General features: G+C 65.8%; 76 protein-coding genes (1 of these 76 cut by a window edge). 40 read left to right on the top strand and 36 right to left on the bottom strand.

The annotated features are described in order from the left end of the window. Positions 1-192 precede the first annotated feature (192 nt). The 3 genes from R2770_07495 to R2770_07485 form a co-directional block, all read right to left on the bottom strand. Positions 193-954, bottom strand: coding sequence for an alpha/beta hydrolase (locus R2770_07495; protein ID MEZ5280302.1), 762 nt, complete (start codon positions 952-954; stop codon positions 193-195). A gap of 121 nt (positions 955-1,075) precedes the next feature. After that, positions 1,076-2,998 (bottom strand): response regulator, encoded by a 1,923-nt coding sequence (locus R2770_07490; protein ID MEZ5280301.1) that lies wholly within the window; start codon positions 2,996-2,998, stop codon positions 1,076-1,078. After that, on the bottom strand, positions 2,995-4,896 hold the full coding sequence (locus R2770_07485; GenBank protein ID MEZ5280300.1) for a M15 family metallopeptidase: 1,902 nt from the start codon (positions 4,894-4,896) through the stop codon (positions 2,995-2,997). Before R2770_07485 ends, R2770_07490 begins: the two co-directional genes overlap by 4 nt. A 79-nt stretch (positions 4,897-4,975) precedes the next feature. Between R2770_07485 and R2770_07480 the strand changes: the two genes are divergently transcribed. From R2770_07480 to R2770_07460, 5 genes are read left to right on the top strand one after another with little or no spacing between them, the layout of a single operon-like run. Then, positions 4,976-5,887, top strand: a complete 912-nt coding sequence (locus tag R2770_07480) for a CHAD domain-containing protein (protein ID MEZ5280299.1) — start codon at positions 4,976-4,978, stop codon at positions 5,885-5,887. 53 nt (positions 5,888-5,940) lie between these two features. Continuing rightward, positions 5,941-7,059: an AmmeMemoRadiSam system radical SAM enzyme gene (gene amrS / locus R2770_07475; protein MEZ5280298.1), complete on the top strand. Its 1,119-nt coding sequence runs from the start codon at positions 5,941-5,943 to the stop codon at positions 7,057-7,059. Beyond that, entirely contained in the window at positions 7,056-7,865 is an 810-nt protein-coding gene (amrB, locus tag R2770_07470; GenBank protein ID MEZ5280297.1) for an AmmeMemoRadiSam system protein B, read from the top strand. Before amrS ends, amrB begins: the two co-directional genes overlap by 4 nt. Then, positions 7,862-8,470, top strand: a complete 609-nt coding sequence (gene amrA, locus R2770_07465; GenBank protein ID MEZ5280296.1) for an AmmeMemoRadiSam system protein A — start codon at positions 7,862-7,864, stop codon at positions 8,468-8,470. The genes amrB and amrA overlap by 4 nt, the downstream gene beginning before the upstream one ends. Beyond that, entirely contained in the window at positions 8,470-8,907 is a 438-nt protein-coding gene (locus R2770_07460) for a universal stress protein (GenBank protein ID MEZ5280295.1), read from the top strand. The genes amrA and R2770_07460 overlap by 1 nt, the downstream gene beginning before the upstream one ends. A gap of 10 nt (positions 8,908-8,917) precedes the next feature. Here R2770_07460 and R2770_07455 read toward each other — a convergent pair whose 3' ends face one another. Both R2770_07455 and R2770_07450 read right to left on the bottom strand, forming a co-directional pair. After that, positions 8,918-9,658 (bottom strand): SDR family oxidoreductase, encoded by a 741-nt coding sequence (locus R2770_07455; protein MEZ5280294.1) that lies wholly within the window; start codon positions 9,656-9,658, stop codon positions 8,918-8,920. 9 nt (positions 9,659-9,667) lie between these two features. Further along, positions 9,668-10,630 (bottom strand): hypothetical protein, encoded by a 963-nt coding sequence (locus tag R2770_07450; protein ID MEZ5280293.1) that lies wholly within the window; start codon positions 10,628-10,630, stop codon positions 9,668-9,670. A 12-nt stretch (positions 10,631-10,642) separates the two neighbouring features. Between R2770_07450 and R2770_07445 the strand changes: the two genes are divergently transcribed. Next, positions 10,643-12,520: a sensor domain-containing diguanylate cyclase gene (locus R2770_07445; protein MEZ5280292.1), complete on the top strand. Its 1,878-nt coding sequence runs from the start codon at positions 10,643-10,645 to the stop codon at positions 12,518-12,520. Here R2770_07445 and R2770_07440 read toward each other — a convergent pair. Then, positions 12,504-13,454: an alpha/beta hydrolase gene (locus R2770_07440; GenBank protein MEZ5280291.1), complete on the bottom strand. Its 951-nt coding sequence runs from the start codon at positions 13,452-13,454 to the stop codon at positions 12,504-12,506. The genes R2770_07445 and R2770_07440 overlap by 17 nt on opposite strands. A gap of 73 nt (positions 13,455-13,527) precedes the next feature. Here R2770_07440 and R2770_07435 point away from each other — a divergent pair, with 73 nt between their 5' ends. Then, positions 13,528-13,986: a hypothetical protein gene (locus R2770_07435; protein MEZ5280290.1), complete on the top strand. Its 459-nt coding sequence runs from the start codon at positions 13,528-13,530 to the stop codon at positions 13,984-13,986. A 2-nt stretch (positions 13,987-13,988) separates the two neighbouring features. Here the strand turns inward: R2770_07435 and R2770_07430 are convergent, their stop codons facing one another. Then, positions 13,989-14,735 (bottom strand): alpha/beta hydrolase, encoded by a 747-nt coding sequence (locus tag R2770_07430; protein MEZ5280289.1) that lies wholly within the window; start codon positions 14,733-14,735, stop codon positions 13,989-13,991. 144 nt (positions 14,736-14,879) lie between these two features. Between R2770_07430 and R2770_07425 the strand changes: the two genes are divergently transcribed. Further along, the gene (locus R2770_07425) at positions 14,880-15,659 is read left to right on the top strand and encodes an enoyl-CoA hydratase (protein MEZ5280288.1); all 780 of its coding nucleotides are present in this window, start codon (positions 14,880-14,882) and stop codon (positions 15,657-15,659) included. 20 nt (positions 15,660-15,679) lie between these two features. On the opposite strand, the gene R2770_07420 is transcribed toward R2770_07425, so the two are convergent. Next, on the bottom strand, positions 15,680-16,189 hold the full coding sequence (locus tag R2770_07420) for a YbaK/EbsC family protein (GenBank protein ID MEZ5280287.1): 510 nt from the start codon (positions 16,187-16,189) through the stop codon (positions 15,680-15,682). Positions 16,190-16,277: 88 nt separating this feature from the next. Between R2770_07420 and R2770_07415 the strand changes: the two genes are divergently transcribed. Further along, complete coding sequence (locus R2770_07415) at positions 16,278-17,231, top strand: exopolyphosphatase (protein MEZ5280286.1); 954 nt, start codon at positions 16,278-16,280, stop codon at positions 17,229-17,231. 17 nt (positions 17,232-17,248) lie between these two features. On the opposite strand, the gene R2770_07410 is transcribed toward R2770_07415, so the two are convergent. Further along, entirely contained in the window at positions 17,249-18,286 is a 1,038-nt protein-coding gene (locus tag R2770_07410) for a hypothetical protein (GenBank protein MEZ5280285.1), read from the bottom strand. Then, positions 18,283-18,906, bottom strand: coding sequence for a sigma-70 family RNA polymerase sigma factor (locus R2770_07405; protein ID MEZ5280284.1), 624 nt, complete (start codon positions 18,904-18,906; stop codon positions 18,283-18,285). Before R2770_07405 ends, R2770_07410 begins: the two co-directional genes overlap by 4 nt. 69 nt (positions 18,907-18,975) lie before the next feature. Here R2770_07405 and R2770_07400 point away from each other — a divergent pair, with 69 nt between their 5' ends. After that, positions 18,976-20,211: a mandelate racemase/muconate lactonizing enzyme family protein gene (locus tag R2770_07400; protein ID MEZ5280283.1), complete on the top strand. Its 1,236-nt coding sequence runs from the start codon at positions 18,976-18,978 to the stop codon at positions 20,209-20,211. A 7-nt stretch (positions 20,212-20,218) separates the two neighbouring features. Here the strand turns inward: R2770_07400 and R2770_07395 are convergent, their stop codons facing one another. Next, the gene (locus R2770_07395) at positions 20,219-20,833 is read right to left on the bottom strand and encodes a lysoplasmalogenase (protein ID MEZ5280282.1); all 615 of its coding nucleotides are present in this window, start codon (positions 20,831-20,833) and stop codon (positions 20,219-20,221) included. Between the two features lie 188 nt (positions 20,834-21,021). On the opposite strand from R2770_07395, the gene R2770_07390 reads away from it, so the two are divergent. Then, positions 21,022-21,969 (top strand): type IV toxin-antitoxin system AbiEi family antitoxin domain-containing protein, encoded by a 948-nt coding sequence (locus R2770_07390; GenBank protein MEZ5280281.1) that lies wholly within the window; start codon positions 21,022-21,024, stop codon positions 21,967-21,969. A gap of 52 nt (positions 21,970-22,021) precedes the next feature. Here the strand turns inward: R2770_07390 and meaB are convergent, their stop codons facing one another. From meaB to R2770_07375, 3 genes are all read right to left on the bottom strand, one after another. After that, positions 22,022-22,987 carry a methylmalonyl Co-A mutase-associated GTPase MeaB gene (gene meaB / locus R2770_07385; GenBank protein ID MEZ5280280.1) on the bottom strand — a complete coding sequence of 322 codons (966 nt, stop codon included), beginning with the start codon at positions 22,985-22,987 and terminating at the stop codon, positions 22,022-22,024. Then, positions 22,984-23,385, bottom strand: a complete 402-nt coding sequence (locus R2770_07380) for a cobalamin-dependent protein (GenBank protein ID MEZ5280279.1) — start codon at positions 23,383-23,385, stop codon at positions 22,984-22,986. Before R2770_07380 ends, meaB begins: the two co-directional genes overlap by 4 nt. A 61-nt stretch (positions 23,386-23,446) precedes the next feature. Then, on the bottom strand, positions 23,447-25,075 hold the full coding sequence (locus R2770_07375) for a methylmalonyl-CoA mutase family protein (protein ID MEZ5280278.1): 1,629 nt from the start codon (positions 25,073-25,075) through the stop codon (positions 23,447-23,449). A gap of 45 nt (positions 25,076-25,120) precedes the next feature. Here R2770_07375 and R2770_07370 point away from each other — a divergent pair, with 45 nt between their 5' ends. Genes R2770_07370 through R2770_07350 form a run of 5 tightly spaced genes read left to right on the top strand, consistent with a single transcriptional unit; the run spans position 25,121 to position 34,069 of the window. After that, complete coding sequence (locus R2770_07370) at positions 25,121-25,621, top strand: MarR family transcriptional regulator (protein ID MEZ5280277.1); 501 nt, start codon at positions 25,121-25,123, stop codon at positions 25,619-25,621. Between the two features lie 60 nt (positions 25,622-25,681). Continuing rightward, a complete protein-coding gene (locus R2770_07365) occupies positions 25,682-27,412 on the top strand; it encodes an amidohydrolase family protein (GenBank protein ID MEZ5280276.1) in 1,731 nt (576 codons plus the stop codon). Positions 27,413-27,471: 59 nt separating this feature from the next. Continuing rightward, entirely contained in the window at positions 27,472-30,450 is a 2,979-nt protein-coding gene (locus R2770_07360; GenBank protein ID MEZ5280275.1) for a tetratricopeptide repeat protein, read from the top strand. Beyond that, the gene (locus R2770_07355; GenBank protein MEZ5280274.1) at positions 30,447-33,143 is read left to right on the top strand and encodes an adenylate/guanylate cyclase domain-containing protein; all 2,697 of its coding nucleotides are present in this window, start codon (positions 30,447-30,449) and stop codon (positions 33,141-33,143) included. Before R2770_07360 ends, R2770_07355 begins: the two co-directional genes overlap by 4 nt. Continuing rightward, on the top strand, positions 33,140-34,069 hold the full coding sequence (locus R2770_07350) for a hypothetical protein (protein ID MEZ5280273.1): 930 nt from the start codon (positions 33,140-33,142) through the stop codon (positions 34,067-34,069). The genes R2770_07355 and R2770_07350 overlap by 4 nt, the downstream gene beginning before the upstream one ends. Here R2770_07350 and R2770_07345 read toward each other — a convergent pair. Next, entirely contained in the window at positions 34,059-34,883 is an 825-nt protein-coding gene (locus R2770_07345; protein ID MEZ5280272.1) for a hypothetical protein, read from the bottom strand. The genes R2770_07350 and R2770_07345 overlap by 11 nt on opposite strands. On the opposite strand from R2770_07345, the gene R2770_07340 reads away from it, so the two are divergent. After that, on the top strand, positions 34,882-35,394 hold the full coding sequence (locus R2770_07340; GenBank protein MEZ5280271.1) for a hypothetical protein: 513 nt from the start codon (positions 34,882-34,884) through the stop codon (positions 35,392-35,394). The genes R2770_07345 and R2770_07340 overlap by 2 nt on opposite strands. 251 nt (positions 35,395-35,645) lie before the next feature. On the opposite strand, the gene R2770_07335 is transcribed toward R2770_07340, so the two are convergent. Next, positions 35,646-36,818, bottom strand: coding sequence for an aminotransferase class V-fold PLP-dependent enzyme (locus R2770_07335; protein MEZ5280270.1), 1,173 nt, complete (start codon positions 36,816-36,818; stop codon positions 35,646-35,648). 151 nt (positions 36,819-36,969) lie between these two features. Between R2770_07335 and R2770_07330 the strand changes: the two genes are divergently transcribed. Beyond that, positions 36,970-38,064: a hypothetical protein gene (locus R2770_07330; GenBank protein ID MEZ5280269.1), complete on the top strand. Its 1,095-nt coding sequence runs from the start codon at positions 36,970-36,972 to the stop codon at positions 38,062-38,064. Positions 38,065-38,093: 29 nt separating this feature from the next. After that, positions 38,094-38,549 (top strand): nitroreductase family deazaflavin-dependent oxidoreductase, encoded by a 456-nt coding sequence (locus R2770_07325; protein MEZ5280268.1) that lies wholly within the window; start codon positions 38,094-38,096, stop codon positions 38,547-38,549. Between the two features lie 9 nt (positions 38,550-38,558). On the opposite strand, the gene R2770_07320 is transcribed toward R2770_07325, so the two are convergent. The 6 genes from R2770_07320 to R2770_07295 all read right to left on the bottom strand — a co-directional run bounded on the left by R2770_07320 (position 38,559) and on the right by R2770_07295 (position 48,906). Next, positions 38,559-39,017: a hypothetical protein gene (locus tag R2770_07320; protein MEZ5280267.1), complete on the bottom strand. Its 459-nt coding sequence runs from the start codon at positions 39,015-39,017 to the stop codon at positions 38,559-38,561. 32 nt (positions 39,018-39,049) lie between these two features. Further along, positions 39,050-44,950: a hypothetical protein gene (locus tag R2770_07315; GenBank protein MEZ5280266.1), complete on the bottom strand. Its 5,901-nt coding sequence runs from the start codon at positions 44,948-44,950 to the stop codon at positions 39,050-39,052. 161 nt (positions 44,951-45,111) lie between these two features. Then, positions 45,112-47,337, bottom strand: a complete 2,226-nt coding sequence (locus R2770_07310; GenBank protein MEZ5280265.1) for an NADP-dependent isocitrate dehydrogenase — start codon at positions 47,335-47,337, stop codon at positions 45,112-45,114. 99 nt (positions 47,338-47,436) lie between these two features. Continuing rightward, the gene (locus R2770_07305) at positions 47,437-47,823 is read right to left on the bottom strand and encodes a DUF302 domain-containing protein (GenBank protein ID MEZ5280264.1); all 387 of its coding nucleotides are present in this window, start codon (positions 47,821-47,823) and stop codon (positions 47,437-47,439) included. Between the two features lie 70 nt (positions 47,824-47,893). Further along, positions 47,894-48,295: an NAD(P)H-dependent oxidoreductase gene (locus R2770_07300; GenBank protein MEZ5280263.1), complete on the bottom strand. Its 402-nt coding sequence runs from the start codon at positions 48,293-48,295 to the stop codon at positions 47,894-47,896. Positions 48,296-48,435: 140 nt separating this feature from the next. Next, the gene (locus R2770_07295) at positions 48,436-48,906 is read right to left on the bottom strand and encodes a peroxiredoxin (GenBank protein ID MEZ5280262.1); all 471 of its coding nucleotides are present in this window, start codon (positions 48,904-48,906) and stop codon (positions 48,436-48,438) included. A 41-nt stretch (positions 48,907-48,947) separates the two neighbouring features. Between R2770_07295 and R2770_07290 the strand changes: the two genes are divergently transcribed. Beyond that, on the top strand, positions 48,948-49,826 hold the full coding sequence (locus R2770_07290; protein MEZ5280261.1) for an SMP-30/gluconolactonase/LRE family protein: 879 nt from the start codon (positions 48,948-48,950) through the stop codon (positions 49,824-49,826). Between the two features lie 123 nt (positions 49,827-49,949). Here R2770_07290 and R2770_07285 read toward each other — a convergent pair whose 3' ends face one another. Beyond that, positions 49,950-50,576, bottom strand: coding sequence for a hypothetical protein (locus R2770_07285; GenBank protein ID MEZ5280260.1), 627 nt, complete (start codon positions 50,574-50,576; stop codon positions 49,950-49,952). 124 nt (positions 50,577-50,700) lie between these two features. Here R2770_07285 and R2770_07280 point away from each other — a divergent pair, with 124 nt between their 5' ends. From R2770_07280 to R2770_07265, 4 genes are all read left to right on the top strand, one after another. Continuing rightward, positions 50,701-51,351 (top strand): Crp/Fnr family transcriptional regulator, encoded by a 651-nt coding sequence (locus tag R2770_07280; GenBank protein MEZ5280259.1) that lies wholly within the window; start codon positions 50,701-50,703, stop codon positions 51,349-51,351. Positions 51,352-51,426: 75 nt separating this feature from the next. Continuing rightward, on the top strand, positions 51,427-52,383 hold the full coding sequence (locus tag R2770_07275; GenBank protein ID MEZ5280258.1) for an ATP-binding cassette domain-containing protein: 957 nt from the start codon (positions 51,427-51,429) through the stop codon (positions 52,381-52,383). Then, the gene (locus R2770_07270) at positions 52,380-53,171 is read left to right on the top strand and encodes an ABC-2 family transporter protein (GenBank protein MEZ5280257.1); all 792 of its coding nucleotides are present in this window, start codon (positions 52,380-52,382) and stop codon (positions 53,169-53,171) included. Before R2770_07275 ends, R2770_07270 begins: the two co-directional genes overlap by 4 nt. Beyond that, positions 53,168-53,944: an ABC-2 family transporter protein gene (locus tag R2770_07265; GenBank protein ID MEZ5280256.1), complete on the top strand. Its 777-nt coding sequence runs from the start codon at positions 53,168-53,170 to the stop codon at positions 53,942-53,944. Before R2770_07270 ends, R2770_07265 begins: the two co-directional genes overlap by 4 nt. Positions 53,945-53,963: 19 nt before the next feature. On the opposite strand, the gene R2770_07260 is transcribed toward R2770_07265, so the two are convergent. After that, positions 53,964-55,472 (bottom strand): AMP-binding protein, encoded by a 1,509-nt coding sequence (locus tag R2770_07260; protein MEZ5280255.1) that lies wholly within the window; start codon positions 55,470-55,472, stop codon positions 53,964-53,966. A gap of 45 nt (positions 55,473-55,517) precedes the next feature. Between R2770_07260 and R2770_07255 the strand changes: the two genes are divergently transcribed. From R2770_07255 to R2770_07215, 9 genes are all read left to right on the top strand, one after another. Continuing rightward, complete coding sequence (locus tag R2770_07255) at positions 55,518-56,543, top strand: O-methyltransferase (protein MEZ5280254.1); 1,026 nt, start codon at positions 55,518-55,520, stop codon at positions 56,541-56,543. Between the two features lie 89 nt (positions 56,544-56,632). Then, positions 56,633-57,409, top strand: a complete 777-nt coding sequence (locus tag R2770_07250; GenBank protein ID MEZ5280253.1) for an enoyl-CoA hydratase-related protein — start codon at positions 56,633-56,635, stop codon at positions 57,407-57,409. A gap of 8 nt (positions 57,410-57,417) precedes the next feature. Next, on the top strand, positions 57,418-57,945 hold the full coding sequence (locus R2770_07245; protein MEZ5280252.1) for a tyrosine-protein phosphatase: 528 nt from the start codon (positions 57,418-57,420) through the stop codon (positions 57,943-57,945). A 29-nt stretch (positions 57,946-57,974) separates the two neighbouring features. Further along, complete coding sequence (locus tag R2770_07240; protein ID MEZ5280251.1) at positions 57,975-59,357, top strand: CoA transferase; 1,383 nt, start codon at positions 57,975-57,977, stop codon at positions 59,355-59,357. Between the two features lie 116 nt (positions 59,358-59,473). Next, complete coding sequence (locus R2770_07235) at positions 59,474-59,989, top strand: hypothetical protein (protein MEZ5280250.1); 516 nt, start codon at positions 59,474-59,476, stop codon at positions 59,987-59,989. 36 nt (positions 59,990-60,025) lie between these two features. Next, positions 60,026-61,789 (top strand): DNA polymerase/3'-5' exonuclease PolX, encoded by a 1,764-nt coding sequence (polX, locus tag R2770_07230; protein MEZ5280249.1) that lies wholly within the window; start codon positions 60,026-60,028, stop codon positions 61,787-61,789. A gap of 193 nt (positions 61,790-61,982) precedes the next feature. Continuing rightward, positions 61,983-62,606, top strand: a complete 624-nt coding sequence (locus tag R2770_07225) for an AAA family ATPase (protein ID MEZ5280248.1) — start codon at positions 61,983-61,985, stop codon at positions 62,604-62,606. Positions 62,607-62,907: 301 nt separating this feature from the next. Continuing rightward, entirely contained in the window at positions 62,908-64,227 is a 1,320-nt protein-coding gene (locus R2770_07220; protein ID MEZ5280247.1) for an amidohydrolase family protein, read from the top strand. A gap of 224 nt (positions 64,228-64,451) precedes the next feature. Continuing rightward, the gene (locus R2770_07215) at positions 64,452-66,419 is read left to right on the top strand and encodes an SdrD B-like domain-containing protein (protein ID MEZ5280246.1); all 1,968 of its coding nucleotides are present in this window, start codon (positions 64,452-64,454) and stop codon (positions 66,417-66,419) included. An 8-nt stretch (positions 66,420-66,427) separates the two neighbouring features. On the opposite strand, the gene R2770_07210 is transcribed toward R2770_07215, so the two are convergent. Then, a complete protein-coding gene (locus tag R2770_07210; GenBank protein MEZ5280245.1) occupies positions 66,428-67,312 on the bottom strand; it encodes a fructose bisphosphate aldolase in 885 nt (294 codons plus the stop codon). A gap of 80 nt (positions 67,313-67,392) precedes the next feature. On the opposite strand from R2770_07210, the gene R2770_07205 reads away from it, so the two are divergent. The 3 genes from R2770_07205 to metF are packed head-to-tail and all read left to right on the top strand — an operon-like array spanning position 67,393 to position 70,754. Then, positions 67,393-68,631: an MFS transporter gene (locus tag R2770_07205; GenBank protein MEZ5280244.1), complete on the top strand. Its 1,239-nt coding sequence runs from the start codon at positions 67,393-67,395 to the stop codon at positions 68,629-68,631. Positions 68,632-68,664: 33 nt separating this feature from the next. Beyond that, entirely contained in the window at positions 68,665-69,732 is a 1,068-nt protein-coding gene (locus tag R2770_07200; GenBank protein ID MEZ5280243.1) for a metalloregulator ArsR/SmtB family transcription factor, read from the top strand. Then, positions 69,729-70,754 carry a methylenetetrahydrofolate reductase [NAD(P)H] gene (gene metF / locus R2770_07195; protein ID MEZ5280242.1) on the top strand — a complete coding sequence of 342 codons (1,026 nt, stop codon included), beginning with the start codon at positions 69,729-69,731 and terminating at the stop codon, positions 70,752-70,754. The genes R2770_07200 and metF overlap by 4 nt, the downstream gene beginning before the upstream one ends. Before the next feature lie 34 nt (positions 70,755-70,788). Here the strand turns inward: metF and R2770_07190 are convergent, their stop codons facing one another. Beyond that, positions 70,789-72,024 (bottom strand): alpha-hydroxy acid oxidase, encoded by a 1,236-nt coding sequence (locus R2770_07190; GenBank protein ID MEZ5280241.1) that lies wholly within the window; start codon positions 72,022-72,024, stop codon positions 70,789-70,791. 29 nt (positions 72,025-72,053) lie between these two features. Between R2770_07190 and R2770_07185 the strand changes: the two genes are divergently transcribed. From R2770_07185 to R2770_07175, 3 genes are read left to right on the top strand one after another with little or no spacing between them, the layout of a single operon-like run. Continuing rightward, entirely contained in the window at positions 72,054-73,547 is a 1,494-nt protein-coding gene (locus R2770_07185; protein MEZ5280240.1) for an FAD-linked oxidase C-terminal domain-containing protein, read from the top strand. Continuing rightward, a complete protein-coding gene (locus R2770_07180; GenBank protein ID MEZ5280239.1) occupies positions 73,544-74,530 on the top strand; it encodes an FAD-binding protein in 987 nt (328 codons plus the stop codon). Before R2770_07185 ends, R2770_07180 begins: the two co-directional genes overlap by 4 nt. Beyond that, positions 74,527-75,696, top strand: a complete 1,170-nt coding sequence (locus tag R2770_07175; protein ID MEZ5280238.1) for a (Fe-S)-binding protein — start codon at positions 74,527-74,529, stop codon at positions 75,694-75,696. The genes R2770_07180 and R2770_07175 overlap by 4 nt, the downstream gene beginning before the upstream one ends. Before the next feature lie 5 nt (positions 75,697-75,701). Here R2770_07175 and R2770_07170 read toward each other — a convergent pair whose 3' ends face one another. The 10 genes from R2770_07170 to cas7u all read right to left on the bottom strand — a co-directional run bounded on the left by R2770_07170 (position 75,702) and on the right by cas7u (position 90,398). Further along, positions 75,702-78,239 (bottom strand): FAD-dependent oxidoreductase, encoded by a 2,538-nt coding sequence (locus R2770_07170; GenBank protein ID MEZ5280237.1) that lies wholly within the window; start codon positions 78,237-78,239, stop codon positions 75,702-75,704. Beyond that, positions 78,236-79,483 (bottom strand): aromatic ring-hydroxylating dioxygenase subunit alpha, encoded by a 1,248-nt coding sequence (locus R2770_07165; GenBank protein ID MEZ5280236.1) that lies wholly within the window; start codon positions 79,481-79,483, stop codon positions 78,236-78,238. Before R2770_07165 ends, R2770_07170 begins: the two co-directional genes overlap by 4 nt. A 22-nt stretch (positions 79,484-79,505) precedes the next feature. Further along, entirely contained in the window at positions 79,506-81,050 is a 1,545-nt protein-coding gene (locus R2770_07160) for a trimethylamine methyltransferase family protein (GenBank protein MEZ5280235.1), read from the bottom strand. After that, complete coding sequence (locus R2770_07155) at positions 81,047-81,811, bottom strand: IclR family transcriptional regulator (GenBank protein MEZ5280234.1); 765 nt, start codon at positions 81,809-81,811, stop codon at positions 81,047-81,049. Before R2770_07155 ends, R2770_07160 begins: the two co-directional genes overlap by 4 nt. 93 nt (positions 81,812-81,904) lie before the next feature. Further along, positions 81,905-83,131 carry a cytochrome P450 gene (locus tag R2770_07150; GenBank protein ID MEZ5280233.1) on the bottom strand — a complete coding sequence of 409 codons (1,227 nt, stop codon included), beginning with the start codon at positions 83,129-83,131 and terminating at the stop codon, positions 81,905-81,907. Between the two features lie 82 nt (positions 83,132-83,213). Then, a complete protein-coding gene (locus tag R2770_07145) occupies positions 83,214-83,819 on the bottom strand; it encodes a Crp/Fnr family transcriptional regulator (GenBank protein ID MEZ5280232.1) in 606 nt (201 codons plus the stop codon). An 18-nt stretch (positions 83,820-83,837) separates the two neighbouring features. Beyond that, positions 83,838-84,722 carry a hypothetical protein gene (locus tag R2770_07140; GenBank protein ID MEZ5280231.1) on the bottom strand — a complete coding sequence of 295 codons (885 nt, stop codon included), beginning with the start codon at positions 84,720-84,722 and terminating at the stop codon, positions 83,838-83,840. Then, entirely contained in the window at positions 84,719-87,520 is a 2,802-nt protein-coding gene (gene cas3u, locus R2770_07135) for a type I-U CRISPR-associated helicase/endonuclease Cas3 (GenBank protein ID MEZ5280230.1), read from the bottom strand. Before cas3u ends, R2770_07140 begins: the two co-directional genes overlap by 4 nt. Continuing rightward, on the bottom strand, positions 87,517-89,172 hold the full coding sequence (csb2, locus tag R2770_07130; GenBank protein ID MEZ5280229.1) for a type I-U CRISPR-associated protein Csb2: 1,656 nt from the start codon (positions 89,170-89,172) through the stop codon (positions 87,517-87,519). The genes cas3u and csb2 overlap by 4 nt, the downstream gene beginning before the upstream one ends. Before the next feature lie 2 nt (positions 89,173-89,174). Next, positions 89,175-90,398, bottom strand: coding sequence for a type I-U CRISPR-associated RAMP protein Csb1/Cas7u (gene cas7u / locus R2770_07125; GenBank protein ID MEZ5280228.1), 1,224 nt, complete (start codon positions 90,396-90,398; stop codon positions 89,175-89,177). A 958-nt stretch (positions 90,399-91,356) separates the two neighbouring features. Here cas7u and R2770_07120 point away from each other — a divergent pair. Next, on the top strand, positions 91,357-91,417 hold the start of the coding sequence (locus R2770_07120; protein MEZ5280227.1) for a DUF222 domain-containing protein. Its footprint extends 938 nt past the window's final position; 61 of the gene's 999 nt are visible here — the first part of the coding sequence; the start codon lies at positions 91,357-91,359; the stop codon falls past the right edge of the window.

The following is a 91,417-nucleotide window of genomic DNA, read 5'->3' as shown; positions in this document are numbered from 1 at the left end:
AGATCACCGAGTGCTCGATGAAGGCGCGCCGGATCTCTTCGAACTGGGCGTCGTCGACCCCCGCAGCGATGTCGACTCCGCCGATGTAGGCACCGACGTTCGGTGATGCCTTGGTGACCGTGATGGTGCGGTACCCGGTGGATGGGTCGAGCTGAGTCTGCATGTGATCCCCCAAAAGGTGTGAGATCGATGTTAGGCAGCCCCGTCGGGGCATACCCCATCGAGCCAAGCGACCAGGTCGTCAAGCACCTGCGCCTGTTCGGGCTCGTTGAAGATCTCGTGGTACAGCCCGTCGTAATAGTGCGACGTCACGGCAGCGTTCACAGCCGCGGCCTCGAGCTTGCGAGATCCGGCGATGTCGGCGAGTTGGTCTTCGGTGCCGTGCCCGATCCAGATGGGCAGGGTCAGTTCGCCGTAGCGGTCTGGAAACGACTGCATCGCCCCGATCAGCGCCGCGCCGAGACCGGCCGAGATCTTTCCCGTATACACCAACGGGTCGGCCTGATACGCGGCCACCACCGCCGGGTCGCGGCTGATCGCATCTGCCGACAGCCCCTGAGGCCGAACACCCGGAGCGACCTTGGCGATCAGGCTGAACACCTTGAGCTGCAGGGGCGAGAAGTCATCGCCCACCTCGAGTGCCGCGCCGCTGAGGGCAAGACCGGCAAGCCCCGCCTGATGGTCGAGTGCATGGCCCACCGCCAGGTTGCCGCCCATCGAATGGCCCAGCATCACCAGCGCCTTGCCAGGGTGCTGGGACTCGACGATCGAGCGGAACTGAGCGAGGTCACGCATGAACTCGTCATAGGTCTTCACGAACGCCCGCTTGCCCTCAGATCGGCCGTGTCCGCGGTGGTCGAGGGCGTGAACGGCATAGCCGGCGTCGACCAGCCGCGCAGCCACGTGCTGGTAACGGCCGCAGTGTTCGCCCAATCCGTGCACAAGCAGGATCACTGCGCGAGGGTCGTTCTCTGGAAGCCAGCTGCGTCTGTACAGCGTGAGTCCGTCGAAGGCCGTGAATGTAGCGTCTTGGCTTTGCATAACGCCGCCAGTGTGTCAGCCGACGTCGGCCGTGTCAGCCCGCCACCGCCTTGCGCATCGCGGGGGCGATCCGCTCGACCTGTTCGACGATCTGCAGCGCCGTGTCGGAGAAGTCGGCGTTGTAGCTGCGCGCCGAACGTTCGACCGCCTCGCACAGCGTTGCTATCCCGACCGCTCCAACCGAGCGCGACGCACCCTTGAGCGAGTGGGCGGCCACGGCGGCTCTGGCGCGGTCGCCCGAGCTGACGGTCTGGGTGAGGTTGGCCGAGTGCTCGTACATCTCGTCGACGAAGGCGTTGAACACCTCTACGGCTGCCGCCCGCGAACCCAGGTCGCGCTCGAGCCTTCGCAAGGCGGCCTCGAAGGGCTTGGTGTCGATCACCGGTTCGTCGATCGCGCCGGCGTCGTCGGCCGGGCCGGCTTGCTCTGCCGGCCGCGGCTTTGGTGCCTCGGGCTTGCGTCGCGCCCACTTGCCGAGGACCCGCTTGAGCTGTTCGAGCGATGCCGGCTTGGGCAAGAAGTCGTTCATACCCGCAGCCACACAGGCTTCGCGGTCGCCGGGCATGGCGCTGGCGGTCACCGCGATGATTGGCGTCTGGTCCCAGCCGTTGGCGGCCTCCAGCCGGCGGATGGCCTTGGTGGTGGCAAGACCGTCCATCTCGGGCATGTACCAGTCCATCAACACCGCGACGAACCTGGTCGGTTCGAAGTTGGCGACCGCGTGGGTGCCGTCCGAAGCCGTTTCACACGCATAGCCCAGGCGCGACAGCTGAGCCTGGGCCAGCATCCGGTTCACCTCGCTGTCGTCGACCACCAGAACGCGTCCCAGCGAACGCCTGGGCGTGTCGTGAGCATGGGTCGGGTCGCCGGCCGCCACATCGGCAACGCGGGGCAGCTCGACTTCGAACCAGAAACACGAACCCTCGCCGACAGTGCTGGTGACCTCGAGGGTGCCGCCCATCTGCTCGATGATGGCCTTGCTGAGCGCCAAGCCCAGACCCACACCACCGCGGCCACCATCTGGTTGGCGGAATGGTTCGAAGATCTCGTTCAGGTGCGCTCGGTCGATTCCCGCGCCGGTGTCGGTTACCGAGAACCGAAAGAAGTCTGCCTCCAGATGCCTGGCGATGACGTTGATGGCGCCCTTGTCCGTGTACTTGCACGCATTCGAGGCCAGGTTCACCAGGACCTGCTCGAGACGCGCCCGCGGGCCCGACACCAGGGGCGGTATGTCGCGGTCGGCCACAGCGTTTATCTCGACACCGTCCAGCGCCAGGCTGGCGACGGTCTCGACCACGTCGGTGGCCAGTTCGGCGGGGTCGAAGTCTTCGTTGCGAAGCTCGAGCACCCCGGCCTGAACCCTGGACATGTCGAGGATGTCGTCGATCAGCGCTCGCAGGTTCTCGGCCTGTCGCACGATGGTGTCGGCGCGGCCTCGGTCTTCGCCGCTGAGCGAGAACGACAGCAGCTCGGCCAAACCCAGGATCGAATGAAGCGGTGAACGCAGCTCGTGACTGACCGCGGCGACGAACGAAGCTTGCGCGTTCGCGGCCTCGCGCAGAGCCCGGTTGGCCTCGGCGGCGTCGGTGATGTCCTCGATGACGCCCACCAGGAAGCGGGGCTTGCCGATCTCGTCCTTGACCGCCTTGGCCTTGAGCCGGCCCAGGAACTGCGAACCGTCTTTGCGGATGTACCGCTTCTCGATGGCCGTTTCCTCCACCTGGCCGCCGAGCAGGTCGGCGAAGTAGCGCCGGGTCAGCTCGCGGTCGTCGGGGTGGGTCAGGCGCATGACGTCTATCGACCCAGCCTCCGATGGGTCGTATCCGAACAGCTCCCAATAGGCCCGGTTTCCACCGATCTGGCGACCGTTGAGGTCCAGAAGTGAATAGGCGACCGGCGCGTTGTCGAACAGGATCGAGTCGACCGACCCCAACATCGATACCGGCCGATCGATCATGACGACTGGTCCGTTCGACCGGTCCACTCGAAGTGCATGCCGTCTGGTCTGGTCCACGTGCCGCCCCAGGCAAAGCCGTTGGCACGGAAGATTTCGACGATGCGCATGTCCATGGTGGGTGGCCGGCCCCAGGGGTTGGAGGCCGGGTTGATGTCGACGGCGAGGCCCCAGGCGTGGCGTGAGATCGCGTCACCCGACGTGCCCCTGATGCGTCGCGCATACCAGCAGCCACCGTTGCGCCTGGTGTCGCCGACATCGATCAGGCTCGCCAGCCCCGCGGCTTCGATCTGAGCCAGTGCAGCCGACAGGTCGTCGACTGCGGCCCGGTTGCACCTGATGCGACCGATGATGGGAACGTCGGTCACCACGATGTTGTCGGCGACCCACCGGGGGTCCATCTCGATCTCGTCGCCGCTTCTGTAGCGATAGTCGAACTCGCCCAACAGGACCTTCAGCCGCAAGGTCGACAGAACCGAGTCTGGGTCTGGTGTTGCCGGGTCCCAGCTGCGACCGAACGACAGGTAGGCGTGTTGCGATTCGAGTTGCTGCAGTGCAGCCGTCAGTGCGTCGGCGTCGTCGATGCCGGTGATCCACACCGAAGATGCACGGTCGAGCCCGAAACTGCGGCCGTCGGCGTCGCCGAACAACAACTCGGCCCCTGTTCGACCCTCGGACACCACCGCGCCGATGGTGCGAGTTCTGGCCACGTCGTCGCCACCCAGGAACGTCACCTGGTCGCCAGGGCGTGCACCGCGGAGGTTTGCGGTGGTGCGACCCATGACCACTTCGCCGCGGTCGAGCGCTCCGGCGACCTCGCCACCGACGAATACTGCGGCGGCGCTGGGGTCGATGGCGCGAGCGGTGAAGGGAATCTGCCAACCGGGTGCGGCGGCGTCGACCACCGAGCCGCGCCTGGTTACAGACAGCACCCTGATGGTGCCGGTGTGGCTGACCACCGAGGTCGCGCCGTGGTCGGCGGCCGCGGCCACGATGTCGGCCTCGGCTCGGGACGAGAGACCGCCGGACTGCCAGGCCGATACGACGTCGAGCGTTGGGTGCTGCACCAGCCACAACTGCGAGCCTGCGCGTTCGGCGGCCACTACCGTGCCCGACGATTGAACCTGGGGTGGGGGAGGGGCGGTGCCGAAGGCCACGGTGGTGCCGGCTTCGGTCACCAGCCAATAGCCGTCGCCGCTGAGGGCGATCATGTCCACAACCGCTGCGGTTGGGGCAACCCCGCCGGTAGAACCCAGGAACGGTGCGTCGCCGAACGCGAACACCCCGCCGTCCTCGGCAGCCAGCCAGTAGCCACCGCCCGATGGGGTGCTCACCATCGCTCGCACCGGCTGATCCAGCAGTATCGCGCCCGTGGATCCTCGAAATGGTGCGTCGCCGAAGGCGAACACGCCGCCGTCGCTTGCAGCTAGCCAGTAGCCGTTGCCCGAGGGCGTCGATGCCATGGCGACGATCGGTTCGACCAGATCGATGTCGCCGGCCGATCCTCGAAATGGTGCGTCGCCGAAGGCGAACACGCCGCCGTCGCTGGCGGCCAGCCAGTAGCCGTTGCCCGAGGGCGTCGATGCCATGGCGACGATCGGTTCGACCAGGTCGATGGCCGCCAGGTCGCCCAGGTGGGTTGCGTTGCCAAATGCGGTTACCGAACCGGCGGCGGTGACGAACCAACCGCCTTGGCCGTCTTCGCCGCGGGCGGCACCTGCGACAACGGCGTCTTCGAGGTCGACGACCCGCACGTCGATGGGATCTGACCCCGAGCCCACCACCACAGGCTTCGACGAGTCCTGGGCCTGTTGCGCGGCCGTGGCCGGGCGCGGGACAGCCGCGGTCGTTGCGACCGCGACCAGAAGAGCTGCGACAAGAGCTCCGAGAAGTCTTCGCATCAGGTGAATTGTCGTCCGCTGGCGGGCTGACCTGAGGTGCATCACATGGCGATAACGTCGCGTCCGAGGAGCGCTGACAGTGTTTCGTGTTGAAAGAGATGAGGCTGTCGACGATGCGGTGCGCCGCGTGGTGCGCGAGGCACTCCTGGACGCAACCGAGCTGGTGGCCGCCATGAGTGCACACTCGGGGTCCTATGCCGATCCGGCTTCGGCCGAGGTTGCGCAGGCCGTGCACGAGGTGCGCAAGCGGTGCAAGGAGGTACGCGGGGTCTGTGCGCTGGTCGGGCCCTCTGTGGGCGATGGTGCCCGGGCCGTCGACCGGCTGTGCCGCAACGCCGCCCGCCAGTTGGCCCCGTCGCGCGACGCGGTCGTGGCCCAGCGTTGGTTGGGTCGTCTGCAAACCGAGTGGGGTGTCGACACCAGCGCCATCGACCCGGTCGCGGTGGCGGCCGAGATCGGCGGTGCCCACCAAGACCCGCCCGACCTGGAGCTCGCGGTCCTGCAACTGGAAACGGCCCTTGCCTTCGCCCGTGCGTGGAGGCTGGGATCTGGTTTCGGAGCGGTGGCAACAGGCCTGGAAGGCACCTATCGCAGGGGAGCTGACCGCCTTCACGTCGTCGTGCACGGAGCCGGGCCCGAACAACTGCACCGTTGGCGGTCGAGCGTCAAACAGCTCTGGTATCAGGCACGGCTGTTGCAGCCCATTGCTCCCTCGGCTCTGGATCCACTGGTGGCTCAGCTGGACGGCATAGGAGAGACGGTGGGCGATCATCACGATCTTCACGTGCTGCGCATGGCGTTGTCGGTGCGTCCCGACCCAGAGCGGCGCCGAGTCGCGGCAGCGGCCCGTGATATCCAGCTCGACCTCGAGTCGCGAGCGACCGCCGCCGGGGCCAGGGTCTACGCCGAGGTGCCCGCGGCGTTTGCGACGCGAATCGGGGCCTACTGGAAGCTGTGGATCGAGATGGTTCCGGACCACACATTCGGTTGAAACCCTACTTTTGGCCCTCCTGCAGCGGGCGTAGGCGTCCGTAGGGTTGGAACGTGAGCGAGCCGATCGTCCTCGATGATGGATTCACGGTGCCCACCCGCTACTGGCACCGTCTCGCCGATGGGCGCGTGCAATGCGACGTCTGCCCCAGGGCTTGCAAGCTCCACGAGGGCCAACGCGGGGTGTGTTTTGTGCGGGGCCGCAGCCCCGACCCGGCCAGCGACGGAATCGTTCTGACCACCTATGGGCGATCGAGCGGCTACTGCATCGACCCAATCGAGAAGAAGCCCCTCAACCACTTCTATCCCGGCACACCAGTGCTGTCGTTCGGCACCGCCGGCTGCAACCTGGTCTGCCGCTTTTGCCAGAACTGGGACATCTCCAAGTCGAAACAGATTCATTCCTTGGGATCGGCGGCCACACCTCGAGCGATAGCCGAGGCAGCGGTCGAGCTGGGATGCACCAGCGTTGCTTTCACCTACAACGATCCGGTGATCTTCCTGGAATACGCCAACGACACAGCTATCGCCTGCCGGGAACGGGGGATCAAGACGGTCGGGGTCACCGCCGGCTACGTATGCCCCGAACCACGCGTCGAGATGTTCAGGCACATCGACGCCGTCAATGTCGACCTCAAGGCGTTCGACGAGGACTTCTACCGGCACCTCACCGGCAGCTCGCTGGCGGTCACGCTCGAGACCATCTCGTACCTCTGCAACCACACCGACGTGTGGGTCGAGCTGACCAACCTGGTTATTCCGGGGCACAACGACTCCGACGACGAGATCAGCGCCATGTGTGATTGGGTGGTTGACGAGGTCGGGCCCGACGTTCCCATCCACTTCTCGGCTTTTCATCCCGATTTCCGGATGCTCGACACGCCTCCCACACCACCCGAGACCCTGGCGCGGGCCCGGTCGATTGCACTCGAGAGTGGGATTCACCACGCGTACACGGGCAACGTCCACGATGCCGACGGCGACACCACCTGGTGTCCGGCATGTGGGGCCGCGGTCATCGTCCGCGACTGGTACCAGATCCGCAGCCACCAGATCACAGACGACGGCAGGTGTGGGGCGTGCGGTCACGTCATTCACGGTCGTTTCGACGGGCCACCGGGCAACTGGGGCCGAAGGCGCCAACCGGTGTCGATCGAGGGGAGAGGGTCATGACAACGCGAGTACGGTTTCCCGCAGTCGCCGGGTTGTTCTACCCCAAGGACGCCCGCTCATTGGCCGCCGAGGTCGACAGATATCTGGCGGCACGCCGCAGCGACCGCCCGGCCGCGATCGGCCCCAAGGTCATCGTCGTCCCGCACGCCGGCTACCGCTTCTCGGCAGCCGTGGCCGCACACGCCTACGCCCTGGTCGATGAACTGGAACCCAAGCCCACCAGGGTGGTTCTGCTGGGCCCATCGCACACGGTGCCGTTGCGCGCAATGGCGGTGTCGGCCGCCGATGTCTGGCGTACACCGTTGGGAGACGTCGCTGTCGATCGCGGCACGGTCGACGATCTGGCGACGCTGCCCGGGGTGGTGGTCGACGAAGTGCCCCACATGCGCGAGCACGCCCTCGAGGAGCAGGTGCCGTTCCTTCAGCGCCTGCTGCCCGACGGTTTCGAGCTGGTGCCCGTGGTGGTCGGGCACACCGAGCCGGGCGAGGTGGCCGCGCTGCTCGACCGTTGCTGGGGCACAGAAGAAACCCTCATCGTGATATCGACCGATCTGAGCCACTATCTGCCTTTGCCCGAGGCCCAGTCGCTCGACCGGGTCACCGTCGACGCCGTGCTGGCAGGCGATCTCGATGCCATCACCACCGACAGGGCTTGTGGTGCCATGCCTTTGAAGGGGGCTGTGGTTGCGGCCAAACGGCACGGCCTGCAGGCCCGTCTGCTGGCCATGGCGACCTCCGCCGACGCCGGTGGCGATCATTGGCGCGTCGTCGGGTATGGGTCGTTCGCTTATGCGAGTGCAGCATGACGGCTCTGATCGAGCCCGAGGTAGGCCGGGTTCTGGTCCAGCTGGCGATAGGTGCGATCGCGGTCGAGTTGGGTCTGGAGGCCGAACCCGTCGACGGCCTCGACCGATTCCGCGACGTGCTCGAGCAGCCGGCAGCATCGTTCGTCAGCCTTCATCGGGGACCAAACCTGCTCGGCTGCATCGGGTCGATCGAGCCCAGGCGTTCGTTGGCAAACGATGTCGCCGCCAACGCGGTGGCGGCCGCGTTCAGCGACCCTCGACTGCCGGCGATCACCATCGATGACTTCAGGGCAATGGACGTCGAGGTTTCGGTGCTGGGCCCGCTCGAACCGATTCGGGCCGGCTCATTTGACCGGTTCGCGCAGCAGGTCGCGGCAGGCACCGACGGCCTGTTGGTGAGGGCACCCGGCCACAGGGCCACGCTGCTGCCGGCGGTGTGGGCCCAGTGCCCAGACAGGGCGACCTTCCTCGACCTGCTGTGGCGAAAGGCAGGTTTGGGCCCCCGGAGTTGGCCCGAGGGGATTCGGGCGGATCGCTACTCGACACAGGAGTTTCATTCGAACGGGCCGCGGCGAGCTCGGCCCCAGATCGGTTTGGTGCGGTGATGAAGATCCTGGCGTGTGTTGATTTCAGCCCTGCTGCCTCGGCGGTGGTAGAGCTCGCCGGACGGCTGGCGATCGAGTCCGGTGCAACGGTGACGCTGATGCATGCGGCAGCACCCGAACCGTCGCTGGTGGGATATGACGAGCCCGGCGGCCCGGCCAGCATCGTCGACCGGGTTCACGAACTGTCCGACGAGGTCTCCGAGATGACGCGCCAGACCGACGACCTCGCTCAGCGGGGCGCCACCACGTCAGACCCGATACTGCGCGTAGGCCCCACCACCGAGACGATTCTGGAGGTTGCCGACGAGATCGAGGCCGACCTGATCGTCGTCGCACGGCATCGGCACGGGCCGCTTCACAACCTTTTGCTGGGCAACACGGCCGAGGCCGTCGTGAGGCACAGCAAACGGCCCGTGGTTGTGGTGCCCGCCAGCTAAGCGATTGCGCCTACTGGAGCCCCCGGCCGGCGCCGCCGTCGAGCGGTATCGAAGCGCCGGTGATGAACTGGGCCGAATCCGAGCACAGGAATGCGGCGACCCGGCCGAAGTCGTCTGGATCGCCCAACTTCTTGGCCGGAACACCCTTGGCGATGGTGTCGAGGTCGACGTACAGATCGTTCAGCCGCGGCGTCGCGTGCACGCCCGGCTGGAGGGTGTTCACGGTGATGCCGTCGCCCGCGACCTCGCGGGCAAGGGTCTTCAGGAACGCCGTCAGACCGGCGCGTGCCGTGTTGGACAGGATGAGGCGCTCGTTGGGCTCGCGAACGGCCATCGAGGTGATTGCCACGACCCGCCCCCAACCCTTCTCCTGCATGGCAGGAATGAGGCGTTTGCACATGTCGACGGTGGGCATCAGGTTGAGGTCGATCGCCGGCCGGTAGGCATCGACGTCCGTGCTGGCGAATCCGCCTGGGGGAGGGCCGCCGGCGTTGGCTATGAGGATGTCGACGTGACCCACCTCGTCGGCCACCCGGTCGAGAAGGTCCGAACGCTGCTGGTCGTCGGAGACGTCGGCCACCATCACCACGGCTCCTGGCACCGATGCGGCGGCCTCGGTCAACTTTTCGAGCGAGCGCGACGCCATCACCACCTTGGCGCCTTCGGCGGCCAGGGCGCGGGCACAACCCAGCCCCAACCCCGACGATGCTCCGGTTACCAGTGCGGTCTTGCCAACGAGATTCAGATCCATAGGCGAAGACTAGACACCACAACCCGCGTTGAGCAGGTTCGAGGTGTCGCCGGTGAGGTCCACGACGTCGACACCGAACCACTCGAACCCCGAATACGAAGCGATCAGTTCGAACGTGTTGTCGCCATCGATGTCGGCGAGCCCACGAATGTAGAAGTACGTCATGTAGACGAATTCGTCTCCGGCGGGTGCGCCCTCGCTGTGCAGCACGACGTTGTCGACCTCGCCGTCCGGGCCGATGCGGCGCAACAAGAGCACCGAGTATTGCCCGGGGTTCAGGTCGTAGGGGTCGCCGGCGTCTACCGAGTTGGCCTCGATCAGAACCTCGTCGACACCGTCACCCTCCAGATCGAAACGCAGCACCCGGTCGATCTCGATCGTTGCAGGTGCGCCGGTGCTGTCGACGATCGACTGGACCAATTCGACGTACTCGGGTGTCGGAGAGGTCTCCAACACTTCACGGGGTCTCAGCTGGTGCGTGCCCGAGATCAGGGTTGCGCCTTCCAACTCGACCTGCCAGTTGGCACGGTCGTCCTCGGGGAAACACCCGGGCGTGGGGTCCGCGCCGACAGCTCCCATCACCTGGCCCGTCAGGTCTCGAAGCTCGACCCCGGCGAGGGGAGGGGCAGTAGTGCCCGACGGGTCTGGCATCACCCAGTCGCCGTCCTCGTACCAGCCGACGACCAGGTCGTCGGACACGATGTAAACCGGGCCTTCCACCGGCGCAGGCAGGGTGCTGGTTGTGGTGGCCGGTTCTTCGGTGGTCGTAGACCCCTCCGGAACCGTGGTTGTAGAGCCCCCATCGCCTGCCGAGCTGGTCGGGGCAGACGTCGTCTGGGCCGGTTCCGTGGTCGGGTTTTCGATCACCGAGATGGTCGTCGAGCTGCTGGCGGCATCGGTGTCAGAGCAGGCGCCAAGCACCGCCAAGCCCACGAGCACCGCCGCCGTCTGCCTTAGGGGCGATCTGTTCATAGATGTCCGATCATGTCGGCCGAGAGCCCAAAGGCTCAAGGCAGCACGGGCGCCGACCGATGGGGTCGGGTGCGCCGCGGGTTGTTGATGCTGATGTTGATGCTGGTCAGTTCGTTGCCAGCCACAACTCTGCTGGCGCGCCCAGTGCAGGCTCAGACGCCTGTTGTGGTGCCCGACGAGAACTGGACCGAGATGGGCCTCGTCGGAGCGATGTACGAGCTCTTGCTGCTCATCGAGCTGGACGCGTTCGAGTCGACCCCGGCCATCGACAGGATGCGCAACGAGGTCGGCTTCGACCACATGACCCGCGACGAACTGATCGAAGAGCTGATCTTGGTCGACGACGACAACGACCTGCTGCTCAGCTTGCTTCCCGATCGCGAGTGGGAGTGGATCAGCGACGAGGTCGACCTGACCCTGGGTGTCATACCCGATCCGTTGTTCAGCCTGATCGAGAACGGTCAACGCAACTTTCTCGATCCGGGCCAGTGGCTCGACGCGATTGCCGACCTGGCCCGCCGACGTGGTGGTCCGCCGCTGCCGGTGCGAGACCGCGATCGGGTGCTGGTGATGGACGTTCTGCTGTCGCTGGACAGCGACGGTGAGATCGACCTCGGCATGTGGACAGAACCTCGGGTTCTGCAGTTGGAGGCCGAACAGACAGCACCCCCGACGACCAGCCCTCCCACCACCATCACCCCAGCGACCGTCGCATCCACAGCAGCCCCGACGACCATCGTCGAACAGCGGGTGACGTCGACGACCGCTGCTGTCGCCGCGGCGCCGGCAGGGCTTCCTGCTGCCGACGGCCAGCCCGCGTCTGGCGAGGGTGGCTCGGCGTTGCCCTTGGCGCTCGGCGGTGGGGCCGTGCTGTTGGTGTTGGCACTGGCAGGCGCCATGGCGTTTCGACGCCGGGGCGGCGAGCGGCCGACCGGACCTACGCCCACAGCGGCCGATGTCGGCGCCATGCTCGACATCTCGCGGCGCATGACGTCGGCGCTCGACGCCGACCAGGTGCGTTCGATCGCCGTAGACGAGTCGAACAGGCTCACCGGTGCTGACGCTGCCGCCTACATCGCAAAGACAGAAGGTGGCGCCGAGGTCGCTGTGGCTTCGGCATCCGGCGTCTTCAGCCCATCGCTGATCCGCGGGGGAGTCGTGGGCCGCGTGCTCGAGGCTGGCCAAAAGGTCATCGAGGTCGTCGCAGCAGACCCCCTGCTGGGTTCGGGCGGCGGCGCGGTTGCCTCGGTTGCGGTCATTGCCAACGGTGGCGTCGAAGGCGCCCTGGTGGTGTTCCGGGATGCGAGCTCACCCTTCGGGCCCCAAGAACTGCACGCCCTGGAAGCCCTGGCCCCGATGGTCGGAGCGGCCCTGCAAGCCGCGGAGGCTCACCGCACAGCGGTGACGGCGGCCGACGTGGACGGCCTGACGCAGCTTCGCAACCGACGCAGCCTCGACACCGACATGGGACTCGTCAGCGGTTCGGGCGTCTGCTTCGCGATGATCGACGTCGACCACTTCAAGCGCTTCAACGACACCTTCGGACACCGTGCCGGAGATCGAGCCCTGCAGGCGGTGGCTCGTGCGATCGAGATCAATGTCAGGTCCAGCGATGTCGTCTACCGCTATGGGGGCGAGGAGTTCTCGGTGCTGCTGCACGACTGCGACCTCGAGGCCGCCGCCGAGGTCCTGGAGCGGGTTCGCGAAGCCGTTGCGCAGACGCCCATCCCGCTGTCCGACGGGTCGGTTCAGCACGTCACCGTGTCGGTTGGCGTGGCGGCCTATCCGGGCGACCCAGAGGGTGTCGAAGCCCTGGCCGCGGCCGCGGACTCGGCGCTGTACGAGGCCAAAGAAGGCGGCCGCGACCGCGTCGTCAGCGCTGCGCTGTAGCCGCCAGGCGAACGGCCTGCGCCACCGCTGCCGGATCTTCCTGCGGTATCGAATGCCCGAGCCCGGCCAACACCATCTCGTGGGCACCGGTCGCGGCGACGATCTTGGCATTGTCGCGAGGTGGGGTAACCCGGTCGCGTGTTCCGTACACGACGAATACGGGCAGGTCGATCGATGGCAGCGATGACAGCACGTTGTAGCTGCCCAGTGCCTGGGCGGCGTCGCGCTTGGTTTCGCGTCGGCAGTTGAGGCTCGATTGCAGCACCGCGTCGACCTGGGCGCTGCTGGCGCGCTTGCCGAACGTGGCGCGGGTGAAGAACCGGCCATGTTCGCGGTGAGCCTCGATCCACTCGGCTGCGCGAGTGCCGGCTGCAAGACCTGCTAAGCGGTGCTCGGGACGATTGGTCGCCGGGGTGGTGGCCACCAGCACCGCAGCGTGGACCCGGTGTGTCGCCTGGTGGCCGCTGGTCAGCAGGCTCTGTATGGCGATACCGCCCATCGAGTGGCCGCACAGGATCGCACCGTCGAGATCGAAATACTCGAGCACTGTGGCCAGGTCGTGCCCCAAGCGCGCCGCACCATATCCGTCGGTTCCTGCCTCAGATTCGCCGTGTCCGCGCTGGTCGACACCGATGACCCTGAAACCGGTTTGAACCAGGACGTCGGCTATGAGACCCAGGTCGTGGTGGTTCTGGGTGATTCCGTGCACAAGCACCACGGCCGGGTCGGCAGGGTCGCCGGCGTCTTCGGCTGCGATGACGCCGCCGTCGTCGGTGGGTATGTGGTGCACCTCGCCGGTCGGAAACCGAGGGGTCTTCCACCAGCTGGGAGGTTCTGTCGACTCGAGCTCGTCCAGAACCCTGCGCTCGGCGAACCGGGCCCCAAGTGCTGCTGCGGCCACCGAGAGAGCGCCTGCGGCTAGTAACCTTCGCATGGCTTCGACGCTACAACCGCGTCCGCACCGAACGGTGCGGAATGTCACGAACGCCGCGAGGGTTGCAAATCCTGTGTTCGATCAACTCCGACAGTTGCCCGCATCGACCTGGCTTCGGGCCATACCCGTAGCGTTGATCGCTGCCGTGCTGATCGGGGTTCCCTCCGACCTCATCGACACACCGATCTTCGGCCGGCCGGTCGAGATCCGACCGATCGACTACGCAATTCTGGCCGTCACCTCGCTGCTCATCGGGCTGATCTTCGCCATCCGCGTGCCAGAGGGCGCCGGTGAGAAGGAAGAAACCCGCACGGTGTGGGGTGGTTTCGTGTCCTTCCTGGCGGTCGGATGCCCGGTGTGCAATCAGGCGGTGGTGGCTCTGGTCGGAACGTCCGGAGCGCTCAGCTGGTGGGCACCCGTGCAACCCCTTGTTGGCCTGGCGGCCATCGCGATCTTGCTGTGGGCGCTGCGCAAACGGCTCGCGACCTATCAACTCCAGTCGTGTCCGCTGCCCACCGCCGCGGCGGGTTGAGCTCAGGCGACGGTCCAGAAGTCGAGCAGGCCGCGAGCAGCCCGCTCGGGCGATTCGACCATCCACCAGTGTCCCAAGCCCTCTAGCTGCAGAGTCCTGGCACCCAGCCGCTCTGCGACCGGCATGGCCATCTCGGCCGGCACATAGGGGTCTTCGGTGGGAACTATCAGCAACGCCGGCCGCTTCTCGGCCCCGGCCAGGCGATCGCCCAACAGCTGCAGATGGGGCTGTGTGGCGGCCCGATACAGGGTCAAGATGCAGTGCGCCATGTCGCCGTTGAACGCCTCGGCCATCGGCCTGGCGATGTCTTCCGACAGACCAAATCCCTGGTAGGCCGCCGTCAGACCGTCGGCGCCCGCGTCGAGCATGCCGTCCATCATCTGCTCGCCCAGGTCGGGGGTTTGCCAACCCTGCGCCGCGTCGTGCCACACATAGTCGGGGTGCAACAGGCCACCGCAGTCAGCCGCGTACGACCTCAGAAGGTCGGGTCGGGTGGCGGCCAGACCGAAGGTGTGGCCCGCGCCCCAGTCGTGGCCCACGAGATCGACATTGCCGCCCAGCTCTTCCAACCGGCCCGCCAGCCAGTCGATGTACGCGGACGGAGTGGCTTCCCAGCCCTTCGGAGGCCTGGCCCCAAATCCCGGAGGGGTCAGCAACACCACATCGTCGACGCCGTGAAGCTTCAGCTCGGCCACCAAAGGCTTCCAGATATCGGCCGTTTCGGGGTTGCCGTGTACGAAGGCCTTCATATCGCTACCTGGCACCTGTCCGCGTGGCATCCGTCGATCTGGTCCCTGGCTAGGGGTTCGGCTTGGGTCATGCTGGATGACTCCTGACATCATCGGACGATCGAACGAACGCTAGCGCCATCGAAAGCCGGGCGAGGGGAAGCCGTGCAAGATCATGTAACAGTCGAAACGGTCGGTCGAGTCGCCGTAATCACCCTGAATCGCCCCCAACAGCGCAACGCCATCAACGCTGCCATCCGGTCGGGGCTGCCCAAGGCGATGTCGGCGGCCGAGCGCGACGACTCTGTCGCAGTCGTGGTGTTGACCGGGGCCGACCCGGCATTTTGTGCCGGCCTCGACCTGGTAGAGCTCGGCAGCGGCGACAACCGTTCGGCGGTGTCGATCGACGACTGGAAGGGCAGCGTCAGACCGTGGGCGCCACTGACCAAGCCCGTCATCGGCGCAATCAACGGAGCTGCTGTCACCGGCGGTTTCGAGCTGGCCCTCAACTGCGACTTCTTGATCGCCTCCGAGCACGCCCGGTTCGCCGACACACACGCCCGCGTCGGCGTCATGCCGGGGTGGGGTCTCACGCCTCTTCTGGCCGACGCCGTCGGGGTCAGGCGCGCTCGTCAGATGTCGCTGTCGGGCAACTACATCGACGCCCACACTGCGCTGACATGGGGTTTGGTGAACGAGGTGGTTCCCCACGGCGAGCTGATGGCGCGCACGATGGCCGTCGCCGCCGACATCGCAGGCAACGACCGAGCCGGGGTCGAGAGGATGCTGGCCACCTACGCCGAACAAGAACGGGCCCGCCTTGCCCACTCTTGGATCATCGAAGGCGATGCGTCAACGGCCTTTCGACGCCAGCACCGCTATGGCGCGGAAACGGTCGAGCAACGTCGGGCGTCGATCATCGAGCGGGGCCGTTCGCAGATCTGAGGCTGGCTTCTGGCCTGTGCTCAACGCTCACGAGCCAGATCCGCGACCAGCTCGGCCCCGGGCAACAGCAGCAGGCCGTCTGGAGGCAACAAGATCTTCCTGTCGCGCGAACCGCCTCCAACAATCACCGCCTCGCATTCGCCGACCCGCGCGTCGACCCACAACGGCAGGTCGTCGGGCTTGCCGAAAGGTGTCACCCCACCGATCTGCATGCCGGTCAGCGCAATGGTCTCGTCTGGCGAGGCGAACGACGCCTTCTTCGTGCCCAGCCGTTTGCGAACCGTGCGGTTGACATCTGCCTGGGTGGTCGCCAGGACCAGACACATCGCAAACACCGGCGGTTCCGACTTGCCCTTCACCACTATGGCGTTGGCGCTCTGGTCGAGCGAATAGCCGTAGTGCGCGCAGAACTCGGCGGTGTCGGCCAGCGCCGGGTCGCAGGCCACGATCTCGTGCTGTATCCCCAGCCCGGCCAGCGCGGCCAGCACCGGATCGTGGTCTGGTGAATCGAAGGGTGGGCAATGGGCCATGTTTCACACCGTATCGACACTTGTTGCTCGATTCGGGGGTTCGGTGTGCCGATGGATAAGCGGCGTTGACCACTCCAGGAGATCTGACGTGACAGACAAGTACCGGCTGGTTACCCGATCCGACTTCGACGGGCTGGTGTGCGCGGTGCTCATGCACCACCTCGACATGATCGACGACATCAAGTTCGTCCACCCCAAGGACATGCAGGATGGCAAGGTCGAGACCACCGGGCGCGACATCACCACCAACCTTCCCTATGTGCCCAACGTGCACCTGTGCATCGACCACCACGAGTCGGAGACCCTGCGCAACGAGCGGGCCTCCAACCACGTGATCGACCCCACAGCCCCGTCCGCCGCCAGGGTGGTCTGGCGTTGTTTCGGCGGGCACGACAAGTTCCCCGCCAGCTGGGACGACATGTTGGACGCGGTCGACAAGGCCGACGCGGCTCGATACACGATCGATGAGATCCTGCGCCCCGGAAAGTGGGAGCTGCTGAACTTCGTTATGGACCCGCGCACCGGTCTGGGCCGTTTCCAGGACTTCAAGATCTCGAACTACGACCTGATGATGAAGCTGGTCGAGGACTGCGGCCGGCTCTCGATCGACGACATCATGGAACAGCCCGACGTCGCAGAGCGCGTTGCCCTGTACTACGAGCACGCAGACCTGTCCCGCGATCAGATCCTTCGTTGTTCGAGCGTTCACGATCACGTGGTCCTGCTCGACCTCACGGCCGAAGAGACGATCTACGCCGCTAACCGCTTCTACATCTATGCCCTGTTCCCGCAGTGCAATGTGTCGATCCACAAGATCTGGGGATTCAAACGCCAGAACATGGTGTTCGCCGTGGGCAAGTCGATCATCGATCGTGGTGCCAGGGTGAACATCGGCGAGCTGATGCTCGAATACGGCGGCGGCGGCCACACCGCTGCGGGCACCTGCCAGGTTCCGATCGAAGACTCCGACCGCGTGCAGGCCGAGCTGCTGGCACGAATCACCGGCAACCGAGCATTCGCCCCGGCGGGCGGCCAAGCCTGACGCTGCGTCGGTAGCGGTTACTGCGACCGCTTGAACACCCGGTCGAAGAACTCTTCGAGGCGGCGTTCGGCCTCTTCTATGCGGCGCCTCGCCTCGTCCATGCGAGCGGTGGCTTCGTCGAGGTCGCCGTCGAGGGTGTCGAGCCCCAGTCCGTTGTCCAGGCAGATGGTCAGCTCGGCCGCAGCAGCATCGCCAGTTGCCTGCTCGGCGGGTGGCGTCGAGAAGGTGCGACATCCGTCCTCTTGTCCTGACGGGTCCAGCTCGACGAACCCCTCTGGCAGTTCGAACTGGAACAGCTCGTCCAGATCTGCCGGGTCGGGAAACTCGAACAGCTGAGGCAGGTGATCGATGTCCCAGTGGCCGAAGTCGTCTGGGAACTCGAAACCCTCTGGCAGATCGAACAGATCAGGGAACTCGAGCAGGCCCGGAAGATCGAATCCGTCGGGGAACTCGAACCCGTCCGGAAAGCGAGCGGCCAGGTCGACCAGCGGGCCGAATTCGGGGAACAACGCCGCCAACTCCTCAGGTGTCATCGGCTCGAATCCGTCGATGGTCACGCAGTCGTCGAGGGGAGGCTCGTCGGCAACGCCGGGCTGTGCGCCCGGAGGAGTCGGCACACCTTCCGGCGTGGCGACAAACACGCAGTACCAGAAGCCGGTGTCTCCGGCCTGTGCGTCGGGTGCGTCGGAGCCTGCCGAGTCCGAGGTCTCGGATTGGGTCGCACCGTCGGATTCGGCACCGTCGGGTGCAGGAGCCACGTAGGCCATCGACACGCTGGGGCCCGATGCAGGCGCCGAAGCTGCAACGGTGGCAGTGGTGCCTTTGGGGCGCTGCGCAACCACCGCGAAGCCGGCCAGCACAAGCGTGGCGGCAGCAGCAGCGACGAGGGCCAACCGTGACACGCGGTGCGACCTGGGTCTGTCGTGGAACAGGCCCGCCACCAGGGGTGACGGGGCGACGGGGTCCGAACTCAGCGCCGACCGGATGGCCTCGAAGTCGGCCTGGGTCCGCTGTGGTTCTGGGTCTTCACCGTGGAGAGATTCGTATTCGTTCATGGCGTATTGGTGAACGCAGCGTTGGACGTTTCGGATACGGCCAGGCGACGGCGAAGGCTCGCAAGTCCGCGGTGCTGAAGTGCCTTGACCGCGCCAACCGGACGACCGGTCAGTGTGGCGACCTCGTCCAGCGACAGGTCGGCTATCACACGCAGCAGCAAGACATCTCGCTGGTTGTCCGTCAGTTCGTGCACGGCGGCCACAAGGGCCTCTGCGCTGCAGTTGGACAACGCCACGGCCTCGGGCCCTGCGACGGGCGAGGCGAGGTCGACCGCGGCGCCGTCATCGACCGACTGAGGGCGTCTGGCCTGCCGCCGGCGGTCGTCGATGATCAGGTTGTGAGCGATGGTGAACACCCACGAGCGAAAACCGGCCTCGTCACCTGCGAACTCGCCAACACGGCTGAGGCTCCGATAGAGCGTCTCGTTGGCCAGCGCATCTGGGTCCTCTGCACCCTGGCCTCGTGCGTACGAAGCCACGCGGTCCACCACCGATTCGTACAGGGCGCGCATCGCCCAACCCTCGCCGGCCCGTGCGGCGGCGAGGGTTCGTTCGAAGGTTCCTGCCAATCGGCTGTTGCCCGTGCGTCGCATGGTGATGGTGTCAACGTACGCGGCCACACCGCGGATACGGCCGCGGCCAAATTGGCGTTTGTCGGTCGAACCCGCCGGATCTGGGATGGTGGAGGCATGAAGCTCGAGTCGATCGACACATTCGTGACCGCCCCACCCACGGGCATAGGCGGCGCTTTCTGGGTGTTCGTGCGCGTCACTACCGACACGGGCATCGAGGGGGTGGGCGAGTGCTACGGGGTGCCGTTCGGCCCAGATGTGGTGACCGCCGCCGCCGTCGACATGTTCGATCGCTACATCGCCGGAACCGATCCGCATCAGCTCGAGCTGATGTTTCGGCGGGCGTACTCGGCGGGTTTCACCCAGCGGCCCGATGTCACGGCGATGGGTGTGTTCAGCGGCATCGAGATGGCCGTGTGGGACATCTTGGGCAAGGCGCACGGAGTGCCGGTGTACGAGCTTCTGGGCGGGCGCCTGCGCGATCGGCTGCGGGCCTATACATACCTCTACCCGCTCGACGTCGACGATCGTGGACAGCCGCTGCCAGGCACACCCGACGTCTACCACGACCCCGCGGCAGCCGCCGACGCCGCGGCGCGTTATGTCGACATGGGCTGGACTGCGGTCAAACAAGACCCCGCCGGGCCCTACACCATTCAGGGCGGCAGAGAGCTGTCGCTCACAGAGCTGCGGCGCTGTCAGGACAACGCGGCGGCCATCAGGGACGCCGTAGGTGACCGCGCCGACATCTTGTTCGGCACTCACGGCCAGATGACAACGTCGTCGGCGATACGCCTGGCGCGGCGTCTCGAAGCGTTCGATCCGCTGTGGTTCGAGGAGCCGTGCCCACCTGACCAGATGGCGGCGATCGGCGAGGTGGCTGCGGCCACGTCGATTCCTGTGGCGACGGGGGAGAGGCTCACAACGGCCATCGAGTTCAAGGCCGCCTTGGATGCCGGCGTTCGGATTGTTCAGCCCAATGTGGGGCGATGTGGTGGCATCCGCGAACTCAAGCGCATCGCAGCTCTTACCGAGTTGTACAACGCCCAGGTAGCTCCGCACATCTACTGCGGGCCGGTGGCCCACGCCGCTGCGGCCCACGTCGGATTCACCAGCCCCAGCTTCTTGATTCTCGAGACCATCCGAACCGACTTCCACGACGCCGTGGTCGACCGCCCCCTCGAGTGGGATTCGGGGTTCGTGCTGGCCCCTACCGAGCCAGGCCTGGGCCTCGAACTGAACCTCGACGTCCTGGCGGCACATCCCTGTACCTCAACTGGAGGTCGACATCTCGAAATGACCCAACGAGTGCTCGATTCGGCCAATGAGCTCACCGTGGGTGACCTCGACTGACCTTCGGTCAGGCCAATCCGCCGACGATTGCGAACTGGCCCAGGTGGTAGAGCACCATCACCACGATGCGCCGGTCGGTGCGGGGGGTGACGAAGCGGTCGTTTCCCAACAGTGCGTCTGACAGGGCGAACATCACTCCGCCGGCGGCAGCCACCCATCGCGTGGTTCCGATCGACGTCGCCACCATCGCGGCGATGACCACCACGTAGACGGCGACGGGTATGTGCAGGGGCGTGTGCCGTACCGCCGCGATGATCGGTCGGCCGAGCGCACCCACCAAAACCACCGCAGCGACCACCCCGATGGCCGTGGGCGCCGGTTTGAGGCCTTCGATCGCGAACCCCGCCACGTACAGGAGATGCCCCACCAGGAATGCGCCGAGGCCGGCGATGAAGGCGTCGATCCTGTTCAGCAACGCGACGTCGCCCAACAGGCCGAACACGACCGCGGCTGCCACCGCGGTCCGCTGAGCGCCATCCAGGGACTCCAGTGTCACCACAAGCAGCAACAACATCACCAGCGGTTTGGCGACCTCCTCGACCCGCCCCCAGTCCCGCAGCACTGCGATCCAGTCGATCAGCGTGACGACGACGATGCAGGCGATGAGCAACACGATGGACACCCGAGAACCCTACGCGGCCAGCCCCCACCCACCCGAACTGCCGAATCTGGGGTCAGTTTCCGAATCTGGGGTCAGTTTCGGTTCGCCGATGACTCTTCCGCGACCCCAGATTCGGAGTTGCGGAATGAAGATGCATGAAATAGGTTGAAACGTCACCTCCCCTCGACTCGCAACGAAGGGATGTTCAGATGGTTTCGGCGGCCTTCTTGCGCCATGTCAGGCGCAACCACGGCGTCGTCACCCGCCGTGAGGCCCTCGATCTGGGGCTCTCGGCATCGACCGTTTCACGGCTGTGTCGCAGTGGCGAACTGGTGAGGCAGTACGCGGGCGTTTACCGCCACGCCGTCGTCGGTGACACCTGGCACTCGCGACTGCTGGCCGCATGTTTGGCGTGCGGAGGAGTCGCCAGCCATCGTGCGGCCGCTCGGCTGCACGGAATCGACGGCTTCGAATCGGCCCCGATCGAGGTGTCGATCGCCCACGGAACGCACAGGCCGACCAGGGGTGCAATCGTCCACAAGTCTCGCCAGTTCGATCTGTTCAGGGTCATCGAGCGGAACGGGATTCGCTGCACACCGCTGCCTCGCACGGTTCTGGATGTCGGGGCCGTCGTCGACCCGCTTCGGCTTCGGGGTGCTGTGGAGAACGTGATCGGCTCCGGCCGCCTGCGGTGGTCAGATCTCGTTTCGGTGCTCGTGATTCACTCTGTTCAGGGGCGCAATGGTTGCGGTCCGCTGAGGCAGCTGCTCGAAACCGAGAATCAGACGACCCGGGTGGCGCGAAGCGTGTGGAGCCACATGGTCGCGGACCTGTTGACCGCCAGCGGACTACCTCGGCCGCAACTCGAGGTGCAGGTGGTGCTTGGCAATGGTCGCAAGATCTTCGTCGACCTCGCGTACCCAGAGGCGATGATCGCAATCGAGCTCGACAGCAAGGCCTGGCATGACAACCCTGCCAGTTTCGAATCTGACCGTGCCCGCATTCGGCAGCTGGCGACTTTGGGTTGGGCGCCGCTGCCCCTCACGTGGCAGCAGTACCTGAACGACTCCGCCGACTTCGTCGCGCAAGTCTCTTCGCTGTTGTGGTCGCGCTCGGGATCTGGGGTCGGGTTCGGGTCATCGGCGAACCAGATGTGACCCCAGATTCGAAAGGGGGGACGGGGGACGGGGGTGGGGGCGGGGCGGCGGATCAGTGGAGCAGCATGTCGGCGACGCGAACCGAAGCCTCGGGTGGGGCGATCTGACCCGCGGCGGCCGAGTCGATGATGTCGGCCCAGCGCTGGTCGGTCTTCAGTTCGGCGACCCGTCGCTCGAAGACGGTATTGAGCCGGCTCTCGATCTCGAACTCGACCCGGCGGCGCCGTCGAAGCTCGAGACCGCCCGATTCGACCAGGTGACGGTGATGGGCTTCGATGGCATCGATGACCAGGGCGTGTCCTTCGCCCTCCAGCGAGTTGGTCATCAGGATGGGCGGCCGGTACGAGGCGTCTTCTTGGCCGGTCACGTGGCTCAGCTCGAGCATGAGCTCGAGGTCGCGCCTGGTGTCGGAGGCACCCGGCCGATCGGCCTTGTTGACCACGAAGATGTCGGCAACCTCGAGCAAGCCCGCCTTGTTGGCCTGAACGGCATCGCCCATTCCGGGGGTGACCACCACAACTGTGGTGTCTGCGGCCGCCGTGACATCGACCTCTACCTGCCCCACCCCAACGGTCTCTATGATGACCGGGTCATAACCAACGGCGTCGAACACCCTGACCGCCCCCGGTATCGCCAGCGCAAGGCCTCCGGCGTGTCCGCGGGTGGCCATGGACCGAATGAACGCCTCGGTCAGCTCGGCCATGCGGACCCTGTCGCCGAGAATCGCCCCACCGGTCAGCGGCGAAGACGGATCGACGGCCACGACCGCAGGCGAAGCACCGCGCTGCACCATCTGCTGGACGAGCTCGCCGACCAGAGTCGACTTGCCGGCCCCGGGTGCACCGGTGATGCCGATGACGTGGCTTCCCTTGCCATGGGCATGCAGGCGCCGGGCCGCGACGTCGGCTTCGGACCCGTTTCGCTCGACCAGCGTCAGCAGCCGGCCGATCGCTCGCCGGTCTCCGCCGACAGCGAGATCGACCAGTTCGTCGACGGGCAACGACCGGATGGAGCTCAAGACTTCACCACACCCCGAACGGTCGCGACGACCTCCTCGGCAGACGCGCCCGGGCCCAGGATCGCTGCGACCCCAGCCTCCTGCAGAATCGGAACGTCGGCATCGGGGATGATGCCCCCCACCACCACCGGAACGTCGAGCCCAGCGGCGTCGAGGGCCGCCAGCATGGCCGGTGCCAAAGTGAGGTGACCGGCGTTGTGCATGGACAACCCCACCGCGTCGGCGTCTTCTTGTTCGACGGCGGCCACGATGCTGTCTGTGGTTTGGCGCAAGCCCAGGTAGATGACCTCCATGCCGGCGTCGCGAAGCATCCGGGCCACGACCTTGATGCCACGATCGTGGCCATCGAGCCCCAGCTTGGCCAACACGACCCTGATCTGCTCGGGTGAATCACTCATCAGACGATGGCCCTTTCAATGCGGCCATGGCTAGACGATGGCCCTTTCAATGCGGCCATGGCTAGACGATGGCCTTCTCGACATAGGTGCCGAACACCTTCTCCATCGCCATGGCGATCTCCTCGAGGGTCGCATAAGTGCGAACGGCCTCGATGATGTGCGGCATCAGGTTTACGTTGGAGTCGCCGGCTGCGGTGGTGAGTGCCGCAAGCGCCTGGTCGACGGCTGATTGGTTGCGCTCGCGCTTGACCTTGTCGAGGCGCTTGCGCTGGTACTCCTCGGTGGCCTGGTCGATGCGCAGCAGATTCTGCTGGCCCTCGTCGCCGTCGGTGAAGGCGTTGACCCCGACGATGATGCGCCGTCCGGCGTTGACCTCACGCTCGAAGCGATAGGCAGAGTCGGCGATCTCGCCCACGAAGTAGCCGTTCTCGATGCCTGCGTAGACGCCCTCGAGGATCGACCCGTTGCCCATGTCGTCGAGCTTGGCGAAGATCTCCTCGGCCTGGCGCTCCATCTCGTCGGTCATCCACTCGACGAACGGGGCCCCGCCGAGCGGATCGATCACCGAGGCCGCGCCGGTCTCGTGCGCCACGATCTGCTGTGTGCGCAGGGCGATGCGGGCCGCCTTGTCGGTGGGCAGCGCCAACGCCTCGTCGAAGCTGTCGGTGTGGAGGCTCTGGGTGCCGCCGAGCGCGCCGGCCAGGGCTTGGATGGCGACCCGGGCGATGTTGATCTCGGGCTGTTGTGCGGTCAGGGAAACACCGGCGGTCTGGGTGTGGAAGCGGCACAACATGGCCCGCTCGTCGGTGGCTCCGTAGCGTTCCTTCATCCAGCGAGCCCAGATGCGGCGGGCGGCACGGAACTTGCCGATCTCTTCGAAGAAGTCGCTGTGGCTGTTGAAGAAGAACGACAGTCGTTTGCCGAAGGCGTTGATGTCTTCGCCGGCGGCCAGTGCGGCCTCGACATAGGCGAACCCGTTGGCGAGGGTGAAGGCCAGCTCCTGTGCGGCCGTGGCCCCGGCTTCGCGGATGTGATAGCCCGAGATCGAGATGGGGTTCCACCTGGGCATCTCGGCCGTCGTGAACTTGACCATGTCGGTGACGATGCGCATGGAGGGCCGCGGCGGATAGATGTACTCCTTTTGCGCCTGGTACTCCTTCAAGATGTCGTTCTGGATGGTGCCCGACAGCTGTGCGCGCTGGACGCCGTTCTTTTCGGCGACGCTCAGGTACATGGCCAAGGCGGTGGCGGCAGGCCCGTTGATGGTCATCGACGTCGACACGCCGCTGAGGTCGATGTCGGCGAACAGGTCTTCCATGTCGGCCAGGGTGTCAATGGCCACGCCCGCCCTGCCGACCTCGCCCAGCGACCAGGGGCTGTCCGAGTCGCGCCCCATGAGCGTTGGCATGTCGAACGCTGTCGAAAGGCCGGTGCCGCCGGCGCGCAGCAACTCTTTGAAGCGGGCGTTGGTGTCTTCGGCGGTGCCGAACCCGGCGAACATGCGCATGGTCCAAAGGCGTGAGCGGTACATCGACGCGTGAACGCCGCGGGTGAACGGATACTGGCCGGGATAGGGGCCGTCGCCGTAGATGGGATCGAGCGGAACGCCCGACATCGTCTCGAACGGAATGTCTCGCAGCTGCGAGGCCTCGTAGGCCTCCTGCCATTGTTTACGTGCGTCGTCGGTCATCAGCAGATCTCCCGGCCCGTTTACTTTGACGTTAAAGTAAACGCCATGCAGACGAGTGTAGCCCAGGATCCCGTCGAGCTGGCCGTTGGCAACTGGCGCCGGTTTGGTTGGGGAGCGGTGGATTCGATGGCAGCCGCCACGTCGATCACCCGTGTGCACCAGGTGATGACCGCTCGCATCGATGCTGCCCTGAAGCCGTTGGGGCTCAACTTCAGCCGATTCGAGGTCTTGGCGTTGCTGAGTTTCACCCGCGAGGGTCAGCTGCCGATGGGCAAGATCGGCGATCGTTTGCAGGTCAACGCTGCGTCGGTCACCAACACCATCGGTCGCCTCGAAGCCGATGGGCTCGTCGAGCGGGTCGCCCACCCCACCGATGGTCGTGCGACGCTGGCCAGGATTCTAGAGCCGGGGCGCGAGGCCGCCGCCCGGGCGGCTGTGGCGCTGGCAGACATCCACTTTGGTCTGGACGGACTGGGCCCAAGGGAGACGGCGTCGGTCACCGAGGCCTTTGGCGGCTTCAGACGCGCCAACGGCGATTTCGCGTGAGTTACCGAGTCGCGGGCGTCGCGGGCACAATTGGACCTTCGGGCAGCAAGGGGATGTCACATGTACGACCTGGTGATACGCAACGGCCGCATTCACGACGGCACCGGGGCGCCGGCCTTCGACGGTGACCTGGCCGTGGTCGGCGGCACGATCGCAGCCGTCGGCCAGCTCGACGAGACGCTGGTGGGTCCCGATACGGAAGTGATCGACGCCCGAGGGCTGATGGTGACCCCCGGGTTCATCGATGCCCACACCCACTACGACGGCCAGATCACATGGGATCCGTATGTGACCCCGTCGACGTATCACGGGGTCACGACCATCGTCGCGGGCAACTGCGGCGTTGGGTTCGCTCCCTGTCGCCCCGATCAGCGCGACTGGCTGATCGGTCTGATGGAGGGTGTCGAGGACATTCCTGGCACCGCTCTTCACGAGGGCATCCAGTGGGACTGGGAGACCTTTCCCGAATACCTCGACGCGCTCGAACGACGCCGGTTCGCCATCGACGTGGCCACCCAGGTACCCCACGGCGCCGTTCGTGCCTACGTGATGGGCGAGCGCGGACCCGCTCACGAAACGGCCACGCCAGAAGAGATCGAACAGATGGCGGCGGTCGTGCGCGAGGCAATCGAGGCCGGCGCGCTCGGCTTCAGCACATCGCGCACCGAAAAGCACAAGGACAGCTCGGGCGTGCTGACGCCCACCATCGGTGTTCACGAGGACGAGCTGGTCGGCATCGCCAGGGTGCTCGGCGAGCTGGGCAAGGGTGTGCTGCAGGGCATCTCGGACTTCTACGACTTCGAGACCGAATTCCGAGTGTTCAGACGAATGGTCGAAGAATCCGGCCGGCCGTGCTCGATCACGGTCGAGCAACAAGACGCCCGCCCCGAGTGGTGGGCCCAGCTGCTGGACGCGATCTCCCAGGCCCAGTCGGACGGCCTGCCGATGCGAGGGCAGGTGCCGCCGCGAGCGACCGGAGTGCTGATGGGACTCACAGCGACACTGAACCCCTTCAGCTTCCACCCGACGTGGCGCAAGCTGCAGCACCTGTCGCTCGAAGACAAGATCGCCGCCCTGCAAGACCCCCAGACACGCGACGCGCTCTTGTCCGAAGAGTGCGCGCTGCCGGACGGTCTGCTGGCCAGGGAGATCGTGACCTCTTGGCACAAGATGTTCCGACTGGGCGATCCGGCCAACTACGAGCCAGACCCGGAAGAATCGTTCGCCGCCATCGCCGAGGCTGCGGGTACCACGCCCAACGAGATCGCCCTTCAGGTGATGTTGGAAAAGGACGGCAAGGCGCTGATCTATCACCCGCTGTTCAACTATGGGCCAGGCAACCTCGACTTCGTCGCCGAGATGCTGGAACACCCGCACACCGTGATGGGGCTTTCCGATGGCGGAGCCCATTGTGGCGCCATCTCCGACGTCAGCTTTCCGACCACACTGCTGGCGCATTGGGGCCGCGACCGCAAACGTGGCCAACTGATGCCGGTCGAGAGGCTGGTCGCCATGCAGACCAAGGAGACGGCCGAACTGGTCGGCCTGCAGGACAGGGGAGTGTTGGCGCCCGGCTACAAGGCCGACGTCAACATCATCGACTTCGACAACCTGTATGCCCACGAACCGGTCGTCGAGAACGATCTGCCCGCGGGCGGCCGCAGGCTGGTGCAGCGAGCGAATGGTTATGTGGCCACGATCGTCTCAGGCCACGTCGCGTTCCGTGACGGCGAACCGACCGGGGCGCTGAACGGCAGGCTGATCCGGGGCTCGCAGCCGGTTCCATCCTGACCCGTTCAGGACAGGCGGGCATCCGGCTGGGCCTACAATCGCCTTCAGCAGGGGGCGCCGTGAACGAGAGCTACGACAGCGAGCCGTTCGCGACCAAGATCGAGTCGCCATCGGCGGGCTACGACCTGGGACTGCTCGTGGTGCACGGCATCGGCAATCAGCGCCAGGGCGCAACCCTTACCGAGTGGTCCGACTCGCTGACGCGCTGGCTTCAGTCGTGGGTGGCGGGTGAGGGTGCACGCGCCGCCAAGGTCTCGATACCTGAGGCCAACCTCAAACCCGGTGGTGACACGCCGGCCAACCTCACCATGCACGTCGATCTGGCGGTGAACGGCGAGCAGCCGCCAGAACACAAGCGGTGGTTGGTCGCCGAGGGTTGGTGGGCCGAGACGTTCGAACCTCCGACGTTCGGCGAGTTGTGGACGTGGAGTTTCTCGGCGGTGCCGGCAATCTTGGCCTTGCACGCGAACTCGCAGTTCCGTGCAGCGGTATCCAGGTTCCGCCAATCGGTCGGCAAGGAACGCGTCGGTGCGTTGGCCAGGGTATTCGGCTTGCTGCTGGCGCTGATGGTGCTGATAGCGCTGTCTCCGCTGATCTTGGCCCTGGGCACCCTGCTGCTCGTCATCGGCAGCGTCGCGGGCGCTTTGCCCGTTGCCTTCTTGAAGAACACCGTCGCTCGCCTGCAACTGATATTGGTCGGAACGGTGGGCGACAGCCTTCGGTTGCTTTCGAGTCCTACCCAGGCTGGGGCCATCAAGGCTCCGGTTGCCAGAGGGCTCAGGTGGCTCAAGGCTCAGGGGTGCGAGCGAATCGTGGTGCTTGCCCACAGCCAGGGCGCCGCTGTCTCGTACCAGGTGTTGGCCGACATCGGCGCCGACCATGACAACGGTCTCGACAAGATCGACTCGTTCATATCGGTGGGCTCGGGTTTGCCCAAGGTGTGGGCGATGGCGAACCTGCTGACCGACCGCAGCACCGTGGGGCTCAGGAACGCTGGCCTGGTCACCCCTGTGGCGGCGGCCGTATTCGCGGTCGCTACCCGGTATCTCGACGTCCAGAACCAGATGATCGGACTGCTGGTCATGGCGGGTATAGCGGCAGCCACGGTTCTGGGGCTGGTGGTGGCCCAGCAGTTCCTGGCCGACCGCCGAGACGACTCGATGTGGCGTTTGCGGTTGGATGCCGGCGATGGCACCGAGGCCCTGTCGTTGCACATCCTGCCGCTGATCTTGGGCGGCGTCGCCGCCGTCGTGACCTCGCTGATAGTGCCGCTGGGGTTCGCGACATTCGTCGCCACGGTGAGCGCTGTGGTGATGGTCGTCGGCGTCATGGCCACGGCCCTGGGCCGCATCCCGCCCATAGCAGATGACCTCTCCCGAGGAACAAGACGCTGGGTCGATCTCTATGCCGCCAAGGACCCCGTTCCGGCCGGGCCCACCCAAACCATCACCGACGGCAGGCCCGAGGCGTGGCCCGTGTCGAACCTGCGATCGTCGATGCGCGACCATACCTACTACACGTCGAACCTCGACGAGTGCATGACCTATATCGGGGTCGAACTCCTAGAGGTCAGTGGCGTGGAGATTCAAGGGCGGGCCGAACGCGATGCCACTGCCCGCTATGGCTTCCAACGCAGGTGGCGGGTCGGGTGGCGAGCCCTGATCTCGAATCACATGGTGCTGATGACGGGGCTGTTCGCCTTCAACACCTGGGAGAGCTCGGGCTCTGCAGTGCAGTCGGGTTGGGCAATCTTGTTCGACGGCGACGAGGCGCTCTACGACCGGATCTCGCCCGTCGGCCGACCCTGGTTCGTGCCAGACACAATCTCGTCGACCTGGGCCGGGGTGTTGGCCGTGGCCTTGTACGCCGTGGCGGCCATGGTCTTGGTGACGTTGGGGCAGCGCTTGTGGCACATGTGGGACAACCACGACTCGGGCAAGGAACTGGCCACCGACTCCGACCCCGAGTTGAAGGTGGAGGTGACGCCACATCTGCGGGCGATCATCGTGGTGCTCGCCATCGTCACATGGATCGCAGCGTGGCCCGCAGGAGCACGCAAGGCGGTGAACGCACTCGACTTCGGGTCGTGGACTGCGGGGGCCATCGTGCTGGGAGTGCTCGGGGCGATCTATGTGATGGGCCGATGGATCCCGCCGTTGCTCGAGGCTTCGGGACTGCGGGCCCGGTTCCTCCGGGTCGATCAGTCCAGGCTCGACAGCGTCGCAGCGTTCGGCAGGGCGCAGATCCAGCGGGGCAACATCGATGGAGCCATCGAGGCGTACCGCAAAGCGTTGCGGGTGTCGCGGGCCATGAACGACCCCAGCGCAGAGGTACATGGCGGGTACGCCTACGCTCTCGACCTCAAGGCCGAGATGCTGCGCCGACAGCTCGCCGACTCGCAGGAACCAGATCGGCTCGGGGCCGAGATCGATGCCCTGGTGGCAGAGACAGACCGTCACTTTCGTGAGGCGCGCAAGGTGCAGCGCAACCACGTGCGCAATCTGTTGCACGCGGCGAACTTCACCGCGGTGGTGCAAGACGAGCCGATAAGGGCCCAGGCGCTGATACGTCGCGCCCTCAAGTTGCGTCCACGCGATGCAGGCGTTCTCGGCTGCGCGGCCCGCTTCTATTTCGCCCGGGGTGACGCCTTCCAGGCACAGATGCATCTCGAGACGCTGCTGCGGCTTCAGCGAACGACCTCGCAGGCATCGGTGGTGGATCCGATGGTGTTGGTCAGCCGTTTCGCTCAACTGGTGTGCGAAGGCCCCGACTGTGCCCATGCGAATGCTCGGGAGGTCAAGTTCTTGGTGGACAATGGGGTCCGTGCGCCAGGCATCGACCTACGGCTTTCGTGCCGGAACATCGGCGAAGGCTGGTCGCCCGACGCCCGTCGGGCAATAGTCGAACTGGCCGATGAGATCGTCCGTCCGAGACGCCGCAGCCTGGCGGGCGACACGACCGCCGACTCAGATTCGATCGACGAGATCTTTGCCCATATCGTCGGTGCAGCAACCCCAACGAGTTCCGAAGCGCCATGACCAGTCTTCCCGAGGGAACGATCACCTTCCTGTTCACCGACATCGAGTCGAGCACCAAGAGGTGGGAGCTGCGTCCGGTCGAGATGCGCGCATCCATGGCCTCGCACGACTCGATCTTGACCGAGGTCGTCGAGGCGCACGGCGGGCGCACCTTCAAACACACCGGCGACGGCATGCTCACGGTGTTCGTCTCACCGCAGACTGCTGCCGATGCCGCGGTCGAGTTGCAGAGACGGCTGCAGTCGAGCGGTTGGTCGGGCGACGACCGGCTGAGGGTTCGTATCGGGCTACACACCGGCGAGGCGTACCTGAACGACTCGGGCACCGACTACTACGGGCAGACGATCATTCGGGCTACCCGTGTCATGGATGTTGCGAACGGCGACCAGATCGCGGTTTCGTCCACCACCGCGCCCCTGGTCGTCGGGTATTCGATCGAGGATCGCGGCCCACACCTGCTGAAGGGCATTGGCTCTGAGAACGTCGGCGTGTTGATGGCCGACGGCCTGGTCGTCGACGAGCGCCCGCTGAGGGCGCGGTCCGCGGGCGAGATCAGAGGCATCCCGCCCCTCTTGGACGAAACCGTCGGGCGCAGGTCCGAGGTCGACGCGATCGTTGCGCTCGGCGACAGCGCTCCGCTGGTGACCCTCGTCGGCGTGGGAGGTGTGGGCAAGACCCGTCTGGCGCTGGAGGCCGCCAAGGTGCTCGCCACCGAGTTCCCCGACGGCGTCGCGTTCTGCGAGCTGGCGTCGGTCACCCAGGCCCACAGCGTCGCCGAGGCGCTGGCTCAATCGATCGGTGCTCGGCTGCAACCCGGGCTGGATATGGCCGCCAGTATCGCCAACTTCGTCGCCGACCGACGGATGCTGATAGTGGTCGACAACTGCGAGCACGTGCTCGACACGACCAGGTACCTCGTCGAAATGCTCACGGGTGGACGATCGCTGGTGGTGGCTACCAGCCGCGAGCCGCTTCACTGCGCCGGCGAGAGGGTGTTTCCGGTGGCTCCGCTCGAGGCTACGTCCGACGCCGTCGAGCTGTTCTGTGCCAGAGCCTCCGAGCGCGACGCTCACTTCTCGGCATCCGAACAAGATCGCGCTGCCATCGCCGAACTGTGCGCCGCGCTCGACGGCATACCGCTGGCGATCGAACTGGCCGCGGCGCGGGCCCGCGTTCTCAGCCCGCAACAGCTGCTCGAGCGAATCGCCGACAGGTTCCGCGTGTTGCGCGACGCCCACACCGACGGCAGGCACCGCACACTTCGCGACACCGTCCTGTGGTCGTACGAACAACTGGCCGACGACGAGGCTCGCATGTTCGAGCGGCTGTCTGTGTTTCGGGGCGGGTTTTCGCTCGAAGCAGTTGCGGCGGTGTGTGCCGACGACACCATCGACGCAATCGACTCGCTCGACCTGGTCGAGGCGCTGGTCGACAAGTCGATGGTCGAACGCGAAGCCGGGCGCGGGCGCGTGCGCTTCCGGATGCTGCAGACCCTGCAACAGTTCGCCGCCGACGCACTCGACCAGCGCGGCGAGTCGCAGCACTATCTGGACCTTCACCAGCAGTACTTCGCCGACATGGTGTCGGCCCAGTGCGGCGACCTGCTCGGTGCCAGCGAGGCAGACATCTGGGTGGCGCTGGGTCAGGAGTGGGCGAACATCAGGCGGTCGATCGAAACCGCCCGGGCCCGCGGAGACCTGGCTACTGCGGTGGCGACGGTTCTGGATCTCGGCTGGTGGGGCGTGTTCTCCATGCGGTTCGAGGTGTTCGCCCTGGCGACCGATCTCATCGATCGTCATGGCGGCGACGAGCTTCCTAACCGTGGATCGCTGCTGGGTGCCAAGGCGTTGGGCGCCTACTTCTCGGTCGATCCGATGGCCGAAGAGTTGGCCCGCCAAGGGCTCGATGCCGATCCGTCCGACCCGTTCGGCTACTGCCATGGCGCCTTGGCCGCGGTCTACCTGAACAACGTGCTCGATGTCGATCAGTCCGATCTGTTGACCCGTGAATGGCTGGATATCTCGCGATCGCAGGTCGAGACGGCTGCCATGTGGGCGCACGGAATGCGCGCCTTTCATCTCGGTACCTACACCGACGATCCGGCCGCCGGTCGCCACGCAGACAAGGTGCGCGAGATAGCCGCTCGCACCCACAGCGCCAGCGCCGCCGCGCTGGCGGGCTGGGCCGAGGGACTGGCGTTGGTGAGGGTCGATCCTCGCGAGGCCGACCGCCGCTGGCGCGATGGTCTCGACAAGGCCAGGTCGTTGTCGCCGGACCACCTGTTGATCCATCTGATCACCGGGTTGCGGCTCCACATGATGGCCGGCAGGGGCGACCTGCGGGCTGCATGCGAGCTGACCCGTGATTCGCTGCAGCTCGGACTCGACCAGCATTACCTGGCCGGCACGAGCCACCTGTTTGGCGTCGCCGGTATCTGCCTGGTGCGCGCCGGCCGGACCGATGTGGCCGCCAGGCTGCTGGTGACGATGATCGCTCACGGCCACCAGCCCCGGTCCAATGCCCGCGGCGCGCTGGCCCGAGCCCTTGGTTCTGGCGAGTCAGAGCTGTCGACGATCGAGCCGATCAGCCGCATCGCCGATGCCGGCTTGCTCGCAATCGAGGAACTCGATTCGGTCATCGCCGAACTCGACGCCGTCGCCGCCGATGGTCAGGCATCTGGGGCCTCGGAATGACTCCCCAGCCCGACGTAGTGGGTCTGTCCGTGCCCGATGGCTACACACAGTGGACGGCCCAGGCCAAGCTGTCGTGGCTGCTGGATCACCTGATCGGGCCCAGCGTCTACTCGCCGATCAACCGACCCGAGAACACCTTCCCGAAACCGTCGCAGCTGCCGGCCGTGGTTCGGGTGGTGGCGTCGCGGCGCCAACTGGTCGACACGCTCGACCGCGCCGAGGACCTGATGCCCAGCACGCGGCCCAAGGTCATACATACCGTTGGCGCTGTCGCCCCGATCGAGTTGGTAGCCACCACCGATTCGCAGCTCTCGGGCATGTTGGCTGCCCCACCCAACGGCGGTGCAATCGGCCTGATCCGCATGAGCTACGCGGCCCCGACCACCCGCAAGAAGGCGTACGTGCCAGGCTTCGGGCTCAAGCTGTTGGTCGATGGGATGTCGTCACAAGACACGGTGGCCATCAACCACACAAACGGCCAGGGCCGCGACTTCAACATGTTCTCGAACTCGATGAGCCATGACCTCACCGATCAACACTCCGAGCTGAGGCCGCCACAGAAGCTGATGTCTCGCCTGTTCGAGCGGGTCAGCTGCGAGCCCCGGCGGCTGTCGATCGCCGGCTTCTGTTCGGTCGATCGCCACGGACGATTGGTCGACGAACCGGTTGTGCCCACCAAGCTGGTATTTCAGCCAACGGCGGCCGCAAGACTCAGCTTTCGCAACCGCGCTGGCCACGACTTTCGAGACGTGCTGGGCGAAATCGAACCTGGCACGACGCTCTACGACGTTTATGCCCAAGGCCACGATCGGCCGGTGGCCCACCTGGCCACGACGGGGCGGTTCGCTGCATCGTTGGGCGGCGACCGGCTTTTCTTCAGGCATGTCCAGGTCGCCGAGGATCGAGTCCAAGACCTCAGAAGCTGATCGACGCCTCCCAGGTCGATGGACGTAGGCCGTCGAAACTGATCGGCCGGCCGCGGTTGCGTTCGGCGATCAACTCATCCAGTTCGGACAGGTCTTTCTGCAGGCGCCACAACGAGTCTCGAAGCTTCGGATCGTCAACGACTCGAGCCGGGTTGATGGCCAACAGCGAGTTGCCCTGCACGTGAAACGAGCTGGCGAACGCGGCTTGATCTACCAGCAGCACGTCGGCTGCCCCCGGCCGTACCTCCGGACCTTCGGGGTCGGCCGCCAGCCGGCGAAGGCAGTCGATGTTCGAGATGGCCTTGTCGGCAGGGTCGTGCGAGTCGAGCAGCGGCGAGAGGTTGCCCGCAATCTCGTGAACGACGTTGTTGAACACCAGCGCCGAGATCAGGTCGACCAGATCCTCCACACCATTGAGGGCCGGAACCGAGCCACTGTTCGGCAGGCATCGACGAAGCACCGAGTGCATGTGCGCCAGATCTGGGTCGGCGGCTACCTCGGCGTCGGTATCGATCCCAACGTCGAACAGGTGTTGTCGCACGAAGGCCTCGAGCACTGGCCAGATGACGTCGACATCTGCGACATAGGGGTGGTTGGGGATGTAGCGCAGGCCGCGCTTGTCGATGTCGCGCAGCGGCAACCACTGGTCGAAATCGAAGTTGTCGTAGCTGTTCGACAGAAGAGTCTTGGCGTCCTGGGGGCTGACGAAGCCCGACATCAGGAAGTAGCTGTGCGGCAGCAGCAGCGAGCGGTAGGCGGTGTCGTTGACGGCGAGTGCCGTAGGTGAAGAAGTCGAAAATCGGCCGCAGCGCATGCCAGTCGGGCAGGCTGAACGCCGCCATCGCAAAGGCCCCGCCGACCAGCAGGTGCGAGAACAGCAGGTGCTCGATGAAGGTCACGTATCGGGCGTCGAGGCCGTTGACGACCCGCTTGGCGTTCTCCCACCCTGGCTCACCCCGGTGGTACCGGCGCGACCCGATGTCGATGGCGGTGGGCCTCAGCTCACCCGCCTCCAGCTCGAAGCGGGCGCTCACCGCGTCGAATGCGCCTCTGGTGACGGGGCCGAGGTCCAGGACGAACTCTTCGCCTCTGCGCTCGAGCAAGAAGGGATTGGGGCCCTGCACACGCAGGCGGGCGAACGTGGCGTCGTCGGTGGGGGCGGCCCAGCCAAACGACCGGTCTTCGAAGGCGTCGTTCCAGTCGAGGTCGCCTTGCCAAGGCGGGTCGCGGTCTATCGGAATCCTGCGATAGAGCTTCCAGAACAGCATGCTGGTGCCGTAATAGCCGTAGTAGTAACTCCCCGGCAGCTTGGCTTCGGCCGGTAGTTTCTCTGGCACCAACAGCTGCGGTGGCAGCCAGCGCAGCCCTTTGTACACGGTGCAGGCGCTGACCAACCGAGGCGGAGGACTCGACGGCAGTTTGCGTCGACGAAACGAGGTGGCGCTGCGCTGCTCGACCCGCCGCGACGTGAACTGGCGGAACCGGACCAGCGCCTTGGCTTTCAACACGTCGCTTGTCGAAAGTTCTGCCATCGGGCGCTCTCCTTTGGCGGCGATGGTAGTCGTCGCTCGGGTTGCTACAACCGCTGCAGCGCTTCGATCAGCACGTCGATCTCGTCGCCCGTGTTGTAGTAGTGAGGTGCGGCCCTGACTATCGACCGCAACCCCCGGTCGTGCAGATCGTGGAACGACGCCATCGCCCTCGGGGCCGCCACGGTTATGTGGCTGGCCATCAAGCTGCTGGCCACGTCGCTGTCGTCCCAACCGTCGACACTGAAGCCGACAATGCCGGCGGTGGCTGCCGTGGCGTCGTGCACTGTGACCCCGGGTGTTTCGGCCAGGCGGAATCGCAACAGCCGGGCAAGCTCGTGGACCCGCCCGGCGATCCTGTCGACCCCTAGCTCGGCGGCCAGTTCGATGGCGGCTAACAACCCCAGCACCGCCGAGTGGCTGCGTTCGCCGAGTTCGAAGCGGGCGCCTCCCGACGCAGGTTGATAGTCGTCGCCCGACCAGGCGCCCGAACGGCCGTCGACGAACACCGGCGGCCGCAGGCGGTCATGCAGTTTGGTGTCGACGTACAGCAGACCCGTGCCGCGGGGTCCGCGCAACCACTTGCGACCGGTCGCCGTCATGAAGTCGCAGCCGATCGCCGCGACGTCCACTGGTATCTGGCCGACCGACTGGGTCGCGTCCAACAGAACCAGGGCTCCACGATCGTGAGCGATCGCGGTTGCCTCGGCCACGGGGTTGATCACTCCCTGGGTCATCGGAACGTGGGTCAAACAGACCAGCTTGGTAGGGCCGGCCAGGGCCTGCTGCAACGCGTCGAGGTCGGTGGTGCCGTCGGCAAGCGTCGGCACCGTGACCACCTCGACACCGTCAGCGCGGGCCTTCACCAGCCCCGCGGCCGATGAGACGAACTCGCCGCGGCCAGCGACGATGCGATCTCCCGGCTCGAGGGGCACGGCCATGAACGCCCGCCACCAGGCCTCAGACCCTCCCGATGTGATCGAGATCGCATTGCGATCGCAGTTCAGCAGGCCCGCAGCAGCGTCATAAACCCGCTCGAACCGGTCTGCGAACTCTACTTGGGCGGCGTAGCTGCCTATCTCGATCTCGCGGCGGGTGAACTCGGCCACGGCATCTATGACCTGGTCCGGCATCAGCGCCGCACCCGCGTTGTTGAAGTGCGTCACGTGGGCACACCCCGGCGTTTCGGCACGAAGCTGGTCGATTGCGGCCTGGTCCATGACCCGACGCTAGGCCGTCGCCGATGTGTGGCCGGCCGAATTCTGGGGTCCACTTCCGATCTGGGGTCGGATCCAGACCATCGGTGACCCGAAGTCGACCCCAGATTCCGGTCGGGAGGCAGGGGGCGGGCAGGCGCGTAGCATCGGGCCGGTGGGGGACAAGGTGATCGGCAACGACAAGGCGATGTGGGTGCGCGTCGTTGCTGTGGCGGGGGCGGCCGCGTGGACGGCGATGACCCTCGCCTTCGGGTTCGGGCTGGTGTTGACCGTGCTCGAGGCGGCGGGGCCCAAAGACACCTCGCAGGCCCTCGTTCTGGAACGGTCGGCGTTCGAATGGGTCAGGAACACTTGTGATGGGCCCGTGGGGGGTTCGAGGGGCGTGAACTTCGGGCCTTGTGAGGACTACAAGGTCCCGGCCGGAGCGGTGGCGGGTGAGTCGGCCGATGGCACGACCTGGGCCTTGATTGGCCGCGATGTCTTGGACGTCGCGGGTCCTGTCGGTTCGGAGTTGACGGTCGAGACGTCGACAATCACCGGCCGAATCGTCAGCCTCGACAACGGGCGCCCGTTCGACAACCGGTGGAATCGCACAACAAGCGCAGCATCGATCGCGGTGTCGGCGATGGGTGCTGTGCTGGTGTTGGCAAACCTGATTCTGGTGCCGATGTTGATCAGGCAGCGCAGAAGCCCAGGTTCGCTGGGCCGATCCGCCGTGCTGGCGTCGGTTGCGGGCGGAATAGCTGTGGGCTCGCTCGGGGCCTGGTGGCTGGGATTCGGGGGTGAAGCCAGCTTCGAGGTGCCGTCCAGCGGCGACCTGTACGGCGACTACGTGGCCGACCCCTACCAATTGATCGCCCAGACCGGTGCGGCCGAGGAGGCCGGGCTTGTCGTCGAAACCACCGGTATGCGACCGGCAACTGCTCGGCTGGTGCCACGCGACCATTACGGCCCGGCAGTAATCGATCAACTCGCAAACGTTGGCGACCGTGTGCCCGTGTTCGTGATACTCCAGTCGAAGTACAACTCGCAGGCTCCGTTCTTCGTCGGGCTGAGGGCGACGATCGACGGCGATATCGTCGACGCAACCCCTTGTTCACCAGATTGGGACGATGCCGAGCCGATAGGTGTCGACACGTCGATCGTCGCCGCCCTGATGTGCTTCGACCGCGTTCCCGACTCGCCCGAGGTTTATGTGCCTACCAACCTCACCGAGCGTGGAGTGGCGGTTGCGGCCGATTTCGGCTGACGAGCTCGCCGTGCGGGTAGCTTCGACGCATGGCGAACATGGACTCTGCAGATTACGAACCGAGCACCTGGGACTGGGTTGCTGAACAGGTCGAGGCATACGAGGCTTCGGGCGGTACCCAGGCCAACACATTGCGCGACACCGGCATCCCCATCGTGATCTTCACGTGCGTGGGCCACAAGACCGGCAAGCTGCGCAAGGTGCCGGTGATGCGTGTAGAGCACGAGGGTGAGTACGCCATCGTGGCCTCCAAGGGTGGCCGGCCCGAGCATCCGGGCTGGTATCACAACCTCGTCGCCAACCCGAACATCGCGTTGCAGGACGGCCCCGAGCCGATGGACATGGTGGTGCACGAGGCTCAGGGCGCCGAGCGTGCGATCTGGTGGCAGCGCGCGGTCGAGGTCTTCCCGACCTATGCCGACTATGAGATCAGCGCCACCGGCCACGGCCGGGTGATACCGGTGTTCATCGCATCACCTGCATGACCTGATGGTTCACCGGGGGACGGGTGCCACCGCGACGATCGGCGACGGGATCTGCCTATCGCCGAGGCTGCCCAGGAATGCGAGGTTGCTGAAGTTGAAGATGCCCCCGTCCCCAGCGACCATCAGGTAGCCGTTCCCGTACGGAACCATGCCGTTTATCGGCTGGTTGAGCTTCGTACCAGGCGGTAGCACCCCGGGTATCGACCCGCGGAACGGAGCATCGAAGGCGAACACTCCTCCGTCTCCGGCCACCAGCCAGTAACCCGAGCCGTCTGGGTCTACGACAAGTCCATTGACCGGTGAGTCGAGCGGCCCGGGGACGACCTGCGGAACCGATCCGGCAAACACTGCGTCGCCGAACGTGAAGATGCCGCCATCGCTTCCGACCATGTAGTACCCGCGGCCGTCCTGCAGTGGCGCGCTGTCGACCACGGGTCCTCGCAGGGCGTCGGCAAGGCCGATGGTCACGAGGTCTCCGAAGTGGGTGGCGTTGCCGAAGGTCAGGGCACGACCCTTCGAGGTGAAGACGTAGTAGCCCAGCCCGCCCGGGTGGCAGCCATCGTCGAGGGAACCTCGCCGTTCGACAGTTGTGCCAGGTTCACGTTCCCGTAGTGAGGGGCGCCGCCGAGAGCGTGAACCACACCGTTGCTCTCGAGGATCCATATCCCAGCGCCCGACGGGTTCTCGAGGACCTTCACGGCCCTGCTGGTCACGGTTGCGCGGGTGCCGGTGGGAACCACTGTCTCGCTGTCGCCGAATGCGTACACATAGCCGGTTTCGTCGACCATCCAGTAGCCCTGTAGGTCGACGAACTTCCCCTTGATGAACCGCTCACCCGTCTCGGTGAAGGTGAGCGTCATCGCCGGGCTTCCCGGTGGGGACACAACCGTGAACATGTAGGTCTGCCCCTCGACGACGCTGACCTGACGGTTCTGCTGTGGCGCACTTGTCACGCTTGCAACACAACCCAAGGGATCGAAGCCCGACAGGTTCTTCGTCGGCCAGCCGAAGCTGAACGCATCCGAGCCGACCCTGCTGACGCCGAGCGCACTGCTTGCAGCCCCGCCGCTGGCCCCTATCGTGATCGTCGATGTGAACGGTGCAGTCCAGGTGACTGCCCCCGCAGTGCTGCCGGTGCCGCATTCGGCAATCGCAGCGACATCGTTGACTCCCAAACCGGTGTCGGTGCGCACAACGGCGCTGGTACCCGTGACAGCAATCGGCTCGGCCACGAGTTGGCGAACACGGATCATCGCCGGTCCGGGGTCACCCTGGGTGTCCACGACGATGACCATCATCGACGTTGCTTTCACGACGACGTCGGCAGACTGGGCACCATAGGGACCTGCGTCGGCGAGGGTCATCGCCTGGCTGGCCGAGTTGGAGCAACCGATTTCGCGGGTCACCGGTTCGAGCTTCCCGGGACTTGGGGGCGGCGCCTCGAATACGGCGACCTGCAGGTCGGCGCCCTCGAGCGACACAGCGCTGACCAGGAGGCGAAGGTTGTCGACGTTCAGCGACGAGGTCCAGTAGAACGCCGTGTGTTGAGCGCCATCGGTCCAACAAGACGGAGTGTTTGACTGCTCGAAGCTGTCTATCGAAGCCTCAGCGAGGTCGACTACGTCGGTCGATTCGTCGATACCACCGTTGGCGGTGTCCCAAAAGGCCAGCCGCTTCTGCTGATCGTAAGAATCGTTCGGGATGGGACCCGGATAGCGGGTTACTTCCAGGTCGAAGGTGGAGGTGAATCTTGCTGCCTGGAACCGGCAATCAGCGTCGCTGATCGCCGTCGGGCGATCCTCGTAAACACGGAAGACACTGCTGCCGCCCGGGGTCACGAGCATCGTGGCGACGCCATTTGTGAACGTCACGCCATCGCCCTCGATGCGCATCGGCACTGTGGCGCCGTCCTCGGCTCGCTTGGCCCCGACCACCCTGACTTGGACTATGTCGCTGTTGGGACCCAGCGCGGTGCCGGTGGCGAAGCCGACTGCGCCACATGCTGTGGTCGGATGGGGCGTGCCGGTGAAGGCGGTTGCGGTCGAGTACGGGCCAGACACTCCGTCGGCAGCGTCGGTGAATGCCGCGACCGATCGGTTTGCCGGCACGACGATCGAGACCTCGACGGTGTTCGAACCAGGGCAGCCGTTGCCGTCACATGCGACGGCGATCTTCATCACGTGGGTCTGGCCGCGGGCCAGGCCGGCTGGCAATGTGAAGTCGACCTGTGCCCCAGGGAACGATGCCGGCTCCTGGCCCGACTGGCGGCTGATGGTTTTGGTCTGTCCCGCTGCGCTGACGTTGTAGCTCTCGCGCGTGGAAGCGTTGCCCACGGTGGCCCCGGGGTCGTAGACGTAGACCGAAAGGGTCTGCCCTGGCTCGGCCACCAGGAACCGCGGCGTGTAGATGCCTCCGGCACGATTGGCGGGCCTGACCGGAGTGGCGAAGGTCTTGCACGTTACGTCGACGCACACCATCGACACCTGCGGTGTCGGATCTGAGACTGTCACGACCAGCTGGGTTGAACTGGTCTGCTTCTGGCCGCTGTCGTTGGTGTACTCGAGGTGATGCGTCAACACCTGTGTGGGTGACACAGCGCCTCCGGCACGAATGTCGAGCCAGGCGTACCCCCCGGTCTGAAGGGGCCGGTTGAGCCACTCGGTGGCGCTGAACACCCGAGGTATCGAAACGTTGGTCTCGGTGCCGGGGATCTTCTCTGGGCCGAAGCCGTCGTCGAGTGTGAACCACGACTTGACCGAGCCGCCCCTGAGCATGTCGAAGGGCTGGCGCCAAGCCACAGGCACGAACTGATCCTGGTGCTCGGCTCGCGTCGGCACACCCCCGATGCGGTGGTCGACGATTCCGGCGTCGAGCAACACGAGTGGCTGGGAGTCCTCGGCGATCACTCTGGTGGTGCCCTTGACCCTGATCTCGGCGGTGATCGAAGCGTGACCGTAGCCGTCGGTGTCCGGGGCTACGTCTGACTCTCGGATGCGCCACTCGGCAGGCACGTTGATCGAATAGCTGGACGGGCCGATCCGCGTGTGGCGGATCTCCTGGGGAGGCAGCACCAAGCCCGTGCTGGTCTTCATCAGGACCTCGTACACGGCCGGGTCGGACAGGGTGATTCCGAGCCTCATCCAGATCCGTTCGCCATATTCCTGGTAGGCAACGGTGCCACCGTCGGGCCTCGTAACGAACAGGTACGGATCGTCGACGGTTCTGGCCAGCTGTCCGATGTCGAAGCTGGACGGGGGAATGCGGCAGCCGGTCGTGTCAGGCACCGTGGCCCCCGACAGCGAGTCGAGCAGGTTCGAGCCGTTGTCGAACAAGCTGGCGTCGAAGTTCCATCCGATCTGCCACACCTTGCCCTGAGAGTCGAAGGTGTTCTGCTTGTTGATCCAGCCCAGGTGGACCTTGGCGTTGACCGAACCCGACAGCGGGCTCGACATGCCGACCCGAAGGTCGACGTTGACCTCGAGGCATCGCAGCGACAGCTCGTGGGTTGTGGGCGAACCGGTGAAGAACTGCTGAACGTCGCTGTACGCGTCCTGGACATCGCGGAACACCTCGTCGACGCTGGGCAAGCGCACGAACAAAGTCGCTTTGAACGACGGCGGTTGCCCGTTGGTGCCGAATCCGGCCGATGCAGAGATCGTCACCATGTCGCCGGCAGGGTCATCTGCCTCGGCAACTTGGACCATGAACGAGAAGCCCGATGCGGACAGCTCGACAGAACCGGTGGCGGTGGCGAAGCCCGGAATCTCGAGGTCGCCGCTCAGAGCAAACGACGGCGGCGCCGACGTAGACACGTCGAGAGCCAGGGCGGCGTTGCTGACCACGACTGCTCCGAGGTCGACCTCGTTGAGCGCGGCCGATGCTTCGATGCCGTCTTCTCCGAGCTCGAAGCTCATGTGGGCGAAACAGGCACTGTCGGCCAAACACCGCTGGTTCTGCTGCTGAGGTGTCAGTTCGGAGCCACCACAAGAGTCGATCGGCTGCTCGGCGCCTGAACCTGCGGAAGTCTTCGAGGCGTTGAGATACAGATCGGCGGCGATCTTGATACCGGTCTCGAGGCACAGGTTCGGTGCGTCGAGGGTGGACACCGACAGCTCGACGTTGCGCAGCGCGGCGTCGGGAAGTGTCGTTGCGTCGAAGTTGGTGCCCGCGACGCGTGCGCCGAGCGCAACGACGTCGCGAAGGCCGATCACGTCCGCCTGGATGCGCACGCCTGCGCCCAACCGACCGGCGGCGACCTCGACGGCGGCCGACACGTCGAACGTCGACGGGCCGATCTTGGCCTTTGCTCGCACGCCTGCCTGCGCCGACGGCTTCGGACCGACGTTGATCGTCATCTCCAGGCGCAGAGCCTGCAGGTCGAGCCAATCGATTCCGAACGGCGTGGTCCAGCCGGTGCCCGGTGCCAGCCCGCCACCGATGGTGATGCTGGCCCCGGTCGGGTCGAGAGAAACCGCCCCGTCGATCTGGAAGGTGACGGTGTCGGTTTTGGTCCCCTCATCGGGCATGACCGTCGTGAGCCGACCGACGAGACCGAAGCTGGTGACACCGCCGCGGTTGGAGATCGTCGTCTCGAGCTGGGCCTGTTTGAACCACTCGGGGCTGTTGGCGTTTCGATCGATGGTCGGCAGCTTGATGCGTATGTCGAGCCCGCTGCCGCCGAACGCCGGGATGGTGCCGGTGAACTGGAGGTTGCCGTCGGTGCCGGCAGGCCCCATCGCCGACAGAGCCGAACGCACCGTCTCGGGTAGCGTCATCTGGCCGGCGATCGTGACACCTCTGGCGATCGAGAACGAGCAGTTCTGGTTGTTCGCGGCGCACATGACGTCGGCGAAGAAGGTGCGCTCTGGCGAACCGGCCGGGTAGGTGGCCTGGGTGATGTCGCGCTGGGAGATGACTACGGCACCCTCGGGCACCGGCATGTCGCTCAGTAGTCCGGCGTTGAAGTAGTCGCCAAGAGACGCTCCATCGGCCTTGAAGGCCAGAACGAAGCTGTTCGCTGAAGCTGTGTTACCGCTGACCAGCAGCCGAGCGCCTGCGTTGGCGAAGTTCACGCCCGTAACCAGCGTTCCCTCGATGTTGGGACCGTCTGTGGTGAAGTGCAGTTCGGTGGCCCCAACCCCGAGCCTGCGCACATCGGCGTGGACCGAGCCGGTGTTGATGCCGGCCTTCTTGAGCATGTCGGCCACCTGGCCAACGTTGATCGGGGGCAGTTCCAGGTCGACCGAGAGGTTCGATCCGTCGGTCGACATCGCGAGCTTGGCCCTGGCGCCTTCGAGGGTCACTTCGGTCGAGAAACCGCCCGAGAATGTGCCGTCGGAGTTGAAGGTGAAGTCGGCCCTGGCAGACGCCACCTCGACGGAGGTCTGCCCAAGCGGAGCCTTCCACGAACTGCCCGAAGCCAGGCCACCTTCGAACGATGTCGTAGATCCGTCTGCTCTGGCGACCATCTCGAAGACCACGTCTCCGGCGGCGAGCCGCGGGTGGTTGATGGTGATTGCGCCGACCGCCTCGACGGACATCGAGGCATCGCCACCGATGCCCTCGAGGCCGACCACCAGCGTGAACTCTGTCGACTTGATCCCGTCCGCGCCGGTGAGCCCGCGAATGCCCGTTGCGCCGAATTGGCCCGTTAGGCGAACGTCGGACTGATCGGTTGGCAGGAGGGGCCGGTTGGTCAAAAGTGCGACCACATCGCCGCTGAACTCGCCAGAAACAGCAACCTTTGCCGAGTTGGCCGTGAGGCCAGGAAGGTGGCGAGACAGAGCCACGTTGCCTTGGACGCTGATCCCCGCGGAGGCCGGCTCGCCTTCACCGAAGAAGGCCTTTCCCGCAGCGGTCGCGTCGAGATCGATATCCGCGGTCGTCACGACGACCGAACCCTCGACCTTCAAAGCGCCAGAGGCCGCCTTCCAGTTCGGGTTGAGGATCGACAGATCGACATCGCCGCCGAGCCCGAAGGCCAGAACGGGGGTGTTGCTACCGGGCTCCCAGTCGGCCACCAGGATCGCCTGATATGTCGCTCCCTGCACCGAGACCGAACCGTTGACGGTGATCGCCTGGACGTCGGTGTCGACGGTGACCTGCGAGTTACCCAACGACTTGGTGCCCAGGCCGGTGGCTCCGGGCCACTCGATGCTGATCCTGTTGGCGTTGTTGAGCGATGCTCGGGCGGCAGAGAAGCTCGACAGATCGAGCTTGGGGACCGATCCCGACCTGCCTGGTTCTGCTATCTGGACGGTAACCGACGTTGCACCATCGGCTCTCAGAACCAGACCGAACACCAACAAGACCGCAACAGCGACGAGCCCGCCGAGCGTTCTGCTGGTCGAGAACACACGCCGGGGGGTGCGGCCGCCGATGGACTCGGTCGCTCGTGCCATGTCGGTTCCAGTCGCTCCACCCGCGACGTCGCCGCACGGGTCCCACACCGCCTCCATGCGACCACGCATAGTGACGGTGGCGAGAACCTAGCCCCAGCTTCTGATCGCGAGCAAACGCAGTTGATTGCGTTTGGTTAGACGACCGTAGGTCTCATGGTGGTTCAGCCGGCGTTGAAGTCGGCCAGGATCTGGTTGAAGGTCTGGCTGGGGCGCATGGCGGCCGACGCCAGCTCGGGGTCGGGGAAGTAGTAGCCGCCGATGTCCATGGGCACGCCCTGGCACGCAATCAGGTCGTTGGCGATGGTTTCTTCGGCCGCTTCCAGCGCCTCGGCCAGCGGCTTGAACCTGGCTGCGGCCTCGGGGTTGCCGGTCTGTTCGGCCATGGCCCTGGCCCAATACATGGCCAGGTAGAAATGGCTGCCACGGTTGTCGATCTGGTTGACCTTGCGCGACGGCGACTTGTTCTCTTCCAACAGCCTGGCGGTTGCGGTGTCGAGGGTCTCACCAAGCATGCGGGCCGCAGCGTTGTCGAACGATTCGCCGAGGTGCTCGAACGACACCGAAAGAGCCAGGAACTCGCCCAGCGAATCCCAGCGCAGGTGGTTCTCCTTCTCGAACTGCTGCACGTGCTTGGGAGCCGAGCCGCCCGCGCCGGTCTCGAACAGGCCGCCGCCGTTCATCAGAGGCACGATCGACAGCATCTTGGCCGAGGTGCCGACCTCGAGAATGGGGAACAGGTCGGTGTTGTAGTCGCGCAGCACGTTGCCAGTGACCGAGATGCTGTCGAGGCCCTTGCGGATGCGCTCGAGGCTGTAGGCGCACGCATCCTCGGGGGCCAGGATGACTATCTCGAGACCTTCGGTGTCGTGGTCGGGGAGGTACTGGTTGACCTTCTCGATCAGCTGAGCGTCATGAGCACGGTTCTCGTCGAGCCAGAACACCGCTGGGGCTCCGGTGGCGCGGGCGCGGGTGACGGCCAGCTTGACCCAATCCTGGATGGGCAGGTCCTTCACGTTGCACATGCGCCAGATGTCGCCGGCGTCGACCTGGTGTTCGATTACGACCTCGCCGGCACTGTTCACCACACGCACGGCGCCTGGCGCTGCGATCTCGAATGTCTTGTCGTGGCTGCCGTATTCCTCGGCCTTTTGTGCCATGAGGCCCACGTTGGGCACCGAACCCATGGTGGTGGGGTCGTAGGCTCCGTTGGCCCTGCAGTCGTCGATGACCGCCTGATAAATGCCGGCGTAGCTGTGGTCGGGGATGACGCACTTGGTGTCTTGCTGGTTGCCGTGCTTGTTCCACATCTGACCCGAGCTACGCAGCATGGCCGGCATCGAGGCGTCGATGATGATGTCGCTGGGCACGTGAAGGTTGGTGATGCCGCGGTCAGAGTCGACCATGGCCAGGTCGGGGCCTCGTTCGTAGGCGGCGGCGATGGCGGCTTCGATCTGCGACTTGAGCGGCTCGTCCATCTTCGCGACGGCAGCCAGCACGTCGCCCAGACCGTTGTTGACGTCGCCGCCAGCGGCCTCGATGGTGTCGCCGAACTGGTCGAACACGTCGGCGAAGTAGGCCTTGACCCCGTGGCCGAAGATGATGGGGTCGGAGACCTTCATCATGGTGGCCTTCAGGTGCAGGCTGAACAGCACACCCTTGTCGTTGGCGTCGGCCACCTGCTCGGCCAGGAACGCGTTGAGCGCCGATGCCGACATGAAGGTTCCGTCGACGACCTCTCCGGCCAGCACGGGCACCGACGGCTTCAGCACGGTGACCGTTCCGTCCTCGGCCACGTGCTCGATGCGCAAATCGTCGTCGGCTGGCATGGTGACCGACTTCTCGTTCGAATAGAAGTCGCCAGTGCTCATGGTCGACACGTGGGTCTTCGAGTCTGGCGACCATGCCCCCATCGAGTGCGGGTACTTGCGGGCGAAGTCCTTGACGGCCTTGGGGGCGCGACGGTCTGAGTTGCCCTCGCGCAACACGGGGTTGACGGCGCTGCCCTTGACCCGGTCGTAGCGGGCCTGGATGTCGCGCTCTTCGTCGGTCTGGGCGTCTTCTGGATAGTCGGGAACGGCGTAACCCTTGGCCTGGAGCTCGCGGATGGTGGCTTCGAGCTGGGGCATGGATGCGCTGATGTTCGGAAGCTTGATGATGTTGGCTTCGGGCGTCTTTGCCAGTTCGCCCAACTCGGACAGGGCGTCGCCGATGCGCTGCTCGGGGGTGAGCCATTCGGGGAAGTTGGCGATGACGCGGCCTGCCAGAGAGATGTCGCGGGTTTCGACCTCGACGCCGGCGGCGCCGGCGAACGCCTCGATGATGGGAAGGAACGAGTAGGTGGCGAGCGCAGGAGCCTCGTCGGTGTGGGTGTAGATGATCTTGCTCATGTTGGAATCGTCCTCGAGACAGAGTCGGCCGACCTTCGATCGTACCGCTAGCACGGCGCGGCTGTGTCAGCCCCGGATCATCGGGACGATCGCAATCAGCTAGTTGAGCTGCGCCAATGCGTTGTTGATCAGCTCGCGCACCTCGGCGGCAAGCGGCTCGATCGCCGGATCACCGGTGATCGATGCCATGAGACCCGGATCCATCACCTCTACCGTGACGCCATCGTCGGTTTCTCGAACCACCACGTTGCACGGAAGCAGCACTCCGATCTGGGGGCATGCGTCCAACGCCTGGCTGGCGAAGTTCGGGTTGCACATGCCCAGGATGGAATAGCGGTCGATGTCTTGGTCGAGTTTGGCCTTCAGAGTCGCCTTCATGTCGATCTCGGTCAGGGCTCCGAAGCCCTGCGTCGAGAACGCCTTCTTGACATCGGCAACCACTTCGTCGAACGGCCGGTTGAGAACCAGTGCTTCTTCGAAGATCATGTCGTCGCCTCCTACTCGCTGGACTGAGACCATCTTGCCTGGAGTCTTCGCCAGGCCACAGGGCCCTTGGTCAGAGGTCCATCAGCGTTGCGGCCACTGTGGCGGCCAGGTTCCATACCTCGTCCAGGCTCGTTTGGTCGTGGCCGCCGATCAGCGACACCGGATCGGCTACCGGGCGCCACTGCAGACCGGTGGTGACCATCTCGATCGACCGCACCGCGCCTGTGGTGTCGGTTGCTCCGTGCACATAGAACCCGAACGGTCGGCCCACGGTGACGTCGAGGCAGTCGTTGTAGACCGTGTCGAAGAAGTGCTGGAGGGCTCCGCTCATGTATCCGAGGTTGGCTGGAGTACCGAGCACGTAGCCGTCGGCGGCCAACACATCAGCCGAGGTTGCCTCCAGCGCCGGACGCACCTCGACCCGAACCCCTTCGATGCCATCGGCCGAAGCGCCCGCGATTGCCGCTTCCAACAACCGCGCATCCCTGACGATGGGCTGTGGTGCACGATCAGCAGGGTGGCCATCGACGCCGGTCTACCACGCGCAGATCGCGAACACCGGTGTTCAGACGGCGCAGGACGCCGCCGAAACACCGGTGTTCGGCGAAGGGGTCAGCCGGCGGCGGCTATGTCGGCCAGTACCTCGGCCGCGTGCTGCGACAGGTCCTTGCCGGCCAGGTCGTAGGCCTTGTGAATCGTGCCTTCGGTCGAGATCAGGTAGCTGACTCGCCTGGGCAGGCCCATCTCGTAGTAGTCCTCACCGGGTTGGCGTTCGGCGTCGAACGCCTTGCCGATCGAGTGATCGACATCGCTGATCAGTGCGTAGGGGAAGCTCTGCTCGTCGGCGAACTTCTTCTGGTCTTCGACGCTGTCGAAGGAGGCGCCGACGATCACGGCGTTGGCGGCCTCGAACTCTGGGGCTCTGTCACGGAACCCTCCACCCTCGATCGTTCAACCGGGTGTCGAGGCCTTGGGGTACCACCACATGGCGACCCACTTGCCTCGAAGGTCAGACGACGAGATCGTCTGACCGTTCTGATCTGGCGCACTCCAGTCTGGAGCCGCCGTTCCTTCGGCGAGCATCTGTGCTTCCCCTCCTGTCGAGTGCTCCCATTATGGTCGGTGTGACGAACGCAACTGGGGGAGCCATGGTCGCAATGTCTGAATGGGAACTGTTGGTAGACGGGGTCGACTTCGGTGAGGGGCCCCGCTGGCGCGACGGCAAGCTCTGGTACAGCGACTTCTACCAGGCGACGATCTACACGGTCACCACAGACGGCCACCGCGAAGCTGTTCACCCTGCTCTGCCAGACCGGCCGTCGGGCCTCGGTTGGATGCCAGACGGCACGTTGCTGGTGGTGTTCATGACCAGCCGGCGGGTGATGCGAGAACAAGAAGGGCAACTGGTGCTGCACTGCGACCTCAGCGCCCTCGCCGCCGGCAACTGCAACGACATGGTCGTCGCCGCCGATGGCACCGCTTACGTAGGCAACTTCGGGTTCGATTTCGAAGCCGGCGAAGACCCCGCGGCCGCCGACTTGATAATGATTCGGCCCGACGGCACCGCCAAGGTGGCCGAGCCAGGCCTGCGGTTCCCGAACGGATCCGTCATCACCCCCGACGGTTCGACACTGATCGTCGGAGAGAGCTTCGGCCAGGGGTACGAAGCGTTCACGATCGCCGAGGACGGCAGCCTCACCGATCGGCGGCGATGGGCCGACACGCCGGGTATGGCCCCAGACGGCTGCACCCTCGACGCTGCCGGGGGCATCTGGTTCTCCGACGCTCGCGGTTCGCAGGTGGTTCGAGTGGTCGAGGGAGGCCAGGTCACCGACACCATCGCCACACCCGACCGGACCTTTGCTTGCGTTCTGGGCGGTGACGATGGGCGCACCCTTTTCGTTCTGACCGCGCCGGGCAGCCACCCGAAAGAGGTTGCAGGCAAGGCCGCGGGTGCCATCTACTGGACCCGCGTCGAGCACCCACATGCGGGGCTGCCCTAGCGGCCAACAGCACCCTGCACATGGAGCGAAAGGGCAGTGCGAAAGGGCAGTGCGAAAGGGCGGCGCGAAAGGGCGGCGCCCAAGGCGCCGCCCCATTCTCCACCGGCCCGATCGGGTGCGCTCTCAGATGATGCGCATCGCTTGCACTACTTGTCCCGAGCCCGAGACGAACAGGCCGTCGCTCTTGGCGATTCGCTCGAGATATCCGGTGTCTGCCTGAAGTGCGTTGCGGGCCGAGTCGACCTGCTCGTAGCCATCCTGAACGGAGATGAAGCTCAGCTCGCCGAGGGTGCCCGTGACGCTATTGGTCACCACGACGGGGCTGTTGATCACCGACTCGACATAGCTGGCCATGTCGACGGCCCAGCCGATGGCGTCTGCCAGGCGAGCGGTCTCTGCGACCCCTGACGTCATCTGCAGCACCGAGCCGACCGCCGACGCCTTGCGGTCGCCGTAGATGTGGTTGCGCAACGAGTCGACCGCTGGCGTGTTGCCCAGCGCCTCGCCCTCTTCCAGCACGTCCAGATAGCCCGGGTCGCTCATCAGGCCAGCGTTTGCGGCGGCCAGGGCGGCCTGCGATTCGGCGACCGTCGACCACGCGACCGTACCCACAGGCACTCCCAGCGTTGCCAACCAGCAGCTCAGCTCGAGATCCGAGTGTTCGTTCACATAGGCCGTGACCTTGTGAACGAACGGCATCGCCTTCTTCGGTGACACCGTCGGAGTCGCCATTCGTGAGAACAACAGCATTGGATTCCCCCTTGTTTGGATGTGACCCAACGATGAGCCACGAGTGAGCGCCCGTCTGTCGTGCGTGCGACACTCGGGTTGTGCAATGCGTCACCGCGTTGACCGGGAACGGGCGGAGCTTGAAGTGCTCGAACAGACGCAACTAGGACAACTGGACGAGGCGGCGTTGGCCGCCGCAGAGCTTTGTGTGCACCGTCGCGCTCTGCAGCGAGGGCAGGTGTTGTTCAACGAGGGCGACATCGGGTCTTCGATGTACGTTCTGCTCTCGGGGCGCATCGAACTGCAGGTGTCGTCGGCCGCCGGTCATGTCTTGACACTCCACGTGGTTCAGCCAGGGGAGATCTTCGGCGAGGTTGCCCTGGTGGTGGACGAGCACAGGCGCACCAGCAGGGGCAAGGCACTCGAGAACTCGGTCGTGGGTGTGCTGGCCAGGTCCGATTTCGAGCGGCTACGGATCGCCTACGCCTGCTTCGATCGGCTTCTGGTATCGGTGCTGGCCAGGCGGGTTCAACGCACCACCGTCCAGGCGCTCGAGTTGAAGCTGCCACCCGAGACCAGGGTGTGGCGTCGCATGGCTGCGCTGGCGCTGGCCTACGGCGATCAGCCGATAGGCCTGACGCAGTCTGCGCTGGCCGAGCTGGCGGGCACCGTGCGTCAGACGGCCAACAGGGTTATTCGAGAAGGCGCCGAGGCGGGGGTGCTGGTCACAGGCCGAGGAAGCCTGCAGATCATCGACCCGAAGCGGCTGGCCGAGCTGGCCGAGTCGGCTGGCTAGGGCCCCGCCAAGTCAGGCAACCGCCTCGGGCGATATTCGCTGCCCCGGCTGCGACTTGTGGGCCAAACTCGCCCCATGGGCAGCGGGGCGATAACGGCGACTGATCTGACCCGCACGTTCGAGACCGGGCGCCGGTCGCGCCGCCGGGTTGTCGAAGCGGTCAGGGGAATCAGCTTCGTTGTCGAGCCAGGCGAACGGGTGGCGTTCATCGGACCGAACGGCGCCGGCAAGTCCACATCGATCAAGATGCTCACCGGCATATTGCACCCGACCTCTGGCGCGGCGACCGTGGCCGGGATGGTTCCCTGGGCCGACCGTCGTCGCCTCGCCGAACGCATCGGCACCCTGTTCGGCCAGAGGTCGCAGCTGTGGGCCGAGCTGCCGTCCAGGGCCGCCTACTCGATGCTTGCCGCCATCCACGGTGTCGACGACGACGAGGCCGCCCGACGGGTCGCAGAGTTGGGCGAATTGCTGGGGGCCACCGATCTGTTCGACCAGCCCGTGCGCACGCTGTCGTTGGGGCAGCGCATGCGTTGCGAGCTGGCCGCCGCCTTGTTGCATCAGCCCCAGATCTTGATGCTGGACGAACCCTCGATCGGTCTCGACCTGGTGGCCAAACAGCGCTTTCGGGACCTGCTGGTGACGTTGAACAAGCAGCGCGGCACCACCATCTTGCTGACCTCGCACGACGTCGCCGACATCGAGGTGGTGGCCGATCGCACCATCATCGTCAACCACGGTCGCATCATCATCGACGACACCGTCGAGGCCATGCGGCGCACGCTGCTGGCGTCGAAGCGGGTCGAGGTGGGGCTCGTCCACCCGGTCGAGGTGTCCTCGATCGACATCTTGGGCGCAACCCTCACCCGCGCCGACGCCACCCGGTTGACATTCGACGTCGACACCTCGCTGGCCGCGGTGCGCGACGTCGTAGACGCGGTGCTGGACACGTTGCCGGTCGCCGATCTCTCGGTCGTAGACCCACCTTTGGAAGAGGTCATCGCCGGTGTGTACGAGGCGGGCTCGTCGTGAACCGGCGCATCGTCGAGGCCGCGCGTAGGTCGGCAGCCGCCGAAGCCTCCAAGGTTGCGGGCGACCGGGGCGGGCTGATGGTCAGCGGTGCGTTCGTGATCGTCGTCGTGGCCATGCTGTCGGCGCTGTGGCGTGCGGCCGCAGAGGCCAATGGGGGAGCGGTAGTCGGCTACTCGGCCGTCGCCCTCGTCTGGTACGTCACCGTGTCCGAGATCGCCACCATCAGTCAACGAATGCAGTTCATAGACGAACTCGGCGACGACATCGGCAGCGGACGGGTCGACGCTGCGCTGCTGCGGCCGGTTCCGATGTTCTATCTGGTGTGGGCGGCCCAGGTCGGGGGAATGGTGCCGCGCCTTGCTGTGTGCACGGCGGCGGCCGTGCCGCTGAGCCTGATCGTCATCGGCGCGCCGCCGTCGTGGGCCTCGTTGTGTTTGGCGGCGCCTGCGCTGTTCCTGGGGCTGGTGGTGAACATCACCGCCCAGCACGTGTTCGCGGCAGTCGCGTTCTGGTTGCGCAACTCGCGAGCCACATGGTTCGTTTACCAGAAGTTCGTATTTGTCGTGGGCGGCATGTTGTTGCCGCTCGAGGTGCTGCCCGACTGGCTCGAGACGCTGGCCCGGTGGCTTCCGTTCATGGCCATGGCCTACGTTCCGGCCCGGCTGGCGGCAGGATTCTTCGAGCCCGAACTGCTGTTGATACAGCTCGCCTGGTTGGTGGTCGCGTTCATCTCCGCTGCTGCGGTGTTCAGTTGGGGCGAGCGCCGACTGACGGCGGGTGTGTCGTGAGGGCGGCGCGGGCCCTGGCCCGCACCTGGGTCGGCTCGATGCAGGACGCGTGGGCCAACCGACGGAGCTTCTGGTTCCAGGCGTCGGTCATGATCGTGAACGACTCGTTCTGGGTCGTGTTCTGGCTCATCTTCTTCGAGCAGCTGGGCGAGGTTAGGGGCTGGGTCCTCGCCGACGTGATGGTGCTGCAGGCTGTTCTCACCGCTGTTGGCGGCGTTGCGCTGGGTTTGCTCAACAACTCGCGTCATCTGGGGCGGCTGATCGCTCAGGGCGCCATCGACGAGGCGTTGGTGTTGCCGGTGCCGACGCTGGCATACCTTCTGGTCAGGCGTATCGAACCGGTCAACATGGGCGATCTGGCCTTTGGAATCGGCCTTTTCGTCGTGGCCGGCAACCCCACACCGGCTCGTGCTGCGGCCTTCGTCGTCGCGGTGTTCATCGGCGCAACGGCACTGGTGTCGTTTCTGGTGCTGGCGGGGTCGACGGCTTTCCTGGGCGGTCGGTCCGACGTTGGCGAACTGGGCTTTCACTCGGTGGTGCTGTTCGCTTCGTACCCGGTCGATGTGTTCAGCGGCATGGTGAAGGTCCTGATGTTCACCGTGGTGCCGGCGGGTTTCATCACCGCATTGCCCACACGGTTCGTCAGAGACCTCGATCCGTGGGTCGCGGTTGCCTCGGCGGCGTTCGCCGTTGGACTGGCTTGTGTGGCTGCACTGGCGTTTCGTGCCGGTCTGCGGCGCTACACCAGCGGTGCCATGTGGGTGGCGGCCTGAGCTTCCCAGCGGCCGTGCATCACCGAAGATCGGTGTATTGGGCACGCAGCTGGGCCACCCTCAGCTTGCCCGTCGGTTCGCGGGGCAGTTCGTCGATGAAGTCGATCGTGCGGGGCAGCTTGAACGATGCCAGCTGGGTGCGGCAATGCTCGACGAGCTGCACGGCCAACTCGTCCGAGGCATGCAGCCCCGTTGCAGGCTGCACCACGGCTTTGACCTCCTCTCCATACTCGGCATTGGGTATGCCGAACACGGCGACGTCGAACACCGCCGGGTGCTTCATCAGCACCTCTTCGACCTCGCGCGGGTAGATGTTGATGCCGCCGGCGTTGATGGTGAACGACTTGCGGTCGGTCAGGTACAGGTAGCCGTCCTCGTCGACATAGCCGATGTCGCCGAAGGTGCCCGACCCGCCAGGGCCCCTGGCGCCCGCGGTCTTGGCCCCGTCGCGGTGATACGAGAAGTCGGCGCTGTTGGCAAACCAGATCTGGCCGATCCGGCCAGGCCCCAGCGGCTTGCCGTCGTCGTCCAGGATCTGCACCGGCCCGCGGATAGACCTGCCCACCGAACCCTTGTGGGCAAGCCATTCGTCGGGGCCGATCACACACATGCCGGCGCCTTCGGTGCCTGCGTAGTACTCGTGCACGATCGGGCCCCACCAGTCGAGCATCGCTTCCTTCACGTGCACCGGGCACGGGCCTGCACCGTGGATGGCAAACACATGCGACGACAGGTCGCGCCCGTTTCGGTCTGCCTCGGGCAGCGCCAGCATCCTCACGAACATGGTCGGAACCCACTGGCTGTGGGTCACCCGATAGCGCTCGATGGCTTCCAGCGCTCCGGCGGCGTCGAAGCGCCGCATCACCACGGTCGTCGCTCCGATGCGACCCATCTGCAGCAGGAACGTCAGCGGTGCCGAGTGATACAGCGGCGCCGTCGACAGATAGACGCTGGCGGGCTCGATGCCGTAGGCCGAGGCCAGCATCCGGTCGCCCGGCGGCAGTTCTTCGATCGGTTCGGGCGGCGCCGGACGCCTGACCCCCTTGGGGCGGCCAGTGGTGCCAGACGAGTACAGCATGGTGATGCCCTCGACCCGATCGAACCGGGCTTGGGCGGCACCCTCGCGCCAATCGATCGCGCCCGGCACGTCGACATCGACGACGCGAACGGCCCGGCCCGCGCTGGCCGCCGCCTCACCGGCAACAGCCGTTTCGTTCGAGTGGATCAGCACCGTCGTCTCGCAGTCGGCGACCATGTAGGCGATCTCGTCTCGGGTCAACCGGCTCGAGATGGGGGTGTAGCGCAGGCCCGAGTACTGGGCGGCCCACACCATCGCAGCGAACTCGAAGCGGTTCTCGAGACAGAACGCCACCGGATCGCCGGGGCGAAGACCCAGGTCGTGCAGGTGGTTCGCGGCTGCCACCGCCATGTTGTGCAACCCGGCCCAGGTCAGGGTTTCGCCGGTGTCGGCGATGATCAGCGCCGGATCGTCGGGGCGGTTTGCAGCATGGTGCCCGGGGTTGGCCATCGGCCGAACGTAGTCGCTGGTTGCGGGGCGGCATAGCTTGCACCCATGGTTGAACCAACAGCAGACCACTTGATCGTCCGGCTCGACGGCGACGGCGACGCCGAGGCTGTCGAAGCCGCGATCGGCGAGGCGGCGCGATCTGGGGTGGCCATGGCGATCAGGTTCGACCTGGGCCGGGGGGTTTCACGCGACGTCGCCAGGAGTGTTGCCCGTTCGATGTGGGGGTACGGAGACCTGCTGGCTCGCAACTGTGTTGGATTGGGCCTGGTGGTCGCCCCCGACGACGACCCCGACGAGGTGCTCGCAGCCCTCGGGCGCCTGACGGTTCCGGCGACCGCTCTGCACGACGGTTCGCTGCTCGACGGCTGGATTGCAGGACAACTGGCGGCCGGTGCGCAGCGGGTGCGGCCTGTTGCCAGCGGCCGCACGGTCGGTGCGTCACCCCAGCTCTACGACTATGTGCTCGACCACATGAGCCAGCCGCTCGACTCGACCGCGGCCGAACTCGCCGAGACGACCCGCCAACGGTTCGGTGCCATGGCCGGCATGAACATCGGCGAGGATCAGGGCCGGTTCCTCAAGCTGCTGGTCGAGATGACAGGCGCTCGCACCGCGGTCGAGATCGGCACCTTCACCGGCATGTCCGCATTGTGGGTGGCGCGGGGCCTGGGCCCGGAGGGGACCTTGCACTGTTTCGACATCTCCGACGAATACCCGGCCGTCGGCCGACCCTATTGGCAGCGTGCCGGGGTCGACGATCGCATTCAGCTGCACATCGGTCCCGCCGCCGAGCGCCTGGACGACCTGGGCGATCAGGCAATCGACTTCGCCTTCATCGACGCCGACAAGGCGGGTTACGCGTCATACATCGAGGCTCTGCTTCCCCGAATGTCACCACGGGGCCTGATCGTTCTGGACAACGTCCTCTGGAGCGGCATGGTGGCTGGTCCGCCGGCACCCGGAGACACCGGAGCTCTGCAGGATCTGAACGACCACCTGGCCGGACGAGCCGACCTCGACGTCCTGATGCTGACCATCGGCGACGGCATCACCTTGATCCGCAAGCGCTGATCCCTCGCGGCACGCACGGGTCGGAGGCCAAGTCGCGCAGTCGCGTGGGGCACAATGGCGCGACAGGTCGGCGAACCGAGGAGCCAAAGATGGAGACGATCCAATACAGCGTCAGCGAAGGCGTAGCGCACATCCGCTTCAATCGGCCAGAGGGCGCCAACGCGGTCAACCCGACGTTTGCTGCCGATCTGCGCGCCGCGATGCTCGAGGCCGCCTACGACGACGCAGTGCGTTCGGTTGCCGTAACCGCCGAGGGCAAGGTGTTCTGCGCTGGCGGCGACCTCAAGTTCTTCAACGACTGCGGTGACGCTCTGCCCCAGACCGCGGCCGACATGTTGGTCGACTTCCACGGCGCGATCTACCTGATGAACAGCATGGAGAAGGTTGTGGTGGCCTCGGTCGGCGGTGCGGCCGGCGGCGCGGGCCTGTCGATCGTCTCGTCGTTCGACCTGGTGGTCGCATCCGAGAACGCCAAGTTCACGATGGCCTACACGCGTGCGGCGATGACCCCCGACGGAACATCCACCTACTTCCTGGGTCGTCACATCGGGCTTCGTCGCGCGCTCGACCTGACCCTGACCAACCGTGTGCTGACCGCCGACGAGGCCGAGGCGTGGGGCCTGGTCAACCGGGTCGTACCCAAGGGCGAGGCCGACCAGGCAGCGCTCGATCTGGCGGCTCAGATGGCGGCAGGTGCGTCGTCGGCTCTCGGCAAGGCCAAGCGCCTGATCTACGAGGGCTTCGATTCGGCGCTGCCCGAAGCGGGCGAACGTGAGGGCATGGCCATCACCGCCGCGATGGCATCGGCCAACGGCAAGGAGGGCATCGCCGCCTTCGTCGAAAAGCGCGAACCGAACTTCGGCTGACATCGGCCATGAGCAAGTGGGGTCCCAGGTCCAGAGACGGCGGCATCGACCGCATTCCACTGCCCATCCCCGACGGTGAACTGTGGCTGTGCGGCAAGCATGCGATCGGCCCCGACGTCGGCGCCGCGATGCTGCGGGCGAACGGTGCGGGCACTGTGGTGTGCCTAACCGAGCGCTACGAGCTGGCCGACAGATATCCCGACTATGTCGCCTGGCTCGACACCAACGCCGCTGACTCGCCGGTCCACGGACGCGCCGCCGCTATTTGGCACCCCATACCCGACCTGCACGCTCCGAGCCTCGACGACGCCGAAGCACTGGTAACCCGCATCGTCGATCGGCTCGACGACGGCGAGGGCGTGTTGATGCATTGCGCGGCGGGCATCGGTCGGGCAGGCACCATGGCCACCCTCGTGCTGATGGCGGTGGGGCTCAACGTCACCGAGGCCCTCTGGACCGTTGGCCAGCATCGTCCAATGGCGGGTCCCGAGGTCGGCGCGCAGATGGATCTGGTCGAAGCGTTCAGTCGCCGCTGACCACGCTTGGTCCGAAATAGGCTGCGCCGATGCGTGACTTCTTGCCGCAGATCGGCGCTGCCCTCGATTCTCCGGACGTGGGCGCCTGGCCTGTCGTCGAGGAGAGGGCGGTCCAGAGCCTGCCCTCGGTGTTCGCAGTCTCCGATCTGGCGTGCGCGTCGATCGCCGCCGCCACGTCAGAGGTCTCGGCGTATGCGTCCGATCTGACGGGCGAGCCGCCGGGGGTCGTCGACGTCGATCGGCGGCTGGCGTCGATCTGGTTCGCCGGATCGATCGTTCCTGACGGGTGGCAGGTTCCGCCGGCATGGGATGCGGTCGCCGGCGACTATGAGGCCGCCGACGGCTGGTTGAAACTGCACACGAACGCGCCCCACCATCGCGCCGCCGCGCTGAGGGTGCTGGGCGTGCGACCCGACCGCGATGCCGTCGCTGCGGCGGTGTCCAAGTGGTCGGCCGACGAGCTCGAAAGCGCCGTGGTCGAGGCCGGGGGAGCGGCCGCCGCGATGCGATCCATCTCTCAATGGAAGGTTCACCCCAATGGATCGGCCGTCGGTGCCGAACCGCTGATAACCCTTTATCCAGGCGCTGTAGGTGAGTCATCTGGAGATCGAGTAGAGGTCGAGACTTTGTCACGTACGCGACCTCTGGCAGGAATCCGCGTGCTCGACCTGACCAGGGTGCTGGCAGGCCCGGTGGCAACGCGGTTCTTGGCCGGGTGGGGTGCCGACGTGCTGCGCATAGATCCGTTCGACTGGTTCGAGGATGGGCTGGTTCCTGAGGTCACCCTCGGGAAGAGGTGCGCGCGCCTAGACCTGAAGACTTCAGAAGGCCTGGATGTCGTCACTGCGCTACTGGAACAGGCCGACGTCGTCGTGCACGGCTACCGGCCAGACGCCCTCGAGCGCCTCGGCCTGGGCGCCGAGCGTCGGCAACAGGTTCGTCCCGGGTTGGTCGACGTCTCGCTGGATGCGTTCGGCTGGACTGGGCCGTGGGCCCTGCGGCGAGGGTTCGACAGCCTGGTACAGATGAGCTCGGGCATAGCCGACGCCGGCATGGCTGCGGCCGGCGCCGACAGACCCAAACCCCTGCCGGTACAGGCACTGGACCACGCCGCCGGATATCTGATGGCAGCCGCCGCGGTCAGGGGTCTGCGTCACCGCAATTCGACCGGGGTGGGGGCCATTGGCCGCCTGTCGTTGGCCCGAACGGCGGCGCTGCTGATCGATGGCCCTCCGGGTCGTCTCGACTCGCAATTCGACCCTGTCGCGCCCGACGACGTCGCGCCCGACGTCGAGGCCACGCCCTGGGGCCCGGCACACCGGGTCAAGTCTCCCATGACCATCGACGGTAAAGGCCCGCTGTGGCTTCGGCCGGCCACGACCTTGGGCTCACACCCCCCAGCGTGGTCCTGACCTCCAGGTCTGGGGTCCGATCTTGTCCCCTTCTACCGATCTGGGGTCGGATATTGCCCAGATGCGGCAGCGATCCGACCCCAGATTCGCAGGGGGTGGCGGCTAGGTTCTGGGAGATGAGGTGGATTTGGGACTGGGTTCTGTTGACGGTGTTGGTCGCGGGTTGCAGCTTCAGCCCAGATTCCGTCGAGACGGCGGCCACGTCGAGTTCGTCAGAGCCGCCGGTGTCGGCGTCTACCACCACCGTCCGAATCCAGCCGATCGTCGTGACCGTTCGTCTCGACACCTCCGGCGCGACGTTGTTCGGTGACGCTTTGGGTGCCGTGTACGACGAAGACGGCCGCCGAGTTGCGGCCTTCAGAATCCCCTCTGGCTGGCAACGGCCCGCCGATTTCGACCCGGACGATCCCGAGCAGACCTATCGGGCCTACGAGCGCACCGGCGAGCCGACGGCGGTTCAGGTCGAGTTGGCGGTGCCGGGCACCTACACGTTCGAGGTGCGCGAGTTCGCCGTATCCGCGTCGCCGTGTGGCACCTGCGAGGCGGGGTACAGCGGGTCGTCGGTGGAGGTCACGGTGGCCGACGGCGACCAGGTGCTGATCGACAAGGGTCAACCGGCCTGGGTGTCGTAATCACGGGACGTGCGACCGTGCGCCTACGATGCCCGCATGGTTTCGCACCGCGACGTCATGGCGATGTTGTCAGAGCTGATCACCCTGACGACGCTCGAGGAGGAGTCGCCCCAGAGCTTCAAGGTGCGGGCCTACGAGAACGCCAAGCTGGGCATCGAGGCTGACGGTCGCGACAGCACCGCACTGACCCAGGCCGAACTGACCAAGATCAAGGGCGTCGGCAAGGCGACCGCCAGCAAGATCCGCGAGTACGTGGACACCGGTGAGGTCGCCAAGCTGGTGGCCCTGCGTGAGAAGTACCCGCCTGCGTTCGTCGAGATGAGTCGGGTGCCCGGGATCGGACCCAAGACGCTCAAGCTCATCCGCTCCGAGCTGGGTATCGAGGACATCGAGGGCCTGAAGGCGGCAATCGCCAACGAGCAGCTTCGGGCCCTGCCCGGCATGGGCGCCACCAGCGAGGCCAAGATCGGCAAGGCGATTGAACGGCTCGGCCTGTCTGGCAAGGACCGGCGCACACCGATCGCCGATGCACTGCCGCTGGCAGTGCGCCTGGTCGAAGACCTCAAGGCCATCGATGGGGTCGTCGACGCCATGTACTGCGGCAGCCTGCGGCGCTTCAGCGAAACCATCGGCGACATCGACATCACGGTCGCATCCAACGATGCGGCGCCGGTCATGCAAGCGGTGCGAACCCACTCCGAAGCCCGCGAGGTGATCCTCAGCGGCGACACCAAGACGTCCTTTCTGACCGCCGCGGGTCTGCAGATAGACGTGAGGGTTGTCGAACCCGAGCAATTCGGGGCCGCCACTCTGTATTTCACCGGCTCGAAGGCCCACAACATCGTGTTGCGCCAGCGTGCGATCGACCGGGGCCTGTTGCTGAACGAATACGGGCTGTTCGGTCCAACCCCCGACGACGGCGCCGACAGGCCGATCGTGGCCCGGGTCACCGAGCGCGACATCTATCGGGCCCTCGACATGGACTACGTGCCGCCGCCGATGCGCGAGTCGACGGGCGAAGTCGACGCCGCCGCAGACGGTGGTCCGGGTCTGCCAGAGCTGGTCGAGCGCGGCCACATCATCGGCGACCTGCACTATCACACCGCCCGGTCAGGCGATGGCCGCAGCTCGGTGGAGGACATGGTCAAGGTCGCAGCCGACTCGGGCTACGACTACCTCGCCATCACAGACCACGGCGTCGACCTGGCAATCAACGGATCGACTGCCGAACAGATGCTCGAGCACCGCGAACACATCGAGCGCGTGCAGGCCGACTATCCCGACATGACCATCATGTGGGGGTGCGAGCTGAACATCGGCGCCAAGGGTGGTCTCGACTACGACGACGACTTCAGGGCCCTGTTCGACTACACCGTGGCATCGGTGCACAGCCACTACGACCAGAGCCCCGTCGAGCAGACCAAGCGGCTGATCGCGGCCATCAGCGACCCCACCGTCGACTCGATCGGTCACCTGAGCGGGCGTTACATAGGCAGGCGACCGGGCATCGAGTTCGATGTCGACGTGGTGCTGGAAGCGCTCCATCACTTCGACGTCGCGCTGGAGATCAACGGTGCGCTTCAGCGACTCGACGCCGCCTCCGACGTCGTGCGCAAGGCGGTCGACAGGGGAGTGAAGTTGGTGATCAACACCGACTCGCACCATGTCAGCGAGCTGGGGCGTATGGAATACGGCGTTCTCACCGCTCAGCGCGGTTGGGCACCCAAGGAGCTCGTCATCAATACGTGGGACAAGGCGACGCTGCTCGACTGGGTTTCCTCACATCGCAACGATCGTTGAACCTCTTGCAGTCGCGCAGAGCGTCGAACTAGGGTCTGTGTGACCACTCAGGGTGGGTGTGAACCCTGGACGACGATCAGAGCGGGGATTTCAGGCCGTGGGTGGGTATCTGCCTTCTGGCAGATGATTGAGGGTGTCGGGTTCGCTCGGCACCCTCAATCGCGTCCGCGCAGAGCGCGCTAGGTTCTCGGCCGTGCAGCCCGCCCGCAAGATCGCCTTCATCGGCTCGCACTCGGTGCGCAAGACCAACGCAGTGCATTCGTTCGCAGGCGCCGTCGGGCGCAGCGGCCGCAGCGTCGAGGTGGGTCGCGAGGTCGTTCGGTTCAGCCCCCTTGGCCTGAACGAGGGTGCAACTCCCGAAGCCCAGCTGTGGGTGATCGTCAGCCAGATCCAACAGGAACTCGAGCTGCGCAGCCGGTCGGAGGTTCTGGTGCTTGACCGAGCGGTGGTCGACAACTTCGCCTACTTTCTGCGCGCCACCGGTGGAGAAGACCCCTTCGACGTCAAGCCGCTGGTGCGCAGGTGGTCGCAGACCTATGACCTGTGTGTGCGCATCAAGCCCGACATCGGGCTGCGGGCTGACGGTGTTCGCAGCACCAACGAGAAGTTCCGCAACGAGATCGAGAAGATCCTCGATCTGATAGTTCCCCAGTACCTCGAACCCGACCGCCTCCTGGAACTGTGGGCGTCGGAAATCACCGAGGACTTCGACTGGGCATCCTTGGTGGAGAGGCTCTGCGGCCCCACCGAGGCTCGCCCCGAACCGGCATCGCCGATCACCTGGGCCCCAACCCTCTGGGACACCACCCCCGACTGACCCACCCCTCTCCCGCAAGTGTCTGTCCGCAGCGCCCCCATGGGGGCGCTGCGCGGGCACACCTCGCCGGCCACCGCGTGCCAGCAGACCTGGGCGTGCGAAGTGTGTCGTCCCGGCGCCCCGATAGGGGCGCCAGGGACAGACACTTCGGAGGGGGCGGGGCGGGGTGGGTCAACTAGGGTTCTGGCATGACGAAGCGCAAGCTCGGTCGTGGCGTCGCCCTGGGCGGCACGCCGGTAACGGCCTGGTTCATCGACAGGGGAGAGGGCGAAGCAGCCCGTACCTATCTGGCGTTCCAGGCGTGACCACCTCGGTCAGGGCCACTGTCCTGCAGACCCCGGCACCAGACCGGCTGGTGGTGCTGGAAGACCAATACATCGAACTAGACGATGCCGGCAGCATCGTTGTCATGCGCCCAGCCCAATCGGGCGACACGGCCGACGTGGCGCTGGGAGTGGACGGCGTGCTGATGCCCGGGCTGATCGACACCCACGTGCACGCTCCGCAGTGGCCCCAGCTGGGCACCGGTTTGGACCTGCCCCTCGAGCGCTGGCTGTTCGACTACACGTTCCCGCTCGAGGCCCGCTTCGCCGATGCGGCGTTCGCTCGCGCCGTTTGGGATCAGATGGTGCCCGCTCTGCTGCGCCTGGGAACAACAACGGCCGTCTATTACTCGTCGAACGACGTTGCGGCCACCACGTCGTTGGCCGAGGCGTGCTTGCAGCACGGTCAGCGTGCGTTCGTGGGACGCGTTGCAATGGACCATCCGCTGGGAACCCCCGACTATTACCGCGACGCCGACCCGATCCAGTCGGTGCAGGCCAGCGCCACGTCGATAGAGCAGATTCGAGCCCTGGCCGGGGTCGCACCGACAGCCCTGGTGAAGCCGATTGTGACGCCCAGGTTCATCCCTGCGTGCACCGACGCCGCCCTCGAAGGGCTCGCCGAGCTGGCACGGTCGGCTGGCGTGCTGGTGCAGACCCACTGTTCGGAGAGCAATTGGCAGCACGGCTATGTGCTGGAGCGCCACGGCTGCACCGACACCCAGGCCCTAGAACGGTTGGGCCTGCTGCAAGACCACACGGTGTTGGCTCACGCAACACATCTGAACGACGCGGACCGTTCGATTCTGGCCTCGTCTGGTGCAGGTGTTGCTCATTGTCCCCTGTCGAACTCGTACTTCTCGAACGCGGCATTCGCCTTGCGGCGCGCCCTCGACGCCGGTGTGCGAGTCGGCCTCGGCACCGACATAGCGGGCGGCCCACAGGCGTCGGTGTTTGCCAACTGTGAGCACGCGGTCACCGTTTCGCGGATGCTGGAAGACGGTGTAGACGTTGGTCTGGCCCACGACAGGGGCGTGCCGGGTTCTCGGGTGGACACCACAGCGGCGTTCTGGTGTGCGACGGCGGGTGGGGCCGAACTGTTGGGCATTCCGGTGGGTCTGATCGAGGTCGGAAGAGCGTTCGACGCCCTGGCTGTCGACCTGACACAACTGCCCTCGTTCACTGCGGAACTGGACGCAGGTGATTGGCCGCGGACCTTCGAGAAGATCGTCAGGGGCCTGGCTGGAACGCCTTCCGCGATAAGCCAGGTGTGGGTCGCGGGCCGCGAGGTGGGCTGAACACAGTTCGGTCCGCCCGCTCGCTCGGCGAATACAGCACAGAGGGGTCATTGCCGCTGCTGAACCCGCGGCCCCGGTCACTCTGTGTGTTGTTCGCCGAGTTGTGATGTCACGTTGTATTTCAGATCTTTCGACGGTCCTTGCCTTCGGGGAAACACCGTGGTTCCCTGGGCCGCGCTGGTAAATGACGAAGTTGTCATTTGCCGCGGTCACAAGGAGTGGTCGTGCGGACGACATCAATCATTCGAGCGCTTGCGGCATCGATGCTGTTGGGTCTCGGGCTCGCAACGGTGGCGGACGCCCCCGGAGTCGAAGCCGCGGTGCCTGGCACCACCTGTGTCGACTGGAGCTCGTACGCGTCTTCGAGCGCGCCCGCCGGCTCTGGCGACCTGGGCGATGTCGGTGTCGACGAGGCTGTGGCCGATGGGGAACAACGCACCCTGGTGGACATCGGCGGCTTGGGCGTCGATATGCGAATCACGTGGGCCAAAGACCACACCGGGCCCATCCTCGACGCGCAAGCTACGCCCGACTTCACGGGGCTCGGCTCGTACATAGCCCAGCTCGGCGACGGGTCCTCCTCGGGTGTGATGCGCTATTGGCCCAAGAACGACCAGATCGGCGACGTCACCTTCGAGTTCTTCGAAACCGGAACGACCGATCGTGTTGTGCTCGACATCACCCAGTTGCTGATCGGTGGTCAGCGCGACTGGGCCACCCGCCCGATGGGTGTGTCTGAGGTTTCGGTGCTGGTCGGCGGCCCGGCCGGGGTCAGGCAGGCGCCGCCCCACGCCGATCCAAACCTGTCGACCACAGACACCGACCCGGCCGACGGGGTCGACGGCCTCGGCTCGACTCCGATAATCGAGCTGGACAACGCCTCTTATGGCGTGGCCAACTCGACGCTGTACAACGCAAGCCGAGCTTCGTATGTGTCGACGGGCGCTTTCGAGGACCGCGACTGGACCATCATCGACTGGGGTGGCACGGCGGCCGACACCATCTTCTGGCAGCTCTATGGGTCGGCGTCGTCAGACCCCGCGGTGGTCGACCCGGCGGTGACCCAGCCCCACGACGGCCTGTCGGCCTACTTCGGTGGTCTTTGCTTCGAGACCCCGCCCGCCGCCACGCACAGCATCGGTAACCAGGTGTGGCTCGACTCCGACAACAACGGCATCCGCGACGCCGGCGAGGCTGCGATCGGAGGGGTCACGGTCGAGCTGTGGTCCGGTGGTTCGATGCTGGCTTCGACTACCACCGATGCGAACGGGCTTTACCTGTTCTCGGGGCTTGCAGCCGACGGCTACACGGTGTGTATTCCCACCGAGGAGTGGAGCGAGGGCGGCGATCTGGTCGGCCTGATTTCGTCAACGCCCACCTCGGGCGTCGACGACGATCTCGACGGCCGCGATGATGGGACCGAGAACGGTTCGGGCGACGTTTGTGCCGCAGCCGTCACGATTGCCACCGGATCCGAGCCGACCGGCGAAGACCCCGACAACGACCCGACTACCGCCGACGCAAACGAGAACCTCACGGTCGATTTCGGCCTGTTCGAGCCCCGGTTCGACCTCGCCCTGCGAAAGCAACTGGTGAACGGTTCCAACGAGGCCGTGGTGTCGGTTGGCGACCCGGTGACGTTCCGCATCACGGTGTTCAACCAGGGCAACGTCGCGGCGTCCGACATCGAACTGGTCGACTACGTGCCCGCCGGCCTGGAACTGGCCGACCCCGACTGGGCCATGCAACCCGACGGTTCGGCGTCGGGTGCACTGAGCGGCGTCACCATCGAACCCGGCCAGTCGGCATCGACCACGATCACGTTCCGAGTCACCGCTGCCCTCACCGGAACGGCCGACAACCTGGCCGAGATCGCAGCAGCGAACCCGGTCGACTCCGCGGGCACGTTGATCCGAGCCCACGGCGGAGCAGTGCTGTCCGATGTCGACAGTGTCCCAGACCGCACAAACTCCGAGTCGGAAGTCGACGACGCAATCGCCAACGAGAACGGCGACGAAGACGACCACGACGTGGCGCGGGTGACCCTCGCCGCCGACGGCTCGGGTTCGGGCACCACCCTGCCGGCGACGGGAGCCAACGACGAACACCTGGCGGTGTGGGCCACGCTGGCGCTGTTCATAGGCGCCTTGCTTGTTTGGCTCGAGCAGATGCGTCGCCGCTCGCTCGCCTGAGCCTGGGCTCAGGTGTTGGAAGCGGCGAAGATGCTGCCGATAGCTGCGTCGAGAGCAGCGTCAAACTCAGCGTCCGACATCTGAGCGGTCAAACCCTCGGTGAGGGCGCGGCTGAAGCTGGCGATCATCCCGTGGTTGGCTGCCAGCTTCTCGTTGGATTCCTCACGGCTGTAGCCACCCGACAGAGCCACAACCCGAAGCACCTTGGGGTGGGCGATGAGCGGGGCGTAGAAGTCGGCCTCGCTGGGAAGGGTGAGCTTCAGCATGATCTGCTGGCCGTCGGGCACCGCGTCGAGGTGTGCGGTGATCTGGTCGCGCAAGAGCGCCTCGGCCTCGGCCTTGGTGGCGCTGTTGATGTTGACCTCGGGCTCGATGATGGGCACCAAGCCGTGCCCGAGGATCTGGGCACCGACCTCGAACTGCTGGGCTACCACGGCTTCGACGCCGGCAGCGTTGGCCTCGTTGATGACAGAACGCATCTTGGTGCCGAACACACCCTTGGCCACCGCACGCTCGAGCAGGCCATCGAGACCCGGGAACGGCTTCATGACCTGAGCGCCGTCGACCTCATCTGCCAGACCCTTGTCGGTCTTCAGGAACGGAACGACGTTCTTTTCGTTCCACAGGTACTGCGCGGTGCCCTGGCCCTCGATGTCACGGTCCATGGTCATCTCGAACAAGATGGCGCCGAGGATGCGGTCACCCCCGAACGACGGTGAGGTGATGATCCGGCTGCGCATGGCGTGGATGAGATCGAACATCTCGTCCTCGCCCGAGTATTGGTCTTCGTCGATTCCGTAGAGGCGCAGGGCCTTGGGGGTGCTTCCACCGCTCTGGTCGAGGGCGGCGATGAACCCTTGTGCCGAGGCGACCTTTTGCAACATCTCAGTCATGGTCTCCATCGTAGGACTCGGGAGGCCGTCGGGTGATCACCGGGGCCTGCGCCGTCGCTCTGGCGGACTATGGTCGCGGCGTGTCGCCGACAGCCAAGCTGAGGGAGTGGCTCGGCGGCCAGCCGGTACTGCCGGTGGTTGCGTTGGCCGGGCTGAACCTGGTCGACGAATTCGACCGCATCGCCTACGCAACGCTGACCCCTGAGATCAGGGATGCCTTCGGCAGCACCGATGCGGTGATCAACAGCGTGGCCACCCTGTCGGCGGTGATGATCCTGATCACCGCGATTCCCACCGGACGACTTTCGGACAGGGTGTCGAGGGTCAAGCTGAGCCTGGGTGCCGCCGCGATGTGGGGAGTTGCCTCGGCACTCACGGGTGCTGTTCCCACGATCGGACTGCTGCTAGTGGTTCGCCTGCTGGCCGGCATCGGACGCAACGCGAACGAAGTGATCCACCCGAGCCTGCTCAGCGACGTCTATCCGCAGGCCGTGCATCCCAGGGTGTTCTTCGTGCATCGGTTGGCCAACCCGCTGGCTCAGGCCTCGGGAGTGGTCGCCGGCGTGCTGGCCGATTGGGCGGGTTGGCGATGGGCGTTCGTTGCGCTGGCCGCTCCGACAGCGGTGTTTTCTGTTGTGCTGTCGTTCGTGGACGATCCGCCCCGACGGGGATTGCAAGGCGACATCGACAGGCGCGACATCTCGGTGCGAGCTGCCTTTGGCGAGCTGAGGAGGCTGAAGAGCCTGCCGCGGTTTTGGGCCGCTGCGTTCTTCCTGGCGGCAGCGGCGGTGGGGATCTTCCAGCTGGTGTCGGTCTATTTCGAGCAAGAGTTCGGCTTTGGTGCGACCGAGCGCGGGGCCACGCAGTTTCTGGTCGGGGTTGGTTGGATAGGCGGAATCGTGGTGGGTGCGCGCCTTGCCGACGATCTCGACGTGGCCAAGGTAGGCCGGCTGGCCGTGCTGTGCGCCGGTGGGTTCTCGGTGATCGCAATCGGGGCCGTGGTCGTGGGTTCGGCCCCCAACAGTGCTGTGGCACTAGTGGCCACGACGATCATGGCCAGCGGAAACGGGGTTTGGCAGGCGCCGTACTTCAGCGCAGTTGGCCTGATCGCCCCACCCGGCATGTCGGGCCAGGTGTACGCATCGTCGACCATCTTCTATGCGCTGGGAGCCCTGTTGTCGGTGCCGCTGTACATCATTGGCGACTCGGTCAGCTATCGGTTGGCCTTCGGTGGTGTGGCGGTGTTGGCTCTGGTCGCGTCGGTGATCGCGATAACCGCCGCGCCCCACGTTCGGGAGGACATCGAACGAAGTCCTTGACACATGTCTTGATAAAGATATCCTTATCAAGCAATGAAGGCTGACAGCACCGAGCAGGACGATGGCAGCGGGGTCCGCGCTGGGCGCCTGAGCGTCGATCCCTTGGTGGCTGCTCTCAAGGCCGTCGCCGAACCGACCCGGCTGCGCATCGTCAGCGTGTTGAGCCGCGTCGAGTTGTCGGTCGGCGACATCTGTGCGGTCGTCGGGCAAAGTCAGCCCAGGGTCAGCCGGCATCTGAAGATCCTGGTCGACGCCCGATTGCTGGATCGCCACGCACAGGGAACCAGCGCGTTCTACCGGCTGACCGCCGATGTACCCGGGCGCACGCTGGCCGAGGCGGTCTTGGCGATGCTCGACACCACCGAAGGAGCCTGCGAACGCGACCTCGTCCGTGCCGAGGCCATCCGCCAGCGGCGCGCAGAGGAAGCCGCCGCGTACTTCGAGCAGGTGGCGCCGCGGTGGAATGAGCTGAGGGCCTTGCACGTCGAGGACTCGCAGATCGAGAAGGCGGTCCTGGACGCGGTTGGTGATGCACGCGTCTCGCGGATGCTCGACGTCGGAACCGGAACCGGGCGGATGCTGTCGCTGTTCGCCGACCGCATCGATGAGGGCGTAGGTATCGATTCGAGCCAGCAGATGCTGAACCTCGCCCGTTCCAACCTCGACGATGCCGGTGCCGCCAACTGTCGCGTGTTGCAGTGCGACGTGTACGACATCGACCTGCCGCGGGCCAGCTTCGACGTGGCCCTGCTGCACCAGGTGCTGCACTTCCTCGATGACCCGGGCTCGGCCATCGCCGAGGCGGCCAGAACCTTGCGTTCGGGCGGCCGTCTGGTCGTCGTCGACTTTGCCCCCCACGATCTCGAGAGCTTGCGGTTCGAACACCGGCACCGCCGCCTGGGCTTCTCCGACGACGAGGTCGCCAGATGGATCGCCGCTGTCGGGCTCGACGTCGATTCGATAATTCACCTCACGCCCAATCGCACCGATGAAACTGGTCGGTGTCTGACCACGACGATCTGGACCGCAACCATGCCATCGGTCGACCTTGCGCCCGGCGCTGTTGCTGCCGACAGTTCTCATATGGAGGAAGCCTCGTGACCGACGAACAGATGAGCCATTCGGGGCCTGCCGACGATGCCGAACTCGGGGTTGCGGGCAACGACTCTGCCGGCGACGAGATCAGCAACGAGATGGCCGAGCGCCTGGGTCGCAGGCCGTGGCCTACCGCCAGCATCCGGCCAGGTATGACGGTGTCGTTCGAGTTCTTTCCTGCGGCCACCCCCGACGGCGAGAACAACCTGGTGAAGACGGCGACCCGTCTCGCCGAGTTCGGCCCGACCTTCGTCAGCGTCACCTACGGAGCGGGCGGTTCGACGCAGGAGCGGACTATCCGCAGCATCAGACGCATCAAGAGCGAGACCGACCTCGACGTCGCCGGTCACCTGACGTGCGTCGGTGCATCCAAGGCCACCGTTCACGAGGTACTCGACGCCTACGCAGAGGCCGGCGTGACACGTGTCGTGGCGCTCAGGGGTGATCCACCTGCGGGCGAGACCGACGGCACCCGCGAAGACGGATACCGCAGCGCGGTCGAACTGGTCGAGGGCATCCGGGCCAGGGCCGACGGGTCCACCTGGGACATTTCGGTGGCTGCGTACCCAGAGGTGCATCCTCGCGCCGCCTCGGCGCGGGCCGACATGGACAACCTCAAGGCCAAGTTCGAGGCCGGGGCAGACCGTGCGCTGACCCAGTTCTTCTTCGACACCGAGGCGTTCTTGATCTTCCTCGAGCAGGCTCACGCGGCTGGCATCACCGCCCCGATCGTTCCCGGCATCATGCCCGTCACCCACTTCGACCGGATGGCCGGCTTCGCTCAGCGATGCGGAACCAGCATCCCAGCATGGATGCCAGAGTTGTTCGGCGGAGTCGACGACGTGCCCGACGTTCAGCAGATGATCGCCGCCACCGTTGCCGCCGAGCAGTGCCGCCGGCTGGCCGAGCACGGGGTGCAGAACTTCCACTTCTACACGATGAACCGTGTCGAGTTGACCGCCGCGCTCTGCAAGATCCTGGGCATCGGTGCGCCGGCACCGTCGGCCGCCCTGCACGACGCCGTCTGAACACGTCGTGCCCGGCACCCACCGCGGGTGTTGATCAGGCGATGAGGTCTGGGCCCAGGTCGGCCAGGGTGTTGGCCCCCACCAAGGCCATGGTGCGCGACATGCCTTCTGCCATGAAACGCAGCACGTGATCTACGCCCCGCTCTCCAGCGGCGCCCAGTGCGTACAGGTAAGGCCTGCCCATCATCGCTGCGGTGGCCCCCAGCGACACCGCCTTGACGATGTCTGAGCCGCGCCGCACCCCGCCGTCGACGATGATCTCGGTCTGCCCACCCACCGCATCGGCCACGCCGGGCAGCAACGCGATGGGCGACGGAGCGTCGTCGAGCTGGCGTCCGCCGTGGTTCGACAGCGCCACCGCCTCGATTCCGTGCTCGACGGCGATCTTCGCATCGGCCACCGACTGAACCCCCTTCAAGACGATGGGGCCGTCCCAACGCTCGCGGAACCATCCGATCTCGTCCCACGACAGGGCCGGATCGAACTGCGAATTGATGTAGGCCATCAGGTTCACGGGGCTCGAGCCATCGCCGACCGAGCGGCCGGCCACGTTGGCGAAGGTGATGGGCTCGGCGTTGATGAAATCCCACGTCCAGCTCGGGTGGATGATGCCGTCGATGATGGTGTCCATGCCGATCTTGGGGGGTAGCGAAAACCCGCGGCGAACATCGCGCTCGCGCCGGCCCAGCTGGGCCGTGTCCACCGTTATCAGCAGCGTCGTGTACCCGGCCGCCTTGGCCCGGTCGATCAGCTCGGCGGTGAGGTCCTTGTCCTTCCAGACATAGACCTGGAACCACTTGTCGCCGCTGTTCACCGAAGCGACTTCTTCGATCGAACGGGTGCCCATCGTCGACAGCGAATAGGGCAGGCCCGCCCGTTCGGCGGCTCGGGCCACGGCAAGCTCGCCCTGCGAGTGGGCGATTCGCCCGAACCCAGTGGGTGCCAACACCAGGGGCATGCTGGCACGGCGACCGAGGATGTTGGCCGATGTGTCGATGCTGGAAACGTCTCGCAGCACGCGGGGTACGAACTGGATGCCCTCGAAGTCGGCCTGGTTGCGGGCCTTGGCCCGTTCGTCCTCGGCGGCTCCGTCGATGTAGTCGAATACGCCGGCCGGAAGCCTCCGCTTGGCGAGGGCGCGCAGATCGTCGACGTTGGCGGCGCCGTTCAACCGTCTTGCTACGGGGTCGGTCTCGAACCGGCGGAACTGCACGACCGAGCGGAATGACTCGACCATGCCCGTGAGCTTCGTCGCAGCAGTGAGCTTCATGGTCGCCGATTGTGTCAGGCTTTGGGACGATGAAACCCCGAATGGTGCGTCAGCTGCTGCGGAAGCGAAGCGAGAACGAGCCGGCGGCCGTTCACGACCCGGTCGTCGACGAGCTGCGCAGCGCCTTGTCACCAGATCGGGTGCGAACCGACCAGGTTCACCGGTCGTTGTATTCCCACGATGCGTCGGTGTTCGCCGAGGGGGTGTCGGGGCCGATCTGCTTGCCCACGACCACTGCCGAGGTTCAGGCGATCATGCGCATCGCCATGGCGCACGGCCGCGCGGTGGTGCCCCGTGGTGCCGGCACGGGGTTGGCGGGAGGGGCCATTCCTCTGGGCGCCCCCATCGTGGTGTCGACAGCCAAGATGACCAGGATCATCGAGGTCGACCCGGTGGATCGTGTGGCGTGGGTCGAGCCGGGTGTGGTCAACCTCGACCTCAGCAATCATCTGCGCCCCATGGGTTTCCACTACGCACCCGACCCGTCGAGCCAGCAGGTCTGCACCATCGGCGGCAACGTCGCCAACAACTCTGGTGGGCCACACTGTCTGGCCTATGGCGTCACCGACGCCCATGTGCTGGCGGTCGAGGCCGTGCTGGTCGACGGCACGGTGGCGATGCTGGGCGACATCGGCGACGAACCTGGCGGCTATGACCTGCGCGGTGCGTTTGTCGGGTCTGAGGGAATGCTGGGTGTGGCAACCCGCATCGCCGTGCGCCTGACCCAGAACCCGCCCGCGGTCAAGACGATGTTGGTGTCGTTCGACTCGGTGGCTGCGGCCGCCAACACCGTCAGCGCTGTCGTTGCGGCCGGCATGGTGCCTGCGGCGATGGAGGTGATGGACCAGAAGATCACCATCGCTGTCGAGAACTATGTGGGTGCGGGCTACCCAAGGGACGCAGCAGCTGTGTTGCTGGTCGAGCTGGAGGGCCTGCCGGGTGCCGTAGAGGCCGATGCCGAGGCCGTGGCGTCGATTGCGCGGGCCCAGGGTGCGTCGTCGGTGCGCGTCGCTGCCGACGACGCCGAGCGGGCGGCTTTGTGGAAGGGCCGCAAGACGGCCTTTGGAGCTATCGCCCAGATCGCCCCCGACTATTACCTGCACGACACCGTCGTGCCCCGAGCTCGCCTGGCCGACGTGTTGGCCGAGGTCTACGAGATCGCAGATCGCCACGGCGTCATCGTCATGAACGTGTTCCACGCGGGCGACGGCAACCTGCACCCGCTGCTGTTGTTCGACGGTCGTGAACCCGGCGCCATCGACAGGGTGCACGCTGCAGGCGACGACATCGTCAGGGCGTCGCTGGCTGCGGGCGGCGCGTTGTCGGGCGAGCACGGGGTGGGCCTCGAGAAGCAGGCACACATGGACGAGATGTTCGGTCCAGACGACCTCGATCATCAAGAGAGGCTGCGCAAGGCGTTCGATCCGTTCTGTCGGGTGAACCCGGGCAAGGTGATTCCGGCCGGGCACTCGTGCGCCGATATTCAGGCTCTCAAGTCGGTTCCCCGGGGGGTGTGGGGATGAGCCGCACGGAGGAGGCGCCTGGCGCCGACCAGAAGGCGAACGATCGGATGAGCCGCACGGATGCCGATCGGGCGAGCTGGGTGTTGGCCAACACCGATCCCGAGTTGGAAGCCTTTGCCGCCGAGGTCGGATCGGACGGCCCGATCGTGGTCGAGGGTGCGCGCACTCGTTGGCCCGCCCACTGGCAGCCGCCCGCAGATGCACGCGTCGTGCGCGCCCCGGTGGGAATCGTCGAGCACAAGCCTGAGGAAATGCTGGTGACCGTGCGCGCCGGCACTCGGGTCGACGATCTGGTGGCCATGCTTGCCGGCGTGGGCCAGAGGGTGCCGTTGGCGCCCGGCGGTACCGTCGGCGGAGCGGTAGCGGTGGGCCAGAACTGTTTGCAGCGCCTTGGCCGCGGCTCGGTTCGCGACGCGGTCATGCAGGTTCGGTACGTGTCGGCCGAAGGTCGTCTCGTGGCCGGCGGGGGACCGGTGGTGAAGAACGTCAGCGGATTCAACCTGCCCAAGCTGCTGACCGGCTCGCATGGCACCCTCGGAGTGATCTGCGAGGTCATCTTGCGCACCAACCCCGTTCCGGCCCGAACCGAGTTGGTGTCGGTACAGGGTGCAGACCCGTTCGTGGTGTTCGGCTCGCTCTATCGTCCGTCGATGGTGCTTTGGGACGGTTCGACGACATGGGTCGAGCTAGAGGGACATCCCGACGATGTCGAACATCAGCTGGGCCTGTTGGCATCGATGGGGGATGTGACGACTGGTGTCGAAGTGCCAGAGTTGCCTGCCCACCGATGGTCGATGAGGCCATCGGCGGTCGGTTCCCTGACGGGCGGGTCGGCGTTTGTGGCCAGCATCGGCGTGGGTACCGTGTGGACAGCTTCGCCGCCTCCGTCGCGCCCGGCCGACCCTGCCGTGGCCGAGGTGTCGCGGCGCATCAAGGAACAGTTCGACCCAACCGGCCGCCTGAACCCTGGACTGGTCCTGTGACCCGCATAGACCTGCATATCGACGCCGACGACCTCAACAAGTGTGTGCAGTGCGGGCTGTGCCTGCCTCACTGCCCGACCTATCGGGTGACCAGTGACGAGGCGTTGTCACCGCGGGGTCGTATTGCGCTGATGCGAGCGGTGCAGAACGACGGCGCACCTGTCGACGACGAGGTGCTGCGATCGTTCGACACCTGCGTGCAGTGCCGGGGTTGTGAGCCGGCCTGCCCCAGCGGTGTGCCGTACGGAAGCCTGATCGAGTCGGCACGCGAGAGCCTCGCAGATCAGGGCCAGGGTGCGAAGTGGTGGCTGAGGGCCGGTCTGTCCGCGCTGGCTCGTCCCCGGTTGCTTCGGGTCGGTTCGTCGGCGCTGGCGGTTGCGTCCAGGCTGCGGCTGGTTCCCAAGCGGCTGGGATTGCCGGCCGACCTGCCGGTGCGTCGCCGGCCCCACCGCACCTCGGGCGACGACGTGTGGCTGTTCACCGGTTGTGTCATGGATGCCTGGCAGCGCGATGTTCACGAAGCCACCCAGCGCGTCATCGAGGCCGCCGGGTTCGGGGTGCAGCCCACAGGTGATGCGGCACCGTGTTGCGGGGCATTGCACACCCACGCCGGGCTGGGTCACGACGCGCGACGGTTGGCCGAGCACACCATGGCCGCCCTCGACGGAGACGGGCCCATCGTCGTCGACTCGGCCGGTTGTGGCGCGGCGATGAAGGACTATGGCCACCTCCTGGGAACTGACGCCGCCAAGGCGTTCTCGGCAAGGGTCGTCGACGCGCAAGAGTTCGTGGCCGCGCACCGCGACCGCCTGCCGGCGGTGATGAAGCCGCTCGATGTCACCGTCGCGGTGCAAGATCCGTGTCACCTTCGCCATGTCCAGAAGGTCCATCTGGCGACGCGCCAGGCGCTCGCCCCCTTCGTGGCCACGCTGGTCGAGCTGGGCGACGACGGCCTTTGTTGTGGTGCCGGCGGCGCCTACTCGGTTCTGCAGCCCGGGTTGTCCACCGAGATCAGGGCGCGCAAGATGGGCTACATCCCCTCCGACGCCGACTGGGTTGCGTCCGCCAACCCCGGATGCTCAATGCACCTGGCCGGGGCTGGGGTGCGCACTATTCACCCGATGCAGCTAATCGATGCCGCGCTCAGGGGTACAACACCGACCTGACTGGTCTACATCCGCATGCGCTGCGATTCGGGGTCCCAGAGGCACTGGTCGAGGCGGTTTGCGCTGCGTCTGGCGCCGACGATCTCGATCTCCCACGGACCCTGCGAATCGCCGAGTGCTGCCGGCACATAACCCATGGCGACCGACACGTCGCTGTGGTGGGCGTAGCCGCCAGAGGTGACCCAGCCGACCACTTCGCCGTCGTGCCAGATGGGCTCGTCGCCGATCACGTCGACGCCGGCGCGGCCCGGTTCGGTGTCGACCGTGAAAGTCACCAGCCGCACGGCGCCCCCAGGGCCACCCGGGGCGTACTTGGCGGCCAGGGCGTCGCGTCCGATGAAGTCCTTGTCCATCTTGACGAAGCGTTCGAGGCCGGCCTCGAACGGGTCGTAGATGGGGCGGTACTCGCGGGCCCAGCTTCCGAACCCCTTCTCCAGCCGCAACGAGTTCAGTGCGTGCAGCCCGAACATGCGCAGGTCGTGCTCTTCGCCCGCGGCCAGCAGCACCTCGTAGACGTGTCGCTGGTAGCGAGCCGGCATCCAGAACTCGTACCCGAGGTCGCCGGTGAACGTGACCCGCCCGCACCACACAGGCGCCATGCCCAGGGTGATCTCCTTGAACGCCATGAACTTGAAGCCCTCGGCGCTGACGTCGGCGTCGGTCACCTTCTCTAGCACGGCCCTTGCGTTGGGTCCGGCAATCGACAAGCCGGTCATCTCGAAGCCGAGGGTGTCGTAACGGACAGACCCGTCGGCGGGTAGGTGCTGGTCGAACCAGCGCTCGTAATATCGCTCGGCGATTCCCGAACCGAATACCAAGAACTGTTCGTGGTGGCGCACGTTGCCCGTGGCGCCTCCCACAACCGTGCCGAAGGGGCCTTCGCTGTGGCCGGTGGCGGCGCCCAGGCACGCCACTGTGAGGTCGCCTATGAGGTTGCCGGCAGGGTTGGTCATGGGCGACAACGACATGCGCCCCGGTTTGGGTATACGCCCGGCGAGCAGACGATCGAGCCACGCCCGCGCTCCTGGTCCGCTGAAACGGAACTTCGAGAACCCGGTGGTTTCCCACATGCCCACGCTCGATCGCACGGCCAGGGTCTCGGCCCGAACCTGGTCCCACGCGTTCGACCGGCCAAAGGTGACCTGCTCTATCGGTTCCTCGCCGTCGGCCTGGAACCACAGAGCGGTCTCGAGCCCGAAGCCGCTGCCGAACACGGCGTTGGCAGCTGCCAGCCGGTCATAGATGGGAGAGGTCTGGACGTTGCGGCCCTTGGGGAGGAACTCGTTGGGGAACGTGATGCTGAAGCGTCTGGCGTAGTTCTCGCGCACCTTCTCGTTGGTGAACGCCATGGTGGCGAAGTCGCCGAAGCGGGCGATGTCCATACCCCACACGTCGAAGCCTGGGTCGCCCTGCGTGATCCAGTTGGCCAGCGCCAAACCCACACCGCCGCCCTGCGACAGCCCAGCCATCACCGCGCATGCCGACCAGAAGCCTGGCAGCCCACGCACCGGCCCCAGCAGCGGGTTGCCGTCGCTGGCGAACGTGAACGGCCCGTTGATGACCTGCTTGATTCCCGCCTCCTGGAAGATCGGGAAGTGCCTGAACCCCACGTCGAGCGACTCGGCGATGCGTTCGAGATCTGGTGTCAGCAGGCGAGCGCCGAATTCCCACGGTGTTTGGCGCGGCGACCACGGGACGCCACCCTTTTCGTAGGTGCCCAGCAGCAGTCCGTTGCCTTCTTGGCGCATGTAGATCTCGCCGCCGAAGTCGATGGCGTGCATCATCTGCTTGCCCTCGCGCTCGTTGAACGCCAGCACCTCGGGTATCTCTTCGGTCAGCAGATACATGTGCTCCATGGCCAGCAGTGGCAACTCGAGCCCCACCATGCGGCCCACCTCGCGAGCCCACAAACCCCCTGCGTTCACGACGTGTTCGCAGTGGACTGTGCCCTTGTCTTGGTCGGTGTTGGTGTCGTAGACGGCGAGGTCCCAGCCGCCGTCGGCGGCCCTGGCGATCGAGCGCACCCAAGAGTGTCGATGGGCTTGGGCTCCCATGTTGCGTGCGCAGGTCAGGTAGGCGTGGGTGATCTGGCTGGGGTCGAGGTGGCCCTCGTTGGCGTCCCACATCGCCCCCACGAAGTACTGAGGGTCCAGAATCGGCAGCAGTTCCTTGGCCTCAGCGACGCTGATCAGCTCGGTCTCCATGCCCAGATAGCGGCCTCGGGCGTGGCTCATCTTCAACCAGTCGAGGCGTTCTGGGGTGTCGGCCAGCATGACCCCGCCGGTGATGTGCAGAGATGCGTCGATGCCCGATTCGCGCTGCAGCTCGTCGTAGAGCTGGATCGTGTACTGCTGCAACTTGGCGACGTTGGGATCGCCGTTGAGGGTGTGCATGCCGCCCGCCGAGTGCCACGTGGACCCCGCAGTGAACTCGGTGCGCTCCAGCAGCATGGCGTCGGTCCAGCCCGCCTTGGCCAGGTGATACAGCACCGACGCGCCGACGACACCTCCGCCGATGACAACTACCTGGGCCTGGTCTTTCATGGGTTCCTCTCGATCGCCGGAGGGTTGGGGTTGGGTCCTGTGCCGAGGCGGGCTGCCTCGGTGCTGTCGTCGCCTCCAGGCACCACCAGATCGGCGGGCGACCGGGCGGTCATGCAGTCGGCCAGCATGTTGTGAAAGCGGTGCAGCGGCTCTTCGAATCGAGGTGCCAGAGGCCCGGCGGGTGCGCCACCACGCGCCAGGCCGCGCTGACTGCGCTGGCATATGTCGATGTCTTCGTTGTTGACGTCGATCCAGAAGCCCAGGGTCGCAGAGAGGTCGTCTGGCCCCAGTTGGGGGGTCGAGGGCGGCAGCAGCAGGGTGCAGGTCTCGCGAGTGCGGCCGGGCGCCAGCGGTTCGAGCCGCATGTGGAACACGTGGTTGGGCAGCACCGACAGCATCGTGTTCGGGTAGATGGCAACGAAGCGGCCGCTGGTGGCGTCTGAGTCGTCGAGGCCCGTCGCCGGAGGCAGCACCAGCCAGTCGTCGCGCACATCGCCGCTGACCGGCGTGGTGGTCTGACCGCAGTACATGCCAGGACCCTGATAGCGATAGTGGTCTTTCACCCGGCTGACCTTGGCCAGATCCGGGTGCACCCAGGTGAGGTGGTAGTACTCCTGGAAGTTCTCGCTGATGAGCTTCCAGTTGGCGTCGACCTCGACGGTGACCTGATGTGCGATTCGCCAGCCGTCGAGGCCGTAGCCTGACATGCGCCGGGGCAGGTCGCCGAGCCACACGTCCAGCGGGGGAGTGCGCTCATCCAGGCAGGCGAACAACAGCACACCCCAGGTCGCAACCCTCACGGCGAGCAGCCCGTAGTCGCCCGGATCGAAGTCGTCGCGGGGCACCTCTTCGAAGAACGGGGTGGCGATCAGGTCGCCCGAGCTCGAGTATCCCCACCGGTGATACGGGCAGCGAATGGTGCCGGCGATGGTGCAATCGGACTCGGCCAACTCTGTGCCGCGGTGGCGACACGAGTTGCGAAAGCCGCGCAGCTCGCCATCTTCGCCCCTGGTGATCAGAACCGAGACAGCTCCGACCTGGCGCACCAGCATTGGCCCCGGTTCGGCGACCTCGGCGGCCAGGCCTACGGTCACCCACGATCTTGCGAAGACGGCTTCTTGCTCGAGCTCGTAGAAGCGCTGGTCGGTGTAGGCGCAAGACGGCAGTCCCATGGCCGCGGTGATGGGTGCTCTGGTGTTGACCCAGGCCTGTTCCGACTGCCAGTCGGTCGTGTCGATCGCCACGGCGTGGCCCCCTTTCGTGACGTCAGAAGTCGGTGGCCACCCCGCCCTCGGCGACGCGACGCTCTACGAACTCGTTCAGTTCGGCGCGTACGGCGTCGTCGAGCACCGGCGGCTCGTAGGTTGCCAGCAGCTCGTCCACTCGGCGTTCGGCGTGGTCGTACGACGTCGGTGCGCCGGCCTCGTGCCACGACTCGTAGTTGCGCCAGTCAGAGATCATCGGGCGGAAGAACGCGTCGCGGTAGCGGTCCTGGGTGTGTTGGGTTCCGAAATGGTGGCCTCCCGGGCCGACCTCGGCGATGGCGTCGACGGCTCGGGTGGCGTCGTCGACCACCAGCGGTTGGAGGAACTTGGCCACCATCCCCAGCAGGTCGGCATCGATGACCATCTTCTCGGGCGAGGCGTGCAGCCCGCCCTCCATCCATCCGGCGCCGTGGAACACCACGTTGGCGCCGCCCATGATGGCGCCCCACAGCGAGAACACGCTCTCGTAGCCGGCCTGGGTGTCGACGGTGTTTGCTGCGCACACGTTCGAGCTGCGATACGGAATGCCGTAGCGGCGGGCGAGCTGTCCGCCCAACATCGCGGCCTGCATGAACTCGGGAGTGCCGAATGCGGGCGCACCCGACTGCATGTCGACGTTGCTGGTGAACCCGCCGTACACAACAGGCGAACCCTTGCGCACCAGTTGGGTGAACGCGATGCCCGCCAGGGCCTCGGCGTTTTGCTGCACCACGGCCCCGGCGATGGTCACTGGAGCCATCGCACCGGCCAGGGTGAACGGCGTGAGGATGATCACCTGGTTTCGGGCCGAATAGCGGATGATGCCTTCGAGCATGGGCGTGTCGAGCCGCAGCGGTGAGCTGGCGTTGATGACGGTGTGAACGATCGGATGGGTGTCGACCTCGTCGTGGGTCAGCCCGCGCACGATGCGGAGCATCTCCAGGCAGTCGTCGTTGCGTTGGCCCCCTAGCGAGTAGGCATTGACCGCCTTGTCGCTGAGGGTCAGCAGGTCTCGGGTGGCCTCCAGATGGCGAATCGAGGGGTGCAGATCGATGGGTTCGACCGGATAGCCGCCATGGCTCTGTACCACGTTCAGCTGCTGGGTCAGCCGAACCAGCTTCTGGAAGTCGGCGCGGTTGCCGCTGCGGCGCCCGCCCCGGCGATCGACGAAGTTCGGGGTGCTGGCCACCGACGTGAACACCACGTTGTCGCCACCTATGCGCAGGTCGCGGGCCGGGTTGGGTGCGTGCAGGCTGAACTCGCTGGGAACGCTGGCGATCAACTCGGTCACCATGTCGGGGTCCAGCCGCACCCTTTGGTCGTGCACACGGGCGCCGGCGGCGGCCCACATCTTCAGCGCAGTGGGGTGCAGGAAGTCCATGCCGACATCGCGCAGCACCTCCAGCGATGCCAGGTGAATCGACTCGAGTTCGTCCTCGCCGACCACCCTGGTGGGTTCGATCGTGCGCCTGTACTGCTGCCACTCCGGCTGTGGCGGCCCGGCAGGCGCCGCGGCTCGTTGCTGGCGACCTCGACGGCGCTGGGGAGGGGCGGGTGCGTCGGTCATGTTGCCTCGTTCGCCTGTCTGGTCCAGCCCAGCTGGGCCGATATCTGGTCGGCGTGATCCAGCACCGCGGATGCGATCCGGTCGGCTTCGCCCTGGGCGGGGAATCGAAACGACGGCCCGTAGGTGTAAAGCGCTGCCACCGCCCGTCCCGAGCGGTCGACGACGGCGGCCGAACACGACGACAAGCCGTCTACGAACTCGCCGTGCGACCACAGCACCCGCCGCACCCTGGCCTGGCGAATACGAATCCGGAGTCGTTGTGGGTCTGTGACGGTGCTGGGGGAGAACGTTGCCAGATCGCCGGCGAGATAGCGGTCGACCTCGCTGTCTGGCCAGGTCGCCATCACCACCGCGCCCGCCCCTCCCGCGTGCATGGGCACCCTGGTGCCGGTCCAGTTCTCGGCCTGGATCGGTTTGGGTGCGTCGACCTGGTCGACGGTTACGGTCTCGTCGCCCGAAACGATCGCCAGACACGCGGCTTCGTCCAGCAGTTCGCTCAACTCGATCAGGTGAGGGTGTGTGATGGCTTCGAGCCCTATCGAAACGTCGGGCGAGCGAACCATCGACTGGATGGCCGGGCCGATCTGATACGTCGAGTCCGATCGCACGACGGCCCCGGCCTGTTCGAGGGTGCTCAGCAGCCTTGCCGTTGTGCTGGTGGGCAGGTCGGTGCGCGTGGCCAGGTCGACGAGTCCGCCCGCTTCGCGACCGATTTCGGTCAGCAGCAGCAGGGCTCGTTCCACACTCTGGACCGATGCCACATCGCGGAATCTACCGATACGTGGAAACTACGTCCAGCGGTTCCCGCATCGTGGCATCAGGAGTGGACGGCGTTAAGCCGGTACTTGTGGTGGTCAGCCGACCGAGACCTCGAGCGAACCGACGCCGCGCAGCACCATCCGCTGCTCGAACTCGACCGGTGCAGCCGCCGCCATCTTGGGGAATCGGCGGATCAGCCGTGGCAGGCCGACCTGGGCCTCCATCCTGGCCAGTGCGGCTCCCAGGCAATAGTGAGGGCCGGCGCCGAACGACAGCTGGTCGGCTGCGTCGGCGCGCTCGACCCGGAATTGGTCGGCGTCGGCGCCCCACTTCTTGGGGTCTCGGTTGGCAGCGGCATTGGCCAGCATCACGACCGCGCCACGGGGGATCATCTCACCTCCGACCTCGACGTCTTCCAGGGCAATGCGGCGGGTGAACTGAACCGGCGGGTTGTACCTCAGGACCTCCTCGATGACGTTCGAGTCGAGGTCGGGGCGTTCGCGCACCGCACGGGCCTGCTCGGGATGGGCCAGCAGTTCGACCACACCGTTTCCGATCAGGTTTGTGGTGGTCTCGTGGCCCGCCACGTACAACAGCAGCACGTTGGCGATCACCTCGTCGTGGGTCAGGCGCTCGCCGTCGTCTTCGGCCGCGATCAAGGCCGAGAAGATGGCGTCGTCGGGGTTGCGGCGCTTTTGTTCGTAGATGTCGGTGACGTAGTCGGACATCTCGCCGATGGCCACCACCGATGCCTGCCTGGCCTCGGGCGGGCTGAGAGGGTCGAGGGTGCTGGCGAGCTGGTGTGACCACGCCCGCAGCAGCGACAGGTCGGCGGTGGGCATTCCGAGCATCTCGGAGATCACCTGAACCGGCAGGCGCAGCGCGTAGTCGTCGATCAGATCGCCGCCGCCACTGCGGGCCAGATCGTCCAAGAGCTCGTCGGCGATTTCGACGGTGCGGTGCTGAAGGGCCGAGATCGCCTTGGGGGTGAAGGCACGCGACACCAGACGCCGCAAACGGGTGTGGTCGTCTCCGTCGACGCGCAGCATCGACAGCTCGGCCCGCGGGTCGGCAGCGTTCTGGGCCCGCTCGGCGTCGATGGCCGGCGACGACGCCGCATGGCGGATCGACGACTCGAAGCGGCGGTCGCGGCCCACGAAATGGACGTCGTCGTAGCGGGTCACCAGGTAGCCACCCAGCAACTCGCTGCGGTGCACCGCCTGTTGCTGACGGATCGACCCGAGCTGCACGGTCGGGTCTTGGAAGTACCCCGGTGCGAACGGATTGAACTCGGTTCGGTCGGATGACTCGATCAGCGACATTGTTGCTCCTCCCAGTGCCTTGGGGGAACGATGAGCGCTGCGGGCTTCGCAGTCCGTGATCTAGATCACGAAGTGACCAACCTCATACCCCGTCGAGCAGCTCGACCGACCCGCGTCTCAGCCGCACCACACCCTGCTTCTCGAGGTCTCGCAGAGTTCGGGTGACGGCCTCGCGGGTGGCGCCAACCCAGCCGGCCAGCTCCTCACGGGTCGACCGGAACACCCGGGATCCGGTTTCGGCGGCGTTCATCTCGAGAATCTGAAGCACCCGATGGGTGAGGTCCTCGCCCCGCGCCGAATAGCGCACAGTCAGGTCGCGCAGCTGACGGGCCAGTCGCTTGAGCTCGCCGACGGCCAGCTCTGGTTCGGCCGCCAGAGCCGCCTCGAGCTCGTCGGCTCGCAGCACCCTTGCGACCACGTCGGTGTGGGCCGTTACGGTCGCAGACCGCTCGGCCGCCAACAGCGCTGCCATCTCGCCGATGACCGACCCCGGACCCCGCCTGCCGATGATGGCGGTGGATCCCGACAGGGCGGTCACCTCGACCAGCACCTCGCCTTCCACCAGCGCGTAGCAGTGGGTGCCGATGTCGCCTTGGCGCATCAAGACCTGGCCCGCCGAGAAGGCGACCTGGGTACCCCGTTCGGCCACTACCTCCCACATCGACACGCCGGCGATGATACGACGCATGCCTGATCGGCGACGTGGTTAGACGATCGAGCTCGGAGGCCCGAAGCTGCCATACCCGCCCTGGGCCGACCGTCTAACAGAAGACCGGAGAATGCGTGTGACTGAGAGCTGGGCGGCCCAACGAGGGTCGGTGCTCAGCAACGTGGCGTGGGCGACAAGTGACGATGCGACATGGCGGTCGCAAGCCCCGGACCACAGAGGCCAGGTGAAGGTGCCGGCCTTCCAGCTGCCCCCGGCACCGGTAGTGCGAGTTCGATCTGAGTCAGCGAAGCATGGAAACGAGGCCAGCCCCAGAAGCGCTAACCACTCGGCGCCTGGGACCGTGAGCTTCGCATCCTTGGAAGGATCTCCAGCCGACAGGGCATAGACGCGATCGTCGGCGACGTCCCACATGAGCGACTTCGCCTGTGAGTCGTAGTGCCAGCGTTCGATTAGTGCCGAGCGCAGAGCCTCGGTTCCCACCACGCCGCGGATCTCTCTTGCAGCTGCCATGAACCGCTGCTGACCGGCTGTGAAGTGCAGATCCGTCGGCTTGCAACTGCCGTTGCCATCCAAGGCTGTGCCCTCTGCCACCAAGGCAGCGACAAGTCGTCGGCTGCGGCCGCCATCGTCGGCGTTCGTACATGCCTCGATGAAGCGCCGGTTGTCGGAGGGCTCGAGGTTGATGTCATCGAACATCGCCAGAACGGGAGCACTAGCCCACCCCTCCAGGTCCGAAAGAACCAACTCGACTATCTCGTCGATCGTCAAGTCCGTCAGTAGCTCGGCGCGCGGTATCGGCTCGTCGGTCCAGCGCAGCCGCAGGTCACCACCGTGTCTGTCCGCTATGTCCAGCAGTCCCAGTGCAGCGAAGAAGCCCAACGGGTTCGTGCCTTCTAGGCCGGCGAGTCTGATCGGAGTCATTGGTGGACATCCTCTGCTTCGCTGGCGCGGTGGTCTGCGAGCCGCATGACGGCCTCGAGCCATGCCAGCCCGTGCCAGCCGTATCTGCGGATCAGCCTCCAGAATCGTTCGACGGTCTCGACGCCGAGCACCTCTGGCGGCAGCTCAGAACTGACAGTGGCGCCCTCGGTACCGGGAACGGCCACCTGTAGTGGATGCGTGTCGACTTGTAGCGGCGGCAGCGGCCGGCATCGGCCGTGATGGCTGGCGACGAGGTGCCTAACCAGATCCAGGTCGTTGGCTCCCGCTGTCAGGCTCGGCTCGGCAACGATCATCGCATCGCTGAGCAGCTCGTGCCTTTGCCCCTTCGGGTAGATCGTCGTCTCGTCGAGCAGTCCGGTCGGCCTAGGGCCGGCGGTCCGGTCAGCCGACTTCGCCAGGAGAGCGCCGGACATCGCAGCCGCGATCGGGTCTGTTCCGTGCAGCCGAAGTTGGAACCGCGGGTCGGCCTTGCCGAGATCGTGAAGCTTGCCGGCCAGGGCCAAGTCATCGATCAGCGGACGCGGAATGCCCAGACGCTCGGCGAACTCGCGGGCTGTCTGAGCCACGTCGCTCAGGTGCCTCTCGAGAGTTGTAGGCCGCCCGGTGAAGGACATTGTCTCGTCCGATCCGTCGAGGTCCTGACCGTGTCTTGCACTGTCGATCCGCAGAACCAACGAGCCATTAGCGGAGTGCAAACGCCCTCGCCCACTGTCGAGGGCAGCCTTGGCGACCGCCGCAAGGTCACCCCACCAACCGAGGTCTGTGGCGTCTGAGAGTGCTTGTTCGAGCCAGGCCCGAATGGCCTCGATGTTCGCGGAGCCCGACAGCGATGCGCTCTCGCTGGTGTCCAGCTCAGGTGGACTGATCCCTTGTGGTAGCGCTGGTGCGGCCAGCCGCATTGTCACGGGCCGGGTCGGCCACTCGGGTTCGAGGCGATCGCCGAAATCGGACACGGTGTCGGTCGAGGTCGGGTCCCAGGTGCCGCGGGTGACCCCTCCCGCGGCAGTCGACACAACTATGAGGTCACCCGCCGAGATGTCCTTTGGTTCGATGCGGATCCAAAGCCCTCCGTCGCCGCGTTTCAGTGCCAGCCGTGAGGCCCTGATCCGCTGGGTGATCTGGTCAGCGGACGGGGCAGACTCGACATCGGCCACGTCGACTGCAGGCCCGCTCGATAGCCAACGTCTCACCGCTGTGAGCGGCACCGCCATCGACTCCTGCGGGCGCGGTGGTACCAGTTCGAGCAACGCGCTCGGGTCGAGCTCATCTTCGATATCGCTGCGCCAAACAACCCTCACATCTGTGTCCGTGTCCAGCTTGCCGTGCAGAAACTGTGCAGTTGCGGGCTTGGCCGTTGGCTCGGGCGACGTCTGGCACCAGGCGTCGAGATGGCTGGGCAGAACAACCGGGCAGCCGACCGAGGGCGAGCGGGTGTTGTCGGGGGCGCTTGCCAGCGGCCCCTCCAGCCCGCCGTCGAGTTCGTTGCCAAGCTTCGCCAGCCAGGTGATCGTGTGTTCAAGCCCTTCCCCGTAGACGGGGTCGGCAGTCTTGGGCTTCTCCAGCGCTGAGGGTACGAGGACCCAGATGGGGGCATCATCGCCTCTGGCAGATCGAGCGCCTCGACGGTCGACGCGCCCAAATCTCTGGCGGAGTGCATCGGTGGGGGCGACCTCGGTGATCATCGCGTCGAAGTCGAAATCGACTCCGACCTCAATCGTCTGGGTGGCAACCAGCGCAAAAGGCTCGTCCGGATCCGGGGCTCCGGGATTGAGCGACGCCATCTCGGGACAGGTCATCAGATCATCGCGATCGAACGGCCGCATGCGGCCTGTAAGCAGATGAACCCGCAGTCCGGCCTGTTCGCAGCTTGTGGCTATGGCAACGGCGCTGGCCACACGATTGACGACGACCGCCGTTCTCGCACGGCCGATCGCGGCGACCAACTCTGGAACCGCTCTGGCCAGCGCAGCGGCGGGCTCATCGCGGCGGCCGCCCACTGTTTTGGCTACAACCCGTTTGCGGGCTTGCAGCACGGAGGCCAGGGCGGGCGCCGTCTCCTGGTCACGGTCTGCGGAGTCGAGTCTGAACGGATTGGATCGTTGCGTCCTCGGCGTCGCAGACATCTCCACTACCTGCCAGCGTCGCGGTACATTCGAAAGGCGCTCGTCTTCGAGTCGATCCAGCTGATCGAGCAGTCCGGCAAACGAGGTGCTTAGATGCACTTCGTCGAGCAGGACAAGACAGTCGTTGCCAGTGAGGCCGGCCTGGATCGGCCGCATCGTCTGGCTGGTGCCATAGCCGCTGAACAAGAGCTTGGAGCCGAACTGGTCGACGGTGCTGGAGATGACCCAGGGCACATCGGGCCTGAGGGCCCACGAGCGGTCGGGGGCTATGCCGCCCCGCAGGCTGGTTCGGCCCAGTAGCTGACCGCCGCCCAATTCGGCAAGCGCCGAGCCGACGGCCGACGTAACCGGACCTACGCCATTTCTCAGCGCATCGGTCAAAGCTGCAGCGCGCGCGTCGACCTGGTCGACGATGAGGCGCCTGTCGACGACGAACACCGTGCGCCTAGGCAGTTGTTCGGGACGCACCGCGAGGCTGAAGAGCGCAATATCTAATGTCGCGGTCTTGCCCGCCCCAGTCGGCAGGTCGAGGACCCTGGGCCAGCGCGCTGTCTCGCAGACGATTTTGGCAAGACGGCTTTGCCACGGATGAGGTTGGCGGCCCCAGACCTCCTCGAAGAAGCGTGGAAAGTCTTGCGCGGCTATGGCCGTCATGCGAGCCTGCCCGGGCTGGAGACCGGGCGCATGAGCCCGAGGCCGTGGAACCGGCCAGAACCGAGTACCAGCGGTCCAGCCACTGCCTCTGCGAACTCGATCTCTGCGTGTATCAGAGCCCGGGCAGTTCCACCAGATCTGCCCTGGCGGAGGGCAGGAAACGACTTCGCCGGATCTGCGCCATTCAGTAGCGGATCGAAAGCCAGCGAAACGGCCGCGGGCTCGGGCAGGCCAACGTGCTTGCAGGCTGCTCTGACCCCGGCTTCGGCGGCTGCCCACGCTCGCTCGACTTTGGCTGGGGATCCAGATCGAAGATCACCCGGGTGGCGGGGGAGTGCGATAGGCGTAGCGCTGATCCAACGTCGGCTTGGTCCGCTCCAAGTCTCTGCGCGGAGCCCGACCAAAGTGTTCGACGGTTCCGTCCTGGCGGCGGTCAGCACGCCGTTTGGGCCCATGACCAGCCGGCCGCCGCCGTTGGTGGGGGCTAGCCATCTGCCGACTGCCGCAAGAATGTCGTCTTGGGTGCCCAAAGACACGCCGGTGGGCCAGATCAGAGCCACTCCGAGTATCTGGCCGTGCGCGTGGCGGTGTCCGACGTCGACCAGTGGCACGACGGCCAGGTGTGGCTCGCTCGCCGGGGCACCCGAGTTCGAGTGCCCCGAGAGCATCTGGGGTTGTGGGTCCTCGGCGTGGCTCATCAAGGCCCGGCGAACCGCTGTCGACACGGCGACTGATCCGCGACCTGAGAGCTTTCTGGGAGCCAGTTCAAGCGCTAGCCATGGGCCACTCAGGTTTCCCCGAACTGGAATTGGCTTGGCTGGTTGCTCGTCCGTGCGACGATAGTTGAACCCGATGCTTGGCATCGTTCGGGGCCTGGATGCGCGGTGGTTCTCGAAAGACTCGCGGAGCGCCCTCAGCTGACCCGCTTGTACCCAGCGCAGGGTTGAGCTGCCGGTGGGGTCGGGTGTCAGCGCCGCGTTTGTGTCATCCACGTGTGCCACTCGCACGGACACCAGCGAGGATGAGTGCCCCAACCTTGCAACGCCGGCACAGATGTCGTCGATAGCTCGGGTGATCGTGGGGTCGGGGTGGGCGGCGGGCCACAGGAACCGGATGACCGGGCTTTCGGGCGTGCATGATGGAAAGGTGCGTGCCTGGCGACCACCGCGACGTTCGGGCATCATTTCTTCGGCCGCAAGCGTGCTTGTTCTGCCGAGGTTGGCAACCTCGGCAGAAACATCGCGCCGCTTGGCGACCTGAGATTCGAGGCGGGCAATGCGGTTGGCTTGAGCGGCATTCAGCTGGCCGCCCGACTGGCTCACCAGTTCATCGATCTGGTCCTGGGCGTCCTCGATCTGAGCGGCCCGGCGGGTTGTGAGCGCAAGCCCCAACACCGAAGAGTCGTTCACCGGTACGTAGTGGGTGGTCGACGACCGACTCCATGCCGGCGTCGCGTCGATATCGGGGGGACCTTGGCGTTCGAGCCACTCGAGGGCCGTTGACCAATCGTCGGGATGCTCCTCTTCGGCGCTGGCGGCAACCAATGCAGAAAACAACCGTGCTGGATGGGGCGGCCACTCAGCCCGATCGCGGTCGGTGGGGTCTGTAGCTACAAACCGCCCGGTCAGCAGCGTGACCTCGATGGCGAACACGGCTACTCACCAGGGTTTTCGGCTGCGGCCACCTGACGGCTTCGACGAAGCAGCTCTCCCAGCTTCGGTGCGGGCACCAGGCGAACCTCGCGTGGGCCAAATCCGACGCCCAACTCGGTCGCTGCTGCATTTGCGGTCGCGACCAGTTCGAGCGCAGCGTCCGCGTCGATGTGTACAGGCACCGGGCTTCCCCCGGACCGGCCGAGCATCTCCATAGTCGGGCTGCTCGCTGGAATCAGGAGGCATCGCGAACGCAGGTCGAAGTCGAATTCGTACTGGAGGCTGACGGCTGCGACCCCGATCGCAGCGATCAGAGTACGTGCTGCATTCTCGGCGGCTTGGCGTTGTTCGGGCTCGAAGGGATTGCCGTCGGCATCGACCGGGAACTTCAGCCGGCGAAGGGCAGGAAACGACAGCACCGCACTCTGACTTGCGTGAGAAATGGTCACACCACCGGCCCTTTCATCAATGGAAGGCGTGACGTTGCCGTGGTTGATTTCGCTAGGTCGAACCTGCTTCTTGGAGTCCTCGTCGAATGCCCAAACGCTGGGGTCATCGTCCGGCAGCTTCGTGATCCCGTCTACGCCGCGCCGGACGTCGAGCGGGTCGACTCGGCTCCCCACACTGACACCGACCTCGACATCGTGACCCACGATTTCCGACACCAGTGCCCGCTGGAACTTGGACCCCAGACCACCCTTGGGGCCTGTCGAATCCCACATGCCGAACACAAGTGCCGTGGGGCATGTCCGCAGCAGAGCGATGGCGTTCTTTGGCGTGGCGTGTGTTATCGCCATGCCCAGGTCGGACAGACGAAACAGAGTCTCGTCGTAGAGCGAGTCCCTGAAGATGGCATCGGCAATGCGATGAGGCGCCTCGAGGGCGGTCAGTTTGCCGACGTCGGCTAGGTCCGCTTCGCCGGTGAAGTCGACGAATGGCACAGGCAGGTCGGTTTGGCTGGTCTCCCACGCGCTCAGCAGGGCCATTTCCATCCGGTTCGCCTGGGAGGCGACCGAGTCGAGCAACACCGTTAGCGAAGTCGTGCCATCGGGCATGACGCGGGACTCGATCGCATACTTGTGCGGGGCGTTGTCGGCCACGCCATAGGTCGGGGGCATCACCTTCGTCCCCGGGCCACCAGCAGGTTCCAGCCGAACGCTCGACCGGAACGCGACCGCGCCACCAGATACGGCTTCGAGGAGATCCTCATACGAGAGATCGCTCACGGTTCCACCTCACTTTGATCGAAGAGTGTGCCCTGAACATAGCCCGCTGCTGTGACAGCTTCAGGCCGGGAATTCGGGGACTTGCTGCGGCGGGCCCTTTGCCTAGGGCGGCGCGAGTCCAACGAGGCGCTGCGCTTCCGCGGTAGCTGGAGGTTCTTCTGATACCTCTCGCGAGGGAGGCAGAAGCTGCAAGGGCTCACTCCCGGTCCGGCGGCCATCGCCAGCGTGTCAAACCAAAGCAGACGCTTGGCCTGGTCAATGCGGCACTCGGGCCGTATGGGACTGCGGTCGACGAACAGATGGACTTTCCCAGTCGTCGGGTTGACGGCGTATTGATCGGGCATAGCTCTCCCTCATTTTGGATAGGGGACCTCCAGCCCGCACGGTAGGTTTGGCTTTGCGTGTTCCGCCGACCATGGTGGAGCTGTCAGGCCGGGGCATTTGCCCCGGCCTGACTTATATCAGGCTGACTTTGGTATAGCAACCACTGCGCAAAAAACACTGCTAGACAACTTGAACCTTGATACGTAGAGTTCTCGTCCCGGGGGCGGACCGTCGCTCCATTGAAGGAAGTTGTGTAGCAGCGTCTTCTGCGCAAGTGCGCACCTTGCCGATGGTCCGCCCCCCAAACCCCACCACCCCAAGGGACGCTTACTCGCAGCCCAGCACTTCGCGGGACAGGTGGGCGCCACGACACGGTCCTCCTGCCCTGCCCTGCCCTGCCCTGCCCTGCCCTGCCCTGCCCTGCCCTGCCCTGCCCTGCCCTGCCCTGCCCTGCCCTGCCCTGCCCTGCCGCGCCGGCAGGCGCGTCGGTGGTGCCATACGTGATACATCAATCACTGAGAGTGCTATGTGTTGCTTCTCTTAGCTGTCCCACCCCCTCTGTACGCTTTTGGCATACGCCAAAAGCAGCCCGGAACGGGCTAATCGGAGGGAAAGCAAGGTGCTATTGACGACGGTGGAACTCGACGAACAGATCAAGACGGCCGAGAGCCTGGTGGGCCTCGGCCACCGGTTGG

The sequence above is a fragment of the Acidimicrobiales bacterium genome, assembly GCA_041394185.1.
Classification (GTDB): Bacteria; Actinomycetota; Acidimicrobiia; order Acidimicrobiales; family Poriferisodalaceae; genus JAAETH01.
The sequence above is the reverse complement of the archived record's forward strand: the minus strand, read 5'-3'. Positions and strand labels throughout refer to the sequence as shown.

What these genes read in the sequence shown, in the direction of transcription:
- R2770_07250 (MEZ5280253.1), top strand. Translation starts at nt 56,633, where the DNA reads ATGGAGACGATCCAATACAGCGTCAGCGAAGGCGTAGCGCACATCCGC.
- R2770_07340 (MEZ5280271.1), top strand. Translation starts at nt 34,882, where the DNA reads ATGCCAGTCGGGCAGGCTGAACGCCGCCATCGCAAAGGCCCCGCCGAC.
- amrB (MEZ5280297.1), top strand. Translation starts at nt 7,056, where the DNA reads ATGACAACGCGAGTACGGTTTCCCGCAGTCGCCGGGTTGTTCTACCCC.
- amrA (MEZ5280296.1), top strand. Translation starts at nt 7,862, where the DNA reads ATGACGGCTCTGATCGAGCCCGAGGTAGGCCGGGTTCTGGTCCAGCTG.
- R2770_07355 (MEZ5280274.1), top strand. Translation starts at nt 30,447, where the DNA reads ATGACCAGTCTTCCCGAGGGAACGATCACCTTCCTGTTCACCGACATC.
- R2770_07255 (MEZ5280254.1), top strand. Translation starts at nt 55,518, where the DNA reads ATGGTTGAACCAACAGCAGACCACTTGATCGTCCGGCTCGACGGCGAC.
- R2770_07190 (MEZ5280241.1), bottom strand. Translation starts at nt 72,024, where the DNA reads ATGAAGCTCACTGCTGCGACGAAGCTCACGGGCATGGTCGAGTCATTC.
- R2770_07365 (MEZ5280276.1), top strand. Translation starts at nt 25,682, where the DNA reads ATGTACGACCTGGTGATACGCAACGGCCGCATTCACGACGGCACCGGG.
- R2770_07455 (MEZ5280294.1), bottom strand. Translation starts at nt 9,658, where the DNA reads ATGGATCTGAATCTCGTTGGCAAGACCGCACTGGTAACCGGAGCATCG.
- R2770_07245 (MEZ5280252.1), top strand. Translation starts at nt 57,418, where the DNA reads ATGAGCAAGTGGGGTCCCAGGTCCAGAGACGGCGGCATCGACCGCATT.
- R2770_07430 (MEZ5280289.1), bottom strand. Translation starts at nt 14,735, where the DNA reads ATGAAGGCCTTCGTACACGGCAACCCCGAAACGGCCGATATCTGGAAG.
- R2770_07140 (MEZ5280231.1), bottom strand. Translation starts at nt 84,722, where the DNA reads ATGACTCCGATCAGACTCGCCGGCCTAGAAGGCACGAACCCGTTGGGC.
- R2770_07440 (MEZ5280291.1), bottom strand. Translation starts at nt 13,454, where the DNA reads ATGCGAAGGTTACTAGCCGCAGGCGCTCTCTCGGTGGCCGCAGCAGCA.
- R2770_07390 (MEZ5280281.1), top strand. Translation starts at nt 21,022, where the DNA reads ATGGTTTCGGCGGCCTTCTTGCGCCATGTCAGGCGCAACCACGGCGTC.
- R2770_07185 (MEZ5280240.1), top strand. Translation starts at nt 72,054, where the DNA reads ATGAAACCCCGAATGGTGCGTCAGCTGCTGCGGAAGCGAAGCGAGAAC.
- R2770_07370 (MEZ5280277.1), top strand. Translation starts at nt 25,121, where the DNA reads ATGCAGACGAGTGTAGCCCAGGATCCCGTCGAGCTGGCCGTTGGCAAC.
- R2770_07305 (MEZ5280264.1), bottom strand. Translation starts at nt 47,823, where the DNA reads ATGATCTTCGAAGAAGCACTGGTTCTCAACCGGCCGTTCGACGAAGTG.
- R2770_07485 (MEZ5280300.1), bottom strand. Translation starts at nt 4,896, where the DNA reads ATGCGAAGACTTCTCGGAGCTCTTGTCGCAGCTCTTCTGGTCGCGGTC.
- R2770_07260 (MEZ5280255.1), bottom strand. Translation starts at nt 55,472, where the DNA reads ATGGCCAACCCCGGGCACCATGCTGCAAACCGCCCCGACGATCCGGCG.
- R2770_07240 (MEZ5280251.1), top strand. Translation starts at nt 57,975, where the DNA reads ATGCGTGACTTCTTGCCGCAGATCGGCGCTGCCCTCGATTCTCCGGAC.
- R2770_07335 (MEZ5280270.1), bottom strand. Translation starts at nt 36,818, where the DNA reads ATGGACCAGGCCGCAATCGACCAGCTTCGTGCCGAAACGCCGGGGTGT.
- R2770_07200 (MEZ5280243.1), top strand. Translation starts at nt 68,665, where the DNA reads ATGAAGGCTGACAGCACCGAGCAGGACGATGGCAGCGGGGTCCGCGCT.
- R2770_07310 (MEZ5280265.1), bottom strand. Translation starts at nt 47,337, where the DNA reads ATGAGCAAGATCATCTACACCCACACCGACGAGGCTCCTGCGCTCGCC.
- polX (MEZ5280249.1), top strand. Translation starts at nt 60,026, where the DNA reads ATGGTTTCGCACCGCGACGTCATGGCGATGTTGTCAGAGCTGATCACC.
- R2770_07145 (MEZ5280232.1), bottom strand. Translation starts at nt 83,819, where the DNA reads ATGCGTCGTATCATCGCCGGCGTGTCGATGTGGGAGGTAGTGGCCGAA.
- cas3u (MEZ5280230.1), bottom strand. Translation starts at nt 87,520, where the DNA reads ATGACGGCCATAGCCGCGCAAGACTTTCCACGCTTCTTCGAGGAGGTC.
- R2770_07410 (MEZ5280285.1), bottom strand. Translation starts at nt 18,286, where the DNA reads ATGAACGAATACGAATCTCTCCACGGTGAAGACCCAGAACCACAGCGG.
- R2770_07450 (MEZ5280293.1), bottom strand. Translation starts at nt 10,630, where the DNA reads ATGAACAGATCGCCCCTAAGGCAGACGGCGGCGGTGCTCGTGGGCTTG.
- R2770_07345 (MEZ5280272.1), bottom strand. Translation starts at nt 34,883, where the DNA reads ATGCGCTGCGGCCGATTTTCGACTTCTTCACCTACGGCACTCGCCGTC.
- R2770_07315 (MEZ5280266.1), bottom strand. Translation starts at nt 44,950, where the DNA reads ATGGCACGAGCGACCGAGTCCATCGGCGGCCGCACCCCCCGGCGTGTG.
- R2770_07160 (MEZ5280235.1), bottom strand. Translation starts at nt 81,050, where the DNA reads ATGACCGACGCACCCGCCCCTCCCCAGCGCCGTCGAGGTCGCCAGCAA.
- R2770_07170 (MEZ5280237.1), bottom strand. Translation starts at nt 78,239, where the DNA reads ATGAAAGACCAGGCCCAGGTAGTTGTCATCGGCGGAGGTGTCGTCGGC.
- R2770_07285 (MEZ5280260.1), bottom strand. Translation starts at nt 50,576, where the DNA reads ATGCTGTTGTTCTCACGAATGGCGACTCCGACGGTGTCACCGAAGAAG.
- R2770_07350 (MEZ5280273.1), top strand. Translation starts at nt 33,140, where the DNA reads ATGACTCCCCAGCCCGACGTAGTGGGTCTGTCCGTGCCCGATGGCTAC.
- R2770_07235 (MEZ5280250.1), top strand. Translation starts at nt 59,474, where the DNA reads ATGAGGTGGATTTGGGACTGGGTTCTGTTGACGGTGTTGGTCGCGGGT.
- R2770_07420 (MEZ5280287.1), bottom strand. Translation starts at nt 16,189, where the DNA reads ATGGCCCATTGCCCACCCTTCGATTCACCAGACCACGATCCGGTGCTG.
- R2770_07460 (MEZ5280295.1), top strand. Translation starts at nt 8,470, where the DNA reads ATGAAGATCCTGGCGTGTGTTGATTTCAGCCCTGCTGCCTCGGCGGTG.
- R2770_07210 (MEZ5280245.1), bottom strand. Translation starts at nt 67,312, where the DNA reads ATGACTGAGATGTTGCAAAAGGTCGCCTCGGCACAAGGGTTCATCGCC.
- R2770_07400 (MEZ5280283.1), top strand. Translation starts at nt 18,976, where the DNA reads ATGAAGCTCGAGTCGATCGACACATTCGTGACCGCCCCACCCACGGGC.
- R2770_07180 (MEZ5280239.1), top strand. Translation starts at nt 73,544, where the DNA reads ATGAGCCGCACGGAGGAGGCGCCTGGCGCCGACCAGAAGGCGAACGAT.
- R2770_07375 (MEZ5280278.1), bottom strand. Translation starts at nt 25,075, where the DNA reads ATGACCGACGACGCACGTAAACAATGGCAGGAGGCCTACGAGGCCTCG.
- R2770_07150 (MEZ5280233.1), bottom strand. Translation starts at nt 83,131, where the DNA reads ATGTCGCTGATCGAGTCATCCGACCGAACCGAGTTCAATCCGTTCGCA.
- R2770_07490 (MEZ5280301.1), bottom strand. Translation starts at nt 2,998, where the DNA reads ATGATCGATCGGCCGGTATCGATGTTGGGGTCGGTCGACTCGATCCTG.
- R2770_07325 (MEZ5280268.1), top strand. Translation starts at nt 38,094, where the DNA reads ATGGCGAACATGGACTCTGCAGATTACGAACCGAGCACCTGGGACTGG.
- R2770_07275 (MEZ5280258.1), top strand. Translation starts at nt 51,427, where the DNA reads ATGGGCAGCGGGGCGATAACGGCGACTGATCTGACCCGCACGTTCGAG.
- R2770_07380 (MEZ5280279.1), bottom strand. Translation starts at nt 23,385, where the DNA reads ATGAGTGATTCACCCGAGCAGATCAGGGTCGTGTTGGCCAAGCTGGGG.
- R2770_07445 (MEZ5280292.1), top strand. Translation starts at nt 10,643, where the DNA reads ATGTCGGCCGAGAGCCCAAAGGCTCAAGGCAGCACGGGCGCCGACCGA.